The organism is Rothia sp. LK2492, from assembly GCF_040946345.1.
Lineage (GTDB): Bacteria > Actinomycetota > Actinomycetes > Actinomycetales > Micrococcaceae > Rothia > Rothia endophytica.
Window position 1 is genome coordinate 1 of the sequence record NZ_JAYWLX010000003.1, and the last position, 115,343, is coordinate 115,343.

A 115,343-nucleotide genomic window follows, 5' to 3' on the forward strand; every position below is an offset into this window, starting at 1 on the left:
CAAATCAATTAATGGGGGGGCGGGCCCACCTGCTGGTGGGCCCGCCGACCTTTTCATGGACCGGAACTAAGAAACCCTAGTGCTTAGGGATCTTAAACATCATTTCGGTCTTAGGCCTAGCATTATCGACCTCGCCGGGCACACCATCAGCGTGCTTAATCTCAACATCGGTGCGTGAGCTTAGGAACTGGGAAAGCCACTCAGCTAGCAGGGTGAGAGCGAAGTTGATCACTACGAAGATGAGAGCAGCCAACAGCAACATCTGCAGGATGTTACCTTCACCGGAGCCAAAGCGGCGGGCGGCTGCCAATAGCTCGGGGTAGGAGATGATGTAACCCAGGGCGGTGTCCTTGAGGATGACCACGAACTGCGAGAGCAGGGAGGGCATCATGGCGGTCAGTGCCTGGGGCATGAGAACCGAAGTCAGTACAGCCCAGGGAGTCAGACCGATGGCCAGACCGGCCTCACCCTGGCCCTTTGGCAGCTGGTGGACACCGGAGCGTAGTAACTCAGCGATCACCGAGCCGTTGTAGAGGGTCAAGCCTAGAACGACGGCGATGAAGGGCAACTGGGAGGGTGAGAAGAAGGTGAACTGACCCAGGAAGAGCCAGAAGAAAATCATCATCATCAGCACGGGTACAGCGCGGAAGAACTCGACCACCACGGTGCCAAAGCCACGAATATATTTATTGGGTGCTAGGCGTGCCATGCCGAAGAAGAGACCAAATACCACTGAGGTAACAACTGAAATGAGTGCGGCCAGCAGGGTTTTACCCAGAGCAGGCAGGATGTAGTTAACCCAGAGGTTACCGGAGAAGAGTGAGGTCCATTTATCGGCTTCGAGCTGCCCCTGGCGCCCCATCACCATGAGAACGTAGGTCAGCATACCTGCCAGCACCAAAATGGCAATGATGTTGAAAATACGGGTACGGGCACGTGCCTTGGGCCCCGGAACGTCAAAGAGAACAGAGGTTGAGGTCATACGTTTCATCGCTTCACCGCCAGTTTACGAGAGGCCCAGGTGGTCAGTAGACCGATGGGGACGACAATGATGACAAAGCCCATGGCAAAGACAAAGAAAATCATGAAAATGAGGTCTGAATTGAACTCAATCATGGACTTCATCATGCCCGATGCTTCTGCAACCGAGGCTACGGTGGCAACGGTAGTGTTCTTAGCCAGCGCGATTAGGGTGTTACCTAGCGGGGTAATGGAGCCGCGCAGCGCCTGGGGGAAGATGACATAGCGGGCGGTCGGCATGAAGCTTAGACCGATAGCGCGTGCTGCTTCAGCCTGCCCAACGGGCACCGTGTTCACACCTGAACGGATTGCTTCACAGACGAAGGCCGCGTGGTAAATCGCGAGAACGATGGCGGCGTAGATAAAGAAGTTCCATTCAAAGCTGGTAGCTAGTGAGAGTTGGAACTGGGTCCACACGCCCAAAATTGCCAGGGTCATGAGAATAGTTAGCGGAGTGTTACGGATCAGGTGCACGTAAGCGGTACCTGCCCAGCGCAATGAAGGCACCGGGGAGATACGCATGAGTGCCAGCACCGATCCGAGGACGAACGAGCCGATAGCTGCCCAGAAGGTCAGCTGCACGTTGGTCCAGAACGCTCCGAGAACGTCATAGGTGGCAAAGAGCGTGGAGAGCTGTTCAGAGAACGACATGAAAGCCTCCAAAATCTAGAAAATGTGTGTTGAGAATGTTTACTGGGCGGGGACGGTGGCGCAGGCACTATCAAGAACGGGTGGGTTCAGTTCGGCGTTATAGACATAACCCGATGCTCCCACGTTCTTTGCGACAGCTTCTTCCCAGGCACCGGTTTCTACCATCTTGTTGATGGCTGCGTTAATATCAGCGCACTGATCCGAGCCCTTGGGCAGACCAATGCCGTAGCGTTCTTCGGTGAACGTGTTGCCCACCAGCTTCAGTTCGCCCTGATTAGCTCTGGTAGCGCCAAGACCTGCCAGGATGATGTCATCGGTGGTGACAGCATCGACCATGCCGGCGTTGAGCGCAACCACGCAGTCAGAGTAGGAGTTCTGCTGAACCAGCTGCACGGTTGAGGAGTACTTATCCTGAATCTTTTTTGCAGAGGTAGAACCGGTGACGGAGCAGAGATTCTTGCCTGCCAGGGAATCCGGGCCGGTGATATCGGTGTTCTCCTGCTGTACCAACAGGTCCTGGCCTGCGTAGAAGTAGGGGCCGGCGAAGTCTACGGTTTTGAGACGTGATTCAGAGATGGAGTAGGTCGCAAAAATCATGTCGACCTGTCCGTTGACGAGCATATTCTCGCGGTTAGCTGAGGGAGCCTCAACCCACTCAATCTGATCTTCTGAGTAGCCGAGTTCCTTGGCAACGTAACGGGCGACGTCGGTATCAAAGCCGGTGTAGTCACGGCCGTCCTGATAGCCCAGACCGGGCTGATCGTACTTGATGCCAATGCGGATGCTCTCACCCTCAGATGAAGAGCCACACCCTGAGAGGGCGAGGACGCCGGTCGCAGCCAGGGCTAGAGCGGCTAGTGCCTTGCCTTTGAGCTGTGAGAAGTTCATGGTGCACCTGCCCTAGTGGCCGAGAATCTTGCCGAGGAAATCCTTGGCACGATCTGACTGGGGGTTGGTGAAGAACTGATCGGGTGTGGATTCTTCGACGATTTCACCATCTGCCAGGAAAACAATGCGGTCGGCTGCCTTGCGGGCGAACCCCATTTCGTGGGTTACCACGATCATGGTCATGCCTTCTCGGGCTAGGGAAATCATGGTGTCAAGAACTTCGTTGACCATCTCGGGGTCGAGGGCGCTGGTGGGCTCATCGAAGAGCATCACCTTGGGCTGCATCGCTAGGGCTCGGGCAATGGCTACACGCTGTTGCTGGCCACCCGAGAGCTGGGCGGGCATCTTGTGTGCCTGATTATCAACGCCGACCTTCTTGAGCAGGCTCATCGCCAGCTCTTCAGCTTCAGTTTTGCTGAGACCGCGAACCTTGCGGGTCCCTAGAGTGACGTTGTCAAGGATGGACTTGTGCGCGAAGAGGTTGAAGGACTGGAAGACCATGCCCACTTCAGCGCGTAGATCAGCCAGTGCTTTACCTTCTTCAGGCAGGCTGACGCCGTCGATTTTGATGTCGCCTGAAGAGATGGGTTCGAGGCGGTTAATGGTGCGGCAGAGCGTGGACTTGCCGGAGCCCGAGGGGCCGAGCAGGATGATGACTTCACCCTTGCCCACTTCGAGATTGATGTTCTTGAGGACGTGGTGGTCACCGAAGTACTTATTGACCCCGGTTACCTGGACCAGTGCATCGTGAGTCATGCGGGTTTCCCTCCCTATGTGGTGTATTAACTGCCTCGCCGGTAGCATGGGCTACCGAACGTGTGTAGACAAAAAGGTGTATGTGCTTTACCTTACCCTCTCAAACGTAAACAGAAAGTTACACGGCAGGGGTGGAGCGAGTAAGTGAGTGTTTGAGTGGGGTGACAGACAGTAAAGCGCTAGCCGTTGATGGTGGGAAGAGACCGTGAATTATCTTTTAGTTGGCCTGACTTTTCTGGTGCTGGCGGCAGTGGTAGCTGCTTGCGCGGTACTGGGAACTGATCGCTTAATGCCGGGGCGCAGGGTGTTGGACGCTCTAAGCTCTGACGGGGTGGACGCCGCGGTGGGTGGCGAGTTGCCGCTGATTCTTTCGGATCACCCTCGCGGTGAAGAACTGCAAAGCATCCGTTTCTCTACGGCCTTTTTTGGCTATCACCGAGATGAGGTGGATGGCGTGCTGGCTAAGCTCATGGACGAGAACGCACGCCTGCGCTCCCTCCTTGAGAGCGATGGTGCCTCAGCTGAAACGGATCACCTAGGTCAGATCTCCTCGGAGCGACCCTAGATGCTGGCTAGCCGCTCGGAGGGGCAAGAATTTGCCGCTACGGTTTCAACCCTGGATAGTCTGAGCCTGCGACTGAATGCGATAGCTCTTAGACTGGCCCATCACTTTGGCAGGTGGCCGGCCGCCGTGCAGGTTGTGCTGGTCTACCTTGCCAGCCGTATTGTTAGCTGGTTTATTTTTAGTACGGTTGGTTTACAGCAGACATTCAGCCCCTGGAAGCAGGGCGCTATGAGTTACGGCGAATTCGTGATGATTTGGGATGCCGACTGGTACCAGAAAATTTCGCAGCAGGGTTACCCGCAGGCCCTTCCTCTGGATGCGAACGGATTGGTAGCTCAAAATGAGTGGGCCTTCTACCCTCTCTACCCGCTTCTAGCCCGCACGCTGGTGACGGTGACAGGCTTACCCTACGAGACCGTAGCCCCCACCCTTTCTCTACTAGCTGGCTTTGGTGCTGCCTGGTTGCTCTACCGCCTCTTTCGCCTCTGCTGCCAGCAGGCGTCCGACTCTCTCGGCACTGACCGGGGTGAGGAGCGATGGCATACTACCGCCCTGTGGGCCGTAGCTGCTGTCAGTTTCTGCGCTGTAGCCCCGGTGCTACAAACCGGTTATGCAGAGTCTTTGGGACTGCTCTTTCTCATCTGGACCCTTCTCTACCTGGTCCAGGGTTCCTACACCCTGATGCTGGTGCCAGCCCTGCTTGCCGCCCTCACCCGACCGGTGGGGGTCCCCCTGGGAGCCACCGTTGGGATTTGGTGGCTGGTCTGCTGGCTAAGAGATTATTCAGCCCGTAGGCCTCAGCGCGGTGCCGCCCTGGCCGCTCTCGGCACTACCGGCTGGCAGCTAATTTCAGCAGTGATGGTCTGCGCTTTTGCCTTCATCCACCCTGCCCACGCCTGGCTGGTGACCGGCAGAATCGACGCCTATACCGCCACCGAGACAGCCTGGCGGGCAGGCGGGGAACACGTTCTGCCTTTTATGCCATGGGTGCATCAAAGCCAGCACTATCTGGGAGTTGCGGGGCCGCTGGTGCTCACCCTTCTCCTCCTGCTCTTTTTCGCGGCTCTGCTGAGCCGCACCGTGCGACTTAGCCTGCCCCTGCCCCTGCTGCTTTGGGTCTGGAGCTATACCCTCTACATGCTGATGTTCTTTAACCCTCAGTCATCTACCTTCAGGTTGCTCCTGCCGCTCTTTGCACTGTATCTGCCGCTAGTTATGCTCTCATCCTCTCGGGCCTACCGGGGGCTGCTGGTGCTGAGCGGGATAGCCATGCAGTTTGGCTGGGTAGGTTGGCTGTGGCACTGGAAGCAGCTACCCGGCGGGGGAGATTACCCACCCTAAACAGAGCTGAAAACGGGATGTCCCCACAAAAAGGTGCACAGGCTTTATTATTAAAGGAGTCACACAGCGGGTTCGCCTCAGAGCCGCGTTTTTTAGACAGCATCGCAAAGGAGAGACCACCGATGGCAGCACAGAAACCCCGCACTGGCGAGGGCCCGCTTGAAATTGTCCGTGAAGGCCGCAGCATCGTTATGCGCATCCCTGTAGAGGGCGGTGGCCGTCTGGTGTTGGACCTCTCTGAAGCTGAGGTAGAGGCAATCCGCGAATGCGTTGAAAAGTTCTAAAGACCTTAGAACCCTGAATTTTTAGTTCACCCCGGTGCTTAGCGCCGGGGTTTACTTTTTGTAAATGAGATACAGTCCGCTGCCGGCAAAAACTAAGGAGACGTGTACATCGTCCACACAGGCTGCGACGTCGGTGAGCAGGCGCCGCAGGGAAACGCTGCGGGCATCGCGTGCTACCGGATCAGCAACAGCACCACTTGCCAGCGGATCATGAACCACCAGCAGACCGCCGGGTGCAAGCAGAGCCAAGACATCATAGGTGAACTGCTCAGCTTGGTCAGCGCCGGCATCGATAAAGGCGAAATCATAGGAGGCTGCCGAGAGGCGGGGGAGCACATCGGTGGCGTCCCCGGTAATAATGCGCACCCGGTGGTTCTTATCGAGCCCGGCTTCTGCCAGTAGTTCACGAGTGAGCTGGGAATGGGCAGCATCAATATCGAGGGAGGTCAGCGCCGCTCCCTCACGCAGTCCCAAGAGCAGAGCAACCGTTGAGACGCCGCAACCGGTACCAATTTCAACGGCGTGCTCCGCCCCGGTGGACGCCGCTAAAACGGTCAACAAAGAAGCTACCGAGAGAGCCACCGGGGCCGCACTCTGACGCTCAGCCTGCTGCCTCGCCTGGGCGAGAGTTGGCACCTCATAAGGAAACTCTTCAGCGTAACGCCAGCTACGAATCTGTTGGTTGGTATTCAAAGCCCTACCTCTTCGTTTAGCTCTTCATGATTCTAAGAACATCTTATTGAACGGTACCCAAGATTGCCCGTTTTGCCCAGGGAATACTGGTAACCTCGTGATGTGTTTGGAATTAGTGGTCTCGAGTTCATCGTCCTGGCGATCCTGGTGTTTGTGGTCATCGGGCCTGAACGCATGCCCGAATACGCCCAGCAGCTCAAAGATTTCGTCAAGCAGGTACGCCGCATTGCCTTTGACGCTAAGGACGACCTCAAAGAAACTCTCGGCCCTGACTTGGGCGACATCAACTGGCGCCAGTATGACCCTCGCCAGTATGACCCCCGCGTGATTGTGCGTGAGGCTTTTGCTGAGGACGAGGAAGAGCGCCGCAAAGAACTTGAGGCTAGGACTCAGGCCGCACCAGCCGCGTCGGTGACCTCCCGTCTGCCCCGCGGCGCCTGGGCACCCTTTGATTCCGAGGCAACCTAACCCCCTCACTCTTTAGAAGAAGGGCCCGTATCGAGAAGGTGCGGGCCCTTTCCTTCTGCACAAACAAGTATTTACCGGGGATGCACATCGCTAACGAGCACCAAAAGAGCAAGAACTCTAAATAATACTGTTAGACGTTGAAGGGCAGGGGCTTGCCGGCCAGCCCGCGGGGGCGGTGAATTAGCTGGGTTGCGATATCGGTAAAGACCGCTGCTGCCTTAGTTTCTGGTGCCGACCAGACAACCGGTGTGCCAGCGTCCCCGCCCTCGCGCAGAGCCATATCCAGGGGGACTGACCCCAGGAGCGGCACGGGGTAGCCCAGGGCTTTGCCCAGGGAATCAACCAGGATTTGGCCGCCGCCCTCACCGAAGAGAGCCATAGTGGAGCCATCGGGCAGGGTCATAGCTGCCATGTTCTCGATAACGCCGGTCACTTTCTGCTGGGTTTGAAGGCTGAGGGTACCAGCACGCTGGGCGACGTCCACTGCGGCATGCTGCGGGGTTGAAACCAGCAGGATTTCGGCATGGGGGAGTAGTTGTGCCATCGAGATGGCGACATCCCCGGTGCCGGGAGGCAGGTCCAGGAGAAGGATGTCCAGAGCGCCGAAATGGACATCGGTCAAGAACTGTTCCAGGGCTCGGTGAAGCATGGGGCCACGCCAGGCCACCGGTTGATCTGCGGCTACGAACATGCCGATTGAGATGACTTTGATATGACCGTTGCCGGTGGGTGCTTCAACGACCGGGGGGATGATCATGTCATCCATGCGGGTAGGACCTTCGACCAAGCCCAGCAGGCCGGGGATAGAGAAACCGTGCACATCGGCGTCGATGATGCCGACGCTCAGCCCGGCCGAGACAAAGGCTGCTGCCAGGTTGGCGGTTGCTGAGGATTTACCAACACCGCCCTTGCCGGAGGCAACAGCAAAAACACGGGTGAGGGAGTCCGGCGCGATAAAGGGGTTCGCTTTGGTATGCCCCAGACGCTGACGCAATTCGGAACGCTGGTCGGCACTCATATAACCGATTTCTAGATCCAGGTGCTCTACCTCAGCAACCCGACCAACCGCTTCCCGCACGTCCGCTTCGATGGTGTTCTTGAGCGGGCACCCCTCGATGGTAAGCAGGATTTTTACTCGGGCGGTGGTGCCATCCACCTGGGAAGTTTCCACCATACCCAGCTCAGTGATGGGTAGACGCAGCTCCGGGTCAATGACCGTTGCTAGAGCGCTGTTAAGAGAGGTATCGGGTGTCTGTTCAGTCATATTTACGGGGCCGACTACTCAGGTGAGCCGTCGATATCCTTCACCATCTTCTTCTTACGGTTCTTAGGGCGGTGTTCACTCAGCAAGTCGAAAGCGCTGGTTGAAGGGTTGGCTGAGTTGGGGTCGAAGTCCGGGAGCTCCATCTCGTGGTCGCTCTCATCCAGGCCGCGTGCCAGATGCTCAGCGCGGGCAAAGAGCTCTTCCTGGCGTTTTTGAACCTCTTGAATTTCGTCCATTAAATCCCGCATTTCACTGCGCACGAAGTCGCGGGTGGCTACCTCACGTAAAGTGATGCGCAGGGAGGCAATTTCGCGGGTCAGGTACTCAGTTTCTTCCAGGTTCTGCTGGTCGCGCTGGCGGTCCTGTTTAGAGACCACGCGGTCGCGGTCGTCCTGCCGGTTCTGCGCTAGAAGCAGCAGAGGCGCGGCATAGGAGGCCTGCAGGGAGAGCATGAGGGTGAGCAGGGTGAAGTTCAGTGCTCGAGGGTCAAACTGCATTTCTTCGGGTGCCAGGGTGTTCCAGCCCAACCAGACGGCACAGAAAACGGTCATCCACAGGAGAAACTGCGGGGTGCCCATGAAACGGGCAATTTTTTCGGTCATCTGACCGAAGGCATCCGGGTTGGGGTTGGCCAAGAAGAACCTGCGCCGCTTTTTCTCTTGGGGTGTGCCCAGAGTCTGCGCGGTATCTAGCGAAGGGCGTGCATCACTCAAAGCGTCGGCCTACCTTTCGGATCGGGGTCCCATCATCATAGGTGCGCCAGTCATCGGGCAGCATCTCATCGAGCACGTCATCCACGGTGACAGCTCCGACCAGGCGGTCAAACTCGTTAACTACCGGCACGATGGTAAGGTCATAGGTTGCCAGCACGCGGGAGACTTCCTCGATGCTGGCGGCATCATTGACTGCCTCGATTGAGGTATCCAAAATGTTGCCCACCTGCTCGCTGGGGGAATGGCGCAGCAAACGCTGCATATGCACCAGCCCCAGGTACTTGCCGGTGGGGGTTTCCAGGGGTGGACGCGCCACCATAACGGCAGCGGCCAGGGCAGGGGAAATTTCCTCCTGGCGAATGTGCGCTAGTGCCTCGGCAACAGTAGCTTCGGGGGAGAGCACAATAGGTACGGGGTTCATCAACGAACCGGCGGTGCCCTCCTCATATTCGAGCAGACGGCGCACGTCATCGGAATCATCAGGGTCCATGAGGGTCAGCAGCTCTTCACGCTGCTGATCAGAGAGTTCGCTGAGCAAATCAGCGGCGTCATCGGGTTCCATTTCTTCCAGCACGTTGACCGCTCGCTCTACCTCAAGGTGGGAGAGAATCTCTACCTGATCGTCCTCGGGTAGCTCCTGCAAGACGTCCGCTAGGCGTTCATCTTGTAGCTCTTGGGCTACCTCTACCTTGCGTTTTTTGTTCATCTCGTGGATGGCGTCCGCAAGGTCGGCGGGGTTGGAGTCCTCATGGCTTGCCACGAACGCGGTGGCTGCCTGGGGCTCAAAATCGGTGGAAAGGATAGCTTCATGCCAGTCGATAATGAGTGTTTCTTTACGGCGGCGCATCAGCGTATTGTGCCCGCGGGAGACGAAGAGTTCAGAGATAAACCAGTCACCGTTGCGGCGTTGCTCCATCGCGACGTCCTCAATCTGGGCCATGCCAGAGCCGTCCCGCAACTGCACCTTACGGTCAAAAAGTTCACCGACGACCAGGGCCTCTGAACCGCGTTGCTCAAAACGGCGCAGGTTTACCAGGCCCGTCAGAATGATTTGGGTGGAATCGATGCTGGTCACGCGTGTCATGGGCACAAAAATTCGTTTTTTTCCCAAAATCTCAATCACGATACCCACAACCACCGGCTCTTTGAGCTTGGCCAGGGAGCCCACCGCTGAGAACTGTGTGAAACCGTGTTTAAGCACCACAACATCACGCAAGCGGCCTAAACGGTCACCGTGCGGGTCAAAGACATCCAGGCCAAGAAGGCGGGCAATAAAAATCTTATTCGGTGCAGTACTCACAGTTTCTAAGGGTACTAGCCTTTAGAACGCCTCGCTACGCCACACCCACTGTGACAGCCGTCCTTTCTTCTTACCGAGCCAGCAAGGGCGCCAGTGCTCTCGCCCTACCCAGGAACACCTCTCCGTTCACCAGGGGCGATAAAGCACGCCCATCCAGCAAGCTACCAGCAGAGTAAGAGAAAATGGGGGAATGGACCAACTGAAAGCACCCCCAGCCCTTACCATGGCAGACGGCTCGAACATCCCGCCCGGTGAACTTGTGGCAACCTTTTCTGACCGCAAAGAACTTAACAAGGCGGTCGAATTTCTGGCAAGCCAAAAGTTCCCCGTGCACAGCCTCTTCATCGTGGGTCATGACGTCAAGCAGGTGGACTACGTCACCGGCCAGGCAACCTACCCCCGAGCCGCCCTGAACGGTGCCCTACAGGGCATCATGCTGGGCATCATGGTAGGTGTTTTCAACTCGATTCTTACCCAGACCTCCATGCTCGCCAACATTCTGAGCATCGTCCCGCTGGCGATTGCCTTCTGCATCATCTGGTCCATCCTGGTTGCTTCCCGCACCAAGGGAAAGGGGATTCGCACCCGCACCCAGATGCTGCCGACTCGCCTAGACCTCATGGCTATCCCAGCTACAGCTGCCGCCGCGCGTCATCTGCTGCGCGTTCCTCTGCAGGGCCAGCCTCACCAGCCCGCCCAGCATCACCACCAGCAGGTGCCCCATCAGCAGGCACCTCACGACCAAGTTCCTGGGCAGCCGGTAGTACCAGCCCAGCGCACCCAAGCCACTTCAGTACCCGCAGGCTCACTAGCAGCATCTCAGCCTGCTCCCGAACAGGTCGAAGCCCCCACTCCGGTTTTCACCCCACCAGCTGAAACCAACAAGGATGGGTCAAGAGCCGCCAGTAAGTTCGGTCTGCGTATCGACAACCCTCAGCAGTTTGAGCAGCAGATTCGTGAGCAGCCCGCTCCCGCCACCACTAATGAACGGGTGGAGCAGGTACGTGCCCAGCAGAGCGAGTCACGCTACGGGATCCGCGTGGAGGATCAGGCAGAGTTTGAGAGAACCATTCGCCAGGCACCCGCTTCCGCACCGAAAAAGGACGAGGGCAGCCCAGAAAGCTAGGATGCCGTCGTCAATCTGCTGGTAAATGCCGCCCCTGTGCCCGTTAGCGCGTGCACTCCCAACACGAAGCCCCTCACGAGTAGTAACTCGTGAGGGGCTTCTTGGTTCTAAGCTGGGGCTAGCTGCTGAGCTGAGCCATCCAATCCTCAATGCCCTCTACCGTGCGGGGCAGGGCGGCCGAAAGGTTCTCGTTCCCGTTTTCGGTGACGAGCACGTCATCCTCAATACGGATGCCGATGCCACGTAGCTCCGCTGGGATCCCTAGATCCTCTTCCTTGAAGTAGAGACCGGGTTCAATGGTGAATACCATGCCGGGTTCTAGTACGCCGTCCATGTAGAGCTCACGCTTTGCCTGGGCGCAGTCGTGCACGTCTAGACCCAGGTGGTGGCTGGTGCCGTGGGGCATCCAGCGGCGGTGGTGCCCGCCTTCTTCTGACAGGGAAACTTCAGCAGTGACGGGGAGCAAACCCCACTCCTCAAGACGGCTCGCCAGCACCTGCATAGTTGCGGCGTGGATATCCTTGAAACGAGCACCAGGAACAGCTGCTTTAAAAGCGGCCTCTGACGCTTCCAAAACAATGCTGTAAGCCTTAGCCTGAACCTCGGTGAACTTACCGTTGACGGGGAAGGTACGGGTGATATCTGCAGTGTAGAGGGTGTCATCTTCTACACCGGCGTCCACCAGCATGAGTTTTCCGTCTTCTACAGTGCCGTTGTTACGGATCCAGTGCAAAACAGTGGCGTTGTTACCGCAGGCGGCAATGGTGTCGTAGCCTAAGTCGTTGCCTTCAGAACGGGCCTTGGTAAAGAAAGCGGTTTCGATGATGCGCTCGCCGCGGTGGTGGTCGCGAGCAGCAGGTAGAGCTTTGATAACCTCTGCGAAACCGTCAATGGTGTTCGCTACCGAGCGGCGTAGATTTTCTACCTCAATGCTGTCCTTGACCAGACGTGCTTCTGACAGCGCCTCGGTGAGCACAGCGTCCAGCTTGTCAGATTCTTCTAAATCGACGGCGGTGTTGTAGCGGGAGGTATCGACTAGGGCATCCACGTTGAGGTCAACATCGCGGACCAGACGGATGCGAATGCCGCCCAGCGCCTGGTTACCGGCGTTCTTGGTGATTGCAACTTCAAGTTCGGATAGGTCAGCGGTGGCAATACCGTACTCTGCTGACATAGCCTCGAGGGTGGGCCGGGCGCCTACCCAGAACTCACCGTAACGCGGGTCCTTATAGAACTGCTCGGTGTCCCGGCCCGCCAGAGGGCGTAAGTAGAGAGTCGCTTCATGGTTAGACCCGCTATCACCGGTGCCTTCTTCAACAGGCTCAAAGACCAGCACGGCATCCGGTTCGTGATCCAAGCCCAACCCGGTCTGGTGAGCGAAAGCTGAGTGGGGGCGGAACCGGTAGTCGGTGTCATTGGAACGTACCTTCAGTGGGCCGGCTGGGAGAACCAGTCGTTCGCCGGGGAACATCGCTGAGATAGCGGCACGGCGTTGAGCGGTAAAGTCCGCGACGGTGGAGCGTGCGGGTAGCTCGGTGTCTGCTGGAGCCCAATTGGCTGCCATGAAATCAATGAAGGCTTTGGAAGAAGGTGCTGCTGAGCGGTTATTTACGCGCTCTTCGATGGGCTGTTCAGAGCCCGTTGTATGTTCAGAAGTGGTCATATCTCCACTCTAACCTATGGTTTCGCACCCGCCTGGGCGCTCGGTACAGTAGAGGGTATGTACGACCTCCACACCCACTCACAGATTTCTGATGGCACCCAGAGCTTGGATGAGTTAGTCGGTGAAATCGCTACCACCGGGCTGACCGGTTTCGCCCTCACTGACCACGACACCACCGCCGGGTGGCAGCGCGCTGGGCAGCTAGCAGAACACTTTGGGTTGGATTTTTTGCCCGGTATGGAGGTCTCTTGTTCCGGCCAGGGAGTCAGCGTCCACCTCCTGTCGTATATGCATGATCCTCAGGACACCGCTCTGCTGACTGAAATTTCTAGGGCCAGGGAGTCAAGAGTGGGCAGAGCTCAGCGCATGGTGCAACTTCTAGCAGAGGACTATCCGCTCACCTGGGAGGCGGTTCAAGATCATACCCATGAAGGGGCTACCGTGGGACGCCCGCACATTGCAGATGCACTGGTAGCTGCCGGAGTGGTAGCTAACCGGTCCGAAGTCTTTGAAACCATTTTGACGGCCCGCTCTAAATACTATGTGCCCCACTATGCTGTGGACCCTGTACAGGCGGTTAGCTTGGTGCGAGCCGCCGGGGGAGTTCCTGTCATGGCTCACCCCCGGGCGGTAGCCCGGGGGCGGGTAGCGTCTGAAGAGCTGATTCTTGCCATGATTGACGCCGGTCTTGCTGGGCTTGAGGTCTACCACCGGGACAACGGACCAGAAGACCGAACTTGGCTACTACAGGTAGCTAAGGAGTATGACCTGCTGGTCACCGGCTCCTCCGACTACCACGGCGCAGGTAAGCCCAACCGGCTGGGAGAGAACGCGACCGACCGCGAAACCGTTGCCCGGATCCGCGAGCAAGCGCGTTAGATACTTAACTTCTGCCTCTGAGCTGTCCCTAGGCAGGATGCTTCTTCTCTCTTTACTGCTGGAGCCAGGCGGTCGCTGGGCCGGGCAGCTTGTCGTCTACTAGCTCCGCTGAAGCTAGAACCAGCTGACCTGTCGGAAGCTCGATGGGCTGGTCGCCGAAGTTGGTGACGTTGACCCAGCCTGAGGGTCGGCGGAAGGCTAGCACCTGCTCAGAGTCTGTCTCCAGCCACTCAAGTTCTTCAGCCCCTTGGAGCTTGCGGCGGGCTGCCAGCGCTGCCCGGTAGAGGTTGAGCGTTGAGGTGGGTTCGGCGTCCTGCAGGCTCACTGCAGCGTCAGCAAACCAGGTGGGCTGGGGTAGGTGTGCAGTGCCGGGACCGAAGCCGTAGGAGGTTCCACAGCTCTTCCAGGGCAGGGGTACCCGGCAGCCGTCGCGGCCAACATTGACCCCGGGGGAGTTGAAGAAGGTGGGGTCCTGACGCTGGCTATCGGGGATGTCGGCAACCTCGTGCAAACCGAGTTCTTCACCCTGGTAGAGGTAGGCTGAGCCCGGCAAAGCGAGCTCGAAGAGGGTGGCTGCACGAGCACGGGCCAAACCTAGGACACGGTCCAGCTGGCTTTCGGGGCCACCGGCGAGTAGCCACTCGTGGCCCACCTTCTCGTTGGTCTTCCCTTCGACAAAAGGCAGACCGTAGCGGCTGGGATGCCGCACCACGTCGTGGTTTGAGAGCACCCAGGTGCTGGATGAGCCGGACTCAGCAGACAGTTCTAGGTTCTCGGTCACGATCTTTTTGAACTCGTCAGCATCAAAGTGAGCAGTGAGCAAATCAAAGTTAAAAGCCTGTCCCAAACCCTCGGGGCTGGCGTAAGCGGGGCGGCGGTCTCGCTCTACCCAAGCCTCAGCAACGGCGGTGCGTGGCGGGGTGTACTCGTTGAAAACGGTTCGCCATTCGCGGTAAATCTCGTGGACCTCGTCGCGATCCCAGATAGGGTGAGTTCCGTCCTTAGGCAGTTTCTGCAGTTCTGCTTCGCTGGGCAAATCGCCCCACATGTCACCCTTAGCGAGGCCGTGGGCGACGTCAATGCGGAAACCATCAACACCCCGATCTGCCCAGAAGCGGAAGGTGTCCAGGAAATCCTGGTGTACCTCGGGGTTGCGCCAGTTCAGGTCGGGCTGTTCCTTGGCAAAAATATGCAGGTACCATTGGCCGTCCTCGACCTGTTCCCAGGCAGGACCACCAAAAATTGATTCCCAATCTGAGGGCGGTAGCTCACCCTGTTCGCCCAGGCCATCGCGGAAGACGTAACGGTCACGCTCGGGTGAACCGGGGCCTGCGACTAGAGCTGCTGTGAACCAGACATGCTGGTCTGAGCTGTGGTTTGGCACCACATCCACAATGAGCTTGATACCGGCCTCGTGCAGAACCCGAGACATCTCATCAAAATCCTCCAGGCTGCCGATTTTGGGGTCAACGTTGCGGAAATCGTCCACATCGTAGCCACCATCTGCCAGCTGGGAGGGGTAGAAGGGCGACAGCCAGACAGCGTCTACACCCAGCTTCTTGAGGTAGGGAACCCGGCTGGTGATGCCCTTTAGGTCGCCAATAGAGTTGCCGTCGGCATCGGCAAAGGAGCGGGGGTAAATTTGGTAGACGGTGGCTTGACGCCACCAGTTGGGATCATCAGCAGGGGGAACCAGGAGGTTCTCGGGGGTGCTCACAGTGAGTGCCTTTCAGTCGGCGGACGGCTTATGTTTAAGCCTATAGAACCGTCTGCGCCTTAGAGTGCTTATGGCAAAAATTCCTGACTTTGGAGCGACCCCATTACCTCCATCTGCTTCATCCAGCCCGCCGTGAAATCGGCATTTGGCTATGAGCTAAGTAGAAGAATGAGGAGTGTGCGCGCTCCTGTTTCTCCCCGTAAGCTGGGTTACATGAAGTTTCTGAACGATATGACTCCCTCCACCGATCTGACCTACAACGACGTTTTTATGGTGCCCTCCCGCTCGTCTGTAGGCTCACGCATGGGTGTTGACCTTGCAACCGCTGACGGCACCGGCACCACCATCCCTCTGGTTGTTGCCAACATGACCGCCGTTTCAGGCCGACGCATGGCAGAAACTGTTGCCCGCCGCGGTGGAATCGCCATCATCCCTCAGGATGTTCCCGCCGACATTGTGGCTGAGACCATCGCTCGAGTGAAGAACGCCCACCTGCTCTTTGAAACTCCTATCACGGTCAAACCCCACCATACTGCTGGCTATGTGCGCCACCTTTTGCCCAAGCGCGCCCACGGAGCTGCCTTCGTCATGGACGGAGAGCAGCCCATTGGTGTTGTCACCGCAAAAGACCTACGCGGCTGCGATAACTTCGACCAGGTGGAAAACGTCATGTCCACCGAGCTGCTGACCCTTCCCGACACCGTCAGTCCCCAGGAAGCCTTCGAGGTTTTGCACCAGCATTCCCGCAAGGTAGCACCTGTGGTGGACGCGCAGGGAAACCTGGTCGGTGTTCTCACCCGCGCAGCAGCCCTGCGCGCCAGCCTCTACACTCCGGCCACCGATGACCAGGGCCGCCTGCGCATCGGTGTCGCCATCGGCATCAACGGCGATGTAGCCGGCCGCGCCCGCACGCTCCTGGACGCCGGTGCCGACGTGCTGGTGGTAGACACCGCCCACGGCCACCAGGAAAGCATGATTGAAGCCCTCAAAAAGGTGAAGGCTCTAAACCCACAGGTACCCATCGTCGCCGGCAACGTCGTCACCGCCGCTGGCGTTCGTGACCTTGCTGAAGCAGGCGCTGACATCATCAAGGTCGGCGTTGGCCCCGGCGCCATGTGCACCACCCGCATGCAGACCGGCGTTGGCCGCCCCCAATTCTCAGCCGTGCTTGAATGTGCAGCCGAAGCCAACAAACTGGGCATCCATATCTGGGCAGACGGCGGCGTCAAAGACCCCCGCGACGTGGCCCTAGCCCTTGCAGCAGGTGCCTCCAACGTGATGATCGGCTCCTGGTTCGCCGGCACCTACGAGTCACCCGGTGATGTTCTGCAGGACGCCGACGGCCGCCTCTACAAGGAATCTTTCGGCATGGCATCTCGTCGCGCCGTCACCAACCGCAACGCCCAAACCGAAGCCTTTGAAAAAGCCCGTCGCGAAATGTTCGAAGAAGGCATTTCATCAGCCCGCATCTACCTTCCTCAGGACAAGGGCGGGGTTGAAGACCAGATCGATTCCATCATCTCTGGCGTCCGATCCTCCTTCACCTACGCCGGTGCCTCAAGCATCGCAGAATTCGCTGAGCGCGCCACCGTAGGCATCCAGTCCGCCGCCGGCTATGCCGAGGGCCAGGCACGCGAAACCCGCTAGCCCAATCCCTCAACCACTACCGGGGGGCACTTGTTGACCCGGTGGGTAAACCCTCCTACCTAAGAAATATGGCTGGGTTGGTCAGAAAATTTCTTTCTGACCAACCCAGCCATAGCCCTTTAGATTAAATTAATTTAGTTTTCTGCGCGGGGAGTGCGGCGACGACGGCGGCGGGTGCCCTCCCCGCTCTTCTCCACTGACTTTTCTCTCGGGGTACGCTCAGCGCTACTATCGCCTTGACGGGTGCGGCGGCGACGCTCACCCTGGGGCTTATCCACGGTGTGCTCGACACTTTCTGATGAGCGTTCACGTGAGCCATCGCGAACACCGGAGCGGCGGCCCCGGCCCTCGCCGCGATTACGGTTGCTTTCGCGGCTATTGGAACGGCGTCGCTCGTTACCTCCGCGAGGGCTACGGCGTTCGTGGCCCTCCCCGTAATTCTCTGCCTCTTCAGCATCCAGACCGGCAGCAGTCTGCTCACTCTTGGGAAGCTTGCCCTTAGTGCCCTTCTCGATGCCCAGGTCAGCGAAGAGGTGGGGGGAAGAGGAATAGGTTTCTACCGGGTCATCAACACCCAGCTCAAGGGCAGCATTGATGAGCTTCCAGCGGGGTACATCTTCCCAGTCCACCAGGGTGACAGCGGTACCGGTGTTGCCCGCACGGCCGGTGCGGCCTACACGGTGCAGGTAGGTTTTTTCGTCTTCGGGGCACTGGAAGTTGATGACGTGAGTGACGTCCTCAACGTCGATACCGCGCGCTGCCACGTCGGTGGCGACCAGAATATCAACCTTGCCGTTGCGGAAGGCGCGCAGGGCCTGTTCGCGAGCGCCCTGGTTGAGGTCGCCGTGGATAGCGCCGGCTGCGAACCCGCGGCCCATAAGTTCCTCTGAAAGGCGGGCGGCGCTACGCTTGGTCTTGGTGAAGATAATGGTGCGCCCTCGGCCTTCGGCACGCAGGATGCGGCCGACCAGCTCGTCCTTGTCCATGGGATGGGCACGGTAAATGACCTGGCGGATAGAAGCCTTGGTGGCGGTTTCGTCCTCGCCACTTTCAGCACGAATGTGCATGGGACGGCTCATGTAGCGGCGGGCCATGGTCAGCACGGCACCGGGCATGGTAGCCGAGAAGAGCATGGTCTGGCGCTTTTCAGGGATAAGCGAGAGCAGCTTTTCAACATCGGGCAAGAAGCCTAGATCTAGCATTTCGTCGGCCTCATCGAGCACCACAATTTTGACCTGAGAAAGGTTTAAAAAGTGCTGGCGCTGCAGGTCAATGAGACGGCCAGGGGTGCCCACGATAACCTCAACACCAGCTTCAAGTTCTTTAACCTGGCTTTCGTAGGGGCGGCCACCGTAGAGGGTAGCGACGCGGGCGTTGCGCTTAGTCGCTGCGATGGAGAGGTCGTTACCCACCTGAATCGCAAGTTCACGGGTAGGGACGATAATGAGCGCCTGGGGTGCTCCTGGGGTCTTCAAAGACGCCCACGCTTCGTCCTCACGCCCGACCACGGACTGAATCGCAGGTAGACCAAAGCCGAGAGTCTTACCGGTACCGGTCTTAGCTTGGCCGATGATGTCATGCCCCGAAAGAGCAACGGGAAGGGTCAGAGCCTGAATGGGGAAAGGAGTGGTGATACCCTTTTCTGCCAAGGCGTCGCTAATGTCCTGGCGAACGCCGTAATCGGCAAAAGTGCGACTATCAGTGGTGACCGTTTCAAAATTTTCTGTCAAGAATCGTTTTCCTTAGATGGTGCCGCAGCGAGGTGCGGCAGTGGGGAAGCCGATCGCAGGTTAGTCTCGTTCAATCGACCGCACAAACGGTGCGGGAGAACTTTGTTCAGGTGTTGATAGGTGAGGTTCACGACCGGGCAACCAAATAACTTTTTCATTCTACCGGCAAAAAGGCATAAAAACAGGGCAGGTGGGCGAGTCGCCTACGACTCACCCACCTGCCCTGAAGCGTGGCAGCGTTATTCGCCCACGCCGATGCCGAAACCAATGCGACGCTTGGACTCAGCGCCGATTTCAACGAAGCCAATTTGAGCTGCTGGTACCAGGGTGGTTGCACCCTTAGAGTCAGTCAGTTCAAGAATGCTGCCCTGAGCCAAGGCGTCTGCCACTTTAGCCTTGATGTCAGCAGCGGTTTCATCCGAGTCGATAACAATCTGGGTGGGCACATTCAGCACGCCAATTTTGATTTCCACGAGAAACTCCCTCAATACGGTGGGGCACGATGGAACCGTGCCAAGCTTTACCCCAGTGTACGTGAGCGCACTAGTTCTCAGACACCTCGGCGTCCTGTGTTCGTAACAGGCGAAACCGGTCTTTAGACTTGTTTATTCCCAGTCCTCGTCGATGATTGAAATGCCACCCCAGGCAAGGCGGAAGGTGGCCCTTTCGGCTGCCGCAAGAGCTTCATCGGAACTGCCATTGCCGATCACGACCTGTGTTGAGGAAAGTACCATACCGGTCAGCATGCGGGCAGTCAGCATCGCTTCCTTAAAGGGTAGGCCTGCATTGGGCGCTAGGATTCCGGCAATATGTTCTGCGATGAGGGTATTCAAATTTTCGATGCGTTCGAGCACCGCAAAGTCGTTGTGGATATCTGATGCAAAAATCAGGCGGTAGCCGGCAACATTAGTGCGGGCATAGCTAAAGAAAGCGCTGATAACCCCCTCGACCCGTTCCCTATTGACCTCTGATTGATGCAGGGGCGCGATGATGAGCTTCAACATATTCTTGATTTCTTCATCGAGCGCCGCCAGGTAGAGATCACGTTTACCCGCAAAATGCTGGTAGAGCACCGGTTTGCTCACATTTGAGGCGTTAGCAATGTGATCCATAGTGGTGTGGTGGTAGCCTTGCGCAGCAAAAATCCGTACTGCGTTATTGATGAGCTGCTGCCTCCGCAAATCCTTGGGTAGGCGGGACACAACAAACGCATCGTTGGAGCCTTCTGGTGCACTGGGTGCTACTACAAGGTGAGAGCTCATCTGGAGAGAAACCTTAGATGTAGGGATGGGGTCTTGCTAACGAAGCCATGAATCTCGCCCCTGCGTGCGTCTTCAGGTTATGAAGCGTCATCTTGCGAAAGGGCCGGATCTTGGATTTGTTCCTGCACTTCAATGCCATATAGTGCCTCGAGGGCGGATACGTAGTCATTAATCCTGCCGTCACGGGCTAGTTCCCTAGCTCGCACGGTGGGGGTGTGCAAAAGCGATTTGACCATGCGGCGCATGGCAAATTCGAGTTCTTCGGTGGCTGCTGTGCAACCGTATTGATGATGCACTTTAGCTAGTTCTGCATCGAGAACGCTCATGGTGTGCTGTCTGAGAGCAACAATAGCAGCGTCCACATTGCGTGCCTTCTCTTTGACCCTGAATTCAGCAGCTTCTTCGTCCACAATTGTGCGGGCAGTATGCACCGACTCCACGGTTTCTTCCGGCGCGGCTAGGCGTACCGACTCTAGGGTAATGAGTTCGACATTGGGTAAATCGGCCACCTCGGGGGCGAAGTCCCTAGACAGGGCTATATCAAGGATGACGCGCTTACCCTCGGGCATTTCGATCGGCAACATGGGGGAGGAAGCGCCAGAGCAACCAATGATGATGTCGGCCTTTTTCATAGAAGAATAGAGGCTGCCGTGGGGCACCGCTTGAGCGCCTCTCTTGTCCGCAAAAGAAGCTGCGCGATCACTGCGAGAATAAACCCAAATATCGGTACATCCACGCTCATGCAGTGCGGCAATAGTCGCACCGGCATAGGCGCCCGTGCCAAAAACCAGCGCGGTGCGAGTAGCCCAGGTCTTCTCGGTAATATCATCAGAGATATCTAGAGCAACAGAAACAATCGACCGGCCACGAGAGCCCAGCATGGTGCGCTGACCAACTTTGCGTGCTGTGGCAGCCCCGTGATCAAAAAGTCGAACCAGGTTGCCGGTTGCCCGCCCCTTTTCTTGCGCCAAGGAAAGAGCACGACGCACCTGTCCGGTAATTTCCCGTTCACCCACAACCGCAGATTCCAGCCCAGAAGCAACCGTGAAGAGGTGATGGGCGGCGTCCGAATTAATAAAAACATCAAAGCTGCTCTCAACAATGTCATAGCTAAGACCAGAGCGTGCTGAAACCGTTTCGAAAATCTTTTCTGAAGTGAGAGCTACATCATTATGAATGTTTTGCTGGGTTGCTCCGGGCTTGCTAGCTAGTTCAACATAGATTTCTAGGCGGTTGCAGGTAGACAAAATGACCTCGCCCTGAACGCCTTTGCTGAGAAGGTGGGAGGGCAGGTCTTGAACACCCTCGCTGAGATGAGCGATGGTGGTGAGGTCTACAGTGCGGTGCGATGCAACGAGGCTAAAAATAGTCACAACGCTCTTAATAATAGACAAAAACTTGCTTGAAATCGTTGACAGGGTGTCACTAAGGTGAGGTTGGTAGGGGCTAAGCGTGGGTACCGGGGCTTGGCAACGCTATATTTCGCGGCGTAGCGGGTCTACCCTTAAAGGTGCATTTTTCTGGTGGTAGCCAGGTCATGCATCTCGAGGTTTACTTCAGCGACACCCTGTCTCTAAAATTTTTTATTTTAATTGGCACAATAGTGTGTATGAGTATGAACCAGAGCCCTACCCTCAGGCAGCGTGCCCTGCTCACCGATGAGCAGCTTGCGCACCTCCCTGCCAACCACCCACTCAAAGCAGCGAATACCGGCGAATCGGCCATGATTCGCACGCTCACCGGGCGTCCGGCTGACCATGCCCCGGTCTGGTTCATGCGTCAGGCTGGCCGCTCTTTGCCGGAATACCGCGAGATTCGTGAAGGAATCCCGATGCTGGATGCCTGCCTCACACCCGCACTAGCTGCCGAAATTACGGTGCAGCCCGTTCGCCGACACAAGGTGGACGCCGGTATTTTCTTTTCTGACATTGTTATCCCCATGAAGCTTGCTGGGGTCAACGTTGATATCGTTCCCGGTCGCGGCCCGGTGCTGGACGCACCTGTACGCACCATGGAAGAGATTAAGAACCTGCCGGAACTTGAGGACTCAGCCTTAGACCCCATCCGCGAGGCTATTGCACTGACCGTCAAAGAGCTAGGATCCACCCCGCTCATCGGTTTTGCTGGCGCCCCCTTCACCGTAGCCGCCTACATGGTTGAAGGTGGTCCTTCCCGCGACCATTTGCGCCCCCGCACCATGATGCACGCAGACCCGGAAGCCTGGGATGCCCTGGCAGCCTGGGCAGCCCGCACCAGTGCCCAGTTCCTGGCAGCTCAGATTGAAGCTGGCGCATCAGCGGTGCAGCTCTTTGACTCCTGGGCAGGCTCCCTGGGCGAGGCCGACTACCGCCGCTTCGTGCAACCCCATTCTGCCGCCGTACTTTCAGCTGTTGAGCATTACGGCGTGCCCCGCATCCACTTTGGTACCGGTACCGCTGAACTGCTGCCCGCCCTGCTAGAAGCTGGTGCTGATGTGATTGGCGTGGACTACCGTCTGCCCCTATCCGTAGCCCAGGAGCGTCTGGGTGGTGGCATCGTGCTGCAGGGCAACATTGATCCAGCACTGCTTGCCTCGGGATGGGAGGCACTTGCCGCCCACACCGATGCCGTACTGGAGCAAGGACGATGCGCACCGGCCCATGTCGTCAACCTGGGCCACGGCGTACCACCGACCACTGACCCCACCGTGCTCACCGCCCTGGTGGACTACATCCATACCCAAACTCGTAAAGGCTAGGTAGAAAGCCTATGGCAACCGGAGCTTCACAGGCGGAAACCGCACTCGTTATCGGTGGCGGTATTTCGGGTCTTCTTGCTGCGCGCGAGCTAGCGCGTGCGGGTAAAAGAGTCACCCTGGTTGAACGCGAGGAGCCTCTGGGCGGCGCGGTAGGTTCGCATCAGCTCGCTGGGCTGGTGCTGGACTCCGGTGCAGAGTCTTTTGCCACCCGCACCCCGGTGGTAACCAACCTACTGGGTGAACTGGGGCTTGAAGAACAAATTGTGCAGCCTAACCCCTTGGGCTCCTGGCTCTACCTGCCTGAAGGGGCCTTCCCCTCACCGTCCACCGGTGTGCTGGGTATCCCCGGAAGCTTTGATGACCCGGCTCTCAAACAGATTTTGGGGCGTAGAGGCTACCGCCGAGCGACCCTAGATAAGGTGCTGCCTCGCTCGGCTGGTTCTACGGCAAAAACCCTGGGCGAACTCGTCCGAGTGCGCATGGGCCAGCAGGTGCTCAATCAGCTGGTTACCCCCGTCGTATCGGGTGTCTTTTCAACCCACCCTGACAAACTCGAAATTGCCACCATTGCTCCGCGCCTATTGGACGGTCTGGCCCAGTACGGCTCTCTGGCCGCTGCCTCTGCTGCTCAGCGGGCTACTTCCCCGGCTGGCTCGCAGGTCGCTGGCATTGAGGGCGGCATGAACCGGCTATCCGAGGCACTGGTCGATGAATTGCTCAATCTTAGAGTGAGGCTAGTCAGCGGGTTCGACACTATTGCCGTTGACCGCGATCCCTCGGATGGCCGCTGGACCGCTATCCAGCGCCAGCCCCACAGTGGTGAGCGGGCAGCCGTTATTTCTGCTGACCTTCTGGTCGTCGCCACAGACGCCCAAACCGCTGTACGCCTACTGGGCCCCTACCTGCCAGCTAGCGCCCTGCCTGCTGTGAAACCGGGCCCAGAAGTTGCCCTGGTCTCACTTGTGCTGGACGCTCCAGCACTGGATGCCAACCCCCGTGGTACCGGCCTTCTGGTGAGCGAGCAGGCCACCGGCGTCCGTGCCAAGGCGCTGACCCACGCCACTGCCAAGTGGAGCTGGGTTGCCGACAGGGCTGGGGAGGGGCGCCACGTCATCCGGTTGTCCTACGGCCGTGCTGGCCAGGAGAACTCACCGCTCTCCGACCTTGCCCTGCACGATGACCAGTTGGTCACTTTGGGCCTGCATGATGCAGGGCGTCTGCTGGGCGTGCCCCTGAGCAAGTCATCGTTGGTTGCCGCTGATGTGGTGCGCTGGCGTACGGCGCTACCCTCCACCGGGCCCGGGCACCGTCAGGGCGTCGCAGCTTTCCGCTCGGCCCTTGAAGATTTGGATGGAGCCACCGCTGTTGGAGCCTGGGTGGCAGGCACCGGCCTGGTCGCTATCGTCACGGACACCGCCCCGCACATCCAGCGTTTTATGCAACGTAATTCAACCGTCTAGGTCAACCCTAGGACCCATCACACCCTAACCCCACGGTGAAGGAAGAAAACCCATGTCACACCCCACCTCATCCCACGGTTCTGACCATGGTGCAGGCGGCTACAGCCACGCAGCTGCAGCCCGCCCCACCGCCAAGGATGCCAACGGCAAGATTCAGGGCCAGCGCCCCGGCGAAGTTGCCGAAGGCGACACCCAGTTCCACTACGCCCTCTACACCATCTTCGCCCGCGAGGGCGTTGCCAGCCCTAACGCAAGGGGCGCAGAGGCAACCACTGAACTCGAAAAAGCAGTAGCAGAGCTCGAAGCTTCTGGTGTCACCGTTCGCGGCTTCTACGATGTCTCAGCGATGCGCAACGACGCCGACGTGATGGTTTGGGTGCACGGTGCTGTGCCCGAGGACCTGCAGGCAGCCATCCGTATCCTGCGCCGTACCGAAGCCTTCAGCGGTACCAAAATTGTCTGGTCTACTATGGGTCTGCACCGCGATGCTGAGTTCGTTGCTAACCACACTCCCACTTTTGCTAAGGGTATTGAACCCGAAGCGTGGATCTGTGTTTATCCCTTCGTGCGCAGCTTTGACTGGTACACCATGAACCCCGAAAAGCGCCGCGAGATCATGAAGAATCACGGTGTCAAGGGTATCGACTTCCCCGAAGTTCTGCCTAACACCATCGCTACCTTTGGTCTCAACGACTACGAATGGCTCATCGCTTTGGAAGCTCCCGAGCTGGTGCTAATCGTAGATATTATGCGCTCCTTCCGTAACACCGAAGCCCGCCACTACATCCGTGAAGAGATTCCTTTTTACACCGGCCGCCGCATCCCTGCTGCGGAGGTCGCTGAGGTACTTGCCTAATGACTGCTATCCCTAACGACGTCCGTCCCAATGTCACGGACCCCAACAACACCGCCTCCAACGGACCAAGCCTCCTAAATGAGGCCACCATCGCTGATTTCCACGGTGAAGAAAACCTGACCCGCCCGCGCGCTCAAGCACCCCAGAACTATGACCTGGTTATCCTCTCCTCCTTTGGCGGGCCCGAAGGCCAGGAGGATGTGATTCCCTTCCTGCGCAATGTCACGGCCGGTCGCGGTATCCCTGACGAGCGTTTGGAAGAGGTTGCCACCCATTACCGTGCCAACGGTGGAGTGTCACCCATCAACGCCCAAAACCGTGCCCTGCTGGCTGCCCTGCAAGAAGCTCTGGCTGAAAAGGGCCCCAACATTCCTATCACCTGGGCCAACCGCAACTGGGAACCCTACGTCAGTGATGTGGTGCAAAACGCTTACGACGAGGGCAAGCGCAATATTCTGGTGCTGGCTACCAGCGCATACCCCGGTTATTCCTCCTGCCGCCAGTACCGTGAGGACTACGGCATGGCTCTTGAGAAGCTGGGTCTGGAAGGCAAACTGAACATCGATAAGGTGCGTCAGTTTTTCGATTCCCCTGGCTTTATCCAGTCCTTTGCTGACGGTCTGGTTGTTGGTCTGAAGGATGTACGTGCTCGTCTCTCCGAGGCCGAGCAGAAGGCCGCCGGTAACGGCAAGATCCGTATCATGTTCTGCACTCACTCGGTGCCGACCAGCGCAGCGAATGAAGCTGGCCCGCGCGGCGTGGACTACGAAGGTGGCAGCGCCTACGTTGAGAAGCACCTACAGGCAGCCCGTGCCGTCCTCACCCGTGTAGAGTCCGTAGGCCCCGCTCTGCTCGATGACGTGGAATGGGAGCTGGTTTACCAGTCACGTTCTGGCCCACCCAGCATGCCCTGGCTAGAACCCGATGTGAATGACGCTCTTGAAGCGATTGAGGGAGCTGTTGACGGTGTGGTTCTGGTGCCCCTGGGCTTCGTTTCAGATCACATGGAAGTTAAGTGGGATTTGGACACCGAGGCTCTGGATACCTGTGACCGCCTGGGCTTTGTGGCAACCCGAACACCCACCCCCGGTGTGCACCCTGAGTACGTGGAGTCCCTGCGTCAGCTCATTGCTGAGCGCGTGGCTGAAACAGCTTCTTCTACCGACCCGGCTGAACTTGAAGCCAATCGTGGGGGAGTGTGCGGCGGCAAGGGCTGGTTTGACGCCTGCAACCCGGACTGCTGCAAGTCTTTGCGCCCCGGCTCGGATAAGGCACGCATTGCTGATTACACCGGTGACACCACCGGCGGAACCCGCTAAAACGGCAGCCCAGCGCCCCGGCTCTTCTGCCGGGGCGCACTGGCGCTATAAACCTAAGGACGAAGGCATATGGTAGCGAAAGCACCTTACACTGTTGGCACCCGCGGCTCAGCCCTGGCGATGACGCAGAGCAAAATGGCGGCAGATTCCGTGGCAGAAGCTGGAGGTTTTGAGTTGGGTATGGTCACCGTTAAAACCGAAGGTGACGTACTCACCGGGCCGCTATCTCAGATGGGAGGCACCGGAGTCTTCGCTGCCACCTTGCGCACCCGCCTATTGGAAGGAGCCGTGGATTTAGCAGTCCACTCCCTCAAGGACCTACCCAGTGCGCCCTGTCCGGGATTGGTCATTGGGGCTACCCCTGAGCGTGAAGACCCCCGTGATGCCCTCTGTGCCCGTGACGGTCTGACTCTCGATAGCCTGCCGCTCGGCGCCCGCGTGGGCACCGGTTCCCCACGCCGTGCCGCCCAGCTCTTGGCCCTGCGCCCTGATCTAACTATCGTTGATATTCGCGGTAACGTGGGCACCCGTCTGGCACGTGTGGCCGGTAACGAAGCGTACGGGGTTGGTGGTGCCGGTCTGCACGGTGAGAAGAAACTCGGTGCGATTACCGGCGACTGCGATGCGGTCATTCTGGCAGCCTCGGGGCTTAAGCGCCTAAGCCTAGAGGAAACCATCACCGAGTACCTGCCTACTGATCGGGTAGTTCCTGCCCCCGGTCAGGGCTCGCTGGCCCTTGAAGTTCGTGAAGGTGAACTGGGCGGTGAGCCCACTCCTCTGGGGTCGGCGGTCACTGCCGTGAACCACTTACCCACCCGTCTGGCGGTCACCGCTGAACGCGCTCTACTCCGCCGTCTTGAGGCAGGCTGCGCCGCCCCCATTGGTGCCTACGCCTATATCAAGGATGACCAGCTCACCCTTGATATCTGTGTGGCAGCTACCAATGGTTCAGCGACCCTGCGTCAAAGCCTCACCACCGACCAGCTCACCCTTGAAGCGGCGGCTGCCCTGGGTGTCCGCGCCGCTGAGCAGCTTTTGGAACAAGGAGCAGCCAGCCTGGCCGGGCTCGAAACTGCTTTTGGGAACTAGGTAGAGTAAAGACTATGACGCACCTTCTTTTCACCCGCTTTCCACGCAAAGCCGGAAGCTTCGTTCACGAACTGCAGGAACTGTTGCCTGGCACTACTGTTGCCTGCGCTCCTATCCTTGAAGCGGTCGCGGTAACCCCCGAAGACTGGGACGCCACCGCCTTCTCGCTGATTCGTGGTGAATACAGCTGGGTCACTTTTACCTCGGTCAACGGGGTTCTTGCTTTTGACGCTCTGGCTGCAGAGTTGGGGCAGAGCACCGTTGAATTGTTGGGCGCCGCCCAGGTTGCCGCCGTGGGCACCGCCACCGGCAAGGCGTTAGAAGTCTTGGGTGTACTGGTTGATTTTGTGCCAGAAGAGCAGTCTGCGGCGGGCATGGTAGCCGAGTGGCCCCTGGACGAAGAGTGGGAAGACCCTACCGAAGTAACCGTGCTGCTGGTGCAGGGGCTAACCGCCTCACCCACCCTAGAAGCAGGTCTTACCGACTATGGCTACACCGCCCTAACCCTGGGCGTCTATGACATGCAGACCTACCCGGCGCAGCAACCCCTGGTGGAGCGCACAGAAGAGGACGCTGCGGCTCTTGATCTGGATGCCGCCCGGGACGCTTTGGCCTCGGCTGATGTCCTGGTAGCTACCTCACCGCTGATTCTTTCTACCTTGGCTGAGGGCTATTCGGGGCAGCTGCCACCCACCGTCACTATTGGGGCAGCTACCGAAGCGGCTGCCAGGGAGATGCCTACCAGCGTCCGGCCCGTAAAAATTTCTGCAGCAACCACCCCAGCCCCGGCTGACCTAGCAGCCGCTGTAGCTGACCTTCTCGATTCCTCAGAATGACCCAAAGGACCAATGATGTTCTCAAAACCTAGCCTTGATTTACCCGTGCGCCCCCGCCGCCTACGCACCAGCGGCCCCATGCGCGCGCTGACCGCTGAGACCCGCCTGGCACCTGCCAACCTGATTCAGGTGCTCTTTGTGCGCGACGGCATCGACGTGCCCGTAGAAATTTCCTCAATGCCCGGCCAGTACCAGCACACCCTAGACTCTGTTCTGCCCGAGGTTCAAAAAGCCATTGACGCCGGCGTTGCTGCTATTGACCTTTTCGGTGTGCCCAAGGACGAAGACAAGGACGCCGCCGGCTCAGTGGCCTGGGCAGAGAACGGGATTCTCAACCGCGCCATTGCTGCCATCCGCCAGGAATTTGGTGAGCAGATCATCATTATTGCTGATACCTGCCTGGATGAGTTCACCGACCACGGCCACTGTGGTCCGCTAACTACCGATGATTTCGGTGTGGTCTCTGTCGATAATGACGCCGCGGTAGAAGCCTATTGCAAGATGGCTGTCTCCCAGGCAAAAGCCGGTGCTCACACCGTCAGCCCCTCGGGCATGATGGATGGCCAGATCGCTGCCATGCGGGCGGCACTGGACGATGCCGGGTACAGCCACGTCTCTATCCTTGCCTACTCTGCCAAGTACGCTTCAGCCTTCTTTGGCCCCTTCCGCGATGCCGTGGGCTCCACCTTCACCGGTGACCGCAAAACCTACCAGCAGGACCCAGCTAACCGCCGTGAATCCCTCTACGAGGCCGCCCTTGATATTGAAGAGGGCGCCGATATGGTCATGGTCAAACCAGCCACCGCCTACCTGGATATCATCCGCGAAATTACCGACTTCTCACCCGTTCCGGTTGCCGCTTACCACGTCAGTGGCGAGTACGCCATGATCGAGGCAGCTGCAGCTCAGGGCTGGATTGACCGCAAGGCAGTTGCCCTTGAAGCGCTGACCGGCATCCACCGCGCCGGTGCAACCATGATTTTGACCTACTACGCCACCGAAGCTGCCGGCTGGCTCAACCAACGCTAACCCCTCATTTTTTTCTTGACCTCTGGGCAGGTATACCACCTGCTATACCCCTGAAAGGTTCCCTACCATGACTGTTTCAGAAGATCTCTTCGCCCGCTCCGCCAAGGTTATTCCTGGCGGTGTTAACTCCCCGGTACGCGCCTTCAACTCTGTGGGCGGCACCCCCGCCTTCATGGTGGAAGCCCAGGGCCCCTACCTGACCGATGCAGACGGTCGCAGCTACGTTGACCTGGTCTGCTCTTGGGGCCCAGCGCTCCTGGGGCATAAGCACCCCGGCGTGATTGAAGCCGTGCACGCTGCCGTTGAGCACGGGCTCTCCTTTGGTGCCTCCACCGCTGCTGAAACCGAACTGGCTGAACTGGTAGTGGACCGCATTAACGCCGCCATTCCCGGTGCTATCGACCAGATCCGTATGGTCTCCACCGGTACCGAGGCAACCATGACCGCCATTCGCCTAGCACGCGGCTACACCGGCCGCGACAAGGTCATTAAATTCGCCGGTTGCTACCACGGCCACGTGGACGCACTGCTCTCTGAGGCTGGCTCGGGTGTTGCCACTCTCTCCTTGCCCGGTTCTGCGGGGGTCACCGCAGCCACGGCGGCCGAGACCATCGTCCTGCCCTACAATGATGAGGACGCTGTACGCGCGGCTTTTGCGGCCCACCCCGGTGAGATTGCAGCTATCATCACCGAGGCGGCTCCCTGCAACATGGGTGTGGTTCCTCCTGCTCCCGGGTTCAATAAATTCTTGAGCCAGGTCACCAAGGAAAACGGAGCCCTTTTTATCTTTGACGAGGTGCTGACCGGCTTCCGTGTTTCATCTGCCGGTTACTGGGGCTTCGCTGCACCAGAGGATGGCAGCTGGGTCCCCGACCTCTTCACCTTCGGCAAGGTCATTGGTGGCGGTATGCCCATGGCTGCTCTGGGTGGCAAGCGTCAGGTCATGGAGTACCTGGCACCTACCGGCCCCGTCTACCAGGCGGGCACCCTCTCAGGTAACCCCATCGCTGTGGCAGCTGGTCTGGCAACCCTCAAGGCAGCGGACGCCAGTGTTTACCGGGCCATCGACCAGCGTTCAGCCCAGCTGCAGGCTGAGCTGAAGAGCGCCTTTGACGCTGCGGGCGTGGATCATTCCATCCAGACTGCTGGCAACCTCTTCTCGGTTGCTTTCGGAACTAGCCAGGCTGGAGTACATAACTACGCTGATATTAAGGCGTCGCAGACCTTCCGCTACAACGCCTTCTTCCACTCCATGCTGAACTCCGGTGTCTACCTGCCGCCCAGCGCTTTTGAAGCGTGGTTCCTCTCGGCTTCCCACGATGACGCCGCTATGGACCTCATCTTCTCGGCCCTGCCGGACGCCGCGCAGGCAGCAGCCGCAGCCACCGCCTAAGAGGGGAGAGGCTTAGCGCCTTTTAACTCCACATCACAGCAGACGCACCTGCTTCTTGACCAGCTCAATCGTTGGTAGGAAGTAGGTGCGTCTGTTTTTTATAATCACTATCTCTGTTAGATAGCGAGTGGAGGATTACACGGTTTTGGAAAAATTTGGGTTCTTGGTGATGCGCCCGCCGTAGCCAATATCTCCGCCGAGAACATCCATCAGCCCCTGCTCCACTCGCGCAAGCAGATTCACTGGGGTACGGCGAGCAGCGTTGGTCAGACATACGGGGTCTTTGAGTGCGTACCCAATGTGTCCTGAACCTTTGAGAGGGTTCAGAGCTATCCAGGAGGGCTGTGGCAGCCCTGCAAGGTCTGCTTGCCAGTCAGCTTCGACTCCATCATGGTCGGTCACGATGAGAGAGCGCATAGCAAGGGGGTTGGTTTCAATATAGGCGTGTTCGAGCGCCTTGGCACGGGTGCGGCGCTTGTAAGAGCCATCTTTGCGGTCTGAACTGAGCGGTTTTGCCGGTAGCCAGTGCTGCTCGAAAACGTCTTGGAAAGTCATGATTTCCAGTAGAGCATGGCGGGGTTGTCCCACCTTACATTTACTCCGGAGTGTCCCAACTAGGAATTTAACTTAATCAGGTAATTACCCCTCCGCGGATAAAATCTCTAGCCGGTTTCGCATCAATTGACCACACGACATCATCGTCACTTGCACCCAAAAATTCACCCGCAAGCTCCTTCTTTATGTGCACAGCTGACCGATGAGTCGGGGTCTCATGCGCAAAAACCGCGTGCAACTGCGTGCCCGGACAAAAACCGGTGCAAACACCGATTTTTCGCCACACCTCTTGCATCCAATGACTCTGGAATTAGTATTGTGAATAATTTTTGATAAATAAACGACATGACGAAATGAAGAAAAGGCCGCCATGAGTCTCAATAAATATCGCGAAACCACCGCTGTCTGCCCCCACTGCAAAGAAGAATTTACCTACCACAATGGACGTGGACGTAACCCGATTTACTGCTCATCGAATTGCCGCAAATACGCGGCAGCTCACCGCAGGTACGCACGTGAAGCAGGGAATCCTGTGCGCATTATCCGCGAAAAACCGCACGTTGAGCCTCGACCAGAACCTAAAAACATCATTGTCTATCAGCGCCCCCGTAAAGCTGATATGCGCGCTTATATCCGACAAGAACCCAGCAAAATCATCCCTGACTTACTTACTGAGTTGGGATACTGCCTGAATGACCGGAAAGTGCCCAGGACTGAGCGAGCAGAGCTAGCGAGAGCCTTGGGTAAGGCACTAACACGATTGGCAAAATCTGAGTACGGGTTTGTCCGCAATGAGAAGACTGGTACCCCGATTAGCAGTGAGCTGAGTCCGCAGGAAATTGCGCATTATGCGCAGGCTTTAGGGGCCTTTGATGAGTTAGCTGCTTGGATTGAAGCTGAACGCAAGTACACCGAGTATGAGAAGGCAGTTGCGATAGGGCGTAAGGTGCGTAAAGCTGAGGATGCTATACGGTGTGAGACTGCTGGTGAGATGAAGCAACTACAAGATCAGGTGAGGAAGTTAGAGCAGACGCTATACGGGGTGGAAGGGGAGCTGGAACAGGCGCACGCTACTATTGCACGAATGCGGGAGAGGCAATCGGAGGCAGGGAATATGTTTGAGGCGCTGACGTTGAGGGAAAGGGTTTCAGATTTGGAGTCTTTGGTGTTGAAGTGGCAGGAACGTTCTGCTGAGTGGGAGAAGGTTGCCAAATTGGAGCGTGACCGTGGTGAGCGGGAGGTTTCGCGGGCACGGGCTGAGGCTTTGGACGGTGGTTCAACGTTTTTCAAGGGACGTAGAGGTTGAGGGTCTTCCCTATGCGTCAATAAATTATTAGATATTCAGTTGATTCTTGTATTTACTCTTATTATGATATGAATTACACCGCCAATCGCTAGGGCAACGGAGTCCTAGAACGAAAGGAAGCTATGTATATATCAAGGAAAATCTCAGCAGGTATTGCTACAGGGATTCTTGTTGCGGGGATGGTTGGAGGAGCGACTCCTGCAGCTCATTCTAGCGACCAGCATGTTGATTCAGATGGAGTTTCTAGCGTTAATCTCCCGGAGATGGACAGCAGATTTTTATTGAAAGCCCCTGAAGCTCCCGAAGGAAAACAGTGGTATAAGGGTGAATCTTTAAGAGAAACAGCGACGGATATAGATAATGGGGCAACTGTATATCTAAATCCGGTAACTATCGGTCTGTGTAATGCTGGATTTGGGGACAAAAAAAGTTAAAACTTTTAACTCAAAGAATGATGGAGAAATAACCCTATATTGCGGCGATTCAAATAGTGGATATGTACATATTAGGGAAAGGCATGAATCTCAATGGGAAAGCCAGAAGGGAGGGTTCGAGGGCCCTTGGGATGACTACATGGCTTTCGCTACCCAAGCCTCTCTAGAGTCTCCCGCTTACTCTGCAGAAAAACCAAGCCAAAAACGTTGCTACACTACACCAATTGAAGTGTATGAAGTTGTTAACGGAGCGCCGGTTAAGAAAAAGACAATTAATCCGACTGTTATGATCTCTATGAATAACAAAAAGGTCATTACCTCGTATCCAACAACTACCCATAGGTGCTAAATTAACTTGGAAAGAAAATATCTGCCAGAATTCAGTTTCTATCATACAGATTTTCCATTCAAGGAGCCTATATACCACAATAGCGGATTCTTGAATTATGAAGAGTTTGAAGAGTTTATAAATAAAATTCCCAGGAAAATTTATAAGCAATGTATTGAGTGGGCTGAAAACTTCGAAAAAGAATTTAATGAAGATGAAAATGGTGATTATACTTTTTCATCACAAAAAGTTCGGGCAAAAATCGACCGCGAATATATCAGACTAGCGGAGATTTTGGCTGAAGAAGGATTTGAATTCAAACTTGAGATATGGTGGTAATGTTAAAATCTTTAGAGGGGCAAATATATTTGCCCCTCTAAAGATTTTTAACTATCACGTTTTTCGTAATCCTGAACGTACCGCCCAGCAGTTGACTTGGATACTCCTATCTGTTCAGCAATTCGCCGGACTGATAGACCTTGTGCACGAAGTTCTGCTGCCTGTTTTCTTTTGTGGTCGGCACGAGCTAGATACTGGTCTCGAGGCTCCGCAATCATCGTCCGTACAGTCCGTTCACTGATTCCGAATCGATGTGCAATCTCACGAGCAGTTTTTGGGCGTTGACGTTGCACCTGAGCTCCCATTTAGAAGACCTCCAAGATCTCTTGTATCCGCTCATCACGCGTCTTTTGCCTGATCTCTGCGGATTTTTTCCCCAAAGAAGAGCCCCAGCGTTTACGGTTCGTTACTGTCTGCTCGGGCGTAATATTCCGCCACACCCACCGAGCAATCGAGTTAGCCACCTGAAGAACCTCGCCCTCGCCCATTGGGCCGCGTGAAAACTCATCCGCAATCACCGAAGCATTCTTCAGCGATGCAAAGGCATAAACCGTCTCTGACCACTCGGAGTATTCGGTGTACCTCAAACGCGCCCTGTACGCCCACTGGCGGGTCAAATTGAACAAAGCCACGTTACGACCCACCAATGAGTCTAAAACCGTCTGAGCGCCTCTGTGAGACTCTGGGAGTGCTCCAATATCTCCAAGGGCCTTTGCCAGGTCCCTAAGCCCGTAGAGGGCTTCTGAGTCCCCCCAAATAGGTGTGTGGGCTGGATGGGTTGGGTTCTTGGTGATGCGATGTATCGGTCTGATCCTGCCGGGGCACATCGAAAGACCTCGGGTTTTTGCTTGCTCTCCAACAATTCTTAGGGAGTTGGAAGCCTAGCGGGTATGCCCGGTCGGCAAGCTGGCGACGTCCTGGGTATCGCGGTCATAGCGCCAATCGGGGTCCATGAGTAGACGTGAGAAAGCCAGCCCCATACCTAGCGCCATAAAGATGAAGAGCACCTGTACAAAGCTCTCGAGTGCCGCGGAGATGTTCCCGTTGGAAAAATGTGCCATGGACATATAGAAACTGACACCCGGAACCATGGTCACAACCGCTGGCACCGAGAGAGAGACGCGGGAGACGCGGCGTCCAAAAGCGGGGGCAAGAATCTCAGACAGCACCCCGGCAGCAAAAACAGCGGTTGCAACCGCCAGATGGGGTGGGCACCCCATCTCCACCCACCAGATACGAGCCGGGTTCACACCGGCGGCAATCACCCCGGCCCAGAAGCAGGCGAGAGGGGAGGCAGAGAAAAGCATGGCGAAGCCGAAAGCTGCTACGAAGGACGCCGCCACCTGCGCTAGTACCAGTAACCAGGTAGCAAGATGAGGTGCCGCTGCCTGCTCTAAGGGCAGGTCAAAGGCCGTGGACACCAGCCAGACAGCGCAGGAGGCAGACACCAACAGCAGCATAACGTAGGTCAGCCGGTTGATACCGGCGGCAAAGTCCATGCGGAAAAGATCTAAGAGCCCGGTCACCAAAGGAAAGCCGGGCACCAGGTAGAGCACCGATGATATAAAGCCCACCAGATGGTTATCGCCAATGAGCCCAGGAGCAATGAGAACGCTCATAGCACCCACATAAAGGCCTGCTGACAGTAGGCCACACAGTAACCAGATTGCTGCATGATTCATCCCCTTGTGTGCCAGCGTGGAGCGTAGTAGCTGGCCAGCGAAGGCAGCGAGCAATACTACAGCGCACTCGATGATGCCGCCCCTGTTGAGGAAGGCAAAGCCTGCGCAGGCAAAAGCAGCTGCTAGGGCTAGGAGACAGGGAGGGTAGAGGGGCTTTTCCGCGCCGATGCGATCCAGGGTGGCGCTGGCCTGTATCGGGCTGATGTGCTCGGGTAGGGATGAAACAAAGTCGCCCAGTACATCAATTTTGAAGGCGTTAATGCCTTTAATACGAGTCTCGGCAACCTCGGTGCGAAAGTTATTCCCCGAATAAGAGGTCGTAGAGATTTCGGTAAAGCTAATCTGGGCGTGGTGCTCATCTAGCCCCACTGCTCTTGCAAGGCGTGACATGGAAGATTTAACCCTGTAGGCAGAGGCCCCAGACTGCATGAGCAACAGGCCCAGTTTCATCACTACTGCTGACTGGTCCATCAGCAGGCGGTGCTCGCTGGGGTTTGAACCCCTATAGGCGGCGCTGATGGTGTCGTTCATGGTGCCCTCACAGGTCTAAGAAAGGTGTGCGGCTTTAATCCTACTCGCCGGTACGCACCGGCCATTCACCGCTAATGTCAGCCTGTTTGCCAATACGGTCAAAGTATTCCTGTAGCTCTTTGGCCTGCTCAGCAGCCCAGGTAATTTGGGCTTTGTGCAGGTCAGCGGCAGGTTGCTCGATCTCGTTATATTCCAGGCTCATGGCGGTCAGCAAGCGCTCTGCTGCCAGAGCGTCGTCCTTCGAAGTGTGAGCGTTTTCAAGTTCTACGCCATATTCGCCGGCAAGAACTTCTAGGGTGCGTTTGCCCTTTTTGAACTTGTGCACGTGCTTGTTAATAACAAGAGGGTCAAGTACGGGGTAGCAGGTGAGCGGCGGGTAATCGTAACGGGCCAGCTCGTGGTGCATGACAGAGAAATCATAGGCAGCGTTGAAAGCGATCACGGGCACCCCATCCGCGAACAGGCCTCCCAGCGCCATCGCTACCTCGTAGGCAACCTTGGCTGCAGGCTGACCATGCTCACGAGCGTACTCGGTGGTGATGCCGTGCACTGCGGCTGCTGGGGCAGGGATTTCAATACCGGGATCAGCCAACCATTCACCGGCGCGCAGTACCTGCCCGTCGGCGTCCACCAAGACGAGGGATGCAGTGACAATGCGAGCTGTAGCGGGATCAACGCCGGTGGTTTCGAGGTCGAAAGTGGCGCGGGGCAGGTCTGTCCATGAAGTCATACCTCGATAGTAGCCTTTGGCAGCAGATGATAAAAAATATTCTTTGCGCTGTAGTGCACAATGCTTAAAGTGTCAGTCCCCTGTGATGAAATGATGGGGTAGAGCCAAAGGAGAGCACCAATGACCGCTGAACAGCTTCATGGAGCAAAAACGCCTGCCCGTCTTCTCTTGGGCGCGCCGGGCACGGGTAAGACCGAGCGTCTGCTGCGTGCAGCCCAGGAGTTTTTGGACGGCGGCGCTGACCCTGCTCGCCTGCTGGTGCTGACCCCTTCGAGGGTCTCTGCCACCCGCTTCCGCGAGGAGCTTTCATCACGTATCTCCGCTACCGTTTCTACCGCTCCGGTGCGTGCCTGGCAGGCCTACGCTTTTGACCTGTTGCGCCGGGCGCATGTGGGTGGCTACCTGCCGGGGGTCGAATTTTCGCCCAAACTATTGAGCGGTCCCGAGCAGGATGTTCTGATTAGAGAACTTCTGGAAGGGCACCGTCAGGGGCATGGTACCAGCCTGACCTGGCCCCAAGACCTGCGTGAGGCGCTGGGCACCAAGGGTTTTAGGCACGAGGTGCGAGATTTCTTTGACCGCCTGGCAGAACATGACCTTTCAGCTGCTGCGGTGCAGGAGCTGGGGCAGCAAACAGGGCGCGCCGAATGGGTGGCGGTGGGCAAACTCTATGCCGAGTACCGGCAGATTCGTGCCCTGCGAGCACCCCAGGCATTTGACGCCGCTGCCCTTATTCATGAGGCGGTTAAGGTTCTGCTGGCTCATCCTGAGTTTTTGGCGGCCGAACGGTCTCGGTTTGATGTGGTGCTGGTGGATGATGTCCAGGAGCTGACTCCCTCTATTTACCGGCTGCTTTCTGCACTGGTGGGTAGGTCATTGGATGATCTGCTAAGCCATAGCCGCAGTTCGTTGCAGGGGATGGATGAACAAACCGCAGAGCACCTTGCCACAGCTTTTAGTGCCGCACCCCGCGTGATGTTAGCCTGTTGCACAGATACCGTGGTGCAGGGCTTCCGCGGCGCGGTACCCCAGCTAGCGTCCGGGCTGACCGCCATGATGGGGGAGCTGGTTCAAGAGCAACTAACAGTCTCTTACCGAATGCCTGAGGCCGTAGCCAGCAGTTGGGCTGCCGTAGTCAGCCGCCTGCCTGCCGTCCCCGGTGCGGTGCACCCGCGTCAGCTTTCGTTTACTTCACGGCAGGTTGAAGGCGATCAGGCTTTGCTTCCTCTGGGGGACGATGGAGCCCTGCTTGACCCTGAAAAAGCGGCAGATCCTCATCCCGCGGTCTTGGGGCTGACCGTCGAAAGTGCCCAGCACGAGAGCCGCCTGCTGGGGCAGATGATTTTAGAGGACCACCTTTACCGGGGCAGGTCCTACCGGTGCTCTGCCATCATTGTGCGCAACGGTTCGGATGTCACCCGGATTAAGAGAGCGCTTACCGGGTTGGGCGTGCCCGTGCAAACAGCAGCTTCTATTACCCCGGTGCGCGATGAACCAGCAGCTCGCCCCTTCCTCGATGCGTTAGGGCTCCTGCTTCATACCAGGTCTCTAGGAGAAGCCCCTGAGAGTGTCTCCGCAGAGAATCAAGCATCGGCTGAAAGTCCGAACCAACTTACCGAAACGGCGGAGGTCTCACCCTTCATCCCGGCGCCGGGTTCTGCTTGGGGTCTTGGAGTTGATACAGCGCTGTCTCTACTCACTTCCCGTCTGGGTGGAGCCAGCACCGCTGAAATTCGCCGTCTGCGTCAGCATCTACGTGCCGCTGATCTGCGAGCAGGGAGGGGGCGTAACAGCGATGAGCTGCTGGTTGAAGCCCTGATTTATCCCGAGCTGTTACCCACCAGCGGGGCGGGTAGGGCCGCTAGCAGACTGGCATCCGTCCTCAAAGCAGGCAATATCGCACTGGATCAACCGGGTGCGACCGCTGAAACAGTGCTTTGGGCGCTCTGGGAGGCGTCCGGTCTGGCCGCTGAATGGAAGAAACTAGCCGCTGGCACCGGAACAGCTGCAGATCGTGCTAACCGTGATATCGACGCTATGATTGGGCTCTTTGAGGCCGCAGAACGCTACACCGACCAGATGCCCGGTGCCACTGCAGAGCAGTTCCTCACCTACATTGATGCCCAAGACCTGCCCATGGATACTTTGGCAGAACGCACTGGCAACCGAGATGCAGTAGAAATTATGACCCCAGCCTTGGCCGCCGGTAGGCAGTGGGAGACGGTCTATATCGCTGGCTTGCAAGAAGGTACGTGGCCTAACACTACCGTGCGTGGTTCTCTGCTAGGAACCCAAGATTTGGTTGATCTGGCGACCGGCGCTACCTATGGTTCCGGGCGGCTCCTAGAACGTCTCAAAGAAACCCGCTTTGATGAGTTCCGTATGTTTTCCACCGCCGTCTCCCGTGCCAGTTATCGCGTGGTCTGCACGGCGGTCTCGTCCGCAGATGAGGCAGCCAGCGAACTGCTCGATATCTTTGCCCCGGCCCCCGGCGGCGAACGGTCTACCACCGAGGTGCGCCGGCCAATGACCCTGCGCTCACTTATTGCGGAGTTGCGTCAGTGGGCTGAAAGCCAGCACATCTCGCCCAGCAAGGCAGATGCCGCGGCCCGCTTGCTCAACCGCCTGAGTAACACCGAGAACACCGCTGGTTTGGTGTTACCCGGTGTAAACCCTGCTCATTGGTGGGGCCTTTTACCGCTATCGTCTTCAACCCCTGCCTTCGAGGGTGACGGACCGGTGCCGATTTCGCCCTCCCAGCTAGAGAAGATCCACCGCTCACCCCTAGACTGGTTCGTCTCAGCCTCTAAAGCTGAAGCTGCTACAGACGCATCACGTTCCTTAGGTACCCTTATTCACTCTATTTGTGAGGACTTCCCCGATGCCCCTGGCCACCAGTTGCGAGAGGAGCTTCACCGACGGCTCCCCACCCTGGGGTTACCGGACACCTGGGAGAGCCGTAAGACCATCGAACGGGCTGAGCAGATGGTCTCAAAGTTCGCCAGCTACGTGGCTGAACTGCCCGGTAAGGGACGCGAGCTTGTGGGAGTTGAAGGTTCTTTTACGGTGTTGGTGCCGGGCCCTGCCAGGGACGCCCTGCTTTCGGGCCGGGTTGACCGCATTGAGAAAGACCAGTTAGGGCGGTTCATCATTATTGACCTCAAAACTGGTAAGTCTAAGCCTTCGAAAGCTGACCTTGAAAAACACCCCCAGCTCGCTGCCTACCAGGTGGCTCTCGAAGCAGGCGCTGGCCAGCTCATGCAAGAGGCCCTCACGCAGGACCAAGCAGGGCAAGAGCATCCTTCCGACCCGCGTCCTGGCGGCTCTGTTAGCCGAAAAACTCTGGAATTTACCGGTCTGCGCGAGCTCTCAGGCGGAGCCCTGCTGCTACAGATTGGCGACAGCACTAAGAGCTACGGTGAACAGGCGCAGGCTCCCCTCGATACTGAGAGCGCATGGGCAGTAGAGCTCATCAACCGGGCCGCAGAACTCATTGCCGGTGAGCAACTACAAGCTCGTCATGCGAGTGGCGGCGCCTTTGGTATTGGCTGTGCCCTGCCCGATATCTGCCCGCTATGCTCCCGCGGCAGGCAAATAACCGTCCGCTCGGCCCTCTAAGGATCAAGATGATGACTACTTCACTCCCTGATAGCCAGCACCCCTACCTGACTCCAGAGCAGATTGCTGATGCCCTGGGCCGGCCCCGCCCTACCCCTGAACAGTCTGAGATTATCTCAGCACCCCTTACTCCGCGTCTGGTGGTGGCTGGTGCAGGTTCGGGTAAAACAGCGACCATGGTGGATCGAGTGGTCTGGCTGGTGGCTAATGGGCTGGTGCGTGCGGACCAGGTGCTGGGTGTTACCTTCACCCGTAAGGCCGCCGGTGAGCTCCGCGAGCGTATGCGCGGGCGTCTAGAAGATTTGCGCCGGCAGAACCTGGTGCGCCAGGTGCCGGGTGCGCAGGATGAACCGGTGGGTGACCCTGTAGTATCGACCTACCATTCCTACGCGAATTCTCTGGTGGCCGCCTACGGTTTGCGCATCGGCATTGAGGACGATGCACAGATGCTAGGTGGCGCTCAGGCCTGGCAGTTGGTAGCGCAGTTGGTAGAGCACTACGATGGAAAGCTACCTGAAAAAGAGGTGGCAAAATCAACCATGGTCAGTTCGGTCTTACAGCTTTCAGGCGAGTGCGCTGAGCACCTGGTGACCCCTCAACAGGTCAGTGACTGGTGCCAGGAGCAGATCAAACGAATTCAAGGGTTAGGTAAGCCCACTGGTAAGGGTGCAACTGCTGAACAGCGCACTCTTGTTCAGGGGCTAGAACTGCGCATTTTCTATGCTGAGCTGGTGAAGCGCTATTCCCAGATCAAACGCAGAATGCAGGTCATGGACTACGGTGATCTTATTGCCTGCGCCGCTCGAATTGCCGAGGAGGTCCCGTTAGCCGCGGCTACAGAGCGGGAACGATTTGCGGTGGTGCTCCTGGACGAATTTCAGGACACCTCCCATGCCCAGATGCAGCTTTTCTCTGATCTGTATGGAGCCAGAAACGGCGCTGCAGAACATCCGGTCATGGCAGTGGGTGACCCCAAACAATCCATCTATGGTTTCCGTGGTGCCTCAGATGGCCAGCTCTTTAGCTTCTATGACTTCTTCCCCACCAATGACCGCACCGCCCGCTATCTGGCGGTTGCCTGGCGCAACGACACCGCCATTTTGGCGGCTGCTAACGCCACCGCAGCCCCGCTGGCTCTACAGCCCGATTGGGTTCGTTCACAGCACTCCATCGAAGTACCCCACCTGGTGCCACGTCCCGAGCCGGGTAATGGCCGGGTTGAAATAGGGGAGTACCTGACCGATCGGGAAGAAGCTGAGGTTATCGCTCAAAAAATTGCGCAGCAACGAGAGCCCTTCGCGCACCGTCCCCTAGCCGAGATGCCCACTATGACCGTACTGTGCAAAAAGAGAGCCCAAATGGAACCTCTGCGGGAGGCCTTCGAGGCCAAGGGTGTGCCCTACCAGGTGGTTGGTTTGGGCGGTTTGCTGGATACCCCTGAGATTGTTGATACGGTCGCGGTTTTGCGGGTGCTCTCAGATCCGGGGCGATCTGACGCGCTGATGAGACTGCTGTCCGGCGCTCGCTGGCGCCTGGGGGTCAGTGATCTGCTGGCCTTCGCCGACTGGGCGGGGGCACTCAAGCAACAACGCGAGTATGAGATTCGTTTTGGTATCACCGGTGAGGCAGCTGCCCTGCGCGTAGAACAAGAAACCCTCGATGAGCTTGATGAGGTACGTTCACGGGGGCTCAACAGTAGACAGGACATCACCCGGCTTAAAGAAGCCGAGCGAGCCAGGGGTAATGAGCGCTACCGCCGTATTCTAGATTCTGCTGCCCCCGATATTTCAGACGGGGCGTCACTGGTTGAGGCTCTTGAAAATCTTCCCCCTGAGGGCTGGGTCAGCGCCCGCACCGGTCGGTCATTGACTCATGCGGCTCGTGGCCGTCTGCAGGCACTAGCAGCAGAAATTAATTATCTGCGTCAGTTCACCTCCGATGACCTTTCAACCCTTCTTTATGAAATTGAGCGCACCATGCTGCTAGATATTGAGCTGGCTGCTCGCCCCGGCGTCCGCTCGCACGCAGCCCGGCAGCACCTGGATGCTTTCCATGGGGTCGCAGCCACCTATGAGTCCAGCGCCCCGCGCATCAACGCTCTCTTGTTGGCCGCAGCTAACGGTCTTGATGCTGATGAAGCTGAAGAAACCGTGCGTTTTTCGTTGACTGCCACCGGCGCATCAGCTAGCGGTATCAGCGGTTTTTTGGCCTGGCTGGATGCCGCTGCCGCTGAAGAAGGTGGGTTGGATATGGCGGTGGAGGCACCGCGCCATGATGCGGTGCAGTTGCTCACCGTGCATGCTTCTAAGGGTTTAGAGTGGGACCACGTCTATATTCCCGGCGTGGCTGCCGGTGAATTTCCTGACGGTAAGGATGAACGCTGGACTAAGAAGGGGGATACCCTGCCCTGGCCATTGCGCGGGGATGCCAATTATCTGCCGCCCTGGCGCGATGACTTCGAGAACCTTAAGGACTTCGGCGAGTTTATGGACGTCATGAAGGAGCAGGCCGTTGAGCATCGGGTAGCCGAGGAACGCCGGCTCGCCTACGTGGGCTTTACCCGAGCGCGGTCTCTCCTGGTGCTGACCAGCTCATCCTGGAAGGGCACCGGGACTAAACCACGTCATGTCTCAGACTTCCTGCAAGAGTTACTTGATCTAGGTCAGGACCTAGCGAGTACCGGTAACCAGGACGCCGCCCAGCTACTAGCGCGCGTTGACGAGGCTCAGCTTGAATCCGGTAACCCTCAATCAGCCACACTACTCACTGCCCTCTGGCCCTTTGACCCCTTTAACGGACCAGAAATCCGTAGCTGGTCTTCCTTAGAAGATATGGAGACTGCCGGGGTAGAAGAAGCCAGCGGCACCAGCACTTCTGACGCTGGGCTGGGCCCAGACGGAGAAGCGGCTCCTCGGCTTACCCCGCGTCGGAGAGTTGAGCGCGCTGCGACTAACGTCTTACAAGGCGGGCTAGAGCCACGAGAGCTATCCGAGGTCACCGCCGACAGCAACGCCCAAGAGACCGCTGGTATCGAAGACTGGGAAGAAGAGACAAGGCTGCTGCTTGAACTCTTGCGCGCCCCGGCCGATCAACAGGAGTTTGAGCTACCGCAACACATTTCAGCCTCCCTCTTGGTTCAGCTAGCGCAAAACCCTGAGGTGGTCATCGATAACCTGCAGCGCCCCATGCCCCAGCGCCCCGGAATCGCAGCCCGTCAGGGAACCCTCTTTCATACCTGGGTTGAGGAACACTACGGTCAGAGTGCCATGTTGGATGTGGGGGAGGAAGACTTTGCCGATGATGACACCGCCGAAGAGCTTGATTTGCCCACCCTGCGCGAGAATTTCCTGGCAAGCCGTTGGGCGGATGAAGTGCCGTGGGCTATAGAGTATCCGCTGGAAACACCGGTCGAGGGGGTGACCGTCCGCGGTCGCGTGGACGCGATTTTCCGCACCACCGATACGGACGGTACTGAAAAGTGGGAGCTTGTGGACTGGAAGACTGGCAGGGTCCCTTCAAAGAAGGAGCTGAAAAGCCGCGCCCTTCAGCTGGGGCTCTACCGCATCGGCTTTGCCCGCTTGCACAAGATCGAGCCAGCGAATATCAGCGCTAGCTTCTTCTACGCTACTGAGGGTAAAGAAGTAAGGATTGAGGAGTTAGCAACCGAAGAGAAGATCGCTGGTGTATTGAAGAAAGCCCGTCGCCGGGCGGCACAGCTCTAGAGGGCAAAATTCAAGGCTGGGCACCGGGTGAAGGCGCCACTGCAGGTAACCTCTGGGGAAGGGCGAGTAGGGCGAGAGCGGCGCCCAGTAATACCATACCTGCCCAGCCTCTGGCAGAGAGCTCTTCCCCGACGATAGCTACTGCCAGGAGCGTGGCTACCGCAGGTTCAACCAGAGCGATGGTCGTGGCGGTTGAGGGGCTTACCCGGGTAAGCCCACAGCCAAAGAGCAGATAGCCAGCGAACATGGGAATGAGTGCCATATAGCTTGCCACCCAAAAAGCTTGAGGGCTGGCAAGCAGGGGAGCGCCCGTTAGGATCAGTACCGGTAAGAGCAATAGCCCACCGGCACCAAATACAGAGCCCATAGCAGCGGCGCGGCTAATACCTGCCCCCATGAGCCGGTGGGCAACCCAGGAATACACGGCGTAGCTGGTACCAGCCACCAGCCCGAGACCAAGCCCCCACAGGGTACTGAGTAGGTCCTCTGGGGCACTGGTAAGTTTGGCAAGGCAGAGCAGAGCGCTACCGCCTAGTCCTAGAAGCAGAGCAAGAACCCAGCGTCGGGATAAGGGACTGTGGCTGATAAAGCGCTCTAAGAGCGCGGACGCTATGGGGGCAGAAGCCACTGTTGGTGGCGCACCTCGATGTAGGCGCTTTCAAGCTCTTCTTTGGAGGAAAAATTATTGTAAAGGCTCTGCTTAGCAACTCCCGCATCAGCGATAATAGCGTCAATGCCGGTGACGGCAATTCCGCGGGTGTAGAAAAGATGCGCGGAGGCATCGAGTATTTTCTGGCGTGCTTTACCCATACCGAAACCCCCAAAATAGACCGTTCTGTCTAATATTGCTTTAGGTGTGACCCCAGAGAAAAACATTCCATCATGTGAAAAACTGCAGGGTAAAACAAACCCCGCCCCTTTCCTACACGAAAGGGGCGGGGTAAGAGGTGAGAAAGTAATCTTTAGAAGTCGTCCGAGATTTTCTCGGGCAGTTGCTGAACCGGCTGGGGATCAAGTACCCCCACCTCGCGCAGTTCAGCCTCCAGGCTGCTCAGCATCGAAACCGCCTCTGACACCATCACACGATCTTCAAGCTCAACCCCACGAATCAGCCACTGAGCTAAGCCAAACTCAGCATAAAGGTTGGCGCGTGATTCGAGGTGCTCGTCGGGTTGCTGAGGCATCTGGTTGCGGTAGAGATCAAAAATGCGATCGCGGAAGTCAGTATCTGAGCAGGCAAAAAGCCAGGAGAAATCTTGGGCAGGGTCACCTACACAGACCTCCGACCAGCCGGTTACCTCAATAATGGTTTTCTTATCAATCACCAGGTTATCTTCGTTGAGATCGCCATGGATGACCCGGGGGCGGAACTGCCAGAGGGAGACATCATTGAGCTGCTTTTCCCAGCGTTCTAACAGACCTGAGGGTACCTTGCCGGTTGCTACGGCGCGGTCCAGTTCAGCGAGACGGCGCTCGCGAATCTGTTCACCGGTATAAACGGGTAAGTCCGCTTCTTCTACGATGGTTTCGGGGAAGACGTGTACGGTGGCGATGGCCCCGGCGATGGCTTCTGCAATATCGGTTTTGCCCCCGCGGGTGCCGTAGCTGATATCTGCTAACTCATCAATATCGACCGGCGCACCGGGATTATGTGAGTAGATAAAAGTTTGTAGCCCGCCCTGGGGTACCGTTCCGACAATGGTGGGTACCAAAAAGGGGAGGCGGGCGCGTAGACCCGGTGAGAAGGATTGAAGAATCATGTGCTCCGCTTCAAGGCGCACGCTAGCTTCTGGATTTTTGGGGGCACGTACGCGCCAACGTTTGTCAGCGGAGTCAATAATAATCGCTGAGTCAAAGTCTACGGTGTCATCAGCTGACGGGAGGGCGGCTACAGGGTAGAGCCCTGGCACGCCAGCTGATACGATTGCGGCAAGTTGAAGCGGTGTCGAAGTCACACTTCCAGGGTACAAGAGATAGAGGGGCATAGACCCAATGCATGCCGAAAATATGATGAATCTGTCGCTGACGGGGCATTTTTCGCCCCTGGGTCGCCTACCTTTTGTGCCGCATCGTCTCTCTCCGCAGGGGAGCGTGCGGGATGAACCAGGGTTCTTGGCGGCGGTAGTGGAGCAGTTGGTGGACGGCGGGCTGCCGGCTACTGCGGCTGACTCTGGGAAGCTCTACCCCTGGGAGCACCTGCCACTTGTGCTTGCGGTGGACCGCGGCAGGGTGCTGGTGCAAAACGGGGGAGAGGGGCAGCCTCCCGAACCCTTGAACCTTGTGGCGCACTACGGCCTGCAGGCTGAGCACTGGCATGACTACGCAGCTACCGATAGCCACCACACCGCCTATCTTGTCTTTGCTGGTTTACTGGCTCTAGATGATGGGGATGCCCCGGTCCTTGCGCTGACCGGTGACTTTGAATATTTTTTGGACCTCGGGCATCAACCCCTGAACCTGCAAGGCTTCGATCAGCAGGAACAGTCCGTGGCAGACGTCCTGGCCGCTCAAACCGGTGGGCAGTGGGAGATGATCCGAGACTATGCCGCATATGGCTATGAAGGGAGCGGCTTAGCTTTCGCCTGGGGCCAGCCTCTGGCAGCTGTTGCTTCCCTGGCCAACTGGCACGGTTCCCACAAATTTGACCCCGCCACCGGAGAGCCCACCCTTTCCATACGCGCAGGTTGGGCGCGGGTGACCCAGAGCGGCCGGGAACTTTTCCCCCGCACCGACCCCGCCGTCATTACAGCGGTCACTGCTGAGGTGGGAGGAGAGGAAAAAATTCTGCTCGGCCAGGCAAGAGCTTGGGGTGCGGGGCGCTTTTCTACCTTTGCCGGTTTTGTAGAGGGTGGGGAGTCCTTGGAGGACGCGGTGATGAGGGAGGTCTGGGAAGAAAACGGTGGGCGCGTGGTCGGCATGGCTTATCTGGGTTCCCAGCCCTGGCCTTTTCCCCGTTCACTCATGTGTGGTTACATCGCAGTCATTGATAACCCGGATCAGGTGAAAGCTGACGGCGCCGAAATAGAGACCATCCGGTGGTTCACCCGTCAGGAGCTCATCGCCGCCCACACGCATCAAGAAGTTCAGCTACCTGGCCGAAGCTCGATATCTCGCCGTCTGATTGAACACTGGCTGGGGAAAGCCCTGTAAACGGTAGACTGGTTGACTGCCCCGTCTACCCAAGGAGTCCTCGTGCTAGAAATTGATCGTCTGCGTGCTGAGCCCATTGAGCTAATGCAGCGGAGCGCTGATTCTGTCCTTGAGGGCCTTGACCCGGAGCAGCGCCGGGTGGCGACCGAAATATCCGGCCCCATGTGCGTATTAGCCGGTGCGGGTACTGGTAAGACCCGGGCGATTACCCACCGTATTGCTTATGGCATCGCCATCGGACGCTACAACCCCCGCAGTGTTCTAGCGCTGACCTTTACTACTCGGGCGGCAGAAGAAATGAAGGTGCGCTTGCGCGCTTTGGGCGCAGTGGGTGTGGTGGCTCGTACCTTCCATTCGGCTGCTCTGGCCCAGCTAAAGTATTTTTGGCCGCAGGCAATTGGTGGTTCAACGCCTGAAATCCTCAAAAATAAAGCCCAGTTCATCATTGAATCTGCTAGGCGCCTGGGCCTGGGCACGGATCGCGCGATAGTGAGAGACTTAGCAGCTGAAATTGAGTGGGCTAAAGTTTCCATGCTAACCCCTGACACCCTGATGCCACACCTGGCTCACCGGGAGTTGCCAGCGGACATTACCCCCATTGATATGGTGCGTCTCTTCCGTACCTATGAGGAGCTCAAAGACGAACGCAACGTCATCGACTTTGAAGATATTCTCTTACTGACCATCGCCATTATTGAAGAGAACCCGCAGATCGCTGCCCAGATTCACCAACAGTACCGCCACTTTGTGGTGGATGAGTACCAGGACGTCTCGCCCCTGCAACAACGATTGCTGGATGCCTGGCTAGGGCAGCGCGATGACATCTGCGTAGTGGGTGATGCCTCCCAGACCATTTACTCTTTTGCCGGGGCCACCAGCCGCCACCTGCTTGATTTCCCCCGCCGCTTTGAAGGCGCAACGGTAGTCAAACTGATTCGCGCCTACCGCTCAACACCCCAAGTGGTTCAGCTGGCTAACCGTCTGCTGGCAGCGCGCCGGGTGCAGCCTGACTCTACCCGCTTCTCTTGGGCGCCGCCCCTTGAACTCAAGTCCCAGCGTCCGGGTGGACCCGATGCCGCCTGGTTTGGTTATGCAGATGATGAGCAAGAAGCTGCCGGTATCGCCGAAGATATCAAGGATTATATCGAGAATGACGGCGTGCCAGCAGCTGAGATCGCTGTGCTTTACCGTACCAACGGGCAGTCGGCCGCACTAGAACAGGCCCTGAACGATGCGGGAATTAAATACCAGCTACGCGGGGCTGAAAAATTCTTTGACCGAGCTGAAGTGCGCGCTGCTCTCAGCATGCTGCAAGGAGCTGCCAAGGGTGTGGACCCCGCTGAGAGCGTGCCGCAACTAGTGCGAGATAACCTGAAATCACTGGGGTGGTCAGAGAAAGCCCCAGAGCGCAGCGGCCAGGTGCGTCAGCGGTGGGAATCCTTGGAGACCCTGGTGGCTCTAGCTGACCGTCTCACCCACGAGAGGGAGCAGCAGCGTCAGCAGGCAGCAACAAATGATGCTGCTGAATTGCCCCCCGAACTCACCATTTACGAGTTCGTGGCGGTGCTCTTCCAACGCTCCACTCAGCGAGATGCCCCCTCTATGAACGGGGTAACTTTGGCCTCCTTGCACTCGGCCAAGGGTCTGGAGTGGGATGCCGTCTTCCTCTGCGGTCTTAATGAGGGGCTGATGCCCATCTCGTTCGCCAAGACTAGCGACGCGGTCGATGAAGAGCGCCGCCTCTTTTACGTAGGTATCACCCGTGCCCGTAAATACTTGACCTTCACCTGGTCGCGCTCGCGCACCCCCGGTGGGCGCAGTGGCCGGCAACGGTCCCGCTTTATTAACGATATTGCCCCCAAGGGAGTCTAATGACCTCATCAGTCCAGATCATTGAGGCGGGGGAGGGACGCCCCGAAATTGAGGTGGTGCGTTCAGTACGGCGTAGGCGCACGGTGCAAGCACAGCCGCTGGATGATGGGCGGGTACGACTTTTGGTACCCGCCACGAGTAGCCAGGCCGATGTCTGGGACTACATAGAGAAACTCCTCCCCAAGGTTCAAGCGCGCAGAGCCCGCAAGGAGGCTACCCTTCGGCAGGTCACCTCTGATGGCTTCTTGGGAGGACGAGCCGCTCAGCTTCGCGCTCAATATCTGCCGGAGTGCCCAGAACCTGCGTCCGTGCGCTGGGTAAGTAACCAGAAACAGCAGTGGGGTTCGGCTACCCCCGCCCAGCTCAGTATCCGAATATCCGATGTCTTACAGGGGGCACCCATCTACGCCCTAGACGCTGTACTTTTTCACGAACTCTGCCACCTCATCGAAGCTAACCACAGCCCCCGTTTTAGGGCGTTAGAAGCTCGCTACCCGCAGCTTGAAAAAGCGCGAGCCTTCCTGGAGGGCGTTACTTTTGGCCAGTGGGGTAAGGCTAGTTAGGTAAGAGGTGCACAGAGCCTCTGTCCGATAGCACCTTGAACCGTTAGTGATCGAACAGAGGCTCCCTATGTACCCGTTATATGACGCTTTCCAGTAAGGGCTAGTCTTGGCCGGATCTATCGTCTTCAGCCCCGGGCTTTTCATCGTAGCCGCCGGAGAGTAGTTTTTCGAGGGCTGCGTCGAACTCGTCTTCACTGGCGTTGAGCAGAGCTCGGCGTGAGATGAAACCTTCGGGGTCATCGAGATCCTCGCTGGTGGGTAGCGTTTCGGGTGTTGCCCAGAGACCGTCGCGAGCCTCAAAGCCGTGGGCTTCTTCGTAGGAGCGCCAGAAACCCAGAGCTTCGCGCATTTTGCGGGGGCGGAGCTCCAACCCAACGAGCTGGGAGAAGGCATGCTCAGCAGGGCCGCCAGTAGCACGGCGTCGTGCCATGGTTTCAGCCAGCTGGACTGCCATGGGCAGGTTCGTAGTGGCTTCTTCAGTGATGAGGGTGACCCACCCTTCGATGAGGGCTAGCAGAGTTTCGAGGCGGTCTAGAGCCAGCTGCTGATCCTCTGTGTTCTGCGGCTTGAACATATCACCGCTGAAAGCTGCCATCATTTCTTCGGGATTGGTGGGGTCAATCTCAATCTCTGAGGCGGCTTCCTGCATTCGTTCAATATCAACATGGATGCCGCGTGAGTAGCGTTTGATCAGCTCAATAATGTCTTCGCGCAGCCAGGGGTTAGCTTTATGCAAACGGGTGAGGGCCGCTTCACGCACCGCCAGGTAGAGCATAATTTCCTGAGCAGGAATCTCAAGCCCCTCACCAAAAGCAGCAACACCGCCGGGGAGCAGGGCCGAGCGTCCTGGAGCCAGTGGGATGCCGATATCGGTGGAGGAGACAACTTCACCGGCGAGCTGGCCGGTGGCTTGGCCCACCTGCATACCAAACATCATGCCGCCTATTCCGGCAAAGATGTTGCCACCGCCCAACATACCTTTGATTTCTTCGGGCATCTGGGTCTGAATGGAGGTGTTCATGGCGGTAGAAACCGAGGATGCTACGGGCCCAGCAATTTCTTTCCAGGTATCAAAGGAGTTCTCTAACCACTCTGTCTTGGACCATGCTTCAGCGTTGAAGGCGGGGCGATCGAAGGCAGTGACGGGGTCGAGCCAGAGGTCAGCTAGGGCGGCTGCATCGCGAACAGCGCCTTGCTGGCTAGACGTCATGGACGGGTCAGAGCCTGCGGTAATCACCTGCCGGGCGTGCTGCTTAGCTAGGTCCCAGTTAACCGGTTCATCGGTGGGCTGGGCACTCATCATGGCGTTGACCTGCGCGAAGATGCCAGAAAGCATCGCGGGGTCGATGGGCATCCCCATATTTTTCATGGCATCGGGATCAAAAGCACCGTTAGTGCCCATACCCATAGCGTTGGGATCGAAGCCTGATTCTTGAAGTTTTCTGAAGAATTCTTCCATGGGGTCATTGCCGGAGTTACCAAATGGATTGTTGGTCATGCTCTGCCTCGCTTATTGGGTAGGGGCGCAGCCCGAGCTGCACGGTTCTTCTACCAGCCTACTTGCTCAGCCCTCCAACTGCCTCGTAGTTTAGCCCTGGGCGAGTGGGAGTCTGCTGTGTAAATAGTGGACGCCCAGTAAGGGAAAGCGACAGAGATACTGGCCTAGAGATTGCTGCGCGGTAGGGGCAAGGTTAGTTTGCTTGTAGGCTATTGCTTATGGTTTTTCCTCAGAAGGTTAAGAAGAGCGGGGCCCCTGCACCCCGCGCCGATTTGCGCAGGGTCAGTGCTTGGGCAACTCTTGCATTGGTGGCTGTTTCTTTTGTGGCGCCGGCTAACTTTGTGACCGAGGAGCCAGGCCCCACCTTTAATACCATCGGTGACTTTAATGATAAGCAACTTATTGAGATTGAGGACGCACAGACCTACCCGGTTAGTGGTGCTCTAGATATGACCACGGTGTCCGTAGCTGGTGGGCCTAACTCAACGGTAGGAGCCTTGAATGTACTTTCAGCCTGGCTGAGTGATTCGGGCTCAGTCTTGCCCAGTGACCTCATGTATGCCCCCACCGTGACCAACGAACAAGTCAGTCAGCGTAATTCGGCGGAGATGACCAATTCGCAGGAGGTAGCTCAAGCGGCAGCGCTCACCTATCTCGGTGAAGATTTTACCGAGCATCTCACGGTTTCCGGGGTGGCTGAGGGTGGCCCTAGCGAGGGCCTGATTGAGGAGCAGGATGTTATTCTGCGGGTTGATGGTGCTAACCTAGATGGTTTTGAAAGCCTGACAGAAGCAATTAATAAGCCCAAGGGAGCGGCTGTGACCGTCACCGTTCGGAGGGATGGAGCGGAACGGGATTTCACTATCACCCCCATCTATAACGAAGAGAACGATAGCTATCTTTTGGGGCTCTATCTGGCACGCAGCTTTGACTTTCCGCTGACCGTTAACTACGGCTTAGAAGAAGTTGGTGGTCCCTCTGCTGGCCTGATGTTTGCCCTCGGTATTATTGATGAACTCACCGAGGGTGAGATGACCGGGGGAGAACACTTCGCCGGTACTGGCACCATTGACACCGATGGGGCCGTAGGCGGTATTGGAGGTATCGCGCAAAAAATGCGGGGAGCCTCGGAGGCGGGGGCTACCGTCTTTCTTGCACCCGCTGAGAACTGTGATGAAGTGGTGGGTCGAGTGCCCGCGGGGCTGAGCGTGGTGAAGGTAGAGACGCTCACTGATGCTGTGGAGGCAGTAGAGCAGATTGGCAAGGGTTCAGACCCGGCGACCTTCCCCACCTGCTCCTAAAGACCAGAGGGCTGAGGTTTTCTCTCCATCTGCTAGCTGAATGTTACCTTTCACCTCGAAACCCCCTGCTTTCTTTGGCAGAATGGTGCCTAATACCTTGAACCGTTTCACTACGGTTCAGTTATTTATGTAGCCGCTCAATCTGCGGCGCACCATTACAATACCGAAGGAACATGTGTGAGTACCGGAAGCACCGCTAACACCTCTTCACGCGCTCCTCGGCGTAGAAATAAACCCCTCTTGATGACAGCCGCTATCGTTGCGGTTGCCATCGTAGTTTTTGTTTTTGCTAGCCAGGTGTACACCGACGTCCTCTGGTACAACCAGCTGGGCTACCTCAAGGTGTTCATCACTGAAAATCTCACCCGCATTATCATTTTTGCTGGAGTGGCTCTGATTTCAGGGTTAGCGATTTGGGCAAGCCTCTTCTACGCTTACAAGCGCGGCGAACTGCAAACTCCCAACCCCAAGCGTTATCAACAGCGTGGCCCCAGGGTTGACGCTGATGGCAACCCCTTGCCTGATCCCTACGCTGATTTTCAAGAAATGTTCAATCAGAACATGGCACGCTACCGCGATAGCGTTGATTCGATGCGTAAGGTGCTGTTGATTGCAGTGCCTCTACTCCTGGGTGCTTTTATTGGTGCCGGGGCTATGTCCCAGTGGGAGACCGTTCTCCTTTTCTTCAACGGTGAAAGCTTCGGTGCCACCGATGCTGAGTTCGGTATTGATCTGGGCTTCTTTATGTTCACCCTGCCCTTCCTGAACCTGTTGACCGGTGTTCTGCGCACCATCGTCATTTTTGCAGCGATGGCGGCTCTGGTTATGCACTACTTCTACGGTGGCATCCTGGTACACGAAAAGGGTATTACTACGACTAAGGCTTTCCGCCAGCACTTCGCTATTTTGGGTGGCATCTTCTTGTTGCTGACTGCCGCTGTGCTCTGGCTGGACCGTTACAACGCTACACAGGACCAGTCCGGTTCTTGGGCTGGCGCTATGTACAGTGACGTAAACTCCATCATTCCGGTCAAGGCCATTCTCGCTATTGCGGCTCTGCTGGTCGCGGTTCTCTTTGTCGTGACAGCCATCAACGGTAATTGGCGTCTTCCCATGATTGGTACTGCGGTGCTGGTTATTGCTTCGCTGGTTGCTGGTAGCCTCTACCCCTGGATTGTTCAGCGTTTCCAGGTGGTACCTAACGAACAGGCCGCTGAAGAACCCTACATCCAGCGCAATATTGACGCTACCCGCGCTGCTTACGGTCTGGACGCCATCGAGGTCACTAATTATGACGCGAAAACCTCCACCGCCGCTGGCACCCTATCGGGTGAAAGTGAGACTATCTCGAACATTCGCCTCCTCGATCCCAACGTGGTTTCCGGAGCTTTCGCGCAGTTGCAGCAGTTCCGCCCCTATTACCAGTTTGGGCAGAACCTGTCAGTGGACCGCTACGACATTGACGGCACCCCCACGGACACCGTTATTGCTGCCCGTGAGCTAAACCCTGCACAGAACTCCGGTTCATCCTGGGTTAACCAGCATGTGGTCTACACCCACGGTTACGGCGTTATCGCAGCTTATGGCAACCAGGTAGAGGCCGACGGCAAGCCCAAGTTCATCCAGTCCGGCATCCAGGCAACCGGTGAGATTAGCGAGAGCTATGAGCCCCGTATCTACTTCGGTGAGTCATCCCCCGACTACTCCATTGTTGGCGGGACCTCTGAGGATGAGCCGCTAGAGCTTGACCGCCCCCAGACCACTGACGATGAGAGCGGCACGGACGCCAAGTACACCTTCAGTGGTAACGGCGGGCCTAACATCGGTAACCCCTTTAACCGTCTTGCCTACGCTATCAAGTACCAGTCATCTGACATTCTGCTTTCTGATGCGGTGCGTCCTGAATCCCAGATTCTCTACGACCGCAACCCCTCTGAGCGTGTTCAGAAGGTAGCTCCCTACCTGACTGTGGATGGCAATCCTTACCCTGCGATTGTTGACGATCAGGTGGTTTGGATTGTTGATGCTTACACCACCAGCAACCAGTACCCTTACTCCCAGTCAGCTGAGCTTGATAACGCAACCGCTGACTCTGACACTGCCACCGGTGTTGCCCAGGCGTTGCCCAACGAGCGGGTTAACTACATCCGTAACTCGGTGAAGGCAACGGTCAATGCTTACGATGGTTCGGTTAACCTCTATGCCTGGGATGACGAAGACCCTGTGCTGAAGTCTTGGCAGAAGGTATTCCCCGAGACGGTCAAGCCTTATAGCGAAATGAGCGCTTCACTGATTGATCATGTGCGTTACCCGCAGGACCTCTTCAAGGTTCAGCGTGAGGTGCTCAACGCCTATCACGTGACTCGGGCTAATAGCCTCTATGCCGGTGACGATCTGTGGTCTATTCCTAATGATCCCACCAATGATAGTGGGCAGCCACTGCCGCCTTACTACATATCTCTGCAGATGCCAGGGGAAGATTCAGCTAACTTCTCGCTGACTACCTCCTTTATTCCGCAGCAGTCAGATAGCAACACACGTAACGTCATGTATGGCTTCTTGTCTGCTAATGGTGATGCTGGCACTGGTCAGGACGGCGAGAAACATGAGAACTACGGAAAGCTATCCTTGCTGGAGCTTCCCCGCTCATCAGTTGTCCCTGGCCCCGGGCAGGCTCAGAACGTCTTTGACTCTGATACAACGGTCTCTACCGAGCTGAACCTGCTGCGTACCGGTGCATCATCGGTGATCAACGGTAACTTGCTGACTCTGCCCGTGGGCGACGGTATTCTCTACGTCCAGCCTGTTTATGTTCAGTCATCGGGCGACGCTGCCTACCCGTCACTACGCCGCGTATTGGTTGGCTTCGGTGAGAATGTGGGCTTCGCTCCCACACTTGACGAGGCGCTGAACGAGTTGTTTGGTGGTTCTTCTGGTGCTGAAACCGCTGCGGACGCCGGTGTGAATGAGGTTGAAGCTGCTGAGGCAACTGACACTGAAGCTACTGATACCGACTCTTCAGCCTCAGCGCCTAGTGATGCTGCTGGTCTGCAGGGTGCTCTTGAGGACGCTCAGACCGCCATGGAAGATGCAGATGCTGCTATGAAGAATGGTGACTGGGCTGCCTATGGTGAAGCTCAGAATCGTCTAAATGAGGCTCTGCAGCGGGCTCTTGAGGCTGACGGTGTTGAAGGTACCGTTGCTTCTCAGCCCGCAAGCGGTGCTAGCGCTTCGGCGCTGGCAACTGCCAGCGCAGGGGCTGACCGCTAGCGATCAGGCCCCTGGCTCATTGAGGGGGCTGGAGCTAAACAACAAGGGTGTTGCCCTCCTGTAAGGGGGGGCAGCACCCTTTTGGGTTTTCTGCTGATAGTGGTGCCCCTTGCTGCTAATACCCTGTGTTTTGAGGGGTCGGTCACAAATAGGCCTCTCGACTTGCGCAGTGGTTATGGGGTGCGTATAGTTATATAAGTCGCCGCGGGGTGGAGCAGTTCGGTAGCTCGCCGGGCTCATAACCCGGAGGTCGCAAGTTCAAATCTTGCCCCCGCAACCAAGACGAAAAGCGTCTCACGAAAGTGAGGCGCTTTTCTTTTTAACTATATGCGCGGATAAGGGCAGGAAAAAACCTGCAATTGGTACCGGGGGCACCGATTGCAGGTCTATATCGTGTATACAGCGATCTTGAAGGCTTTAGTCGGCCTGGGCCATCTGGGAAAATGTTTTCTGCTCTTCAAAGAGTGCTTTACGTAAGCTGTTGGCAAAACCAGCTGGGATGCGTGTAAAGCGGTGAGCACCACCGCCTAGGGATAGAGTATGGCCTGCCAGTGGCTGGTAGGACAGGTGTGCGTTCTCAAGACTATCGAGGTCTAGCGAAACTGAATGGCCGGATTGAAAGCTGTTTTTAATGATCAGCAGACGCTGGCTGGTCACGAAAAGAACTGAATCGCCAAAGTCAGAAAAGCGCCCGGGGGCAATTTCTAAGACAGTCTCGCGGCCGAGGAGTGAATCAGCCATGTGCAACGCCTTCTGCAGCTTCTTCAGCTGATTCTGATGAGATGAATGGTGGGAGAAGACCTGATTCAGGGAGGGGGAGTCGAAGGTTTCATTGACCCAGTTTTCGAATTTCATCATGGTTGGTCCTTTGTGGGGTAAAGGCTGGCGTGTGCTTCCATTTACTATACGGGTTTTTGTCCCCTAAAAGGAGGAGTCTCATTGGAATTAAAAAACTTAGCCCAGGGTCATAATTAATTTTCTGTGAGGGATAAATGACATTTATATTTATAAAACACCTAGTAGGAAAGAATTAAAAAAGTTTTCATATCAAGTAAATGTTTTTCTAATGGTGCGAGCTCGATTCAGTCAGATAGGGGGACAAAACCTGGGTTGGCGGGCAAAGAAATTAACTGAGGGAGGACAGTGAACCCTCCAAGGCTTCCACGCCCTGATGTCATAAACGTGTCACAATTAAGGAAGTTCTCCACACAATCGGCAGAAGAGACTCATGAAACCCCTCATTATTGGTATTGCAGGCGGCACCGGCTCCGGCAAGACGACGCTCACCAACTCACTTCTTAAGCGCTTCAACGGCCAGGTAGGGGTGATTTATCACGATAACTACTACAAGCGCAATGATCACCTCACTTACGATGAGCGTACTGAACTTAACTACGATGCACCCACAGCCTTCGATAATGACCTCCTGGTCACCCATCTCAAGGCTCTCATCGCCGGTCAGACTATCGAGACTCCGGTGTATGACTTCACCGACCATAATCGCTCAGAAGAAACGATGATTGTTCAGCCTCAGAGGATTATTATTCTTGAGGGCATTCTCATCTTCGTTGAGGAAGAAATCCGAGAACTGTGCGATATCAAAATTTTCGTTGATACTGATGCGGATGTACGCATCCTGCGTCGACTACGCAGAGATGTCATTGAGCGTGGCCGCAGTATTGAGTCGGTTGAAAGCCAGTATCTCGCCACCGTTAAGCCCATGCATGAGCTTCACGTCGAGCCCTCAAAACGTCACGCGGACATGATTATTCCTGAAGGGGCGAACCTTGTTGCTTTAGATATGCTGTTCCATCGTGTCAACGGGCAAATCCACGGGTGGGCAGACAAGTGATACCAGCCAGAGTTTAAAGTAAGGGGCCGGGCGCCACAAAGAGTGGTGCCTGGCCCCTTAGATAACTTCTAGCCCTGTTGTAGTAAGAGGAGGCTAGGAGTTGGTGAGCTTACTTGCCGTTTTTTAGAGCAGCGAGTCGTGCATCAAGTTCGGCCTGACGGCCCAACGATTCCAGGTCATTGAATTGGGCGTCCAGGGATGATGCTGCGAGCTCCTGCTGCCCACGAACCTTAGCTTCCTCACGGCGAACCTTGTCCTCAAAACGGGAGATTTCGCTGGTGGGGTCCATAACGTCAAAGGACTTGAGGGCATCGTGCACCTGTGACTGGGCAGCAGCAGATTTCTGGCGAGCGTTAAGCTCATCGCGCTTGCGTGAGATTTCGCCCAGCTTTTCCTTCATCTGAGTCAGCCCAACCTTGAGCTTCTCCACGATTTCAGTCTGTGACTGAATCTGAGGTTCGATAGCTGAGGCTTCGTTCTCTGCCTGCATCTGGCGACCAAGGGCAACGCGCGCAAGGTTGTCGAACTTATCAGCGTTGGCGGTGTCACCAGCAGCACGGAATTCATCGGCTTTGCTAGAGGCAGCTAGAGCCTTTGAGCCCCATTCGCTCGCTTCACGGGTATCTTCTGCATGGTCTTCTTCGAGCATACGCAGATTGCCGATAGTCTGAGCAACAGCCTGCTCAGCCTCTGCAATATTGTTGGTGTAGTCACGAACCATCTGATCCAGCATCTTCTGAGGATCCTCTGCGGCATCGATCAAGGAGTTAATGTTTGCCTTGGTAAGCTGTGCGATGCGGCTAAAAATAGTCTGCTTTGCCATGGGTCTACCTTTCGGGTATTGCGGGTCAGGCGTCGGGCACATGACCACTTGTTTTATTGTCTCAGGACGCCCGCCTCTGGGCTAGGGCTTAGGGGTGTCTGATGCTACGTTCTGGGCGAAATTGGGTATTCTTTGGTCTCGCATCTAGGGGAGTGCGCTGGTTAGAAGTTACCACCGGCACCGCCGCCTGAGCCCCAGCTACCTCCGCCGAAGCCCCCACCTCCACTAAAGCCGCCGCCTCCGCCGAAGCCCCCACCGAAGGAGCCTCCACCCCAGCTGCCGCCACCAAAGCCACCGCTGCTGTTGTTTCCGCCCAGTAAGGTGCCCAGCAGAATGCCGCCCAGCATTGCCGAGTTGAAGTTGCCATTATTACCACCGCGACCACCGTAGCCGCTGTTGTTGAAGTGATCGACGTCGTTGCGGGCGATGTTCTGGGCCTCGTTGGCCAATCTAATAGCGTCATTGGCGTTAGCCAGTGCGGTCACTGGGTCTGAGGTTTGCAGCCGCTGCGCCTCTTGGAGGTGGCGTTCAGCTTCACGCAGGCGGGTTCGAGCCTCTGCCTTCACCCCGCCGCGTCGGGCCCACACATATTCACTCGCGGCAGATACCTGGGCTTGGGCTGAAACCAGTGCATGGCCCAGTGTCTGGCGTGCTGACTGTTGCTGTTCGTGGATCTGACGTACAGAGCCTAAGGCGGTGTCTAGTTCGGAGCGCACTTCGTGCAGGCGCTGGCTCAGAAGGTAGGGGTCAATTAGTCCCTTATGGCGTTCTGCACGAATTTGGCCCAGCACTGCTTCAACTCCTGCTGCTGCACCTTGCAACTGGCTACTGCTTCCGGCTCCGCTGCGAGCCAGTTCTTTAGCCTGAGCTACATCTCGGTCGGCAATGATGAGAGCGCTGTCGAGGGACGCGGCCGTTGCATCGAGGTCTTTGGCCGCGTGGTCAATGGACTCCAAAAGACCCTTAGCTTGCCCCAGGGCCTCTTCAGCGGCACGCAATTTGATGATGGCGCCACTACGATTGGTAGCAAGCTGCTCCTCAGCTTCCTGCTCGGTGTTTCGGGCGAATTCAAGACGGGCCTCAGCCTCTTCGATATTGTCCGCCACCGTGGCGAAGGCGCTAGGGGCGTAGGCTGCGGCCATCGCAGTGAGTGAGCGTTGAGCTGCGGGGAAGAGCTGCTCTGTTTGCTTAATTTCAGTAGCTAGGGACTCTAGAGCCTGCGGGGCATTGTGCTCCAGCTGACGAAGCTGAGCGAAGCTATCTTCCTGTTCGCTGAGCGCCTTCTGCGCGTCTTGGGTTCTAGTGATAATCTCGCTGAGCCAGGCACGCTGATCGGCTTCGGTATCGGGAATATCGTCATCAAGCTGTTTTTGCAACTGGAAAGATCGCTGCATGTGAGACTTAGCTTCTTCAATAGCTGCCAGGTAGGGGGTTACCGCATCTTCACCGTACTGCAGGCGAGCAAACTCAACTTCTTGCAGGGAGTGGGCAATAGCGTCGTCGGTTGAAACGAGTAGCTCACCGACCTGCTGGCGCAGTTGCTGGATACTGGGCTGGGGAGGCTGCTGGGCAGAGGAGGTGCCTGGGCGGCCGCCTTCTGTGCGCTGACCCTTACGGGCAGAACGGCTACGGCTCAAGAGCAGGGCGCCACCGCCGGCCACTGCGGCAATACCCAACAAGGTACCGCCGCCCACCATCACTTCGGTTGCGCGTGAGGTATCTGAGCCTGAGGCACCAGAGCCACTGGTGCCACCTGAACCCGCTGTTTCTTCGATACCTGTGACCGCGGCGTCGGCAGCCCCCTGGAAGTCAAGCTGGGTGAGTTTGGGGTAGATGTAATCGTTGTAAATGGTGTTTTGCTGGTCCCTCGAAAGAACCGAAGTGTCACCGGCAATGAAGTAGGCTTGGCGGTCTTCGGTAGCAATGACTAACAGAACATCCTGGGCACCAAAGTTGTTGAGCTCAGCGAATCGACTAGCCCATTCGGAGGAGCTGGAAGGTGCCTCAAAGCTATCAACCGTCACCACAAAGAGATTAACCCGCTGACTGCTTGAAAGATTTGAGATGTCAGTTTCAAGACTGGAAGTATTGCCCAGGGAACTGGTGGTATCGGCTACACGGACACCGGGATCTAAATCAAACGGTGCTTCAGCGTAGGCGGCGGGGCCTAGGGCCAGCCCTAGGGCAGCGAGTAGTGAAGCACTCGTGAGTCGTGTGCGTGACATATTTCCCCTTGGTGTAATGGTCCAAACATTGCTCTGTTTTCATCATAGGGCGTAAATCACTCTATGGCGCCCTGCTGGAGCTAACCTTTCGCGGTGAGCACAGGGCGAGCAATTTTCAGGGGTAAATACGGGTTTATTACTGAGCTTTCCTCTAAACCTGGCTCCCAGTTAAAGCACAGCTAATCTTCACAGTGAATCCAGATGCGTGGAGAATAATAAGCTGACGAACATGCGCCAACCAGGTCGGGGGCGCTGAATTGATGATGAAGGACATACGCTCATGACCGAGAATTCCTGGAACCCCCAGAACCCGCAGAGGCCGCAGGGGGAAAGTGAGCCGAACCCGGCACCTGCTGACCAGGACCAAACCGTTCCGCTGAATACAGCCTACCCCGGCGACCAGGGACGTTCAGCTTACGGTTCATTTGGTGCGTATCAACCGCAGTCGGCCCCCAATGCCCCCTACGAAGCTACGGCAGCTCCCTATAGCGCCAATGCGGGTTACGAAAATCAAGCGCAAAAGAGGAAGCCCGGCTTTAAGACCCTCACTGCGGTTGCCCTGCTGTCAGCGCTACTGGGCGGTGGCACCGGTGGGGCTGTGGTCGCAGCCAGTGACTTTTCCCCCGCATCCAGTATCGCCTCTCTGAGCAGTGGCACTACCATCGTCAACAACACCGATTCGGTTAACGCTGTCACCGCTGCTGCAGCTAAAGCCACCTCCTCAACGGTGACTATTTCGGCCGTTTCAACGAGTGAATCTGGGTCAGGTTCTGGGGTAGTGCTTGATGATGAGGGGCACATCCTCACTAACACCCACGTGGTAACGCTTGACGGGGCGACAGCATCAGCTGAGATCGAAGTGCAGCTTTCCGATGGCTCGGTTCGTACCGCCAGCGTTGTGGGCACTGACCCAACCAGTGACCTGGCAGTCATCAAGCTCAACGATGTTTCGGGACTGACCCTCACTCCGGCCTCCCTGGGAGACTCGGGGAACCTAAACGTGGGTGACACAGCCATCGCTATTGGTGCTCCTCTGGGGTTGGAGAACACGGTAACCACAGGTATCGTGTCTAACCTGGTACGCACCATCGAGGTAGAATCATCTGCCGTTGATGAGCAGCAGACAGATTCAAGCGCTCAGCAGGACCCTTTTGGTAGTTCCCCTTTCCAGTTTGAGATGCCCGGTCAGCAGTCACAGAGTAGCACCAACTCAACAATTTCAATCAATGTTATTCAGACCGATGCGGCGGTTAACCCCGGTAACTCGGGAGGTGCCTTGGTCAATGCTGACGGTGAAGTCATCGGAATTAACGTGGCGATTGCTTCCACCGATTCAGGCAGCTCAAGCAGCGGCAACATCGGCGTAGGCTTCGCCATCCCTATTAACTACGCCAAGCGCGTTTCCCAGGAAATCATTGAGAATGGCTCTGCAAGTCATGGTTTGCTGGGGGCTAGTGTTTCAACGTCACCAGCTAATAATGATCAGTCTGAGGCATTCGGTGACGGAGCCCTGATTCAGGAAGTGGTCAGTGGCGCTGCAGCTGACCAGGCAGGTCTCCGTAACGGGGATGTCGTGGTTGCTGTCGACGGCCGTTCCATCAGCGAAGCCACCGAGCTTACCGCCGCTGTGCGGGAAGCGGCAGCTGGGAGCAAGGTAAGTTTGACCGTCAACCGAAACGGCTCAATTCAGGATGTCGATGTAACCCTGGGCGATAGCAGGGACGCCGGCTAAGAGATATAACGATGCGGGGTGAACCTCACTATTAGGTGAGGTTCACCCCGCATCGTTGTAGCCAGTAACCTCTAAGGCTCTTAGACTCTAGATTTTGCCCCCGGGAAACCCGTGCTGTCGCCATGCTTCGTACATTGCGATAGAGGCGCTATTGGCTAGATTGAGCGAGCGGCGCCCCGGGACCATAGGAATTTTAACGCGCTCGGTGATGTGCTCATCGTTCTGCACTGCCTCGGGTAGCCCTACCGATTCGGGTCCGAACATGAGCACATCACCCTCTTGGTATTCGACACTGGCAAAGTTAGTGCTGGCCGTGGTGGTAAAGGCAAAGACGCGGGCAGGGGTAAGGGCTGTCCAGGCGTCCTCCAGGGTTTCGTGGACGGTCATCACGGCTAGGTCGTGATAATCCAGACCGGCTCGGCGCAGGTTGGCGTCCTCAAAGTTAAAGCCTAGGGGCTTGACCAGGTGAAGCTCGGCACCGGTGATGGCAGCTAGACGAATCGCGTTGCCGGTGTTACCGGGGATCTCGGGGGTATAAAAAAGAATCTTGAACACCCCACCAGTTTACGCAGAAGCCGTGGTGGGTTTTTCGTGAACCAGCCCATACACGGCCGGGGGAGTGGGCGGGTAAGATGAAAGGCTGTACTTGAGCCGGCACGAAAGGAAGCCTATGCCACGAGTTTATATGGATCACGCTGCTACCACCGATATCTTGCCTGCAGTGATAGAAGCGGTAACTGAGCAGATGCGTGCCGGCGGCAACCCTTCGTCCCTGCATTCTACTGGGCGGCGTGCTCGTGCCACCGTTGAGTACGCGCGAGAACAGATTGCTGGTCTGGCTGGCTGTGACTCAGCCGAGGTCATTTTTACCTCCGGTGGCACGGAGGCAGATAACTTGGCGGTCAAGGGCCTGTACTGGAAGCGCCGCGAAGCCAACCCTCAAGCGGTGCGCATTATCCTCTCAGCGGTGGAACACCACGCGGTAGGAGATGCGGCAGAATGGCTAGAAAAGCATGAGAACGCTGAACTGACCTGGCTACAACCGGATGGTTATGGACGAATTGCTCCCGAAACTCTCAGAGAAGCAATAGGCGATAACCCAGAAACGGTAGCCCTGGTAACGGTGATGTGGGCTAATAACGAGGTGGGCACCGTGCAACCGGTCTCGCAACTAGCGGCAGTCGCGGCTGAATACGGCATCCCTTTCCATACCGATGCTGTTCAAGCTTTTGGCACTCTCCCTCTTAACTTCCGTGCAAGCGGAGTGAGCACCATGGCTATTTCCGCCCATAAGATCGGTGGTCCCATGGGTGTTGGTGCTCTCATCGCTACCCGAGCGACTGGGCTGACTCCCGTCTTGCACGGGGGAGGGCAGGAGCGTTCGGTGCGTTCAGGCACGATCGATGCCGCCTCCATCGCAGGTTTTGGTGAAGCCGCTAAGTGGGTTGGTCAGAACCTGAAGCAGGAGGGCCAGCGTCTAGCTCAGCTACGTAACCGTCTGGTGGAGGGCGTCCTAGCAACTATTCCTGAAGTGACTCTGCGGGGTGCACCGCTTGAGGCTCCCGAGCAGACAGCGGACGGCGCGGGTAGGCTCCCCGGCAACGCCCACTTCACCTTCTCCGGCTGCGAAGGCGACTCCCTGCTCTTCTTGCTAGATACGGCTGGAATCGAAAGTTCCACGGGCTCAGCCTGTAATGCGGGGGTACCCCGCCCCTCCCACGTCCTTCTGGCGATGGGGCTCACCGAACATGAGGCCCGTGGTGCCCAGCGTTTCACCTTGGGCCACACCAGCACCGAAGCCGACGTCGATGCCCTGCTAGCGGCCCTACCAGCAGCATGGGCCCAGGCAAAGAAAGCCGGTATGGCAGACCATACCCCAGATGCTGGTCGCTGGAACTAGCCTAAGAGCAAGCAAACTCACGAAATATATAGACCCTGCCGGTGGTTGCTCAAGTAAAGAAACCACCGCACCCAAGGATTGAGAAGACTATGAAAATACTGGCAGCTATGAGCGGCGGGGTAGACTCCGCCGTTGCCGCAGCCCGCGCCGTTGAAGCTGGCCACGAGGTGGTTGGCGTGCACCTAGCGCTCTCCCGTATGCCCGGGACCCTGCGCACCGGCAGTCGAGGTTGCTGCACCATCGAGGATTCCATGGACGCCCGCCGAGTCTGCGACCAGCTAGGCATCCCTTTCTACGTCTGGGACTTCTCAGAACGCTTTAAAGAAGACGTGGTTGATGACTTCATCAGCGAATACGAACACGGCCGCACCCCTAACCCCTGCATGCGCTGCAACGAAAAAATTAAGTTCGCAGCCCTGCTGGAAAAGGCAGTTGCCCTCGGTTTTGATGCCGTAGTCACCGGCCATTATGCAAAGGTTATCACCGATGCGGAGGGCAACCGCGAACTGCACCGCGCCGCCACCTGGGCAAAAGATCAGTCCTACGTGTTAGGCGTCCTCACCCACGAACAGCTACGTCACGCCTGGTTCCCGCTAGCCGACACACCCTCCAAGGACGAGGTACGTGCCGAAGCGGCCCAGAGAGGCTTCTCAGTAGCCAAAAAACCAGACTCTTACGACATCTGCTTTATACCCGAGGGTGATACCCGCGAATGGCTCGAAGAACATATCACTATGACTCAGGGCGACATCAAAGATACTGAGGGCAATCTTTTGGGCACCCACCGCGGTTCCCAAGCCTTCACCGTAGGTCAGCGTAAGGGGCTGGCTATCGGGCACCCAGCCTCAGACGGCAAGCCCCGCTTTGTGCTGGAAATTCGCCCCAAAACTAACGAGGTGATTGTGGGTGGCCGTGACATGCTCGAAATCGACGAGATCCGCGGCATCCGTGAAACATGGGCCGGTGTTCCCATCGCCGAAGCCGTCGACTTCCTGGCCCAAGAGCCGGTAGAGGGCGCTCGCAGTGCTGACTTTGAGGTGGAAGCCCAGGTGCGTGCCCACGCAGACCCGGTTGCTTCAACCGCTCACCTGGTCTGGGTGCTGGACGATGAGGCAGAGACCCCCGGCGCTCTCCGACTTGAAACTGTGGTTCGTCTGAACGAGAAGCTCCGCGGCGTAGCTCCGGGGCAGACCATGGTGATTTACCAGGGCACCCGCGTTCTCGGTCAGTCAACCATAGCCCGTGCCTACTCACTGGACCGGGCTGACATTATTGCTTGATGATAGGGAACTGGCATAGTTTCCATCTTCTGGCGGGGCGTGAACGGGCACCACAGCGTCCTTAGTGTTTCAGCAGGTGGGAACTTATCCTAATAGATGTACCCAAAGAGCCGAGAATTTTTAGACTGGAATGATGAGCAACATGAGTACAGACCCTGATGAGCTAAGCGCTCACGAGAACTTTGATACCCGAGCAACTTCCATGACGGGTGTTGCCCCTGGAGTGCTAGAAGAGCTGTTCACCATGCGGCAGACCATTGATAATATGGATGCTGCCTTGGTACACATTTTGGCTGAGCGATTTCGTGCTACCCAGCGGGTAGGGCATCTGAAGGCTGAGCACAGTTTGCCGGCGGGGGACCCGGGGCGGGAAGAGGCCCAGATTAAGCGTCTGCGTGGCTTGGCGCAGGCCGCTCATCTTGATCCTGAGTTTGCAGAGAAGTTTCTGAACTTTATTATTTCTGAGGTGATCCGCCACCATGAGCGGATTGCAGCCGAAATTACTGAGCCCTAATCTCAACTGAAAGGTCAGCTGAAACCTGTGAAACAGCTCCCTGCACTTTACCTGCCTACAAACGCTGAGATGCTTGCGCTTCGCAGAGATACAGAACAAGCCTTGACCTTTGAACAGCACCTCTTGGTACGCGCGACCGGTCTAGGCGGCTGGGGCGGGGTGAACATGGTGGACGCTGTCAGCCGAGTACGGGGGGAGCTGGGCGCCCCGCACCTTAGTTTCTTACCTGAACTGGCTGACCGAGGCTTTCATGCCACGGCCCTAGGGCGTACCCTGGCTTGCCTTGAGGGGCTGACTGCTGATGTCACGGCTAGCGGCTGGCGTATCACAGAGGGGTTCGCCAAAGAAGGCAATCTTGCACAGACCTTTTTAGCCTCTGATATCAATGCTCTTGCTGATGTTGTGGGGAAAGAGAAAAACCCCGAGGGCGGGCTTAAGGTGCGGCTACTGGGGCCCTTTAGCCTTGCTGCCAGTACCTACCTGACCAACGGGGAGCTGGTCCTGATTGATTACGGGGCCCGCAGGGATCTGTGCGACTCCCTTCTTGCAGGTCTTGAATCACTGGTGGAGCGATTAAAGCAGGCTGCCCCCGGGCTGCAGTTAAGCTTACAATTCGATGAACCGCTGCTTCCCGCCGTCCTCGCCGGCGCTATCAAGACATCCAGTGGGTATTCAACGGTGAGGGCACTGAGACGGCATGAGGCCGTCGAAACCCTCGCTAAAATTCACCGCCGCGCGGAGGGGTTGGGAGTCAACGTGCTGGTGCGTAGCAACGTCCTTGAATTGCACCCAGAAATTCAGGCAGTTCTCATGGCTCCAGTACTTAACCTCTCCGGTCGCCCGACCCGCGACTGGGAGCAGGTAGCCAGGATGGTAGAAGCGGGGGCCCGCCCTCTCTTGGAGACTGTATCACCGCGTACACGCCTGCCGGTGGGGGAGATAGCGCGTGATTTCTGGGTTCGCTGGAGAGACGTTGGTTTAGCCAAGAACCTGCTGAGCAGTATCACTCTTACCGATCTACCAGGTTTGGAAGAGCAGAGCCCAGAAGTTGCCACAACCGTGTTGGGGCATCTAACGGAGACCGCCCGTGCCCTCTCAGAAATTGCCCAGGACGCTTAGGAGCTGGTCTACCGCGGCAGATGGGGAGACACCGGTTAGACTGGTAGCTGATCTATCTTGAATTTCGAAGGAGCGCCCCGTGAACGCAACCATTCTCGTCGTTGATGATGATGATGCCCTGGCAGAGATGGTGGGAATCGTCCTAGCCCAGGAAGGTTACGACGCTGTCTTTTGTAACGCTGGCGATCGCGCCCTGGAATCTTTTATCACTCATCAACCTGATCTCATTCTCCTGGATTTCATGCTTCCCGGTATGGACGGAATTGAGGTGTGCACCCAGATTCGTGCCGAATCTGATGTCCCCATCATCATGCTTACCGCTAAGGGCGACACCGAAGATGTAGTGAAGGGCCTAGAAGCTGGTGCAGATGACTACATCACTAAACCCTTTAAGCCCGCAGAATTATTGGCCCGAGTCCGTGCACGCCTTCGCCCGCGAGAAGAACGTTTCAATGAGCCAATCCGCGTGGGTGCCCTTCACATTGATCTCGCTGGTCATACCGTTTCCCGCGACGGTGAGAATATTTCCCTCACTCCGCTGGAGTTTGATTTGCTTGCTAACCTTGCTCGCCAGCCGGGCCAGGTGATGACTCGTGAGACCCTGCTAGGGAATGTCTGGGGCTATGAGAAAACCGTAGATTCTCGTCTGGTTAATGTTCATATTCAGCGCTTACGAGCCAAAATTGAGAAGGACCCAGAGAATCCCGAGATTGTGCTCACCGTGCGAGGCGTGGGCTACAAGGCTGCCGCACACGGGGCGCGCTAAACGGTGGCTCTTTCCCTGGGTACCTCAGACGCTGAGCGGGGTCGCTTCCACTGGCTGGGGCGGCCCCTTCACCGTCTTAGAAAAATGTGGCAGCAATCCCTTCAGTTTCGCGCTGTGCTCACTGCAGCCCTACTGCTCCTTATCTCCTTCATGTTTGTTGGGTCCTTTATTTCCCACCAGATTGCTAACTCTCTGTTCCGAGGCAACCTAGAGCAAGCTTTAGAGGAATCATCGAGCGGCTTCAGCAACGTCCAAACCTTGCTGAATGCTTCTGATGCTACCGGCCGTACTGAAATCCAGCGGGACGTTGCCCGGTTCTTGACGGTGCTGGAAACCACCAGCGCGGATCGCAACCGTGAGTGGGTGCTCCTGCAAGATATCAATGCCACCACGCAAGGCTTCGTCTCGGAGCAAAGCCAATCCGGTAACACAACGGCTGCCGATATCCCGGAGGAACTAGCGCAAACGGTGAGCTCTGGGCGGGGTATCTACTGGCAGTCTTCGGCAAGTGTAGGGTCGGACGGAAGGACGGTTCCTACCCTGGTGGTGGGCACTAAGATTTCAATTCCCCAGAACCCTGATTACGCTTTCTACCTGGTCTACGATTTGTCTTCTTCCCAAAACACGGTGAATTACATCAACGTTGTGGTGTGGATTGGTTTCGGCATTTTGCTTCTGGTGGTTCTTTCAATTGTGTGGGCCATTTCCCGAACCGTGATTCGTCCTATCAGTTCCACTGCGATTACGGCAGAAAAGCTTGCTGCTGGTAACTTGGACCAGCGTGTGCTGGTACGCGGTGAACACGAAACAGCTAGGCTTGGCATGTCCTTTAACCGCATGGCTGACTCACTTCAGGACCAGATTTCTCGCCTAGAAACGCTGTCCACTATGCAGCAGCGTTTTGTCTCCGATGTTTCCCACGAGCTTCGCACTCCGCTCACCACGGTCCGTATGGCAGCAGAGATGCTGCACGATAGCCGAGACAATATGGAACCCATTTATAAGCGCTCCACCGAATTGCTCTATGACCAGGTAGATCGCTTTGATAACCTGCTGGCGGACTTGCTGGAGATTTCACGCTTTGATGCGGGCAGCCAGACCCTTGATCCCGTTTCGGTGGACTTCATGGCCGTCCTCAGCGAAGTGCTCAAGGCGGTCGAGCCGCACTTGCAGCGTACGGGCACCGAGCTGACCGTCCACACCCACCATTCTGAGATGATGGTAGATATGGACCATCGCCGTATCGAACGCGTTATGCGTAACCTCCTCTTCAATGCTGTGGAGCACAGTGAGGGCAAGCCCATCGATATTTATATTGATGCTACCGACACCGCTTTGGGTGTTGCGGTGCGTGACCACGGCATAGGTCTGAGCCCGGAAGAAACGGATCAGGTCTTTAACAGGTTCTGGCGAGGAGATACGTCCCGTAAGAGGACGCTGGGCGGAACTGGGCTGGGGCTATCGATTGCTGCCGAGGATGTCCGTCTGCACCAGGGAACCTTGGAGGCCTGGGGTATTAAGGGGCAGGGGGCCTGCTTCCGCATGACCATTCCCCTGAAGGAAGGCGGAGCAATAGGAGCTTCACCCGTTCTCATTAGCGGACACCCCACCCCTTCACCCGTTGAAGCTGAGCTTAGCGCTGACACCTCAGCCCATCGACTAGGAATAGAGCAGGAGCAACATCTCAATGCGACCTCTTAACCGTAGAGACCTCCTATCGGCGTCTTTTGTCTCAGCGGTAGCCACTCTAACAGGCTGCGCTGCGATTCCGACCGATGGAGAAGTTAACCATTACGCTGACCCTCGGAATACGGCTTCACCTACCGAAGCCATCGACACTCCCGCTGGGCCGGTACCGGGGGCTACACCTGCTGAAATTATCGATGGGTTCCTGCACGCCGGGGTTGGGACTACCGATGATTACAGTGTTGCGCGTCTTTTCCTCACTGAATCTCTGGCTGAATCCTGGAGACCTGACGGGCAGACCCTCATCTACAACGCGTCAGTTATGACCGAAGAAACTGGGCAGGATACCTTCATGGTAACCGTCCCAACCTCTACTCTTGTAGACGGTAGGGGGCTTGCTACCTCCTATACCGAAGCTACAGAAAATGAACTTGAGTTTACTCTTCAGCAGGTAGAGGGGGAGTGGCGGATTGCTACCGCTCCAGATGGAACTGTCTTGAGTAGAACTGAGTTTGGTGAGGTTTTCAGCCCTTTCACTCTCTACTTCTACGATCCAACCTTTACTCAAGCTGTGCCTGATGTGCGCTGGTTCGTAGAACGCCCTACCGTCGCAACGTCTCTCGTGAAGGTTTTGCTGGAAGGCCCGGCGTCTTATCTTGAAGGTGGTGTGATCACAGCGATCCCTCCTAACACCGCTTTGACCCGAAATTCAGTGACGGTGGAAAACGGCAGAGCGGACGTCCAGCTGTCAGGCGGGCCCTCTCTACAGTCTGCCAGTGCACTCGATTTGGAACGTCTGCGGACGCAACTCACCCAAACACTCTCTAACTTAGCGTCTATTACCTCAACCCAGCTGAGCATTAATAACCAGGTGATTAATACTCAGGATCTTGAAAATTACCGGGAGCCGGCAATTAATGCTGAGGTGCCTCCATTTGTGCTGGGAGTTGAAAATAACCGCTTGGTGATGCGCGATAATTTGTCTGCGAGTGAGAACCAGAGTTTAGTTTTTGCGCAAGATGGTGTTGCCCCTGCTCAGCCTGCAATGAACTATAGCCGCACTTCCTTTAGCTTTACGGCTGCTGATAGATCTGAGCTGTGGTTAGCTACGCTTTCAGAAGCTCAAGTGGTGCACCGGGGCGTAGGTATTCTTCAGCAGAGTTATGATCATCAGAACTGGTTATGGATCGCTCATGAGGACGGCAGCGTGCGGGCCTTAGCTGCGAGTCAGTCAGGAGCTGAGCCCAAAACACTTGAAACGTGGCTGCACGGCCAGACGCTTCTGTCGTTAGCAGTAGCCCGTGACGGTGCCCGTGTTGCTTTGGTGACCTCAACTGATGGTGCTGCTTCGGCTTGGATTTCAGCGATTCGCCGAGCTGAAGACGGGGTGCCGCTGGGGTTGTTGGATCCAGTTCAGGTGGGCGCCGACATCAGCCCTGACGGTGTGGAGTGGGTGAGTGATGAAGACGTGATTCTTTGGAATACCACTACAGCTGAAACCGAGATAGTCTCATTAACCGGTCAAAGCACTCGGTATGACAACCTACCCGACATTGAGCGTATTGTGACCGGTAACGGTGTTGACCAGGTGGTTGCTACTAATAAAACGGGCGCGCTTTTCATCGTGGCTGGTAACGGTTGGACTCGCATTGAATCCAGCCTGTCGGCGCTTAACTATTCGGGCTAAGCTTCATTTAGCCCCAATGTGGCGGTAACCGGTTTATTGGTCCGCACCACTTATCCACTTTTCTGGCTGTCGCTTGTGGTTTAGCCTCTGGGCCGCCATTCTAGCGGTATGAAAAGTAAAGATGCTCTAGCGAGCTGGGGTGCCAGAGGTGCGCATTCACTTGATGAACTGGCGGAGCTCTTCGTACCGAGGTTCTGCGCTGCGTGTAGGTCCTACGGGGAGCCTATGCGAGGCAGAAGGGCACTGTGCCCCAGGTGCTCGAGGCTTTTGAATATAGCTACCCTGAATCTTCTGATGACGGAACTGACCTACGCTCCCTGCCCGGTAGCAAGCTCCGGTGAGTATGAGTACGAGCTAGCTCATTGCCTGTTAAGTTTCAAAAACGCTGCGCGTACTGACCTGTTATCCTATCTGGGATCTGCGCTCGCTCGGTCGCTGGTTTTTCTGTGCCAGGAGGTTGGTCTTACCCAGGTTTCGGGCAAGGATGCGTCGGTTTATCTCGTCCCTATCCCGTCCAGCCGGCAATCAGTAGGACGCCGAGGTTTCGCGCCTGCTTCCGACATCACGAGGGCTGCTAGCAAGCTCCTACCTTCAACATACCCAGGAGTAAATTTTACCGTTCTTGAAGCTCTACGCCCCCTTTACCCTGGCGAAGGAGCGAAAGTGCTAACTGGTCATGCGAAAGGTTCCCAGAAACAATTGGGGCAGCAAGCAAGGTATTGGAGAATGCAGGGCAGCCTGCGAGTGCGTCAACCTGCGCTGAGCTGGGTTGGGCGTTCTCTGGATTTATCCGGCCGAGTCTGCATTATCTGTGACGATGTTGCCACCACGGGTGCTTCTATTGCTGAAGCTTATAGGGTCTTATCGGAGGCTGGTGCTTGTGTGATAGGCGCGGCCGCTGTTGCGAGAGTTCAACGGCGATCGGAGCAGCCCTCGCCCCAGAACACCTCTTAGGAAATAAAAAAATGAAGAAAATTTCCCAAAACAACCGCAAAGAATGACTTGCGCCACAAACAGGCGTACAGTTAAGGCAAGGAATCAGCCAGACAGATTCCCCGGATCGAAGCCTTCACAAGCTAAGATTCAACCCCCAGACCGTGGAGGGAATTGTGGAACTCAACGTACAAGGCCGCAACGTCAAAATTAGCGAACGCCTGCAAGAATACGTCGAAAGTCGAGTCGTCAAGTTCGAAACGCTAGGCGATAACGTTACTGACATTGAAGTCAAATTTACTAAAGAAGGCCATGGCGGCCCACGCTCAATCCGTGTTGAAATCACCGTCATTGGTCGTGGCCCCGTACTTCGCGCAGAATCAGAGGGCGAAGATAAATTCGCTGTCTTTGACGATGCTTTTGGCAAACTTCTTGAACGTTTACGCCGTGCTCGTGACCGTCGTAAAGACCGACGTCTAGGTGGCAAGCATCCTGTCTCGGTGGCTGAGGCTACCGGTTCCATCCCCGTAGTAGCTGAAGGTCAGACGGTTGCTACCACTGATATTCATGTTGACGATGTACCTGTCGAGGAGGCCGCGTTCGCCGGTGAATATAACCTCACCGATGAAGTTTCTTCCCCCATTGAAATCCGGAAGAAGAGCTTCCCCGCTGATCGGCTAACTTCCGAAGAAGCCGTTGACCGGATGGAGCTAGTAGGCCATGATTTCTTCATCTACGTTGATAAAGAAACTGGCGCCCCATCTGCTGTCTACCGCCGTAAGGGCTGGTCCTACGGTGTGATTGCTCTCGACGCTGAGTAAGGACTCCTAGGTTATTTTCAAAGCCTAAAATATTCAGCCGGCCTCCACCTTCTAGGGTGGGGGCCGGCTTTTTGAGCGACAGAACACGCGAGCTTCTCTAAGCGCTGGGCAAAAGCTCATCAGAACACCAGTGGTGCACTAGTATTATGTGAATGACTGTGTGCAGATTGTACGCACCTGCCGGCCCACCTACCTAGGAGCAAACTTCAGTGGCATCTCTTCTGGAAAAGCTACTCCGCAGCGGAGACAAAAGAATCCTCAAGCAGCTGCGTGCTTACACCGATGCAGTAAATTCACTCGAAGATAGCTTTGTCGCCATGACCGACGAAGAACTCCGCGCTGAAACAGACTCCTTCCGCCAGCGTGTTGAAAAGGGCGAAAATCTGGACCTTCTACTTCCAGAAGCGTTCGCTGTGGTTCGTGAGGCATCTAAGCGCACACTCGGTAAACGTCATTATGATGTTCAGCTAATGGGTGGTGCTGCTCTGCACCTGGGCAACATCGCCGAGATGAAAACTGGTGAAGGCAAAACTCTGGTTGCCACCGCTCCTGCTTACCTCAATGCTCTCTCAGGCAAAGGTGTTCACATCATTACGGTCAACGATTACCTGGCTGAATATCAGGCGAACCTTATGGGTCGAGTTTTCCGTTTCTTGGGTATGGAAACTGGCGTTATTCTTGCGAACCAAAGCCCCGAAGTGCGTCGTAAGCAGTACGAAGCTGACGTTACTTACGGGACCAATAATGAATTCGGCTTCGATTACCTCCGCGACAACATGGCGTGGACTAAAGAAGAGCAGGTGCAACGCGGGCACAACTTTGCGATCGTCGATGAGGTTGACTCAATTCTAATTGATGAAGCTCGTACCCCACTAATCATCTCAGGCCCAGCTATGGGCGAGGCCAACCGCTGGTACGGCGAATTTGCTCGCATCGCTAAGCGCCTTATTCGTGATGAGGACTATGAGGTCGATGAAAAGAAGCGTACCGTTGGTGTGCTTGAAAGCGGTATCGATAAAGTTGAAGACCACCTCGGTATCGAGAATCTTTATGAATCGCAGAATACCCCGCTCATCGGCTTCCTGAACAATGCCATCAAGGCTAAAGAGCTCTTTAAAGCCAACAAGGACTACGTTGTCATGAACGGCGAAGTCATGATTGTCGATGAGCACACTGGGCGTATTTTGGCTGGTCGCCGCTATAACGACGGTATCCACCAGGCAATTGAAGCCAAGGAAGAAGTCGAAGTTAAGCCCGAGAACCAGACCATGGCGACCGTGACGCTTCAGAACTACTTCCGCATGTACGACAAGCTCTCTGGCATGACGGGTACCGCGGAGACCGAAGCAGCCGAGTTTATGAATACTTATGAACTGGGTGTTGTTCCTATCCCCACCAATAAGGGCATCCAGCGAATTGACCAGCCTGATAAGGTCTATAAAAACGAAATCGCTAAGTTCAATGCGGTGGTCAAAGATATCCAGGAACGCCATGCAAATGGTCAGCCCGTTCTGGTGGGAACCACCAGCGTTGAAAAATCTGAATATCTGTCTAAACTCCTTGTTAAAGAGGGTATTCGCCATGAAGTTCTCAACGCTAAGAATAACGCGCGCGAAGCGTCAATCGTAGCTCAAGCAGGGCGCAAGAGTGCCGTTACCGTAGCCACTAACATGGCTGGCCGAGGCACCGACATCATGCTGGGTGGTAACCCCGAATTTGAAGCCGTTGAGTCTATGAAGGCTCTAGGGTTTGATCCTCTTAAAAATGCCGAGGAATACGAGTCCAAGTGGCCTGAGGTTCTTGAAGAGGCAGAACTGGCGTCGGCAGCAGAGCATGACGAGGTAACGGCTCTGGGCGGTCTTTACGTGCTGGGTACAGAACGTCACGAGTCGCGGCGAATCGACAATCAGTTACGCGGTCGTTCGGGGCGTCAGGGCGACCCCGGGGAATCACGCTTCTACCTCTCGCTGTCAGATGATCTCATGCGCCTGTTCAACGGTCAGGCAGCTTCACGTCTTATGGCGGGTGCACCGGACGATACGGCGCTGGACTCAAAGCTAGTATCTCGTGTTATTGCCTCAGCACAGGGGCAGGTCGAAGCTCGTAACGCTGAACAGCGTAAAAATGTGCTCAAATATGATGATGTTCTGAACCGTCAGCGCGAAGCGATGTATAAGGACCGCGGGCAGATTCTTGATGGCAACGATCTCAAGGATCAGATTCAGAAGTTCCGCATTGAGGTTATTACTTCGACCATTGACGCACACGTTGGCAGCGGGCACGCGGAGGACTGGGACTTTGATGCACTGTGGGAGTCACTCAAGACGGTTTTCCCCGTTTCTATCACCCCAGAAGATCTTTTCGAAGAGGCTGGGGATCGTACTAAGGTTACACGCGATCTGCTGGTAACCGAGGTGCTTGCCGACGCCGAAGTGCAGTACGAGGATCGAGAAGCTTCTGTTGGTGAGGAAGCTATGCGCGAAATTGAGCGTCGAGTGGTGCTTTCAGTGATCGGCAAACGATGGCCTGAACACCTCTACGAGATGGATTACCTCAAGGAAGGTATCGGCCTGCGTGCTATGGCTCAGCGTGATCCTCTGGTTGAGTATCAGAGGGAGGGCTACGCCATGTATCAAAGCATGATGGAAGCTATTCGCGAAGAGACGGTGTCAACCCTGTTCAGCTTGGACCTTTCAAAACAGCGTACTCAAAATTCAAAGATTCAGCTGAAGATTCCTGCTCAGCCTAAGTTCTTGCAGTATTCGGCACCTACTGAAAGTGGTAAGGCAGAGGTTCGCACTGAGGCTGCTCCAGAGCCTGATAATGATGCGATTGACATAGAGAAAAAGTAAATACCCAGAGGGGAGGGGCCCGGTCAGCTTATGACCGAGCCCCTCCCTTTTAGGTTTCATAGGTTCATGTGCGGGCGTGAGTGCTTAGGCAATATCAAGTGCCGTAATTTTCCACCGACGGTTAAGGAACTCAGCGCGCAGGGCTACAGCTCGCGCCCTCTGTGCGTCCTGAACGATAAGGCAGGCCTCGTAGGCTTTGGGTGAAACCTTTTGAAGAATAATCCTGCGAGCCTTGACCGGGTGCACCCTGGGTTGGAGTGGGCCTGAAGAGGCCGGTGGCTGGAAAGTGCGGTTAACCATCTCATGAACCTTCTGGACCTGTTGGTGAACTCTTCGGTAACAAGCCTGAGAAAGCCAAGGGGAAAGGTGGTGCGTGGGGCGTAAACCCATGAAGATTTCAACGGTGGCCAGCCCAATCGAAAGTGCCAGCTGTTCGACCGATTTTTCTTCTGCACTGATGTAGACCGGATCGTTTGGTGGTTGCTTAACCTTTTGTTCGAAGTAGGTAGCGTAGTGCTCTTCGTATTCTGTTGCATCGATGATGCAATAACGGTTGCGGTCATGTTCTGGGAATGCGGTTTTCATGGTTTTCTCCTCAGAAAGGAAGCGTGATGCTTTGCCCCGGGTAAATGAAACTTTCAAGTGTTGGAATGTCTCTGACATTGGCAGATTGAATGGTGTGGACAAGGTTGAGCACTTCAGAACCGCTAGCTGTAGCGGGTAGGTGCTGTTCGGCAATGGACCAGAGAGTGTCGCCCGGCTGAATAATGTATACCCGTGATGATACGGGCGCCCCGGGGTCGGTATCCTGTGAAGATGCCCGCGGAGCTTCTACTGATTTTCGGAGTCCGCCGAATAATGGTGAGAGCTGAGTGCGTTGACTAGCCTTAGTGACCGTCACTTCCACCTGACCTCCTTCTTCGCCAATTAATGTCGTGGATCGTGAATATGAAAACAGGGGAGATGCTGCGGGGGAAATACCGAAGGTATCATCAGAAGGATGCAAGAAGAGGCCTAGCGGAAGCTGTTGCTTGTGTTGCTGAACCTGAGTAACTGAACTAAGGGGCTGAACAGCCGGGATTGTGGCGGCCAATGCGGGATTACTCAGCAGCCCCAATCCAAACAGCCCCGTCACAGTAGCTTTTACCGCCATCGGAGCCCAGGAGGGTAAGCTGACCCGCTCTCGCCCTTGGAGCTTAGCCTTGATAGCGAGCACCGAGCTCACTGCCATACTGAGGAACCACCACAGAAAAACAATGGAGCAAAGGGTGAATGCTACAGCACATGATAGAGCTTCCCACCACATCCCAGACTCCAGCGAATGCCCCTGAGAAATAAGGTGTAGTTTGTGCGTGAGAAAGCTGTAGCTAGCCAAGCTCCCTATCAGTGCGATGGCAGGAACAGTAACCACCGGGAAGATGCTCATCATTTTGCTTTTCACTTCTGCCTCAATCTTATGATTTGATGTAGTTTGATGAATTATCATCATACTAACCTCTTTTGAAGCGTTTTCAAGGTATTTCACTGTTTTCATGTGCATTTACATTTTTTGCTTCGGTGGATAGGCTCGTTACATGAACAACTTAGACTTGCTTCTTCGTGATTATGAGATTCAACTAGATGAGAGTAGACGGCTTACTTATGAGGCAGATGCCGCCGAAGTTCGCCGGTCAGAAGCCGCAAAAATTTATCTAGCAGACCGTCTAGCTGCTCAAATCGGTCAGCAACTTATTGTTCACGGGTTGAATTCAGAGATTTGGCGCGGAACCCTCAAAAATATTGGACTAGGCTGGATTCAATTGGAATCGAGTGCAGATAATCTCATTGTTCCCCTGGCAAGTCTCATGTGGTGGGAGGGTGGGGATAATAAATCCTTCACTTCAGCCCAGGAGGTCAGCAGAAAGTTGACCCTGGGGTATGTTCTAAGGGCTCTAGCCGCTTCACAACAGACCGTGTCAATTTCTCACGGTGGGCCAGACTCCCCGCTCACTGAAGGTCGGATTACAACGGTGGGCGCTGACTATTGCGAATTATTTGTGCAGAGAATTGAAGCAAAAGAGGGTACGCAGAGAAATGAAGTGCGCGTCATCCCCTTTGGAGCGATTGCAGCACTTCATGCCAGGTAAATTCAAAAGAACATAGGAAGCTTAGGCTTCTTGATGGTCTAGCTGCTCAGCTTTGATGCTTTCTTCAGTCTTTTGATACATGGCCTGAATGTACTGTTCAAGCATCGAGCTTTCAACTCGCCACTGATTGCGACCACCAATCTGAATCCCCTTGAGTTCGCCGGTTCTCACCAGCGCGCGAGTCTGGCTTAGGGAGATATTGAGAATTTCACTCACATCAGTCAGTGTCAGAAAACGCTGTTCGACCATGGGGGCTTCCTTGTTGTGGTAATCCAATCACTATCTTGATTTATTTTAGTGAATTTTGATGTGGTTTGGAAGAAAATTACCACTATTGAGTCTTGTTAGCGCTTTAAGGCGTAATTTTTGGCCAGATGACTGTGTTGAGTTGGAAAGTTCGTGTTTGATTAGTGAAAATTTTGATAGGAGTACTCAACTTGATGAAGGAAGCTCTACCCATGCCATCTAAGCTGACGCCGCGTTTTAAAAAGCCAGGAGCCACAGACCCACGACTCCTTATCGGAGTTTTCATTGTGGTTCTTTCGCTGCTGGGGGTTCTCGGAATTATCCGAGCGACCAACCAAACAGAGCCTTTTTATGCCCTCACCGCTGATGTCGGTATTGGTGAAAATATCACGACCCAAAACCTAACGGTTGTTGACGCAAGGTTAGCTGGATCTAGCGAACAATACATCTCCGCAGATCAGCCTATTGCCCCTGGAACTGTTGCCAAGCGTCCTCTAGTATCAGGAGAATTGCTGGCGGCTGCAGCGGTCACTACCGATCTCAAAGAAGGGCGCAGGTTGGTGACCCTTCTCAAAGATCAGTACGCAGTCGCTGACTTCCAAGCGGGGGATCGAGTAGATATTTGGGTTGCCTCAAAGGTAGAAGGATCGAATACATACAATGAACCCAGAGCAATTGCTGAGGGGGCTGAAATCCATTCGGTGACTCCACAGGAGTCAATTATTGGTGGGACGGGTCAATCTGCTGTAGAGCTGTGGGTAGAGTCCGATCTTTTGAGCCCAGTTCTTGCAGCTAGCAGTGATGGGTCGGTCATCAACATAGTGCCTTCAACCTATAAGGCAGGCCAGTAATGCAGATTCCAATTATTGTTGTTGGAGATACTTCTGGCAGGTATATTTTGGGAATCGAGTCTCAGCGCGGGAATATTAGCGTGGTACGCCACGTCCATGACCTCGGAGAAATGCTGGGAACCGCGCAGAGCGGTATAGCCCGTGCAATTCTGTTGGTGACCCAATACGAGGATCTCACACAATCAATGCTCGCGGCGCTCTATGAACTTGATGTAGCTGTGTGCGCTGTAATCGATCCGGGTAGCAACCTACCTTTCTCCGAAATTTATACCATTGATGCTCTGGCTGATATACCCGATGTACTTCAGGGCGTTCGCTCGGCTGTGGACCGGCTTGAAGATTATAGTGACTCACATGGTGGCGTCTATGATAGGCAACCGAGTAATTCAACATCCGAAGTTGAATCTCACGAAGCTGAATTAAATCAGGCTGTTTCGGAAAAAACAGAAGAGCGTCTTGGCAAAGTGCTGGCTATCTGGGGAGCCCAGGGAGCTCCCGGTAGAACAACTTTTGCAGTGAATCTCTCAGGGCTAGCAGCAAATGCTGGGCACAAGGTTTGTTTGGTGGACGCAGATACCTACGGTGCCTCCGTAGGGGCTGTTTTAGGCTTGACCGATGACTATTCGAGCTTGGCTCAGATGTGCCATTTCGCCGATAGAGGTAACCTTGATAGCCAAAAGATTGATGAGCTGGTTAGCACGATTCAGCATAAATCCCATCAGCTGGATATCATTAGCGGCATCAACCGTCCTGATCGCTGGACCGAGATCAGGGGTAAAGCCCTGAGCCGAGTGATCAATATGCTGAGGGAGAAGTATGATGTGATCATCATTGACACCTCGTTTTGTATTGAGCAGGACGAAGCTGCTGCCTTTGATGGGCTGGCTCCCTTGCGTAATGACGGTTCGTTGACAAGCATTCTTGAAGCAGACCATATTCTCGTTGTTGGCGCTGCGGATGTGGTGGGCGTACCCAGAACGGTCAAAGCTCTGGACAGCCTAAAAAACCTCTTGTCAGACACCATGATAGATATACCTAGAAGCGTCTTTTTTAATAAGGTTCGGGCTGATGCCGTAGGGGCTAATCCCACGGTGGCAATAGAGCATGCCTGGGAACGCTTTGGTCCCTCAGAAAAAATCGAGGGGTATGTGAGCGAGGACCGAGCAACCACAGATAAAGCTTGCCTCTCGGGTAAAACTATTATGGAGGCCGCACCAAAATCCAAAGTAGGACTAGAATTTGAAAGCGTCTTTACGCATATCTCTGCTGTCCTAGCTTTGCGTCCTGCAGAAGACTTATCAGATGATGCATCAAATCTGTCTTCTGATAACGTGAGGTATAAACGCAAGCTCGGCCCTTTAGCTCGGCTTTGGGGTAGATAGAGTGCCCCGTTGGCCGTGATAGACACTTCAAGGAAGAAATAGCATGCCATTAATCGATACGCTCTCTCGCAGCGGAGCTTTTGGCCCGGGCGATATTGAGTGGCTACATTTGCTTACTAATGAATGGCAAATCATCGCTGATACAGGGTACTGTGACATTCTTCTATGGGCTCCAGAGGCAGTCCTCGATGGCAGTCACCATCTCCTTTCCCAGCCTCTTGAATCAGATGCAGGCTTCCTGTGCCTAGCCCAAATTCGTCCGTCCACCACTCACACAGTCTTTCATACCGATAGAGTAGGGCAGCAGCTTAGCGCCGGTCTTTTAGAGAGAGCTGTAGCCAGCTGGAACAGCCATACGCCTAAAGGAACTGACGATGAACACACCATCAAAGACATAATTCTCGATACTGAATTTATACCTCTTATCAGAAACGGACGTCCGGTGGCATTGCTCTCAGTACATCGAGAAAACCTGGGAACCAGAAAACGGCAGCAGGCAGAACGGGTGTACAGGGACGTTGCCCACCATTTACTGCAAATGGTATCGAGGGGCGCTTGGCCAGAATTTTCGGCACCGGTAGGGACTGCCCACGGTAATCCGCGGGTCAGTGATGGTCTGCTCATGCTCGATACTAACGGCAGCGTACTCTTTGCTTCCCCCAATGCCCTATCTATCTATAAACGTTTAGGGTTCAGCGGAGATATGGTAGGAGAGAGCCTATTGCATCTCACCAGGTCTCTTCTTCCAGCCGGTGAAAAAGCAGATGAGACTCTCCCTTTGGTGCTCACAGGTCGTATGCCCTGGCGAGCTGAAATTAAGGCTAAGCGGCAAAACGTTACTTTCCGAGCGATTCCTCTACGACAATTCTCTCGACTAGGCGAAGAACGCTACGGAGCCTTATTGCTCTGCAGGGATGTGACGGAGCTACGCCGCCGGGAGCTTGAGATGATGTCTAAGGATGCAACAATCCGCGAAATACATCATCGGGTGAAGAATAACCTCCAGACCGTTTCAGCCCTCTTACGTTTACAATCTCGACGTATGAATAGCGTTGAAGCTAAGGAGGGCCTAGAGCAGGCTATGCGAAGGGTCTCTACCATTGCAATGGTGCATGAAGCGCTTTCTCAAGGGCTGACTCAGGAGGTCAATTTCGATGACCTCATCGGCAGGCAATTCAACCTGGCTGCTGAGCTGGCGTCACCAGATCAGCACGTTCATACACGAATTGTTGGGTCTTTCGGTAAGCTCCCCAGCCAAATTGCTACGCCTCTGGCGTTAGTTATCAACGAGATTGTAGCTAATGCTGTTGAACACGGCTTGGCCGGACAAACTGGCGAGGTAACCCTGAGCTGCTCCCACGACTACAAGCCCAGCGGTGAGCATATTATGGTGGTGAGCATTGCTGATAACGGAGTTGGTCTCACCGATGAAACCAAGTTGATGTTGGAAAGCGGTGCTCCATCTTCAGGTTTGGGCACGCAGATTGTAATGACCCTTGTTTCAAGTGAATTAGGTGGCAGTATCCATTGGAGCTCGGTCAAACCTCACGGGACGCTTGTCACTATAGAGATTTTGCTATCGGGCTAAGCTCATCGATGGGCTTCAAAAAACACTGCATAAAGAAAAGAAGGAGAGCTAGAAAGCTCTCCTTCTTTTGCAATATCTGTGCAGTATGGTCTGACCTTAGGACGCACGTCGCGCGCGCGCTGCGCGTCGCTTCATAGCCCTTCGCTCATCTTCACTCATACCGCCCCAAACACCTGAATCCTGGCCAGTTTCAATGGCCCACTGGAGGCAGGTATCCATCACAGTGCAAGAACGGCAGACGTTCTTAGCTTCCTCTATTTGAAGGAGCGCTGGTCCGGTATTTCCTACGGGGAAAAAGAGTTCGGGGTCTTTTTCAAGACAAGCAGCACGGCTTCGCCAATCCATTAGCATGCTCTCCTAGGTGTTACCGGAATAACTAAAGCTGAAAAGTTTTCAGCAACTATCAATAAAATTTGGCCCCTTATAGTAAGGAGCCAAAGCTGAACTCCACTAACTTTCCCACGATATGGGTCTTCAAACAAGGGGGGTAGCGGCGAAAATTGGCACCGACCGCTGAGTGAAATATCACAGGGCGTACCTTGGGGGTGTTTCTGAGTGAGAACTGCCACGAAAGTGCCTTTAGGCTATTAAAAGTGATACCAGAGAATGAAAAGAAAAGGCGCTAATAATGTCTCAGCAATCTTTACCTGCGGCGGTAAAGCTTACCGTCAGCCTTGTGGCGCTGGAGGTGCTGGCTCTACTCTTTTTTACGGTGAGCGGTGTGATGACAGCGGATGATGTGAGGGGAGCATCAGTCGTAGGTTCATTCTTCCTACTGGTTGCCGTATCTCTGGGTATCGGTGTGGTGGCGCTCTGGAAGCATCGCCCTTTTAGCCGCGCGCTTATTCTGGTATGGCAATTCTTTGGTGTTGTGATCGGAGTTCAAACCGCTCTAAGCGGCGCACCTTTATACGGTGTGTCGGCGGTGCTGCTGAGTGGAGCAATTATCATCTTGATGTTTACTCAGCCGTTGCTTCGTCATACTCGCCAGTTTTCCTAGGAGCTGCTCTCAGTGGGACGTGAAAAGCAAGAACCGTTCCATGATTGATAAGCACCCCTCGACCGGGTGGAACTTTGCCGTCAGTTTTTAGATCCCAGGGTAGGGCTGTTGCTGTGTAAAAGGTCAGATCAGATATGGAAGTGGGTGCTAATACTAGCCCAGTTTCTGTTCCTGACAAAGCAGACAGGATAGGAGATGTACTCCATCTGGGCCATGGGGTGTAGGCCACAATAACCTTTGAAAAACTATCTCTTTCCTGAAGGACGAACCTCTGTACCTCTTCGTTGAGAAGATGCAGATTATCAATACAAAGGATGGGAAGATCTTTATAACCATCACAGCTAGCGATAAGAGCATTCTTAAGCTGCTTCAGCGTTGGTCTCGCTTCACCGGGTAGAAATATAGCTGAATGCTGTTGGTTCATTTCCATCAGGGACCGCAGAAAACTTGTTTTACCGCTTCCTTTCTTCCCAGAAACAGCTATAAAGTTGCTACCCAGCTTGGGCAAAGAGACTGCGGAGCCGTTTCTCGTTATTCCGATGCGGAAGTCATCTTTTTCAGTAAGCTCAGGTACATCCTTTAGACCGAGGTGAGTAGGGAGTTGGGCCAGTGCTAGCTTTTTAGCGCCCTGTTGAATTATTGGGCTAAATTCTGGGTCTGGAAGCGCAAGGCATACCACCCCGTTCTCTGCAGTGTCGCCCACTAACGATTGAATGGCGGCGCCTTCAACAGAAAACTGGCCTTCATGGGGCCGGTTGTATTCTTTGCGGTGGGACCTCAAGGGATCTGTCTCAAGGTAGGAGGCCGAAAAGAGTACGTTAGCGAAAAGTTGCTGGAACTTGCCGCGTGGCAAGGAGGAGGCCGTACATGTTGTTTTTACAGTGCACTGGCCCACTGGAGATAGAAAGTCTAATATTTGTGTCTCAAAATCTGGGTAACGTGCCAGAGTATCTTGGATTTGATCAAAACAATCTAAAACCAGCAGCGCTGGTGACCGTGACGAAATAAGTGTTTCTACAGCACCTCGCACAAAATCGATGTCCTTCATAGAGTAGGCATAGCAGCTGGCACTGGAGGCTGGGAATCGTGATTTTACCCGATGAATGAACTGTTCTGATGGGGAGAAACAAAAGACAGCTGAACCGTTACTTAGCGCTTGTTCCATCAGCATAAAAACATGCTCATTGCGTTCAATCGGTGATGCAAGGAAAAGCAGGCAACCGTCATCTTCTTTCCACCGCCATTGGTTCTGGATACCCGCATCAGGCACTTCGAGAACGCCAATGTTGAGGCTGAGAGGTGAAGCACTAACCCTGTATGGCAGGGCACTGAGAGAAGGAGCAATCGGTGCATAGCTCTTCTCGGCAAAAAATGGCTGCTTTGATAAACCAGAGCACAGGGTAGCTAGCTCTCTATCAGTAAGAGCTTGAGCTGCTTGGCCTAGATCATCATTTGCGCGCTGGTTATACACCGCTGAAATAGAAACGACTTCGGATTCTGTGGCCCCGTAGTAACCGTTGATGAGTGGTGCTTGAAATTGTATGAGGCGGTTTTCAGAGTCTTTTGCATACCCAGCTCCGGGGGATCGGGCAGGAATGGACGCGGCGGCCTCGGTTGATATGACATTGTAGGAATCTTGTGTGGAACTAACTCTCAAGCAGAAAGCGGTGGCAATATTTGCTCTGATTTCAGCAGACACCGCTCCCTGTGGACGCTGAGTGGCGAGAAAAAGATGGTATCCCAGCGAACGACCTATGGTGGCTATTCGCATAACTTCATTCATGATGATGGGGTGTTGGTCGACCAGCATCTTGAACTCATCGATACAAATCACAACTTCAGGAAAGTCTAGAGTTCTTTCAGAGCCCAAAATCAGAGCACGGTAGTCCTCATGGGAGCTCACTCCAGCTTGGTGGAAAGCTTTTTCCCGCTTTTTCAAATCTGCGCGTAAGTATTTTAAGGTACGGGAGAGTTGTGAGATATCGAGATCAGTGAGGGAAGAAACGCAGTGGGGTAGAGCTGTTAAAGGGCCTAATCCTGCACCACCCTTAAAATCAATCAGGACAAAGCTTAGGCGGGTGGGCGGGACCTTTAGAGCCATGGACCAGAGCGCCGAGCGTAGGAACTGTGACTTACCGGAGCCGGTGGTGCCTGCACACAGAAAGTGGGGACCATGGGTATTTAAACTGTAGGTGAGTGCAGCCCCGGTTTCGGGTTCGATTCCGACAAAGAATTGTACGTCTTCAGTGTCTTGGGGCGGATTCTCAGGGGGAGGGGCAAAATATTCAATGTCGCTAGTTCTCGAAGCAACAACAGAATGCCCTGCCTTGTTCAGAGATTGAATAGGTAGGGAACAAATTAAAGACCGGTAGGTAGGTTCACTAACGCCATCTAAACTTACTCCTCTATCCAGCAAGCAAACATCGCTGTAGGTGGAATCTTCGGCGCTCGAGATGCAGAAAATTGTTGCCTTTTTGGGTAATATGGCGGGCTTTCTTTCACAGATAATAATTCCCGTCGCCTCGGAATCAAACTTCCTCATCAGATAGCTTGATGGGTGAGCCAGAAGCGGCTGCACTAATTGATGATATGACCAGCTATCAGCCGACGTCACTAAAATACTCACGTGACTGCTTGTTGCCAAAAGATGTACAAGAGCCAACCGTTGTGTATGAACTGGAATAATCGGCATGAGTTCAACTAATTGCTCAACGCTAATTACAAAGGGAGCTACATCAATCCATGGAAGGATTGAGAGCTCTCTTTGTGTACTACGTATCTTAGTTTCGCGCTGGTGATGCCCTAGAACTATTTCTTGACCGATTGAATGGGCACTGAACTGTCTAACGTTGGTCAGATCACGTGTAGCTGCTTCCATCACAGCATTCCGGGTCTTTCGACTTTCACCATGGTGAGAAATCATGTGCAGCGCCATCAACATTGATGAAGCTACCGACATAGCTAGAATCAGCCATAGACCGGTGACGAGAGCTATCGTCAGCCCTACAATGAGTGGCATGAGAATCATGGCAACCCGCAGCACTTTGGGGCGGGGCGCAGGAAGTTCTATTTCAACATCGTCAGTATCCCTGAACGAATCGGAGACTGTTGGGGGCTCACCTATTCTGAGGACGCTATTGCCAATTTTGATGAGAGATTGAGTCTGTAGAGTGTGACTCTTTACCTTTGAGCTGTAGGTAACTCCTGCATGGTCCACCGTCATATAACCTTCAAGCGGGTACATGCTGGGGTCATTGAGAGTGATATCGCAGTTATCTCGGCCAATACTCCACCGCCCTCTTGAAAGGGAGAACATCTTTCTGGAGTCTGGGCCGTGCATAATCTCGGCACTATAGATTGTTGATGCTCTTTCCACAGCACCTTTACCACGATAAGATTCCACGATGGACCCGTTGAGTAGGGGAGGCTGCCCAACTGATAACTCCTTGATGGGGGTGCTGGCTACGGCCCACTCATGGGTCTCTGACCCGAAAAATTCTTGTAGCTTTTCTTGTAGGAGGACGCCAGAAACAGTGCCGGTGTACCGTAGACGCACAGCGGTGAACTGCGTTTTCGATGGGTTTTCAACCAGCAATCTAATATCCATATTGACCATTACATTTCTGGAGAGGCGTCCTATCAAGGGCGTATATCCGCGATGCAACTTTTCACAGTTGATTTTGAGCATGTGGTGATCGATCGCCAAATAATTTCCCTGCTGGCTTAGCCCAGCACATAGTCTGAGTCCCAGACCGGGCAATAATCACATCGACTTCTCAGGTAAATCGATGAGTAATAGACCACCTTTTCAGGTAGCTTTGGATATAACTTTGTTTACCTCAAAGAAGGTAGACACACCGTAGAGCTTCCTCCGTTATGGGAGACAAATTATAGAGATGACGCTTTCCCAAGCATCATTCGTAAACAAGGAGTATTAGTGAACGCTGATCTTGTAATTGTGGGTTCAGGTCTCTTTGGCCTGACGATTGCTGAACAGGCTGCAACCGAGCTGGGACTAAAGGTGGCTCTGCTCGACCGACGTCATCACATCGGCGGCAATGCATACAGTGAGAACGAAGAGCGTACTGGCATTGAAGTACATCGCTACGGTGCGCACCTCTTCCATACCTCCAATGAACGAGTCTGGGAATACGTCAACCGCTTCACCGGTTTCACGAACTACACCCACCGTGTTTACACCAACCACAACGGCATTGTTTACCCCATGCCTATCAATCTGGGTACCATTAATCAGTTTTTCAATGCGGCCTACTCCCCGGCTGAAGCTAAGGCCCTCATTCAAGAGCAGGCGGGAGAGCTGGCAGGAACTGACCCGAAGAACCTCAACGATAAGGGTATTTCCCTCATCGGACGTCCGCTATACGAAGCATTCATCAAGCACTACACTGCCAAGCAGTGGCAGACTGACCCCGCTGATTTGCCGGCGTCCATCATCTCTCGTCTACCGGTGCGCTACAACTACGACAACCGATACTTCAATGACAAGTACGAAGGTCTGCCAGTTGACGGCTACACTGCCTGGCTTGAGCGTATGGCAGCCCATCCTAATATCGAGGTGCACCTCAACACTGATTTCTTTGAAGAAGGTCACGAGTATTCTCGCTCCAAGGTAATCGGCCAGGTACCGGTTATTTATACGGGGCCTGTTGACCGTTACTTTGACTATGCCGAAGGTGATCTGTCCTGGCGCACCATTGATCTTGAAGAAGAAGTTCTCGAGATGGAAGATTTCCAGGGTTGCTCCGTTATGAACTACCCTGATGCTACCTATCCCTATACCCGTATTCACGAGTTCCGTCACTTCCACCCGGAGCGGGACTACACGAAGGATGCCACTGTCATCCACCGTGAGTACTCACGTTTTGCCGAGAAGGGCGATGAACCCTACTACCCCATCAATACCGGTGCTGACCGAGATATGTTGCTGAAGTACCGTGACTTGGCTGCCGGTGAGCAGAACGTACTGTTCGGCGGGCGTCTGGGCACCTATAAATATCTTGATATGCACATGGCTATTGGTGCGGCTCTGTCAATGTTTGACAATAAGCTCCGCCCCCATTTTGAAAAGGGCCAACAAATCGCTTCCGGCGGAATTGACGCTTAAGGTAAGGAAACATGAGCACAACGACTACTACTGAGGTGAGCCCTCAGCGCGTACTTCAACGCGTTATTTTGCCTGAAGCTGTCCAAACTGACGTTATCCCGCTCTATATTGATGGTGGTAACGCTACGGGCGTGCACCTTCCCACCCGTCTAGACGGCAATGCCGCTGATACTATCGCTCAAGCGACGGCTGCCCAAGAAAATGTAGCTACAAATTCTGCACCTTCCAAAACTAACCAGCCTGATGTTCTAGGGCGACGCTCAGCTCAGATTTCATCGGGTAAAACGGTTTCTTTTGGAACATATTTCAATGCTTTCCCTGCATCATACTGGCGTCGTTGGACCTCTCTGCAGTCTGTAACTCTTAGAGTTCACACTGAGGGTGAGGGCATGGTAGTTGTCTATAAATCTAACGCTCGAGGAGTAATCCAGCGCGTTGATGCTGCGGTTGTGGCAGGGGCCATGACCTCAGAGTTCAATCTAACGTTGGCGCCCTTTGGCGACGGTGGCTGGTACTGGTTTGATCTTTCCGGAACTAAGAGTGACGTCACTCTGGTCGAGGCTGAGTGGACAGGCGCTATTACCCCTCGCCTAGGAGATGAAGGCGGCAAAGCTACCGTCCAAATCACCACCATGAACAAAGTCCAGTACTGCATCGATAACATTCGGTCACTGGGTGAAAACCTTGACGCTCTAGGGAGCGTCAAAGAAATTCTTATCGTGGATCAGGGAACTGAAAAGGTTTCTGATCACCCTGATTTCGAAGATGTGGTTGCACCTTTAGCTGGGAAGTTCCGGATCATTAACCAGGGCAACCTTGGTGGGTCCGGCGGCTTCGCTCGGGGCATGTACGAATCAGTTAATAACGGAAGTGACTATGTGTTGCTCCTTGATGATGACGTTGTGGTTGAACCCGAGTCCATCCTGAGAATGATTACTTTTGCCGATTACTGCAAGAACCCCACCATTGTGGGCGGCCATATGTTTGATATGTACGACCGCTCAGTTTTGCATGCTTTTGGCGAGGTAGTTAACCCCTGGCGTACTTTCTACGATCGTCCCCACGAAGACATGTCTTTGGGGCACGACTTAGGAAAGATGAACTTGCGGAGCACCCACTGGATGCACCGCCGTGTCGACGTTGATTACAACGGCTGGTGGATGTGCCTCATTCCCACCGAGGTCATCAAGCAGATTGGGTTGTCACTACCCCTATTCCTCAAGTGGGACGACGCTGAATACGGGCTGCGAGCGAAAGAGGCCGGGTTTGCCACCGTCTCCTTCCCCGGTGCCGCTCTGTGGCATGTATCCTGGCAGGATAAAGATGATTCTGTAGGTTGGCAAGCCTACTTCCACGAACGTAACCGTCTCATTACAGCACTGATTCATTCACCCTTCGATAAGGGCGGATCAGTTCTTAGGGAGTCCCTCTTTCTGGATGTCAAGCACGCGCTTTCCATGCAGTATTACACCGAAGAGGGTCGTTTGATGGCAATCGAGGACCTTTTATCGGGTCCTGACCACCTCCATCCCTCACTCAGTGCGCGCCTGCCCGTTATCAGGGGCAAGGTTAAGGATTTCCAGGACGCTCAACTTAAGACCAACCTGGATGATTATCCCCAGCCTAAGACAAATAAGCCGCCCTTCAAGGGAAGACGGAATTTCAAGTCACCCGGTTATCAGAAGCTGATTCCCTGGGCTGTTTCTACCGTAGGCCGCCAACTGTTCAAACCGGTGGACGATCTCGCTAAAAAACACCCTCAGATTCAGTTGAATTACTCTGAAAACCGTTGGTGGACTGTTTCTAAGTTTGATTCAGTGCTGGTTACTAATGCTGAAGGCACAGGTGTTTTCTGGTATCAGCGCGATCCCCAGCAGCTGCGTGCCAACCTTGCTAGGGCAACAAAGCTTCACGCTCGTATCTACCGCGAGTGGGCCTCCTTGCGCCAGCAGTATCGAGATGCTGCTGCACGCGTTGCTTCCTACGAAGCGTGGCAAGAAACGTTCAATCAGCACACTGAATCTGAGCTTCGTCGATGAGTATTTTAACCCATTCCCCCCTGCTACCCCCCGGTCGTGGCAGGGGGCTAAGGGACGTTCTCAAAAACCGGTACCTTCTCAAACTTCTCGTCGATAAAGAGATTCAGGTTCGCTATCGGGGATCTGTGCTAGGTATTTTATGGTCCTACATTAAACCCGGTGTCCAGTTCGGTGTCTTCTATATCGCCATGGGTCTTTTTCTGGGGCTAGAGCGAGGTATGCAGAATTACGCGATTTACCTGTTCTCAGGAATGATTGTTATCAATTTCTTTTCTGAGGGTTTCAGTAATGGAGCCAAAGCTATGGTTGTAAATGGCGCCCTGATTAAGAAAATCTATCTGCCGCGCGAGCTGTTTTCTGTCTCAACGATTTGGGTAGCACTCATCCATTTTGTTCCGCAGATTCTGGTCTTGCTGATTGCCTGTTTCTTCGCTGGGTGGAGCCCCGATATCAAACAGTTGGGTGCTGCTTTTGTGGGAATGGCTATCATCATGCTATTTTCTACAGGGCTAGGCCTCATATTCGGAGTTGCTAATGTATTCTTCCGAGATTCTGAAAACATCGTAGATATGCTTCTAATGGTGGCGACCTGGTTCTCGCCGGTTCTCTACTCCTGGACCATGGTGAGGGATACCCTTTACCCCTGGGTGATGACCGTTTACATGCTCAACCCGCTTACGGTTGCTGTAGAGCTGTTTCACTACGCTTTCTGGATTTCAACGCTGAGTGCTGATGCTTTAACTCTCCCCACCTCCAATATTCCTCCGAACCTTCTGACCTTCTGGGTGCCGATAGCTCTGCTGATCTCATTGGTGACCCTGTGGATTGGCGATGCACTCTTCCGTAGGCTTGAGGGCAACTTCGCTCAGGAGCTCTGATACAGCGTGAAAATTGAAGAAATGAACCTGCCACCGGTTTCGCCGGACGCCGCAGTGGTGATTCGCGTTGACTCGCTGGTTAAGCGTTTTGTGCTCCGCCATACTCGCTCTATGAAGGAAGCCTTTATCTGGCTCATAAAGGGGCGTAAGGGCGACCTGAATGAGAAGTTCAACGCACTGAACGGTGTAACGGTAGATGTGCGCGAGGGGGAGCGTGTAGCTCTACTCGGCTTTAACGGCTCCGGTAAATCAACTCTGCTTAAACTTATCTCTGGAGTAATGCACCCTGATGGTGGAGAAGTGCTGACGCGCGGGCGTATCGCTGGCCTGATCGAGGTTGGTGCGGGCTTCCACCCTGACCTCACTGGACGAGATAACGTCTATCTCAACGCTGCAATTCTCGGCATGGAGAAGGAACAGATTGAGGCTAAGTTTGACCAGATCGTTGAATTCTCAGAAATTAGTGAATTCATTGATACCGAGGTCAAATTTTATTCTTCAGGTATGTATCTGAGATTGGCGTTTGCGGTGGCTGTTCATACCGATCCAGAGATTTTCTTGGTGGATGAAATCCTCGCTGTAGGCGATGAACCCTTCCAGAAAAAATGTATTGGCAAGATTAGAGAGCTGTGTGCAGAAGGCAAGACCTTGGTGGTTGTGAGCCACGATCTTGACTTGGTCTCAAAGATTTGTGACCGAGGTGTGGTTTTGGAGAAGGGCAACCTTAGCTTTGATGGGCATATCGATGATGCTATCAAGATACTGCGGGGAGAAAAGTAAAGAAGTCGCTACATTTTAGTGAGAGGGCACCCATTGAACATATCGTTCAGTGGGTGCCTTTTTAGAAGCAATGGTCGAAAATTGTGTCAATATGTTACGCATTCATAGTCCTTTGTGTGCACCTCTCACCCTGAACCACCCCAAAATGAGGATAAATCTATTCCTGCTAGTCAAAGGATGGCTACTGGTTAGTAGCTGAATACGTTCTGCTATTTCGCTGAGGAGGTTATCCACAACCCGGTGATTAGGCTTGGATATCCCGCCATATAAAGGCTATGTTTGTGCTTATATCTGAGGGTTCGGGAGCCGAGACAAGGGGGGAATGACAGTGTCCGTAATCGAAGCTGAACGACTGCTTGAGATGGACGTGCGTGACCTAGTGCGTCAGAGCAATATTGATCCCCTGACTCAACCTGATGAGGCCAGAAAACTCATCACCCGAGCTATCGATTCCTACGAGCAGAGAATGCTCAGGGGGATTGTTCCTAGAGTCGATAACCTTGCGCCTCTTCACCACGTACTTTTCGATAGAGTATGTGGGTTTGGTGAAATCCAAAAGTTTCTTGACGATCCTGATGTTGAAGAAATCTGGATTAATTCACCCACCGAGGTATTTGTCGCTCGGGGAGGGGAATCTGAGCTAACCGGTGTCTCTCTGGACGATCAGCAAATTAGAGCGCTAGTTGAGCGAATGCTTAAGACCTCTGGACGCCGTCTTGATCTTAGTACCCCTTTTGTTGATAGCTCCCTGCCTGACGGATCCAGGCTGCACGTTGTAATTCCCGATATCACCAGGAAGCACTGGTCTGTGAACATCCGGAAGTTCATTGCCAGAGCAACGCGTCTCAATGATCTCGTGAAACTAGGTTCACTCTCGCCAGAGGCTGCTCGCTTTCTTGATGCTGCCATTGCTAGCGGTATCAACGTTCTTGTTTCGGGAGCTACCCAGGCTGGTAAAACCACCATGTTGAATTGTTTAACAGCCTCCATCGGTATGCGTGAACGTGTTGTGACATGTGAAGAGATCTTTGAACTCAAAATACCCTTAAGGGATGTCGTCAATATGCAGTGCAGGCAACCCAACCTTGAGGGACAGGGTGAAATTCCCCTGCGACGTCTTGTGAAAGAAGCATTGCGCATGCGCCCTGACCGCCTTATCATCGGCGAAGTCCGCGAAGCAGAATCCCTTGATATGCTCATTGCTCTCAACTCTGGCTTACCCGGTCTGTGTACTATTCATGCCAACTCTGCCAGGGATGCAATAACAAAAATTTGTACCCTGCCCTTGCTCGCTGGTGACAATATCTCATCGGGCTTTGTGGTTCCGACCGTAGCATCATGCTTTGATCTTGTGGTCCACTGTGCCCGTGACCTACAAGGAAGACGGCGAGTAGAAGAAATTGTGGCTGTAGGTAACAGGGTCGAGAACGGAATAATTGAGACTTCGACGCTCTTTACCCAGCGTGAGGGCCGCCTTGTTTGTGTTGGCTCAGAAACACCTTCTCAGGATAAATTTAGGAGGGCGGGTTTTTCCCCGGAGACCCTTCTCAGTCACACCGGAGACTCAGCATGATAAGCGTCATTATCGGTTTGATGATGGGAGTTGGATTCCTCTTTATCTGGGTGTCTTTCTGGCAGGAAACACAGAATAAGCCTTTGAAGGTCCGTAAGGCATCCAGCTTGCAGACTATGTTGAGGCAAGCTGACCTTGAGAAGGTATCGGTCAAATTATTCTTCGCGATGTCGCTAGTGGCTGCCCTCTTCCTTACGATTATCGCATTGGCGCTCACAGGCATAGTTCCACTGGCAATCATTTGCGGGGTGATAGGAATATTTTTACCCCGAACGGTGATACGTTACCGCGCAAAGCGTAGACAAACCGTATTACGGGATTTGTGGCCAGATGCGGTGGATCATCTCAGGTCTGCAATCAGAGCAGGAATGTCTCTTCCGGAGGCTCTGATGCAACTTCAACACCGCGGCCCGGAACCTCTCAGGCCAGCTTTTGCAGCTTTCGCTTCAGACTATAGAGCTAGTGGTGAGTTTGTTCCTGCGCTGGAACGTCTTAAGACGCGGCTCAGTGACCCTACAGCAGATAACATCATCGAAGCTCTTAAAGTAACGCGTGAGGTTGGCGGTACTGATTTAGGACGACTATTAGGAACGCTGAGTATGTTCCTTCGAGAAAATACCAGAACTCGTTCTGAGCTCGAGGCTCGTCAATCGTGGACGGTCAATGCTGCACGCCTGGCCAGTGTTGCCCCGTGGATAGTCCTGGGTCTTATGGCTACTCAACCCAGCACACTAAAAATTTATAATAGTGTGGCTGGATTCGTAGTTCTTTCTGGTGGCCTGCTCATTACGATTTTTGCTTACAGACTGATGATGAGAATAGGTTCACTGCCTGAAGAAAAGCGGGTGCTGGCATGAACCTCGAAGTTATTTTAGGGTTGAGTTTAGCCTGTGGCCTTTGGCTCATTATTCTCAGCACGCTGGTGCACCGAACCGAGGACTTTTCTGAGCGTATTGCCTCTCAACTTCGTGCAGCTGAACTGAGAAAAAATTCGGTGAGTGAGTTCCGCAATTTACCAGAGGGTTTATATGGTGGGTTTACAGCTATGCTGGCACCGGCCATCGAGACAATGTACAAGACTCTAGGTAGGAGTAGCCTGGATACCGCTTCTTTGGAGAAACGTATTGAGCAGTGGGGAGGCGGAGTCACCGTCTCTGAGTACCGCGTGCAGCAAGTTCTGTGGAGCATTGGAGCTCTGATCCTAGCGCTGTTTTTTGTGGTGATGGGTGCAGTAAGAGGACAGGTAGGAATAATAACCGGTCTGATTCTCGTGCTGCTGGCTGGCGCATGCGGTTTCCTGGGTAGGGACTACTGGTTGACTCAACAGATTAATAAGCGTGAAAAGGCAATGCTTGCCGAATTCCCGGCGCTGGCTGAACTGATGGCACTGTCGGTAACAGCTGGTGAGTCTGCGATTGGTTCTCTTGAACGAGTGGTGCGTAGCTCAAACGGTGAGCTTTCAAAGGAATTCCGTAAGATTTTAGCCCTGACCCGTTCTGGAGAAAGCCTTCTGAGTGCCTTGCAGAGCTTTTCTCGCAGAACTTCCGTCGCAGCTTTATCTCGATTTGTAGATGGTCTCATTGTCGCTATCGAGCGAGGAACACCGTTAGCTGATGTGCTTAGAGCTCAAGCACAGGACGTCAGGGATAACGCTAAACGAGAGCTAATGGAAACCGCTGGCAAGAAAGAAATCGGCATGATGACACCGGTTGTTTTCCTTATCTTGCCGCTCACCGTATTGTTTGCGATGTTTCCAGGTATCTCACTTCTCAATCTAAATTTTTGACCACCTACTCACAGCTATATCAATAAGAAGGAACCCCGATATGAAGAATCTTATGAACGAAACCTACCTGAAAGTGATGCTGGCTCTTTTTGCCCCGCCTTCTTCAGAAGATTACAGCGAACGAGGGGATGTACCTGGCTGGGTCATGATTACCATGATGACCGCAATTCTGGTCGCTGCGATTCTTGTGGTTGCTCAAGATGCACTCATCGGCATGTTTAATAACGCTATGTCGATGCTGAGCCGCTAAAGATATGGTGCGCGAGGATCTTCAAAGGGGTAACGCTACCGCGGAGTTCGTCATGGTTTCGGCTATGGTGGTCTTACTCTTTCTGGGCGTCCTGCAAATAGCGTTTGCTATGTTCACAAAAAATGTGGTGCAGGATGCTGCCTCGCAAGGCGCTCGATACGGGGCGTTGCTGGATCGACAGCCAGAAGATGGTGGCGCTAGAGCTATAGAGCTTCTATACAGTGTTCTGCCGGACTCCTACCAAGCAGATGTCACTACAGGAATTACTGACTGGCAGGGCGTACCTGCTGTCGAGGTACGTATCCAAGCACCTGTTCCCTTACTAGGGCCTTTTGGTTTCGTCTCATCCTGGGAGGTGACCGGTCATGCCGTGGTTCAGCAGCGACGTGCTTAGGGCGACCAAACGCGCAGAATCTACAGAAGCTAAAGGGCAACCCGATGGACCGTCCCCTGCGAGGGCCGACCATCACGAGAGCGGCAACGCTCTGATTGAGTTTATCGTGCTGGGCACCATGCTAATGCTACCCACCATGTATTTTCTCATCTCCGTCTTCGCTCTCCAGTCTGGAGCTTTTGCAGCTTCTAACGCTAGTCAGCAATCTCTTCAGTATATGCAACAAGTTGAACCTAGCCTAAGAGGTCAAGGCGCTGCCCAATCAGTTGCAGAGCGGGCGGCCAGTGACTACGGCGTGGATGCGAGCAAGGTCAGCACTCAGCTCGGATGCGAAGATAGCTGCGCCAACGGCGAGCGTCTAACAGTCAGTGTCTCAATCGAAGTGCAGTTACCGCTTATACCCTGGCCAGGTGCCCCAACTATTGCAACGATGACTTCTCAAGCTATTAGCTGGGGAGGGCTCTACTCATAATGACTGCAGTCCGTTGGAGAGACCGAGCTTGGCTATTAAGCCATCACAATAAATACCCTGTAGACAGCGAGAAGGGTAGTATTCTGCTGCTCATTGTGGGTCTCTGCCTCGTGCTTTTACTAGTAGCCTCCACGGTGGTGGCCGTGAGCTCGGTGTACCTGGAAAGACACCGACTTCAGGCACTGGCCGATCAAAGTGCCAGCGCTGCTGCTCAGCGGGTAGAAGGCATCAACTCTGCAGGAGCAGATGAGGCTGTGCCCCGGCTACACCCGACAACGGTTAACTCAACGGTCCAAACCTTTATTGTGGAGAGTGGTGCAGCATCTGATTTTAATAACCTGATCATTAATCCCGCTACAGGTGTCTCCACCTCCAATACGGCTGTAGTGGTACTCAACTCAACGGCCTATCCGCCCTTGTTGTCGGTGGTGGTTCCTGATGGCGTCCCCATCACCGTTACCGGCAGAGCACGCGTTCAGACCACCCAGCAACAGTAGAGAAAACCTCCCCGCTGCTCTACTTTCTGCCCTTGAGTAAAACGGCGGTAAGAAACTCACAGAGCTTATGAATTTCATATAGGCTTAATACCCATGGCATCCATAGACTTTTCAGCTGAAATCAGAGACCTTCGATCGACCTACGCTTCCATTGCAGAGGTAAGCGACATCGAAGGTATGCGCCGTGCCATCGAAGAGCTTTCAGAGCAAGCTGGTGCACCTGAGCTTTGGGATGACCCCGAGAACGCCCAAAAAATAACGTCATCACTCTCCCATAAACAAGCAGATTTAGCCCGCCTCCTCAAAATTGAAGAAGCCCTAGACGAGCTTGAGATCATGGTTGAGCTCAGTGAAGAAGACAGCGATGCCGAGGCACTTGCAGATGCCGAAAAAGAGCTAGGCACTATCCGTACCAAGCTGGCTGAGCTCGAAGTACTCACCTTGCTCTCTGGTGAGTACGACCAGCGTGACGCTGTAGTCACAATCCGCGCAGGGGCCGGTGGTGTTGATGCAGCTGACTTCGCTGAAATGCTATTACGGATGTATACCCGCTGGGCTGAACGCAACGGGCTCGAGGTTAGCATCTTGGATACCTCCTATGCTGAGGAAGCCGGCCTCAAATCAGCAACTTTCGAGGTCAAAGCACCCTTCGCCTTCGGGCGTCTATCTGTTGAAGCTGGCACACACCGTCTTGTTCGCATTTCTCCTTTCAATAGCCAGGGAAAACGAATGACCAGTTTTGCGGCAGTCGAGGTAATACCCCTCATTGAGCAGACTGACCACGTAGATATCCCTGAGAACGAGTTAAAAATTGATGTGTTTAGGTCATCTGGGCCAGGTGGACAGTCAGTCAACACTACTGACTCAGCGGTTCGCATGACGCATATTCCCACCGGAATAGTTGTCTCGATGCAAAATGAAAAGTCTCAGATCCAAAACCGGGCAGCGGCCCTCAGAGTGCTTCAATCACAGCTCTTACTACTCCAAAAAGAGCAAGAAGATGCCCGGAAGAAAGAACTCGCCGGCGATGTTAAAGCCAGCTGGGGCGATCAAATGCGATCATACGTACTAAACCCCTACCAGATGGTTAAAGATTTACGCACCAACCATGAGGAAGGCAACCCCAGCGCTGTCTTCGACGGAGGGCTAGATAGTTTTATTGATGCTGGGGTACGATGGCGAGCTGCTGCACGAGCTGAAAGAAAAGATGAAGAGTAAGAATGGCTAAGAAAAAACCTGTTAAGGCTGACCCAAATAATAGTATAGTCGCCTCCAACCGCCGGGCTCGGCACAATTACAATATCATCGAAACCTGGGAGGCCGGCTTGGTGCTCCTAGGTACAGAGGTCAAATCCTTACGAGATGGTGGAGCATCTCTGACCGATGGTTTCTGCCAGATGTACGGCGATGAACTATGGCTAGAGAATATCCATATTGCAGAGTACGGCCGCGGTTCGTGGACCAACCACGCAGCCCGCCGCCGGCGTAAGCTGCTGTTGCACCGCAGCGAACTTAATAGAATTGCCCAGAAACTACGCGAAAGCGGCTACACAGTTGTGCCGCTCAAGCTTTATTTCACCAAGGGTAAAGCCAAGGTAGAAATCGCGCTAGCCACAGGTAAACGCGATTACGATAAGCGCCAAGCGCTTCGTGAGCGGCAGGATAATCTTGAAGCTCACAAGGCTATGCGCTATAAGAATCTTGGCTAAGATTTAACCAAACACTCAAGGAGTAAATGATGACCACCGGCAATAACAACGAAAATTCTTACGGCGACTACGTACCCGGGCAGTACTCTGCTTCAGGAAACAACGACGGTCAGCCTAACTCAACTAGCCAGGCTGGATCCCAGGCAGCTGCTGGTAGCAACCCAACTGACTATTCAACGAATGCCCCTTCCTACAACGGAGCTCAGCAGCAAGCCTACAACCAGCCGGCTACTGACTACTCACAGGGCTACCAGCAGTCAACCTACGGAACTAACGGTTACCACACTTACCAGCAGCCCAAGCCAAAGGGGCTGGCTATCGCAGCGCTGGTGCTCGGTATCCTCGCCTTCCTCAGCGGCTGGATGCTTATTGGCGGTATTTTTGGTCTGGTTGGTCTAATCCTGGGCATCGTTGCTCTGGTGAAAGCTAACAAGGGTCAAGCTGATGGTAAGGGAATGGCTATTACCGGTATCGTCCTCAGCATATTGGGTCTTCTTGCTGCCATCGTTGTGGGAATACTCTTTGGATGGGCAGGCGGAGCTGCTTTGGAATGCGCTGATTATTCTAATGATCAGGTCGCATTAGAACAGTGCATCAATCAGCAGATGGGAATCAGCACCTCAGATAACTAAACCTGGGTGTTTCTCAAACGGCTCACTTGTCCTCTACCTTTACACGGGTAGAGGACAGGTGTAAGCTGGGATATCTGAGTAATTACGAGCTAGCATTTTTATACGAGAACATCTTTAGAGACTGCTAGATAACGTTTTATTCGGGTTCTTTGATAAAAGAATATGGGGATGATCGGTTTCGACGATGTGAGTTGAAATGGATGAAGCGTGCCGAGGATGCAGAGTTATCTCGTTAACGCCCTCTGCAAAAAAATAAGTGCAGAATCTAAGCGCACTGACTTCGCACTCGCTGCCTAATTAAGCCAGCGATGCAGTCTGGTAGCCTGAGCATGCCTTTGGCTCAGTTACTACCATCAGTTTAAAAGGCCACTGCCGTTTGCCCAGTTCACAGGGGTAAACGGGACTTTCATGTGAATAGGTTAGGCCCTGTAAGTGTTTGCGCAAGCAGGGTAGCCGAAAACACCGCTTTCACAAACTGCGCACGGAGAAGACCCGTTGACACCACATCGGACCGGGGTTCGATTCCCCGCATCTCCACAGACCGCCCCCTGACCCTTGAAATATAGGGTCAGGGGGCTTCTTGTGTCTAAAAGACACAGAGAGGCAGGGAGGGCCGCGCGAACAGTGAAAACTTGGGGTTGGTCTAACTATCACTCTCGTTTGCTTCCTGAACCCCAAGACGCCCAGTAAGGCCCAAAATCTTGTCCATGAATTTCACGAGTGCCTTCATCAACCATCTCGGGAGAGAGGGGGAGCTCGATAGGCAAGCACCTGATAGGTAGATTTGATGAATTTGTTCAGCAACGTGTTAAAAAACTCTGCTCTTGGTCACTGCCGGTTCTTCGTGGAGAGCGCTGACAACTCTTAAGGCGGGCTGTGAAATACACTCTCTTACCGCCGAACCCCTAGTAGCGCTAACCCTATACCCGGTCATGGCATGCTCAAACGGGCTCTGTTTGACGCCGGTGCAATCGAACCGGACTCCTAGTAACGCCTCGGTACTCGCGCTAGTGAGAGCAAACTCCAATTTTTTCTAACATGGAATCATCAGAAGAGTATCTGAACACTATAAAACCAAGCTTATCAACCGAGTTCCGGGTTTCTAGCGGAGATTTTCTGGGCCATCTGGTTGATCACGGTGGCTTTGCACTTGGTCCTCGGGTGAACTGATAATCTAGCCTATAGAGACCTAGAGAACACACTTGAGCGGAAAGCGAGAAGCCGTGCCCCAGATTCAGCAGCCCCCAAGAGCCCCCATGGCTGGGGCGTCCGGCATCCAGCCGCACCCTGGGACACCACAGGCTGCCCCCTATGACCTTTCTACCCCAGGTGAGCCTGAAGCCTACCGGGTTCCAGTAGCCTACCGCCGCCCCTACGGCGAAGTAACCCGCGATAAGCGCGGGCGCGCTTACTTCACCGCATTCATGTCAGTCATGTGCGCCGCTGCCGCCTATATGACAGTTTTGCTTGCTGGCGGCTTGGCACTACTGGCTATGATTCCCGCAGTCACAGCCCTAGTTCTTGGAATTGTAGCCCTGAGGCAAAAATCAGCCGGTCAAAGAACACAGTTCACCGGTAGAACAAACGTAATGGCCTGGTGCGGTATCATCGCCGGAGCTCTTTGTATACCTTTAGCCATTGGTATGTTGCTGGTGACCTCTTGGTTCATGAGAGTCGCCGAGCAAGCTAACTGCGAAGTCTTATATTCAGGTCATGAAGAGGCAATCGCAGAATGTGTCGCTGAGAATTCTTAATAAAGAAACTGCCGGGGTTAATGACCCTGGCAGTTTTCTTTTAACCTACGGTTTTTTCAGTCCCTAGATAGTTCAGAACGTCCTGGTGAAGCTTGCCGTTGGAAGCCAGTGCGTTGCCGCCGTGAGGCCCTTCTACACCTGCTAGAGAGGTAAAACTGCCGCCTGCCTCTTTGATAATGGGCACAAGAGCAGCCATATCGTGGAGGTTGAGCTCTGGCTCAGCAGCGAAGTCAACGGAACCTTCAGCGACCATGCAGTAGGACCAGAAATCTCCGTAGGCGCGGGTCCTCCATACCTGATCGGTAAGGTCGATAAAACTGTCCCGCAGACCCAGTTCTTTCCACCCACTGAGCGATGAATAAGAAAAAGAAGAGTCCTCCAGTCGGTTAACTGCTGAAACGCTAATACGTTTTGCCTTGGCAAGTGAGCGGCCGGTGTAGGCCCCCGTGCCCTCTGCAGCCCACCAGCGTCGTTGCAATGCCGGCGCTGAAACTACACCTACCACCGGTTTACCGTGTTCCAGCAGAGCAATGAGGGTAGCCCAGACGGGGACGCCGCGTACAAAGTTTTTGGTTCCGTCAATGGGGTCGATAACCCACTGGCGGGGGGAGGTGCCGGTGGAACCAAATTCTTCGCCCAACACTGAATCACGGGTGCGTACCCGTGAGAGCTGGGAGCGGATGAGTTGCTCGGCTTCACGGTCAGCGTCTGTAACGGGGGTGAGGTCTGGCTTGGTCTCCACAGTGAAATCGTGGGCGTTGAATTTAGTCAGGGTCAGCCGGTCAACGGTGTCCGCCATAATATGCGCCAGGCGCAAGTCATCGGTGTAGTTAGTATTCATAGTTGCTCGTTAATGTTCTAAATTGCCAAGTTCTTTTTCGGTATCGCCTTCTTGCTCATCTACCCGTAGCAGTTTGCGGAGCGACTCGAGGCGTTCGACGCCGGCTTGCCCCGCCTGCCCAGCCTCTACGTATGCTTGAAGACCACAGTTGGGGGCGGTAAGAGAGTGGGTGCAGCCCTTAGGGCAGTCTAACGCGCCGGGGGCTAGGTCGCTAAAAGCTGCGACTAGGTTTTCTACGGGAACGTGAGCCAGCCCGAAGGATCGGATCCCGGGAGTATCGATAATCCAGGTGCCAGCTTTACTGTCACGGGGTTGCAAAGCTAGGGCTGAAGAGGAAGTATGCCGACCCCTACCCGTCACAGCGTTGACGTGCCCCGTAGCTCGCTCAGCGCCAGTTAGTGCATTGACAAGGGTTGATTTACCCACACCTGAGTGGCCTAGAAGCACCGAGACTGAACCGTCCAAAATGGTGTGGAGCTGCTCGACCAGAGACACATCGAGCCCCTCTGAACCCTGTTCACTGGGTGCCCTGCCGTCCACAGCCTTTGATAGCAGGATGGTCAGGTCGACATTCCGGTAGTAATCCAGCAGCCACCGGGGGTGCTTGAGATCAGTTTTGGTAATACAGAGAATGGGCTTAAGACCGGAATCAAAGGCTGCGACCAGGGATCGGTCGATAAACCCTGTGCGCGGCTCAGGATTTTCGGCGGCTACTACAATAACCAAGTAGTCAGCGTTGGCAACGACAACACGCTCGACCGGATCAGTATCGTCGGCACTTCGGCGAAGGAGGTTAGTGCGCTCTTCGATGCGGATAAGGCGGGCGAGTGTATCGGGTTTGCCGCTGATATCTCCTACGAGACCAACCTTGTCTCCCGCCACGATAGGGGAGCGGCGCAACTCTTTGGCTCTGACCGCTGTTACTGAGCGTTCCTGGGCGGTACCTTCATCTACCACCGCGGTGTAACGGCCCCGATCTACGGTGATAATTCTGCCGATGATGGCTTCTTTATAGGCTGGTCGGTCTTTAGTGCGGGGGCGTGAGCCCTTTTTATTGGGGCGAATCTTGACATCGCTTTCATCCCAGTGACGGCGCATTACTGAGCCCCCTTCCACTGCTCCAGCATGTTCTGCCATAAGTGAGTAAACCCCGGTAGCGTCTTGGCTGTGGTCTCTACATTTTCCACCACGACGTCGGGAACCTGCAGACCGATAATGGCTGCTGCGGTCGCCATACGGTGGTCGTCGTAGGTTCTGAAGAAATCACCGTGTTCTACCGGTGCCTCAATGCGAATGCCGTCAGCAGTTTCTTGAGCCTGACCGCCAAGCCTATTAATCTCTTGGGTAAGAGCGGCTAGGCGATCTGTCTCGTGGCCTCGAAGGTGGGCAATACCCGAAAGGACGCTGGGGGTATTGGCCAGGGCGCAGATAGCGGCAACGGTCGGCGCTAATTCACCGGCTTCTGATAAATCCCAGTTCAGGCCGGGGTACTGGGATGAGGCTCCCGCAGCAGGGCCGGTCACCCTTAGCTCTCCACCCTCGAGAGACACTGCGGCACCAAAGGCCGGGAGAATCTCAAGCCAGTGATTACCGCCCTGAGTTGTTTCAAGCGGCCAGCGGGGAACGATAACGGTATTACCGGTAACTACGGCAGCTGCCAGAAAGGGCCCAGCATTCGAAAGGTCAGGTTCTATCGTCACCTCAAAGCCAGGGAACCGCGAGGCTGCAACCTGCCAGATGTTTTGGCCATCGTAAGAAACGTCAATGCCCACCTGGCGCATGGTCTCGAGAGTCATCTCGACATGCGGCATAGAAGGAATGGGTGAGCCAATATGGCGAAGGGTCAGGCCGTTTTCAAAACGGCAGGCCGCGAGCAAGACCGCGGAAGCAAACTGAGATGAAGCGGAAGCATCGATTTCTAGCTCGCTGGCAACAATCGAACCGTTACTGATAACGGTAAAAGGGAGGGCACCTACACCGGCATCTTCCACTTGGGCGCCCAGGGCACGAAGCGAGTCGATAACGGGGCCCATAGGACGCTGACGGGCATGGGGATCACCGTCAAAAGCAAAAGAGCCTGAAAGCAGCGCCGCAACCGGTGGAACGAACCGCATCACGGTTCCTGCCAGACCAACATCAATTGAAACCGAACGTTCTGGAGCTGAAAAATCAATGGGGTGAACCCTAAGATCGGGCCCAAAAGAGGAGTTCGTTGGAATCTCTTCGAATCTGGCACCGAGCTGGGTAAGAGCCTGCACCATCAGCTGTGCATCCCGAGAATGCAGGGGGGCATGAATCAAGGAAGGGGTTTCCGCTAGAGCGGCTAGAAGCAGATAGCGGTTGGTGAGGGACTTAGACCCAGGAATTTCCACCAGAGCTGAGGCATCTGCGGGTCCACTCATAGTTGGTGCTCCCCAGTTGCCAGATGCAATCGCTGAATTATTCACGCTCACTACGCCAATACCTGCTTCCGTTCTACATTGTTTCACAGTGTACTCACCATTTTAGGGCCCCTCGGTAGACAGTCGAAAACCCCGCACCGATAGGGTGCGGGGTTTCTCGAACTATGAACGCCTAGAAAAACTTGCTCTAGGAAGCAAAGAGATTCTCAACCTTCTGGTGGGCATCGTTGCTGGCGTCCTTAACGTCACCAGCCAGCTGCGATGATTTCTTAGCGACCTGCTGACCTAGCTTATTGGCACGCCATGCAAGTGAGGGGTTGCCGTTGGTGTCTACTGAAGCAATAGCTACAGCACCTAGTAACGATGCATTACGGACGGTTGACTGGCGGCGGGCTGACTTCTGCTCTGTCGTCTGAGCCTCAGAAGCCTGGTGCTCAACGTAGGCATTGATCGCGCCAGTAACGAGCAGGACAGTCGATGAGAAACGCGGTAGCTTACCGAGGGCAAATAGAGCCCCAGCTGCAACCTGTGAACCTGCTAAAGCCTGGCCGACTAGCTTCTCCTGGCCTTCTAGCGCACGAAGCTGGGGTGCAGCCTTGCTCGCTAGGCCGATTGCCTTGGACAGGTGCTTAGTTGAATCTGGGTCACGCAAACGTTCCACTCCTGAAACAATAAAGCTTGAAGCCAACATAGGGCGGGCCAAACGGCGTACTAGTGACATGAGTTCCTCCTCATTAGAATGCTTTTCCCTCGCGCGGGAATCGGCAGTTTCTACCTATCACTAAGCTTACATAATAAATACTTCTTAACGGTGCGCTCTACAGAACATCTACTGAAAAACTGCACCTGGGAATAAAAGCTAACCGCTGTACCTTGAACCCTATAGGACGTTCGTGCCACAGCGTCATCACCGGTAGAGTTAGAAGTCAGCGAAAGAAGACAATTGGAGGGCAATGACCACCGCAACCTCACCCGTGGCAGGTAAACCTGAAGCTGCGGAAGGTGCCTCCGGTGCCGCACCGGAGACCGACGCTGAACGAAAGCTACGTTTTGAGCGCGAAGCATTGCAGTACGTAGACCAACTCTACGCTGCAGCCTTGCGCATGGCCCGTAACCCCGCGGACGCTGAAGACCTGGTGCAAGAGGCCTACATGAAAGCCTTTTCAGCCTTCCACCAGTACAAGCCCGGAACCAACTTAAAAGCCTGGCTTTACCGTATTCTGACGAATACTTACATCAATGTCTACCGCAAGCGGCAACGTGAACCGCAGCAAGCTAATACTGACACTGTAGAAGATTGGCAGTTGGCTCAAGCGGGCGCACACGATTCCAAGGGGCTAGAATCAGCCGAGACAGAGGCCCTGTCGCACCTACCTGACTCCAATATTAAAGAGGCTCTGCAAGCCATTCCAGAGGATTTCCGCATGGCGGTCTACTACTCAGATGTTGAAGGGTTCTCCTATAAGGAAATCTCAGAAATCATGGACACCCCTATCGGAACGGTAATGTCCAGGCTTCACCGGGGGCGTAAGCTCCTGCGAGATTTGTTGTCCGACTATGCTACTGACCGCGGTATCACCGGTATTTAAAAAAGACTAAAGGAAAGGAGATTCGCATGAATGAAACCCTCCCCAGCACCGCAGAGAATCCCTGCGCTGAACGACTTGCCAGTATCTACGAATACCTTGATGACCCCATCAGCTGTCAAGATCTGGAAGAGTTACAAGCGCACTTGGCCGAATGTAGCCACTGCGCTAAAGAATATGATCTTGAGTGCATCATCCGGCAAGCGATACGCCGAACCTGCACAGAGACAGCTCCCACCAGCCTCACCTCGAAAATTCGAGCTCGCATAGATGAGCTTCACTCTGAAGGTCACCACGAACACCCTAGCGCTTAGCCGCATGAGGTAAATCTACCCATGAAAAAGGGCCCTCACCGAAGTGAGGGCCCTTTTTATTGCCTTATGAATTGGGGCGCTTACCGTGGTTCGCGCCGCCCTTACGGCGATCCTTACGCTTACGACCGCGCTTGCTCATATGAGCCTCCTTGATAAAGGTGGAACTGCAGTACCGGGGTAGCGCAGCTATTGGTCGGTAGCACCATTAAATGGCACTTCTGCCTATTCTCGCATATCTCGGCACGCTTTGCATTCTCACGAGCATGGTTGCGAACGTAAGCTGAGCGAAAGGAGCGCCTGATTCTAGTGTTTAAACAGGTTCTGAAATCTGCAACCAGTTGTACCAGCCGCGGTGTAGCACCAGCCATGCGATGAGGCCGTAGCCTGACTGGCCAGGGCGCCCGTCATTAGCGGCTAGATCGTTACGCCACTGCTCGTGATGCAAAAGCGGGTTGAACGTATCAACATAGACATGGTTACGGCGGGTCACCACATCCGCATAAGCGGCTGAGAGGTCAGCAATTTTGCGGTTACGCTCAGCATCGAGAGTGGGGGGCGGGCCCACAACAAGGACCTTGATGTTATTCTGCGACGCCATATCCACCATGTTGGCAAGATTGAGGCGTGATCGGGCACTGGTCATGCCCAAATCAATGTCATAGCTAGAAGGCGCAATGACCAGACGGTTTTCATGACCCTGCGCGAAACGACGAGATGCCTCTTCGAACCAGCGGCTATTGAGCATTTCACTACCTTCACCGGGCGCAGCCAGGTTGTAAGCAGCAATCGAAGCTGAGGTCTGAGGGGTGCGCGCCATGACTCGACCGAACCACCCGAGGGTGCGGGGATCCCCGACGCCTGCGAGCAGATCATCGCCAACGGCTACAAGACGAATTTTTCGCTGATCCACGTATATCTTTCTGGTCAGTTGGCGCCTAGTGGCACCGCTGTGAATATGTACAGTTCTAACCCAGTCTAAACCCTCCTGCAGCCTGAGTGCACACCGTGACATCACTCAATACTGCACAAGAGACAGAAAACGGGCGGCCACCTCGCAAAGGCTGGCCGCCCGTCCTCCTCTGTGCCTAGCATTTAGCGGTCGAAGACCTCTGAAATGAGGTTATCAAGCTCGCGCTGGTGGCGCTTACCGGTACCAGCAGCGGGGGACGCCGCGGCAGGACGCGAGATAAGACGAATCTTATAATCCACCAGAGGCATAAGGTTCAGCGCCATGAAAGGCCACTGACCCTGGTTGGCCGGCTCATCCTGAGCCCACACAAGCTCTGCGTTGGGGTAGTTTGCAATCTGCTCTTTGATCTCTGCTACCGGCAGCGGGTAGAGCTGCTCTACTCGTACCAGGGCGGTGCTCTGGTCCTTGCGCTTAGCTCGCTCTGCTTCAAGATCGTAGTAGAGGCGGCCCGAAACGAAGACCAGGTTGGTTACCTCGTTGGGCGACAGGTTAGCTTGATCCTCGATGACCGGCTTGAAGCTGCCCTGAGTGAAGTCCTCCACGGAGGAAGCCGCCGCTTTGAGACGCAGAAGCTGTTTAGGAGTAATCATAATGAGGGGCTTATGGGGGCGTGAGTGTGCCTGGCGCCGCAATAGGTGGAAGTAGGACGCCGGGGTGGAGGGCACAGCTACCGTCATGTTGTTCTCAGCGCACAGCTGCAGATAACGCTCCATACGGGCAGATGAATGGTCCGGGCCCTGGCCTTCAAAGCCGTGGGGAAGGAGCAACACGAGGGATGAGCGCTGAGCCCATTTCTGCTCTGCCGATGAGATGAACTCATCAACGATGGTCTGCGCACCATTTGCGAAGTCACCGAACTGAGCTTCCCAGAGCACTAATGAGTCGGGGCGTTCAACGGAGTAGCCGTACTCGAAGCCCACTACACCGTATTCCGAGAGGAAGGAGTTGTAGATGGTGTACTTACCCTGGGTGGGTGAGAGGTTCTGCAACGGGTTCCACTCTTCATCGGTCACGCTATCGTGCAGGACAGAGTGACGTTGCACGAAGGTGCCGCGCTGAACGTCCTGACCGGTCAAACGAACATTCTTACCCTCAAGAAGCAGGGAAGCGAAGGCAGCAAGCTCGCCGAAGCCCCAGTTGATGCCACCTTCAGTCGACATCGCTATACGCTGTTCAAGGAGCTTCTTAAGCTTCTTGTGCACGGTAAAGCCTTCAGGCACATTGCCGAAAGCCTGACCGATCTGTGCGAGAACTTCAGGTGAAATTGCCGTCGAACCTGCCACCTGAACAGAGTCTTCATTCTGCTGGGCAGCAGGACGCTCAATGTTCGAAACAGCAGCGGCGTCAGCGGTCACCAGCGGAGCAGATGAGGACTGAGCCTCGTGGGTCTCGGTAAAGATCTGCTCCAAGCGTCCCTGGTAGTCACGCAGTACGCGCTCAGCTTCTTCCTTGGTAATGTCACCACGGCCAACCAGGGCCTCGGTGTAAATCTTGCGGGTAGAAGGAATCTGCTCAATCTGCTGGTACATCTTGGGCTGGGTCATCGAGGGATCATCAGCCTCGTTGTGACCGCGGCGGCGGTAGCACACCAGGTCAATGACGACATCTTTATTGAAGGCCTGGCGGTACTCAAAAGCGATGGCGCCTGCGCGGACGACGGCCTCGGGGTCATCTGCATTGACATGCAGAACAGGAGCCTGAATCATACGAGCGATATCGGTGGAATAGGTGGCGGTGCGTCCTTCACGGGGAGTGGTAGTGAAGCCAACCTGGTTGTTAACCACAATGTGAACGGTGCCGCCAGTGGTGAAGCCGTCCAGCTTTGACATCTGCAGGGTTTCCATAACAATACCCTGGCCAGCAAAAGCTGCATCGCCGTGAACCAGGATAGGAAGAACGGGGTAGCCGCCCACACCCTGCTCAGCCAGAGCATCCTGCTTTGCGCGGACGATGCCTTCAAGCACAGTGTTGACCGCTTCGAGGTGGGAGGGGTTAGCTGCCAGGTAGACCTGTGTCTGGTTACCGTTGTGGGAGGTGAAGAGACCTTCAGTGCCCAGATGGTACTTCACATCGCCAGAGCCGCCGGTGAGGCGGGGGTCCATCTGACCCTCGAACTCACGGAAAATCTGGGCATAGGACTTACCGGCAATGTTGGTCAACACGTTGAGACGACCGCGGTGAGCCATGCCAATACCAACACCGTTAAGGCCGGCGTCCGCTGCTTCAGAAATCACTGAATCCAGAAGAGGGATCAGGGATTCACCGCCCTCTAGTGAGAAGCGCTTCTGGCCAAGGTATTTGGTCTGCAAGAAAGTTTCGAAGGCCTCAGCAGCATTGAGGGTGCCAAGAACGCGGAACTGCTCATCACGGCTGGGCTTGGTGTAGCCGTGCTCTAGGCGCTCCTGGAACCAGGCGCGCTCCGCTGGGGTTTCGATGTACATGTACTCCACACCCAGGGTTCCGGTGTAGGCCTCACGCAGCAGCTCCAAGATGGTGCGCAGAGCCAGAGTTTCCTTCTCACCGAAGCCACCGGTAGGCCAGTGGCGATCCAGATCCCAAAGAGTAAGGCCGTAGTTTTCTAGGCGCAGGTCGGGGTGGGAGAGCATCTCGTAGCCGATGGGATTGGTCTGGGCGACCAGGTGACCGCGCACGCGGTAAGCGTGAATCAGCTGCTGGATGCGGGCAACCTTGGAGACCTCTGACTCAGGGTTTACCTGGTTATCACGGGCCCAGCGGACCGGTTCAAAGGGGATGCGAAGATCCTGGAAAATCTGGTCGTAAAAGCCATCTCCACCCAAGAGGTAGTGCTCAACGGTCTTAAGGAATTCACCCGAGCCAGCACCCTGGATGACGCGGTGGTCATAGGTGGAGGTGAGAGTCAGGATCTTGGAGACGCCATTGCGGGCAATGACCTTCTCTGAGGTGCCGCGGTATTCAGCGGGGTAGTCCAATGCACCTGCGCCGATAATCGCGGCTTGACCCTTTGAAAGGCGGGGGACCGAGTGGACGGTACCGATACCGCCGGGATTAGTCAGTGAAACAGTGGTGCCCTTGAAGTCTTCGACGCTCAGCTCCCCATTGCGTCCACGCTTAACGATGTCGTTGTATTCATTCCAGAACTCTGAGAAGGAAAGTTTCTCAGCTCCCTTGATGTTGGGAACGACCAGGTTGCGGGAACCGTCAGGGCGAGGAAGGTCAATGGCCAGGCCAAAGTTGACGTGAGCATGCTGGATAGCTGCAGGCTTGCCCTTGGCGTCCTCGCCGTAACTGACATTCATGGAGGGGAAGTTCGCCAGGGCGCGAATGATGGCGTATCCGATGATGTGGGTAAAGGAAACCTTGCCACCACGAGTTCTAGTGAGGTAGCTGTTAATCTCAGTGCGGTTATCGATGAGAAGCTTGGCGGGAATCGCGCGCACCGTGGTGGCGGTAGGGACGCTCAGGGACTCATCCATATTGGTGGCTACAGCCTTAGCTGGCCCGCGGAGGGTTACGACCTTATCCTCTTCCGGTGCTTCGGGCGCCTTCGCAGGTCTCTGAGAAGTTTCCTTGGAGGGGGCAGTAGCGGACTTTGCCACCGGCTGCTGAGTGGCAGGCTTAGATTCCTGAGCCGCAGGAAGAACCGCTGAACCAGACTTTTCAGCCTTGGCTACGGTCTCTGGGCCGGGGGAAACAGTGTCGGGCATCTCCTCTATAGAGGCTGACTTCTGATCGGTTTCAGAGCTAGCGCCGGTGCCAGCCCACTGATCAAAGAGAGGCCACCATTTTTCATCGACCGAGTTTCGGTCTGTCTCGAACTTCTCAAAAAGCTCTTCGACAAGCCATTCGTTACCCGCGAACTCTTCGGGTACTGTGCGCTCTGACTGGTTTGGCACTGGACTTACGCCTCTTCCATCTCTTGTGATTACAGTTAACGCACCGACTGGCGCGCCTGCGAGTTCATCGCACACTCCATTGGGTGCGTGATGTAATGCATATCTTTGTACAGTTTAGAAGTGATAAGGCCATACGTCCAACACGGCGAACGGTATGTGACACGTAGCGTTCAATATTTTCAGGTGAAAGCTTTATTAACGTGGGATCAAAATGACCAACAAGGTCACCTTTAAGGCGCATTTTGGTGGAAACTCAACGGGTGCAGAGTCGCTCATCTAACATCTTTCGCAATCAGAGAACTCGGCTCTTGACCGTGCAAGCCTCCACAAATTTAGATAGAATAAAACACCATGGACGATCCTTATAGTTGCTGCTCTGATATGCGGCCTTACGAGGTTAGAGCCTTCACGCTCACCTCCCAGACCCTGACCGCTTCGAAGTCTACATCCGCTCTCAGGATGGCGGAAACTCAAGGGGTGGCAATCTAGTGGAATGGCTTCTTCTCATCTTCGGTCTTCTGCTCATCCTGGGCACCGGTTTTTTTGTAGCGGTCGAATTCGCTCTGGTAGCACTGGACCAAACCAAGGTTCGACAAGAAATTGAACGCGGCGATAAAGCTGGAGCTAAAGTTCTAGCCTGCCTCAAGTCCCTGTCGACTCAGCTCTCCAGTTGTCAGCTCGGTATCACCATCACCACCCTGCTGACCGGTTATACCCTGGACAGTGCACTGCAGTCTCTAACAACCGACACTATCTCCTCGTGGGGTTTCTCCGAGAGTGCGGCCCGGCTAATCTCACTGGTGGGCGCGATGATTTTTGCAACCCTGCTTTCCATGATTATTGGTGAGCTAATCCCCAAAAACCTAGCTATCGCTGAAGCCTATCGTGTAGCGAGGGTTCTAGCACCCGCTCAGTTGCTCTTTACCAAGATCATGGGTCCTATCGTCCGTTCAGCTAACGGCTCGGCTAACTGGATTCTTCACCGCTTTGGCATGGAGGCCAAAGAGGAACTGTCTGCCGCCCGCTCACCTGAGGAACTATCATCCATGGTGCGTCGCTCAGCAGACCTCGGAACTCTGGACTCAGATACCGCCCGATTCGTGGATAAAACCCTTTCCTTCTCTGAGCTAACCGCAGCAGACGTGATGACTCCTCGCCGCAAGGTCATCATGCTTGAAGATATTGCCCCGGTGAGCGATGTGATTGACCTAGCGCGCACCACTGGGCATTCCCGCTTTCCTCTCTACCGTGAAGACCAGGACAACATCGTGGGTGTTGTTCACGTTAAAAAAGCGGTCGGCGTGCCCGTAGAGCGCCGTGACTCTCTAGAAGCTGGCGCTCTCATGGAAGATGTTCTACAGGTGCCTGAAACAGTCCACCTCGACTCCCTGATTGTTCAATTGCGCGAAGGTGCTCTGCAGCTGGCTGTAGTGCTCGATGAGTATGGCGGAACCGCCGGTATCACTACCCTCGAAGATCTAGTGGAAGAAATCGTCGGCGAGGTGTCCGATGAACACGACACCAACTCGTTAGACAGCCGACCTCTTAGAGTAGGAAACGGCGACTACATCTTCTCTGGACTATTGAGACCGGATGAAATCAACGAGTACATCAACGTTCTAGATATTGAAGACGATCCCGCGTACGAAACCATGGGCGGCTTCATGATGGACCGACTGGGCAGGATTCCCGAGACCGGGGATGTACTGCCCCTCCCCGGTGGAACACTTAAAATTGAAAAGATGGAACAGCGCCGCATCGACCGCATCCGCTACACTCCTCACCCGGCTGAAAACCTCGCCGATACTGACCGAAAGAAGGCGCAGGCATGAACGACTGGGTAGCAATAGCCTTACTCTTTGTACTGCTAGCAGGTAATGCCTATTTCGTGGGTGCGGAGTTTGCCATCATGGCGACCAGGCGTTCGCAAATAGAACCACTCGCGGCTACGGGAAACAAGCGTGCAGTCAAAGTGCTCTACGCACTTGAAAATGTGTCCCTCATGCTGGCAACCTGCCAGTTGGGTATCACCGTATGCTCTTTGCTCATTCTGAATGTTTCAGAACCTGCCATCCATCACCTGGTAGCTGGCCCCCTTGAGAATATGGGCATTCCCTATGAACTAGCCAGTGGTTTGGCCTTTGCCTTCGCACTCATTTTGGTGACCTACCTCCACGTTATTTTCGGTGAGATGGTGCCCAAAAACATGGCCGTCTCAATGGCCGCTCAAGGCAGTGCTCTAGTGATTGCACCTTCCTTGGTAACTCTTTCTCAGCTACTCAAACCTCTCGTTGGTTTGCTGAACTGGATTGCTGATCACGCCCTGAGGCTAATGAAAGTAGAGCCTAAAGCTGAAGTGTCATCAACTTTCACCCTGGATGAGCTGCAAAGCATCGTGGCTCAGTCCACCGCTGAAGGCACCGTTGATGATGGTTCGGGTGTACTTTCTGGGGCGCTAGAGTTCAGTACAAAATCCGTAAAAGAAATTATGGTGGGACGCGATCGCCTGGTCACTATGAACTTCCCCTGCACTCCACTGGACCTTGAAAAGGCTGTGGCGCAGACCGGCTACTCCCGATTCGTCATGCAAGATCCTGCAGACGGCACCTACATGGGCTACCTGCATATTAAGGATGCACTTGCCTACGACGGGGAGAGGGTAAGCCAGCCTATTGCCTGGAGCAAACTACGCCCTATGCCCATTGTGAGGCCTGAAACTGAGATTGACGATGCACTGGCTACCATGCAACGCAACCGCGCCCACGTATCGCACGTGGTCGATGCTCAAGGCAAGAGCGTGGGTGTGATCTTCCTTGAAGATGTGATCGAGGAGCTGGTGGGTGAAATTAAGGACACCACACAAGACCACGTGCGTCGCAGGGAAGAGGCGGCATCACGCCGCGCTGGTGACTAAATAATGGCTCTGCCGTAGAAAAGGTGGTGGCACCGCGATGGGCGGTGGTGCCACCTTTTCTGTGGCCCAAAGCATCTGACATTCGTTTGCGAATGATTCGCATTTACTCTAGGGTGAATTAAAACAACCTAACGTAGAAGACGAGGAAACGATGAAAAAGGCTCTACGCGCAATCTCCCTCCTATCAGCAGCAACTTTGATGCTTTCAGCATGCGGAGCCAGCGACAGCATTACTGCCGATGACGGCACCCTTAAAGTTGTCACCACCACCGACGTTTATGCTGACCTCGTCACCCAGATTGCCGGTAATCATGTAGAAGTAACGCCCATCATTGCCTCAACCGCAGTAGACCCCCACTCCTACGAAGCAACCAGCTCCGACCGTCTTACCGTGAAAGATGCTGACCTAGTGGTCCTCAACGGCGGCGGGTATGACACTTTCCTTGAAGAGATGGCGGGCTCCGATAACAAAGAACAGATCATCATAAATGCAGTGGAAGTGTCCGAGCTGTTTGATGAAGAAGAGCTGGCACACATCAACGAGGAGCATGCACATCACGAAGGTGAAGAAGCCGAACATGAGCACGCGCACACCTACAATGAACATGTTTGGTATGACCTGGACTCCATGATAAAGGTGACCAACCAGGTAGCAGAAGACCTCGCAACCCTTGATACTGAGAATGCCCAGAGTTACCGCGACGGGGCGTCTGCGCTAGTCACTGAACTCGAAGGGTTACTGGAGCGAACCCAGGCGCTAGCCACTCAAGAACGTAACTACCTGGCTACAGAGCCCGTGCCAGGTTACCTCCTTGAGGACGCCGGCTACACCGATGTCACCCCCAATGATTTGGTAGCGGCCGTTGAAACCGACAGCGACATCGCCCCGCTCACTATGCAGGAAGCAAAAGATGTGCTGACCGGTCAGCAGACTGACCTACTAGCTTTCAACGAACAGACCCAGACAGCTCAGACCAAAGAAATCTGGGACTTTGCAACCAGCGTGAACGTACCCACTGCCTCCTTCTCGGAAACTTTGCCCGAGGGCCAAAACTATGTGCAGTGGATGACAGGCAACATCGAAAATATTGAAAAGGCAGTAGCATAAAACCTATGTCTTCTACTCCATCTAAGCTCGCCCCTGCCGTAAAAGTACGCGGGGGCGGGCTTTCGTTTGGCCACCGAGCCCTCTGGCAAAATCTTGATCTTGAGATCCAACAGGGCGAGTACTTTGCAGTGCTCGGGCCCAATGGGTCGGGTAAGTCCACGTTCATCAAAACGGTCTTGGGGCTGACTACCCTCAGCTCGGGGAGCATGATGGTGCTCGGTAGACCTGCCCACCTTGGAAACTCTGGGATTGGCTACGTGCCTCAGCAACGAGCAATCGGTTCTGAGACACCGCTCCGGTCTAGAGATTTTGTGGGGCTCGGGGTGGACGGCCACCGTTGGGGCTTCCGCCTGAATCGAAAGAATTACCGGGCGAAAGTGGATGAACTGCTGGAAGCTGTGGGAGCCACTGAGTACGCTAACGTACCCATCGGTCTTCTTTCTGGAGGTGAGCAACAACGTCTGCGGATAGCCCAG

102 protein-coding genes, 1 tRNA gene and 1 other RNA gene (1 of these 104 running past the window's edge) are annotated in these 115,343 nt (G+C 55.0%); 65 read left to right on the plus strand and 39 right to left on the minus strand.

Annotated elements, in window-relative coordinates; all coding sequences use genetic code 11:
• Positions 1 to 76 precede the first annotated feature (76 nt).
• Genes VVR27_RS03940 through VVR27_RS03955 form a run of 4 tightly spaced genes read right to left on the minus strand, consistent with a single transcriptional unit; the run spans position 77 to position 3,300 of the window.
• Positions 77 to 982 (minus strand): amino acid ABC transporter permease, encoded by a 906-nt coding sequence (locus VVR27_RS03940; RefSeq protein WP_368547448.1) that lies wholly within the window; start codon positions 980 to 982, stop codon positions 77 to 79.
• A 5-nt stretch (positions 983 to 987) separates the two neighbouring features.
• Complete coding sequence (locus VVR27_RS03945) at positions 988 to 1,671, minus strand: amino acid ABC transporter permease (RefSeq protein WP_251379120.1); 684 nt, start codon at positions 1,669 to 1,671, stop codon at positions 988 to 990.
• 39 nt (positions 1,672 to 1,710) lie between these two features.
• Entirely contained in the window at positions 1,711 to 2,559 is an 849-nt protein-coding gene (locus VVR27_RS03950; RefSeq protein ID WP_368547162.1) for a glutamate ABC transporter substrate-binding protein, read from the minus strand.
• Between the two features lie 12 nt (positions 2,560 to 2,571).
• Positions 2,572 to 3,300 carry an amino acid ABC transporter ATP-binding protein gene (locus VVR27_RS03955; RefSeq protein ID WP_368547449.1) on the minus strand — a complete coding sequence of 243 codons (729 nt, stop codon included), beginning with the start codon at positions 3,298 to 3,300 and terminating at the stop codon, positions 2,572 to 2,574.
• Between the two features lie 220 nt (positions 3,301 to 3,520).
• On the opposite strand from VVR27_RS03955, the gene VVR27_RS03960 reads away from it, so the two are divergent.
• The 3 genes from VVR27_RS03960 (at position 3,521) to VVR27_RS03970 (ending at position 5,505) form a co-directional block, all read left to right on the plus strand.
• Positions 3,521 to 3,880 (plus strand): DivIVA domain-containing protein, encoded by a 360-nt coding sequence (locus tag VVR27_RS03960; protein WP_368547164.1) that lies wholly within the window; start codon positions 3,521 to 3,523, stop codon positions 3,878 to 3,880.
• Positions 3,881 to 5,221, plus strand: coding sequence for a hypothetical protein (locus VVR27_RS03965; protein ID WP_368547165.1), 1,341 nt, complete (start codon positions 3,881 to 3,883; stop codon positions 5,219 to 5,221).
• Positions 5,222 to 5,343: 122 nt separating this feature from the next.
• A complete protein-coding gene (locus tag VVR27_RS03970) occupies positions 5,344 to 5,505 on the plus strand; it encodes a DUF3117 domain-containing protein (RefSeq protein ID WP_237202120.1) in 162 nt (53 codons plus the stop codon).
• 51 nt (positions 5,506 to 5,556) lie between these two features.
• Here VVR27_RS03970 and VVR27_RS03975 read toward each other — a convergent pair whose 3' ends face one another.
• The gene (locus VVR27_RS03975; RefSeq protein WP_368547166.1) at positions 5,557 to 6,198 is read right to left on the minus strand and encodes an O-methyltransferase; all 642 of its coding nucleotides are present in this window, start codon (positions 6,196 to 6,198) and stop codon (positions 5,557 to 5,559) included.
• Between the two features lie 102 nt (positions 6,199 to 6,300).
• Here VVR27_RS03975 and VVR27_RS03980 point away from each other — a divergent pair, with 102 nt between their 5' ends.
• Positions 6,301 to 6,666 (plus strand): Sec-independent protein translocase TatB, encoded by a 366-nt coding sequence (locus VVR27_RS03980; RefSeq protein WP_346872248.1) that lies wholly within the window; start codon positions 6,301 to 6,303, stop codon positions 6,664 to 6,666.
• Between the two features lie 130 nt (positions 6,667 to 6,796).
• Here VVR27_RS03980 and VVR27_RS03985 read toward each other — a convergent pair whose 3' ends face one another.
• The 3 genes from VVR27_RS03985 to VVR27_RS03995 are packed head-to-tail and all read right to left on the minus strand — an operon-like array spanning position 6,797 to position 9,943.
• Positions 6,797 to 7,930: a P-loop NTPase gene (locus tag VVR27_RS03985; RefSeq protein WP_368547167.1), complete on the minus strand. Its 1,134-nt coding sequence runs from the start codon at positions 7,928 to 7,930 to the stop codon at positions 6,797 to 6,799.
• A 14-nt stretch (positions 7,931 to 7,944) separates the two neighbouring features.
• Positions 7,945 to 8,643, minus strand: a complete 699-nt coding sequence (locus VVR27_RS03990) for a DUF1003 domain-containing protein (RefSeq protein WP_409349928.1) — start codon at positions 8,641 to 8,643, stop codon at positions 7,945 to 7,947.
• On the minus strand, positions 8,636 to 9,943 hold the full coding sequence (locus tag VVR27_RS03995; RefSeq protein ID WP_368547168.1) for a magnesium transporter MgtE N-terminal domain-containing protein: 1,308 nt from the start codon (positions 9,941 to 9,943) through the stop codon (positions 8,636 to 8,638). Before VVR27_RS03995 ends, VVR27_RS03990 begins: the two co-directional genes overlap by 8 nt.
• A gap of 190 nt (positions 9,944 to 10,133) precedes the next feature.
• Here VVR27_RS03995 and VVR27_RS04000 point away from each other — a divergent pair, with 190 nt between their 5' ends.
• The gene (locus VVR27_RS04000; protein WP_368547169.1) at positions 10,134 to 11,069 is read left to right on the plus strand and encodes a general stress protein; all 936 of its coding nucleotides are present in this window, start codon (positions 10,134 to 10,136) and stop codon (positions 11,067 to 11,069) included.
• 118 nt (positions 11,070 to 11,187) lie between these two features.
• Here the strand turns inward: VVR27_RS04000 and VVR27_RS04005 are convergent, their stop codons facing one another.
• A complete protein-coding gene (locus tag VVR27_RS04005) occupies positions 11,188 to 12,732 on the minus strand; it encodes an aminopeptidase P family protein (RefSeq protein ID WP_368547170.1) in 1,545 nt (514 codons plus the stop codon).
• Positions 12,733 to 12,789: 57 nt separating this feature from the next.
• Between VVR27_RS04005 and VVR27_RS04010 the strand changes: the two genes are divergently transcribed.
• The gene (locus tag VVR27_RS04010; RefSeq protein ID WP_368547171.1) at positions 12,790 to 13,611 is read left to right on the plus strand and encodes a PHP domain-containing protein; all 822 of its coding nucleotides are present in this window, start codon (positions 12,790 to 12,792) and stop codon (positions 13,609 to 13,611) included.
• 52 nt (positions 13,612 to 13,663) lie between these two features.
• Here VVR27_RS04010 and VVR27_RS04015 read toward each other — a convergent pair whose 3' ends face one another.
• Complete coding sequence (locus VVR27_RS04015) at positions 13,664 to 15,328, minus strand: glycoside hydrolase family 13 protein (protein ID WP_368547172.1); 1,665 nt, start codon at positions 15,326 to 15,328, stop codon at positions 13,664 to 13,666.
• A gap of 213 nt (positions 15,329 to 15,541) precedes the next feature.
• On the opposite strand from VVR27_RS04015, the gene VVR27_RS04020 reads away from it, so the two are divergent.
• Positions 15,542 to 16,975, plus strand: a complete 1,434-nt coding sequence (locus VVR27_RS04020; RefSeq protein WP_368547173.1) for a GuaB1 family IMP dehydrogenase-related protein — start codon at positions 15,542 to 15,544, stop codon at positions 16,973 to 16,975.
• Positions 16,976 to 17,109: 134 nt separating this feature from the next.
• On the opposite strand, the gene VVR27_RS04025 is transcribed toward VVR27_RS04020, so the two are convergent.
• The 4 genes from VVR27_RS04025 to VVR27_RS04040 all read right to left on the minus strand — a co-directional run bounded on the left by VVR27_RS04025 (position 17,110) and on the right by VVR27_RS04040 (position 21,340).
• A complete protein-coding gene (locus VVR27_RS04025; RefSeq protein WP_368547174.1) occupies positions 17,110 to 18,705 on the minus strand; it encodes a DEAD/DEAH box helicase in 1,596 nt (531 codons plus the stop codon).
• A gap of 239 nt (positions 18,706 to 18,944) precedes the next feature.
• Positions 18,945 to 19,178, minus strand: coding sequence for a DUF3107 domain-containing protein (locus VVR27_RS04030; protein WP_368547175.1), 234 nt, complete (start codon positions 19,176 to 19,178; stop codon positions 18,945 to 18,947).
• Positions 19,179 to 19,310: 132 nt separating this feature from the next.
• The gene (locus VVR27_RS04035; RefSeq protein ID WP_346872258.1) at positions 19,311 to 19,967 is read right to left on the minus strand and encodes a TetR/AcrR family transcriptional regulator; all 657 of its coding nucleotides are present in this window, start codon (positions 19,965 to 19,967) and stop codon (positions 19,311 to 19,313) included.
• Between the two features lie 77 nt (positions 19,968 to 20,044).
• Positions 20,045 to 21,340 (minus strand): glutamyl-tRNA reductase, encoded by a 1,296-nt coding sequence (locus VVR27_RS04040; RefSeq protein WP_368547176.1) that lies wholly within the window; start codon positions 21,338 to 21,340, stop codon positions 20,045 to 20,047.
• 242 nt (positions 21,341 to 21,582) lie between these two features.
• On the opposite strand from VVR27_RS04040, the gene hemE reads away from it, so the two are divergent.
• The 8 genes from hemE (at position 21,583) to hemL (ending at position 30,686) form a co-directional block, all read left to right on the plus strand.
• On the plus strand, positions 21,583 to 22,704 hold the full coding sequence (gene hemE / locus VVR27_RS04045; RefSeq protein ID WP_346872405.1) for a uroporphyrinogen decarboxylase: 1,122 nt from the start codon (positions 21,583 to 21,585) through the stop codon (positions 22,702 to 22,704).
• 11 nt (positions 22,705 to 22,715) lie between these two features.
• Positions 22,716 to 24,164 (plus strand): protoporphyrinogen oxidase, encoded by a 1,449-nt coding sequence (hemG, locus tag VVR27_RS04050; RefSeq protein WP_368547177.1) that lies wholly within the window; start codon positions 22,716 to 22,718, stop codon positions 24,162 to 24,164.
• Between the two features lie 52 nt (positions 24,165 to 24,216).
• A complete protein-coding gene (gene hemQ / locus VVR27_RS04055; protein ID WP_368547178.1) occupies positions 24,217 to 25,020 on the plus strand; it encodes a hydrogen peroxide-dependent heme synthase in 804 nt (267 codons plus the stop codon).
• Positions 25,020 to 26,339, plus strand: a complete 1,320-nt coding sequence (locus VVR27_RS04060) for a ferrochelatase (RefSeq protein ID WP_368547179.1) — start codon at positions 25,020 to 25,022, stop codon at positions 26,337 to 26,339. The genes hemQ and VVR27_RS04060 overlap by 1 nt, the downstream gene beginning before the upstream one ends.
• A 69-nt stretch (positions 26,340 to 26,408) precedes the next feature.
• On the plus strand, positions 26,409 to 27,428 hold the full coding sequence (gene hemC / locus VVR27_RS04065; protein WP_368547180.1) for a hydroxymethylbilane synthase: 1,020 nt from the start codon (positions 26,409 to 26,411) through the stop codon (positions 27,426 to 27,428).
• Positions 27,429 to 27,442: 14 nt separating this feature from the next.
• Complete coding sequence (locus VVR27_RS04070) at positions 27,443 to 28,264, plus strand: uroporphyrinogen-III synthase (protein ID WP_368547181.1); 822 nt, start codon at positions 27,443 to 27,445, stop codon at positions 28,262 to 28,264.
• Between the two features lie 15 nt (positions 28,265 to 28,279).
• On the plus strand, positions 28,280 to 29,293 hold the full coding sequence (gene hemB, locus VVR27_RS04075) for a porphobilinogen synthase (RefSeq protein WP_368547182.1): 1,014 nt from the start codon (positions 28,280 to 28,282) through the stop codon (positions 29,291 to 29,293).
• A 67-nt stretch (positions 29,294 to 29,360) separates the two neighbouring features.
• Complete coding sequence (gene hemL / locus VVR27_RS04080; protein ID WP_368547183.1) at positions 29,361 to 30,686, plus strand: glutamate-1-semialdehyde 2,1-aminomutase; 1,326 nt, start codon at positions 29,361 to 29,363, stop codon at positions 30,684 to 30,686.
• Between the two features lie 135 nt (positions 30,687 to 30,821).
• Here the strand turns inward: hemL and VVR27_RS04085 are convergent, their stop codons facing one another.
• Entirely contained in the window at positions 30,822 to 31,241 is a 420-nt protein-coding gene (locus VVR27_RS04085; RefSeq protein WP_368547184.1) for a replication initiation protein, read from the minus strand.
• A gap of 370 nt (positions 31,242 to 31,611) precedes the next feature.
• Here VVR27_RS04085 and VVR27_RS04090 point away from each other — a divergent pair, with 370 nt between their 5' ends.
• From VVR27_RS04090 to VVR27_RS04100, 3 genes are all read left to right on the plus strand, one after another.
• Positions 31,612 to 32,547, plus strand: coding sequence for a hypothetical protein (locus tag VVR27_RS04090; protein WP_368547185.1), 936 nt, complete (start codon positions 31,612 to 31,614; stop codon positions 32,545 to 32,547).
• A gap of 122 nt (positions 32,548 to 32,669) precedes the next feature.
• Positions 32,670 to 32,981, plus strand: a complete 312-nt coding sequence (locus tag VVR27_RS04095; RefSeq protein WP_368547186.1) for a hypothetical protein — start codon at positions 32,670 to 32,672, stop codon at positions 32,979 to 32,981.
• 355 nt (positions 32,982 to 33,336) lie between these two features.
• Positions 33,337 to 33,648: a hypothetical protein gene (locus VVR27_RS04100; RefSeq protein ID WP_368547187.1), complete on the plus strand. Its 312-nt coding sequence runs from the start codon at positions 33,337 to 33,339 to the stop codon at positions 33,646 to 33,648.
• A gap of 47 nt (positions 33,649 to 33,695) precedes the next feature.
• Here VVR27_RS04100 and VVR27_RS04105 read toward each other — a convergent pair whose 3' ends face one another.
• The 4 genes from VVR27_RS04105 to VVR27_RS04120 form a co-directional block, all read right to left on the minus strand.
• Positions 33,696 to 33,953, minus strand: a complete 258-nt coding sequence (locus VVR27_RS04105; RefSeq protein WP_368547188.1) for a helix-turn-helix domain-containing protein — start codon at positions 33,951 to 33,953, stop codon at positions 33,696 to 33,698.
• On the minus strand, positions 33,954 to 34,292 hold the full coding sequence (locus VVR27_RS04110; protein WP_368547189.1) for a primase C-terminal domain-containing protein: 339 nt from the start codon (positions 34,290 to 34,292) through the stop codon (positions 33,954 to 33,956).
• Positions 34,293 to 34,529: 237 nt separating this feature from the next.
• Positions 34,530 to 35,861: a threonine/serine exporter ThrE family protein gene (locus tag VVR27_RS04115; protein ID WP_368547190.1), complete on the minus strand. Its 1,332-nt coding sequence runs from the start codon at positions 35,859 to 35,861 to the stop codon at positions 34,530 to 34,532.
• Positions 35,862 to 35,901: 40 nt separating this feature from the next.
• The gene (locus VVR27_RS04120) at positions 35,902 to 36,591 is read right to left on the minus strand and encodes a 3'-5' exonuclease (protein ID WP_368547191.1); all 690 of its coding nucleotides are present in this window, start codon (positions 36,589 to 36,591) and stop codon (positions 35,902 to 35,904) included.
• A 120-nt stretch (positions 36,592 to 36,711) separates the two neighbouring features.
• Here VVR27_RS04120 and VVR27_RS04125 point away from each other — a divergent pair, with 120 nt between their 5' ends.
• Together VVR27_RS04125 and VVR27_RS04130 are read left to right on the plus strand one after the other, a co-directional pair.
• On the plus strand, positions 36,712 to 40,209 hold the full coding sequence (locus VVR27_RS04125) for a PD-(D/E)XK nuclease family protein (RefSeq protein ID WP_368547192.1): 3,498 nt from the start codon (positions 36,712 to 36,714) through the stop codon (positions 40,207 to 40,209).
• An 11-nt stretch (positions 40,210 to 40,220) separates the two neighbouring features.
• Positions 40,221 to 43,931, plus strand: a complete 3,711-nt coding sequence (locus tag VVR27_RS04130) for a UvrD-helicase domain-containing protein (RefSeq protein WP_368547193.1) — start codon at positions 40,221 to 40,223, stop codon at positions 43,929 to 43,931.
• A 10-nt stretch (positions 43,932 to 43,941) separates the two neighbouring features.
• On the opposite strand, the gene VVR27_RS04135 is transcribed toward VVR27_RS04130, so the two are convergent.
• The 3 genes from VVR27_RS04135 to VVR27_RS04145 form a co-directional block, all read right to left on the minus strand.
• Positions 43,942 to 44,559, minus strand: coding sequence for an EamA family transporter (locus VVR27_RS04135; protein ID WP_368547194.1), 618 nt, complete (start codon positions 44,557 to 44,559; stop codon positions 43,942 to 43,944).
• Complete coding sequence (locus VVR27_RS04140) at positions 44,541 to 44,741, minus strand: TetR/AcrR family transcriptional regulator (protein WP_368547195.1); 201 nt, start codon at positions 44,739 to 44,741, stop codon at positions 44,541 to 44,543. The genes VVR27_RS04135 and VVR27_RS04140 overlap by 19 nt, the downstream gene beginning before the upstream one ends.
• Before the next feature lie 152 nt (positions 44,742 to 44,893).
• Positions 44,894 to 45,886, minus strand: coding sequence for a phosphotransferase (locus tag VVR27_RS04145; RefSeq protein ID WP_368547196.1), 993 nt, complete (start codon positions 45,884 to 45,886; stop codon positions 44,894 to 44,896).
• A gap of 37 nt (positions 45,887 to 45,923) precedes the next feature.
• On the opposite strand from VVR27_RS04145, the gene nudC reads away from it, so the two are divergent.
• The 3 genes from nudC (at position 45,924) to VVR27_RS04160 (ending at position 49,516) form a co-directional block, all read left to right on the plus strand.
• Entirely contained in the window at positions 45,924 to 47,081 is a 1,158-nt protein-coding gene (gene nudC, locus VVR27_RS04150; RefSeq protein WP_368547197.1) for an NAD(+) diphosphatase, read from the plus strand.
• A gap of 84 nt (positions 47,082 to 47,165) precedes the next feature.
• On the plus strand, positions 47,166 to 48,953 hold the full coding sequence (locus VVR27_RS04155) for an ATP-dependent helicase (protein ID WP_368547451.1): 1,788 nt from the start codon (positions 47,166 to 47,168) through the stop codon (positions 48,951 to 48,953).
• Positions 48,953 to 49,516 carry a M48 family metallopeptidase gene (locus tag VVR27_RS04160; protein WP_368547198.1) on the plus strand — a complete coding sequence of 188 codons (564 nt, stop codon included), beginning with the start codon at positions 48,953 to 48,955 and terminating at the stop codon, positions 49,514 to 49,516. The genes VVR27_RS04155 and VVR27_RS04160 overlap by 1 nt, the downstream gene beginning before the upstream one ends.
• A 100-nt stretch (positions 49,517 to 49,616) precedes the next feature.
• Here the strand turns inward: VVR27_RS04160 and VVR27_RS04165 are convergent, their stop codons facing one another.
• Positions 49,617 to 51,014 carry a zinc-dependent metalloprotease gene (locus tag VVR27_RS04165; RefSeq protein ID WP_368547199.1) on the minus strand — a complete coding sequence of 466 codons (1,398 nt, stop codon included), beginning with the start codon at positions 51,012 to 51,014 and terminating at the stop codon, positions 49,617 to 49,619.
• 218 nt (positions 51,015 to 51,232) lie between these two features.
• Here VVR27_RS04165 and VVR27_RS04170 point away from each other — a divergent pair, with 218 nt between their 5' ends.
• The 3 genes from VVR27_RS04170 to VVR27_RS04180 all read left to right on the plus strand — a co-directional run bounded on the left by VVR27_RS04170 (position 51,233) and on the right by VVR27_RS04180 (position 55,865).
• On the plus strand, positions 51,233 to 52,315 hold the full coding sequence (locus VVR27_RS04170; RefSeq protein ID WP_368547200.1) for a PDZ domain-containing protein: 1,083 nt from the start codon (positions 51,233 to 51,235) through the stop codon (positions 52,313 to 52,315).
• A 243-nt stretch (positions 52,316 to 52,558) separates the two neighbouring features.
• On the plus strand, positions 52,559 to 55,585 hold the full coding sequence (locus VVR27_RS04175) for a UPF0182 family protein (RefSeq protein WP_368547452.1): 3,027 nt from the start codon (positions 52,559 to 52,561) through the stop codon (positions 55,583 to 55,585).
• A gap of 203 nt (positions 55,586 to 55,788) precedes the next feature.
• Positions 55,789 to 55,865: transfer RNA gene (locus VVR27_RS04180), tRNA-Met, on the plus strand.
• Between the two features lie 137 nt (positions 55,866 to 56,002).
• Here the strand turns inward: VVR27_RS04180 and VVR27_RS04185 are convergent.
• Positions 56,003 to 56,443 (minus strand): hypothetical protein, encoded by a 441-nt coding sequence (locus VVR27_RS04185; protein ID WP_368547201.1) that lies wholly within the window; start codon positions 56,441 to 56,443, stop codon positions 56,003 to 56,005.
• Between the two features lie 370 nt (positions 56,444 to 56,813).
• Between VVR27_RS04185 and udk the strand changes: the two genes are divergently transcribed.
• On the plus strand, positions 56,814 to 57,437 hold the full coding sequence (udk, locus tag VVR27_RS04190) for a uridine kinase (RefSeq protein ID WP_346872278.1): 624 nt from the start codon (positions 56,814 to 56,816) through the stop codon (positions 57,435 to 57,437).
• A 109-nt stretch (positions 57,438 to 57,546) separates the two neighbouring features.
• Here the strand turns inward: udk and VVR27_RS04195 are convergent, their stop codons facing one another.
• Together VVR27_RS04195 and VVR27_RS04200 are read right to left on the minus strand one after the other, a co-directional pair.
• On the minus strand, positions 57,547 to 58,260 hold the full coding sequence (locus tag VVR27_RS04195) for a PspA/IM30 family protein (protein ID WP_368547202.1): 714 nt from the start codon (positions 58,258 to 58,260) through the stop codon (positions 57,547 to 57,549).
• A gap of 161 nt (positions 58,261 to 58,421) precedes the next feature.
• Positions 58,422 to 60,485 (minus strand): TPM domain-containing protein, encoded by a 2,064-nt coding sequence (locus tag VVR27_RS04200; RefSeq protein WP_368547203.1) that lies wholly within the window; start codon positions 60,483 to 60,485, stop codon positions 58,422 to 58,424.
• Positions 60,486 to 60,765: 280 nt separating this feature from the next.
• On the opposite strand from VVR27_RS04200, the gene VVR27_RS04205 reads away from it, so the two are divergent.
• A complete protein-coding gene (locus tag VVR27_RS04205; protein ID WP_368547204.1) occupies positions 60,766 to 62,217 on the plus strand; it encodes a S1C family serine protease in 1,452 nt (483 codons plus the stop codon).
• 87 nt (positions 62,218 to 62,304) lie between these two features.
• Here the strand turns inward: VVR27_RS04205 and VVR27_RS04210 are convergent, their stop codons facing one another.
• Positions 62,305 to 62,772, minus strand: coding sequence for a tRNA (cytidine(34)-2'-O)-methyltransferase (locus tag VVR27_RS04210; RefSeq protein ID WP_346872282.1), 468 nt, complete (start codon positions 62,770 to 62,772; stop codon positions 62,305 to 62,307).
• 115 nt (positions 62,773 to 62,887) lie between these two features.
• Between VVR27_RS04210 and VVR27_RS04215 the strand changes: the two genes are divergently transcribed.
• The 10 genes from VVR27_RS04215 to secA all read left to right on the plus strand — a co-directional run bounded on the left by VVR27_RS04215 (position 62,888) and on the right by secA (position 75,775).
• Positions 62,888 to 64,117 (plus strand): cysteine desulfurase family protein, encoded by a 1,230-nt coding sequence (locus tag VVR27_RS04215; protein WP_368547205.1) that lies wholly within the window; start codon positions 62,888 to 62,890, stop codon positions 64,115 to 64,117.
• Positions 64,118 to 64,206: 89 nt separating this feature from the next.
• The gene (gene mnmA / locus VVR27_RS04220; protein ID WP_368547206.1) at positions 64,207 to 65,397 is read left to right on the plus strand and encodes a tRNA 2-thiouridine(34) synthase MnmA; all 1,191 of its coding nucleotides are present in this window, start codon (positions 64,207 to 64,209) and stop codon (positions 65,395 to 65,397) included.
• Between the two features lie 202 nt (positions 65,398 to 65,599).
• On the plus strand, positions 65,600 to 65,911 hold the full coding sequence (locus tag VVR27_RS04225) for a chorismate mutase (protein ID WP_409349931.1): 312 nt from the start codon (positions 65,600 to 65,602) through the stop codon (positions 65,909 to 65,911).
• A 102-nt stretch (positions 65,912 to 66,013) separates the two neighbouring features.
• Positions 66,014 to 67,030: a hypothetical protein gene (locus tag VVR27_RS04230; RefSeq protein ID WP_368547207.1), complete on the plus strand. Its 1,017-nt coding sequence runs from the start codon at positions 66,014 to 66,016 to the stop codon at positions 67,028 to 67,030.
• 79 nt (positions 67,031 to 67,109) lie between these two features.
• Entirely contained in the window at positions 67,110 to 67,796 is a 687-nt protein-coding gene (gene mtrA, locus VVR27_RS04235) for an MtrAB system response regulator MtrA (protein WP_346872287.1), read from the plus strand.
• An 84-nt stretch (positions 67,797 to 67,880) separates the two neighbouring features.
• Positions 67,881 to 69,497 carry an MtrAB system histidine kinase MtrB gene (gene mtrB / locus VVR27_RS04240; RefSeq protein WP_368547208.1) on the plus strand — a complete coding sequence of 539 codons (1,617 nt, stop codon included), beginning with the start codon at positions 67,881 to 67,883 and terminating at the stop codon, positions 69,495 to 69,497.
• Entirely contained in the window at positions 69,484 to 71,169 is a 1,686-nt protein-coding gene (locus VVR27_RS04245) for an LpqB family beta-propeller domain-containing protein (protein WP_368547209.1), read from the plus strand. Before mtrB ends, VVR27_RS04245 begins: the two co-directional genes overlap by 14 nt.
• A 726-nt stretch (positions 71,170 to 71,895) precedes the next feature.
• On the plus strand, positions 71,896 to 72,123 hold the full coding sequence (locus VVR27_RS04250; protein ID WP_368547210.1) for a ComF family protein: 228 nt from the start codon (positions 71,896 to 71,898) through the stop codon (positions 72,121 to 72,123).
• A gap of 155 nt (positions 72,124 to 72,278) precedes the next feature.
• A complete protein-coding gene (gene hpf, locus VVR27_RS04255) occupies positions 72,279 to 72,923 on the plus strand; it encodes a ribosome hibernation-promoting factor, HPF/YfiA family (protein WP_368547211.1) in 645 nt (214 codons plus the stop codon).
• 209 nt (positions 72,924 to 73,132) lie between these two features.
• Positions 73,133 to 75,775, plus strand: coding sequence for a preprotein translocase subunit SecA (secA, locus tag VVR27_RS04260; protein ID WP_368547212.1), 2,643 nt, complete (start codon positions 73,133 to 73,135; stop codon positions 75,773 to 75,775).
• A gap of 84 nt (positions 75,776 to 75,859) precedes the next feature.
• On the opposite strand, the gene VVR27_RS04265 is transcribed toward secA, so the two are convergent.
• Both VVR27_RS04265 and VVR27_RS04270 read right to left on the minus strand, forming a co-directional pair.
• Entirely contained in the window at positions 75,860 to 76,360 is a 501-nt protein-coding gene (locus VVR27_RS04265) for an Rv3235 family protein (protein ID WP_368547213.1), read from the minus strand.
• A gap of 10 nt (positions 76,361 to 76,370) precedes the next feature.
• Positions 76,371 to 77,309 (minus strand): LysM peptidoglycan-binding domain-containing protein, encoded by a 939-nt coding sequence (locus VVR27_RS04270; RefSeq protein ID WP_368547214.1) that lies wholly within the window; start codon positions 77,307 to 77,309, stop codon positions 76,371 to 76,373.
• Between the two features lie 40 nt (positions 77,310 to 77,349).
• Here VVR27_RS04270 and VVR27_RS04275 point away from each other — a divergent pair, with 40 nt between their 5' ends.
• The gene (locus tag VVR27_RS04275; RefSeq protein ID WP_346872294.1) at positions 77,350 to 77,901 is read left to right on the plus strand and encodes a hypothetical protein; all 552 of its coding nucleotides are present in this window, start codon (positions 77,350 to 77,352) and stop codon (positions 77,899 to 77,901) included.
• Between the two features lie 21 nt (positions 77,902 to 77,922).
• Here the strand turns inward: VVR27_RS04275 and VVR27_RS04280 are convergent, their stop codons facing one another.
• Entirely contained in the window at positions 77,923 to 78,150 is a 228-nt protein-coding gene (locus tag VVR27_RS04280; RefSeq protein ID WP_237202072.1) for a helix-turn-helix domain-containing protein, read from the minus strand.
• A 209-nt stretch (positions 78,151 to 78,359) separates the two neighbouring features.
• On the opposite strand from VVR27_RS04280, the gene VVR27_RS04285 reads away from it, so the two are divergent.
• Genes VVR27_RS04285 through VVR27_RS04295 form a run of 3 tightly spaced genes read left to right on the plus strand, consistent with a single transcriptional unit; the run spans position 78,360 to position 81,968 of the window.
• Positions 78,360 to 78,998 carry a hypothetical protein gene (locus VVR27_RS04285; RefSeq protein WP_368547215.1) on the plus strand — a complete coding sequence of 213 codons (639 nt, stop codon included), beginning with the start codon at positions 78,360 to 78,362 and terminating at the stop codon, positions 78,996 to 78,998.
• Complete coding sequence (locus VVR27_RS04290) at positions 78,998 to 80,380, plus strand: CpaE family protein (protein WP_368547216.1); 1,383 nt, start codon at positions 78,998 to 79,000, stop codon at positions 80,378 to 80,380. The genes VVR27_RS04285 and VVR27_RS04290 overlap by 1 nt, the downstream gene beginning before the upstream one ends.
• A gap of 43 nt (positions 80,381 to 80,423) precedes the next feature.
• Positions 80,424 to 81,968, plus strand: coding sequence for a PAS domain-containing sensor histidine kinase (locus VVR27_RS04295; protein ID WP_346872297.1), 1,545 nt, complete (start codon positions 80,424 to 80,426; stop codon positions 81,966 to 81,968).
• 96 nt (positions 81,969 to 82,064) lie between these two features.
• Here the strand turns inward: VVR27_RS04295 and VVR27_RS04300 are convergent, their stop codons facing one another.
• Positions 82,065 to 82,313 carry a WhiB family transcriptional regulator gene (locus tag VVR27_RS04300; protein ID WP_135013289.1) on the minus strand — a complete coding sequence of 83 codons (249 nt, stop codon included), beginning with the start codon at positions 82,311 to 82,313 and terminating at the stop codon, positions 82,065 to 82,067.
• A 283-nt stretch (positions 82,314 to 82,596) separates the two neighbouring features.
• Between VVR27_RS04300 and VVR27_RS04305 the strand changes: the two genes are divergently transcribed.
• Positions 82,597 to 82,968: a hypothetical protein gene (locus tag VVR27_RS04305; RefSeq protein ID WP_346872298.1), complete on the plus strand. Its 372-nt coding sequence runs from the start codon at positions 82,597 to 82,599 to the stop codon at positions 82,966 to 82,968.
• Here the strand turns inward: VVR27_RS04305 and VVR27_RS04310 are convergent.
• Positions 82,928 to 86,371 (minus strand): FtsK/SpoIIIE domain-containing protein, encoded by a 3,444-nt coding sequence (locus VVR27_RS04310; RefSeq protein ID WP_368547217.1) that lies wholly within the window; start codon positions 86,369 to 86,371, stop codon positions 82,928 to 82,930. The genes VVR27_RS04305 and VVR27_RS04310 overlap by 41 nt on opposite strands.
• 534 nt (positions 86,372 to 86,905) lie before the next feature.
• On the opposite strand from VVR27_RS04310, the gene glf reads away from it, so the two are divergent.
• From glf to VVR27_RS04390, 16 genes are all read left to right on the plus strand, one after another.
• Positions 86,906 to 88,093, plus strand: coding sequence for a UDP-galactopyranose mutase (gene glf, locus VVR27_RS04315; protein WP_251379057.1), 1,188 nt, complete (start codon positions 86,906 to 86,908; stop codon positions 88,091 to 88,093).
• An 11-nt stretch (positions 88,094 to 88,104) separates the two neighbouring features.
• The gene (locus tag VVR27_RS04320; RefSeq protein WP_368547218.1) at positions 88,105 to 90,132 is read left to right on the plus strand and encodes a glycosyltransferase; all 2,028 of its coding nucleotides are present in this window, start codon (positions 88,105 to 88,107) and stop codon (positions 90,130 to 90,132) included.
• On the plus strand, positions 90,129 to 91,010 hold the full coding sequence (locus VVR27_RS04325; RefSeq protein WP_368547219.1) for an ABC transporter permease: 882 nt from the start codon (positions 90,129 to 90,131) through the stop codon (positions 91,008 to 91,010). The genes VVR27_RS04320 and VVR27_RS04325 overlap by 4 nt, the downstream gene beginning before the upstream one ends.
• 21 nt (positions 91,011 to 91,031) lie before the next feature.
• Complete coding sequence (locus tag VVR27_RS04330; protein WP_409349932.1) at positions 91,032 to 91,790, plus strand: ABC transporter ATP-binding protein; 759 nt, start codon at positions 91,032 to 91,034, stop codon at positions 91,788 to 91,790.
• Positions 91,791 to 92,112: 322 nt separating this feature from the next.
• On the plus strand, positions 92,113 to 93,363 hold the full coding sequence (locus tag VVR27_RS04335; RefSeq protein ID WP_368547221.1) for a CpaF family protein: 1,251 nt from the start codon (positions 92,113 to 92,115) through the stop codon (positions 93,361 to 93,363).
• A complete protein-coding gene (locus tag VVR27_RS04340; RefSeq protein WP_251379052.1) occupies positions 93,360 to 94,220 on the plus strand; it encodes a type II secretion system F family protein in 861 nt (286 codons plus the stop codon). Before VVR27_RS04335 ends, VVR27_RS04340 begins: the two co-directional genes overlap by 4 nt.
• A complete protein-coding gene (locus VVR27_RS04345) occupies positions 94,217 to 95,149 on the plus strand; it encodes a type II secretion system F family protein (RefSeq protein ID WP_368547222.1) in 933 nt (310 codons plus the stop codon). The genes VVR27_RS04340 and VVR27_RS04345 overlap by 4 nt, the downstream gene beginning before the upstream one ends.
• Positions 95,150 to 95,189: 40 nt before the next feature.
• Positions 95,190 to 95,399, plus strand: a complete 210-nt coding sequence (locus VVR27_RS04350; protein WP_346872410.1) for a hypothetical protein — start codon at positions 95,190 to 95,192, stop codon at positions 95,397 to 95,399.
• 4 nt (positions 95,400 to 95,403) lie between these two features.
• Complete coding sequence (locus VVR27_RS04355) at positions 95,404 to 95,793, plus strand: TadE family protein (RefSeq protein ID WP_346872306.1); 390 nt, start codon at positions 95,404 to 95,406, stop codon at positions 95,791 to 95,793.
• Positions 95,765 to 96,265, plus strand: a complete 501-nt coding sequence (locus VVR27_RS04360) for a hypothetical protein (RefSeq protein ID WP_368547223.1) — start codon at positions 95,765 to 95,767, stop codon at positions 96,263 to 96,265. The genes VVR27_RS04355 and VVR27_RS04360 overlap by 29 nt, the downstream gene beginning before the upstream one ends.
• Positions 96,265 to 96,762, plus strand: coding sequence for a pilus assembly protein TadG-related protein (locus VVR27_RS04365; RefSeq protein WP_368547224.1), 498 nt, complete (start codon positions 96,265 to 96,267; stop codon positions 96,760 to 96,762). The genes VVR27_RS04360 and VVR27_RS04365 overlap by 1 nt, the downstream gene beginning before the upstream one ends.
• 93 nt (positions 96,763 to 96,855) lie before the next feature.
• Positions 96,856 to 97,980, plus strand: a complete 1,125-nt coding sequence (gene prfB / locus VVR27_RS04370) for a peptide chain release factor 2 (RefSeq protein WP_368547226.1) — start codon at positions 96,856 to 96,858, stop codon at positions 97,978 to 97,980.
• 2 nt (positions 97,981 to 97,982) lie between these two features.
• Positions 97,983 to 98,471, plus strand: a complete 489-nt coding sequence (smpB, locus tag VVR27_RS04375; RefSeq protein WP_346872310.1) for an SsrA-binding protein SmpB — start codon at positions 97,983 to 97,985, stop codon at positions 98,469 to 98,471.
• 29 nt (positions 98,472 to 98,500) lie between these two features.
• Positions 98,501 to 99,103 carry a DUF4190 domain-containing protein gene (locus VVR27_RS04380; protein WP_368547227.1) on the plus strand — a complete coding sequence of 201 codons (603 nt, stop codon included), beginning with the start codon at positions 98,501 to 98,503 and terminating at the stop codon, positions 99,101 to 99,103.
• A gap of 164 nt (positions 99,104 to 99,267) precedes the next feature.
• Positions 99,268 to 99,643, plus strand: a transfer-messenger RNA (tmRNA) gene (ssrA, locus tag VVR27_RS04385).
• A 662-nt stretch (positions 99,644 to 100,305) separates the two neighbouring features.
• Positions 100,306 to 100,857, plus strand: coding sequence for a DUF4190 domain-containing protein (locus VVR27_RS04390; protein WP_368547228.1), 552 nt, complete (start codon positions 100,306 to 100,308; stop codon positions 100,855 to 100,857).
• A gap of 40 nt (positions 100,858 to 100,897) precedes the next feature.
• Here the strand turns inward: VVR27_RS04390 and hisN are convergent, their stop codons facing one another.
• From hisN to VVR27_RS04410, 4 genes are all read right to left on the minus strand, one after another.
• On the minus strand, positions 100,898 to 101,698 hold the full coding sequence (hisN, locus tag VVR27_RS04395) for a histidinol-phosphatase (protein WP_346872313.1): 801 nt from the start codon (positions 101,696 to 101,698) through the stop codon (positions 100,898 to 100,900).
• 9 nt (positions 101,699 to 101,707) lie between these two features.
• Positions 101,708 to 102,796: a ribosome small subunit-dependent GTPase A gene (gene rsgA, locus VVR27_RS04400; protein WP_368547229.1), complete on the minus strand. Its 1,089-nt coding sequence runs from the start codon at positions 102,794 to 102,796 to the stop codon at positions 101,708 to 101,710.
• Positions 102,796 to 104,100, minus strand: a complete 1,305-nt coding sequence (gene aroA / locus VVR27_RS04405) for a 3-phosphoshikimate 1-carboxyvinyltransferase (protein WP_368547230.1) — start codon at positions 104,098 to 104,100, stop codon at positions 102,796 to 102,798. Before aroA ends, rsgA begins: the two co-directional genes overlap by 1 nt.
• A 187-nt stretch (positions 104,101 to 104,287) precedes the next feature.
• Positions 104,288 to 104,821 carry a DoxX family protein gene (locus VVR27_RS04410; protein WP_368547231.1) on the minus strand — a complete coding sequence of 178 codons (534 nt, stop codon included), beginning with the start codon at positions 104,819 to 104,821 and terminating at the stop codon, positions 104,288 to 104,290.
• A 232-nt stretch (positions 104,822 to 105,053) separates the two neighbouring features.
• On the opposite strand from VVR27_RS04410, the gene VVR27_RS04415 reads away from it, so the two are divergent.
• A complete protein-coding gene (locus VVR27_RS04415) occupies positions 105,054 to 105,689 on the plus strand; it encodes a sigma-70 family RNA polymerase sigma factor (protein ID WP_346872316.1) in 636 nt (211 codons plus the stop codon).
• A gap of 26 nt (positions 105,690 to 105,715) precedes the next feature.
• A complete protein-coding gene (gene rsrA, locus VVR27_RS04420; RefSeq protein ID WP_346872317.1) occupies positions 105,716 to 106,000 on the plus strand; it encodes a mycothiol system anti-sigma-R factor in 285 nt (94 codons plus the stop codon).
• Positions 106,001 to 106,064: 64 nt separating this feature from the next.
• On the opposite strand, the gene VVR27_RS11580 is transcribed toward rsrA, so the two are convergent.
• From VVR27_RS11580 to VVR27_RS04430, 3 genes are all read right to left on the minus strand, one after another.
• Positions 106,065 to 106,139, minus strand: a complete 75-nt coding sequence (locus VVR27_RS11580; RefSeq protein WP_377129465.1) for a 50S ribosomal protein bL37 — start codon at positions 106,137 to 106,139, stop codon at positions 106,065 to 106,067.
• Positions 106,140 to 106,310: 171 nt separating this feature from the next.
• Positions 106,311 to 106,910, minus strand: a complete 600-nt coding sequence (locus VVR27_RS04425) for a GDSL-type esterase/lipase family protein (protein ID WP_346872318.1) — start codon at positions 106,908 to 106,910, stop codon at positions 106,311 to 106,313.
• 182 nt (positions 106,911 to 107,092) lie between these two features.
• Complete coding sequence (locus VVR27_RS04430) at positions 107,093 to 110,845, minus strand: multifunctional oxoglutarate decarboxylase/oxoglutarate dehydrogenase thiamine pyrophosphate-binding subunit/dihydrolipoyllysine-residue succinyltransferase subunit (protein ID WP_368547232.1); 3,753 nt, start codon at positions 110,843 to 110,845, stop codon at positions 107,093 to 107,095.
• Positions 110,846 to 111,333: 488 nt separating this feature from the next.
• Between VVR27_RS04430 and VVR27_RS04435 the strand changes: the two genes are divergently transcribed.
• The 4 genes from VVR27_RS04435 to VVR27_RS04450 all read left to right on the plus strand — a co-directional run.
• Complete coding sequence (locus tag VVR27_RS04435) at positions 111,334 to 112,677, plus strand: hemolysin family protein (RefSeq protein WP_368547233.1); 1,344 nt, start codon at positions 111,334 to 111,336, stop codon at positions 112,675 to 112,677.
• Positions 112,674 to 113,759, plus strand: a complete 1,086-nt coding sequence (locus VVR27_RS04440; protein WP_368547234.1) for a hemolysin family protein — start codon at positions 112,674 to 112,676, stop codon at positions 113,757 to 113,759. The genes VVR27_RS04435 and VVR27_RS04440 overlap by 4 nt, the downstream gene beginning before the upstream one ends.
• A gap of 151 nt (positions 113,760 to 113,910) precedes the next feature.
• Positions 113,911 to 114,867 carry a metal ABC transporter substrate-binding protein gene (locus VVR27_RS04445; RefSeq protein WP_368547235.1) on the plus strand — a complete coding sequence of 319 codons (957 nt, stop codon included), beginning with the start codon at positions 113,911 to 113,913 and terminating at the stop codon, positions 114,865 to 114,867.
• A gap of 5 nt (positions 114,868 to 114,872) precedes the next feature.
• Positions 114,873 to 115,343, plus strand: the 5' portion of a protein-coding gene (locus VVR27_RS04450; RefSeq protein WP_368547236.1) for a metal ABC transporter ATP-binding protein. The gene runs 414 nt beyond the window's last position; 471 of the gene's 885 nt are visible here — the first part of the coding sequence; it begins with the start codon at positions 114,873 to 114,875; its stop codon lies off the right edge, out of view.

Coding starts and splice junctions, on each gene's coding strand:
- VVR27_RS04155 (WP_368547451.1), top strand. CDS start 47,166: ATGCAGCGGAGCGCTGATTCTGTCCTTGAGGGCCTTGACCCGGAGCAG.
- VVR27_RS04010 (WP_368547171.1), top strand. CDS start 12,790: ATGTACGACCTCCACACCCACTCACAGATTTCTGATGGCACCCAGAGC.
- VVR27_RS04200 (WP_368547203.1), bottom strand. CDS start 60,485: ATGTCACGCACACGACTCACGAGTGCTTCACTACTCGCTGCCCTAGGG.
- rsrA (WP_346872317.1), top strand. CDS start 105,716: ATGAATGAAACCCTCCCCAGCACCGCAGAGAATCCCTGCGCTGAACGA.
- VVR27_RS04170 (WP_368547200.1), top strand. CDS start 51,233: ATGGTTTTTCCTCAGAAGGTTAAGAAGAGCGGGGCCCCTGCACCCCGC.
- VVR27_RS04120 (WP_368547191.1), bottom strand. CDS start 36,591: ATGACTTCATGGACAGACCTGCCCCGCGCCACTTTCGACCTCGAAACC.
- VVR27_RS04130 (WP_368547193.1), top strand. CDS start 40,221: ATGACTACTTCACTCCCTGATAGCCAGCACCCCTACCTGACTCCAGAG.
- VVR27_RS04175 (WP_368547452.1), top strand. CDS start 52,559: ATGACAGCCGCTATCGTTGCGGTTGCCATCGTAGTTTTTGTTTTTGCT.
- mnmA (WP_368547206.1), top strand. CDS start 64,207: ATGAAAATACTGGCAGCTATGAGCGGCGGGGTAGACTCCGCCGTTGCC.
- VVR27_RS04280 (WP_237202072.1), bottom strand. CDS start 78,150: ATGGTCGAACAGCGTTTTCTGACACTGACTGATGTGAGTGAAATTCTC.
- hemE (WP_346872405.1), top strand. CDS start 21,583: ATGAACCAGAGCCCTACCCTCAGGCAGCGTGCCCTGCTCACCGATGAG.
- VVR27_RS04160 (WP_368547198.1), top strand. CDS start 48,953: ATGACCTCATCAGTCCAGATCATTGAGGCGGGGGAGGGACGCCCCGAA.
- VVR27_RS04360 (WP_368547223.1), top strand. CDS start 95,765: ATGCCGTGGTTCAGCAGCGACGTGCTTAGGGCGACCAAACGCGCAGAA.
- VVR27_RS04415 (WP_346872316.1), top strand. CDS start 105,054: ATGACCACCGCAACCTCACCCGTGGCAGGTAAACCTGAAGCTGCGGAA.
- VVR27_RS04140 (WP_368547195.1), bottom strand. CDS start 44,741: ATGGGTAAAGCACGCCAGAAAATACTCGATGCCTCCGCGCATCTTTTC.
- VVR27_RS04305 (WP_346872298.1), top strand. CDS start 82,597: ATGTCTCAGCAATCTTTACCTGCGGCGGTAAAGCTTACCGTCAGCCTT.
- VVR27_RS04320 (WP_368547218.1), top strand. CDS start 88,105: ATGAGCACAACGACTACTACTGAGGTGAGCCCTCAGCGCGTACTTCAA.
- VVR27_RS03970 (WP_237202120.1), top strand. CDS start 5,344: ATGGCAGCACAGAAACCCCGCACTGGCGAGGGCCCGCTTGAAATTGTC.
- VVR27_RS04345 (WP_368547222.1), top strand. CDS start 94,217: ATGAACCTCGAAGTTATTTTAGGGTTGAGTTTAGCCTGTGGCCTTTGG.
- mtrB (WP_368547208.1), top strand. CDS start 67,881: ATGTGGCAGCAATCCCTTCAGTTTCGCGCTGTGCTCACTGCAGCCCTA.
- VVR27_RS04095 (WP_368547186.1), top strand. CDS start 32,670: ATGTATATATCAAGGAAAATCTCAGCAGGTATTGCTACAGGGATTCTT.
- VVR27_RS04250 (WP_368547210.1), top strand. CDS start 71,896: ATGCAGGGCAGCCTGCGAGTGCGTCAACCTGCGCTGAGCTGGGTTGGG.
- VVR27_RS04085 (WP_368547184.1), bottom strand. CDS start 31,241: ATGACTTTCCAAGACGTTTTCGAGCAGCACTGGCTACCGGCAAAACCG.
- VVR27_RS03940 (WP_368547448.1), bottom strand. CDS start 982: ATGACCTCAACCTCTGTTCTCTTTGACGTTCCGGGGCCCAAGGCACGT.
- VVR27_RS04005 (WP_368547170.1), bottom strand. CDS start 12,732: ATGACCACTTCTGAACATACAACGGGCTCTGAACAGCCCATCGAAGAG.
- VVR27_RS03985 (WP_368547167.1), bottom strand. CDS start 7,930: ATGACTGAACAGACACCCGATACCTCTCTTAACAGCGCTCTAGCAACG.
- hemC (WP_368547180.1), top strand. CDS start 26,409: ATGGTAGCGAAAGCACCTTACACTGTTGGCACCCGCGGCTCAGCCCTG.
- hemQ (WP_368547178.1), top strand. CDS start 24,217: ATGTCACACCCCACCTCATCCCACGGTTCTGACCATGGTGCAGGCGGC.
- VVR27_RS04090 (WP_368547185.1), top strand. CDS start 31,612: ATGAGTCTCAATAAATATCGCGAAACCACCGCTGTCTGCCCCCACTGC.
- VVR27_RS04215 (WP_368547205.1), top strand. CDS start 62,888: ATGCCACGAGTTTATATGGATCACGCTGCTACCACCGATATCTTGCCT.
- VVR27_RS03950 (WP_368547162.1), bottom strand. CDS start 2,559: ATGAACTTCTCACAGCTCAAAGGCAAGGCACTAGCCGCTCTAGCCCTG.
- VVR27_RS04445 (WP_368547235.1), top strand. CDS start 113,911: ATGAAAAAGGCTCTACGCGCAATCTCCCTCCTATCAGCAGCAACTTTG.
- rsgA (WP_368547229.1), bottom strand. CDS start 102,796: ATGCGCCGTCACTGGGATGAAAGCGATGTCAAGATTCGCCCCAATAAA.
- hemL (WP_368547183.1), top strand. CDS start 29,361: ATGACTGTTTCAGAAGATCTCTTCGCCCGCTCCGCCAAGGTTATTCCT.
- VVR27_RS04185 (WP_368547201.1), bottom strand. CDS start 56,443: ATGATGAAATTCGAAAACTGGGTCAATGAAACCTTCGACTCCCCCTCC.
- VVR27_RS03965 (WP_368547165.1), top strand. CDS start 3,881: ATGCTGGCTAGCCGCTCGGAGGGGCAAGAATTTGCCGCTACGGTTTCA.
- VVR27_RS04300 (WP_135013289.1), bottom strand. CDS start 82,313: ATGGATTGGCGAAGCCGTGCTGCTTGTCTTGAAAAAGACCCCGAACTC.
- VVR27_RS04125 (WP_368547192.1), top strand. CDS start 36,712: ATGACCGCTGAACAGCTTCATGGAGCAAAAACGCCTGCCCGTCTTCTC.
- VVR27_RS04285 (WP_368547215.1), top strand. CDS start 78,360: ATGCCATCTAAGCTGACGCCGCGTTTTAAAAAGCCAGGAGCCACAGAC.
- VVR27_RS04205 (WP_368547204.1), top strand. CDS start 60,766: ATGACCGAGAATTCCTGGAACCCCCAGAACCCGCAGAGGCCGCAGGGG.
- VVR27_RS04290 (WP_368547216.1), top strand. CDS start 78,998: ATGCAGATTCCAATTATTGTTGTTGGAGATACTTCTGGCAGGTATATT.
- VVR27_RS04365 (WP_368547224.1), top strand. CDS start 96,265: ATGACTGCAGTCCGTTGGAGAGACCGAGCTTGGCTATTAAGCCATCAC.
- VVR27_RS04225 (WP_409349931.1), top strand. CDS start 65,600: ATGACGGGTGTTGCCCCTGGAGTGCTAGAAGAGCTGTTCACCATGCGG.
- VVR27_RS04440 (WP_368547234.1), top strand. CDS start 112,674: ATGAACGACTGGGTAGCAATAGCCTTACTCTTTGTACTGCTAGCAGGT.
- VVR27_RS04335 (WP_368547221.1), top strand. CDS start 92,113: ATGACAGTGTCCGTAATCGAAGCTGAACGACTGCTTGAGATGGACGTG.
- VVR27_RS04340 (WP_251379052.1), top strand. CDS start 93,360: ATGATAAGCGTCATTATCGGTTTGATGATGGGAGTTGGATTCCTCTTT.
- aroA (WP_368547230.1), bottom strand. CDS start 104,100: ATGAGTGGACCCGCAGATGCCTCAGCTCTGGTGGAAATTCCTGGGTCT.
- smpB (WP_346872310.1), top strand. CDS start 97,983: ATGGCTAAGAAAAAACCTGTTAAGGCTGACCCAAATAATAGTATAGTC.
- VVR27_RS04000 (WP_368547169.1), top strand. CDS start 10,134: ATGGACCAACTGAAAGCACCCCCAGCCCTTACCATGGCAGACGGCTCG.
- VVR27_RS04355 (WP_346872306.1), top strand. CDS start 95,404: ATGGTGCGCGAGGATCTTCAAAGGGGTAACGCTACCGCGGAGTTCGTC.
- udk (WP_346872278.1), top strand. CDS start 56,814: ATGAAACCCCTCATTATTGGTATTGCAGGCGGCACCGGCTCCGGCAAG.
- VVR27_RS04115 (WP_368547190.1), bottom strand. CDS start 35,861: ATGAACGACACCATCAGCGCCGCCTATAGGGGTTCAAACCCCAGCGAG.
- prfB (WP_368547226.1), top strand. CDS start 96,856: ATGGCATCCATAGACTTTTCAGCTGAAATCAGAGACCTTCGATCGACC.
- VVR27_RS04035 (WP_346872258.1), bottom strand. CDS start 19,967: ATGAGCTCTCACCTTGTAGTAGCACCCAGTGCACCAGAAGGCTCCAAC.
- VVR27_RS04060 (WP_368547179.1), top strand. CDS start 25,020: ATGACTGCTATCCCTAACGACGTCCGTCCCAATGTCACGGACCCCAAC.
- VVR27_RS04105 (WP_368547188.1), bottom strand. CDS start 33,953: ATGGGAGCTCAGGTGCAACGTCAACGCCCAAAAACTGCTCGTGAGATT.
- nudC (WP_368547197.1), top strand. CDS start 45,924: ATGCATGCCGAAAATATGATGAATCTGTCGCTGACGGGGCATTTTTCG.
- VVR27_RS04350 (WP_346872410.1), top strand. CDS start 95,190: ATGAAGAATCTTATGAACGAAACCTACCTGAAAGTGATGCTGGCTCTT.
- VVR27_RS04245 (WP_368547209.1), top strand. CDS start 69,484: ATGCGACCTCTTAACCGTAGAGACCTCCTATCGGCGTCTTTTGTCTCA.
- VVR27_RS04275 (WP_346872294.1), top strand. CDS start 77,350: ATGAACAACTTAGACTTGCTTCTTCGTGATTATGAGATTCAACTAGAT.
- VVR27_RS04380 (WP_368547227.1), top strand. CDS start 98,501: ATGACCACCGGCAATAACAACGAAAATTCTTACGGCGACTACGTACCC.
- hemB (WP_368547182.1), top strand. CDS start 28,280: ATGTTCTCAAAACCTAGCCTTGATTTACCCGTGCGCCCCCGCCGCCTA.
- VVR27_RS04325 (WP_368547219.1), top strand. CDS start 90,129: ATGAGTATTTTAACCCATTCCCCCCTGCTACCCCCCGGTCGTGGCAGG.
- VVR27_RS04330 (WP_409349932.1), top strand. CDS start 91,032: ATGAACCTGCCACCGGTTTCGCCGGACGCCGCAGTGGTGATTCGCGTT.
- VVR27_RS04195 (WP_368547202.1), bottom strand. CDS start 58,260: ATGGCAAAGCAGACTATTTTTAGCCGCATCGCACAGCTTACCAAGGCA.
- VVR27_RS04165 (WP_368547199.1), bottom strand. CDS start 51,014: ATGACCAACAATCCATTTGGTAACTCCGGCAATGACCCCATGGAAGAA.
- VVR27_RS03945 (WP_251379120.1), bottom strand. CDS start 1,671: ATGTCGTTCTCTGAACAGCTCTCCACGCTCTTTGCCACCTATGACGTT.
- VVR27_RS04265 (WP_368547213.1), bottom strand. CDS start 76,360: ATGAAAACCGCATTCCCAGAACATGACCGCAACCGTTATTGCATCATC.
- VVR27_RS04295 (WP_346872297.1), top strand. CDS start 80,424: ATGCCATTAATCGATACGCTCTCTCGCAGCGGAGCTTTTGGCCCGGGC.
- VVR27_RS04410 (WP_368547231.1), bottom strand. CDS start 104,821: ATGTCACTAGTACGCCGTTTGGCCCGCCCTATGTTGGCTTCAAGCTTT.
- hemG (WP_368547177.1), top strand. CDS start 22,716: ATGGCAACCGGAGCTTCACAGGCGGAAACCGCACTCGTTATCGGTGGC.
- VVR27_RS04070 (WP_368547181.1), top strand. CDS start 27,443: ATGACGCACCTTCTTTTCACCCGCTTTCCACGCAAAGCCGGAAGCTTC.
- VVR27_RS04270 (WP_368547214.1), bottom strand. CDS start 77,309: ATGAAAACAGTGAAATACCTTGAAAACGCTTCAAAAGAGGTTAGTATG.
- hisN (WP_346872313.1), bottom strand. CDS start 101,698: ATGAATACTAACTACACCGATGACTTGCGCCTGGCGCATATTATGGCG.
- VVR27_RS04020 (WP_368547173.1), top strand. CDS start 15,542: ATGAAGTTTCTGAACGATATGACTCCCTCCACCGATCTGACCTACAAC.